Raw genomic sequence first — 113,513 nt, forward strand, 5'->3', positions numbered from 1 at the left:
ATCCATCCTGTAACATATTCATTCGAAACAAATTTAATGATGATGGAGCTGATTGCAGCCATGCATCCGAGGGGCTGCACTTAACCGGAGGAGTTCAAGATGGACCATCTGCTGACATTCGTGATCCTGGCTGTCTTTTTTCTGTTCTACTGGGTCTACTACACCAGCCAACGCAAGCATGTCCCCACCACCTCGTGGGAGCAGCTCCCCACTAAAGCCGAATATCTGGCGGCCCACCCTGATTCAGTCGATGGCGACATCATCTTCTGTTATCACTGCGGCCATCACGAGTTGCTGGAGGTGGGCATGGTGCACCTGACCGATTTTCGCCGGGAATGGGTCTGTGCCAAGTGCAAGCAGGTGCTGTTTCGCGAGATCGAATAACGGCGCAGAGGCTGGCCACCCTCCCTAAACGCCATACATCGCCAGCAGGGATCAGAACAGCGCATCCCTGTCGGCCGCCAGCCACTGCTGCAACCCGCTCACCGCCGCTTCAAATTGCGCCCCGATTGTCGCAGGCTCCCCGCCTCCCGCCTCAAGAGCCGCACAGTGGCTGGCAAATTCGGTCAACCCAAGCGCCAGCGCACTCCCCTTGAGCTTGTGCGCCAGCTGACGTTGCTCACGTCCCTCATCCTGAGCCAACTCATCTACCAACACCCGCCCTTGCGACTCAAACAGCGTGACCAGCTGGCGGATCCGCGCCATACCGAGCAGGGGCAGATCGGCATCCAGCACCGGATTGGCCCACTCAGGCTGGTTAGTTGGGGGCACGGCTCCTGATAACTGCGCCTGCGGCTCGATAGAGGCGCCCTCTTGCCGAAACAGCTGATCGATGGCGTTCGCCAGCACCGCCAGCCGCACCGGTTTGCCGACAAAATCGACAAACCCGGCGGCAAGGCAGTGGCGGATATCCTCCGGATACATCTGGGCCGAGATGGCGATGGCGGGCAGCGACCGCTCATGCATCTCCTCGCTGATGGCGGCCAGATCCTCGCGCAGGCTCATGCCGTCCATATCGGGCAGATTGATATCGAGCAGCGCCAGATCGAAGGGACGCTCGGTCACCAGCGCCAGCGCACTGCGACCATCCTCCGCCAGGGTGACGCGATGGCCGAGGCGGGTCAGCATGCCGTGCGCCACCAGCCGGTTGATCTCGTTATCCTCCACCAGCAGGATGTCGCGGGACTGACCAAGGTGCAGCGGTTGCGCCTCGGCAGGCAGCTGGGCGCTCGAACGCTGCAACGGCAAACTGAAGCTGAATTCACACCCCTGGCCCGGTTCGCTGGCAAGGATCAGCTCGCCCCCCATGGCGGCCACCAGCTTGCGGCTGATCGCCAGTCCCAACCCGGTGCCGCCCTGATGGCCTATATCACGCTTGCGCTGGCGAAACGCCTCGAACACCGCCTCCTGCTCATCGGCCGGAATGCCGGGGCCGGTATCGCGCACCACGAAGCGGATGCAGGGCTCGGCGCAAGGGCCTTGGCAGGCAAGAGGCGCCACCGTCAGGGTAATCTGGCCACGGGCGGTAAACTTGACCGCATTGCCGAGCAAGTTGCCGAGCACCTGGCGCAGCTTGCCCAGATCCCCCTCGACCACAGGCGCCAGCCCGGGCGCATATTCCAGCGCCAGAGTGACCCCCTTGGCCGCCGCCTTTGGCCGGAACAGCGAGCTGAGCTCATCCACCAGCTGGAACAGGGGGAAGGGTTCGCGGCGCGCCTCCACATGGCCCGCCTCTATCTTGGAGTAGTCGAGAATGTCGTTGAGGATCTCCAGCAGGGATTCGCCACTGTGCTCGATGGCGGCCAGATAGCGCTGCTGGGTATCGCTCAGGTGGGTATCTTCCAGCAGTGTCAGACCGCCCAGAATGCCGTTCATGGGGGTGCGGATCTCGTGGCTCATGGTGGCGAGAAACACCGACTTGGCGCGGTTGGCCTGTTCTGCCTCGGCGCGGGCCTGCCGCTGCTTCTCCACCTCCTCATTGAGCCGCTCGTTGGCGTGGCTGAGCTGGCCGGTGCGCTCCTCGACCCGCGACTCCAGCTCGCGCTGATAGCGGCCCAACTCGACCGCATTGTCACGAAACACCTGTAAAGCTCGGCCCAGCTCCGCCAGCTCATCGCGCCCGGTGCTGGCGATCGGCTCAAGAGGGGCCAGATCCCCGCGCGCCAACCGGCTCATCCCCGCCACCGCCCGTTGCAGCGGCCAGACGATCCGGCCGTAGACCATGCGCCACATCAGCAGCATCAGCAGTAGCAGGGTGAGCAGGCCAATGGCCATCAACGCCTGCTCCAGCAGCCTGAGGCGCTGGCTTAGCGCCTGCTGGCTCTGCCCCAGCGAATCGCGGGCACGGCTGACCAGCTCACCGACCTGCTGGTTGAGGCTGCTCATCAGGGCTTCGTTGGCATTGGCCAGCACCCGCAGCGCCTCCCCCTTGCCGAGCCAGTCGCTGCGCAGTTGCACCAGCTTGTCGCTCTGCGCCAGTACGGTCAGCGCCTGCTCCACCGCCTGCCGGCGGGCCGGATCGGTCACCGCCCCGGCCCGCAGTTGCAAGATGGCCAGCTCCCGTTGCCCCTCTTGCAATAGCGTTTGCAGTTGCCCTTGCTGTTCGCTGCGCCACATCTCTTCGATGCGCTGCTGCTGCATCAGGGTGCGATGACGCAGCTCGGTCATCTGCTCCAGCCAGTCAAGATCTTGCTCCAGCAGGCGGTCCAGCGTCCGGGCCTCTTGCCCCCCTTGCTGCTGGTAGAGGGAGCCCAGCCCCGCCACCATCACGGTTTCGGCGTTCTCCATCTGGCTGCGCGCCAGCTCGGCGATCTGCCCGGCTGCCGCCACCAGACGGGCCCGCTGCGCCTCCCCCTGCGCCATCAGGGTCAGGCGCTCTCCCACCAGCCAGCCCTGCTGGCCCAGATTGCCGATGATGCTCTGACTGAGCTGATCGAGGCTTGCGGAACCCTGCCCACGGCCAAGTTGCGCCAGCACCTGTTGCAGCTGCTGTCCCTGCAGGGTGAGCAAGCGCCCCTGATGCTCCCGCTCCTGCTCGCTGGTTGCAGTGGCCAGCAGCCGTGACGCACTCTGGATCTCGCCGCTGAGGCGAGAGAGCGTGCGGGCCAGCTCCTGATCGGCCAGGGTCTGCTGCACCCCTTGTTCCAGCTGGCGCAGATGACTAAGCCCCACCCAGCCCAGCAGGGAGGCACTCAGGGTCAGCAACGCCATCAGGGAGAAAGCCAGCAGCAACTTGCCACCCAGGCCGGAAAAGATTCTCACAGGAAGTCCCTTGGTTGTGGTCGGCTTTGACCGGATAATATGGCCCAACACTTTAACAAAACCCCTGACCATGCGAAGCGTCTATCTCTCCCCGTTGTTGCTGATCTGGTTGCTAATGCTTCCCCGCGCCGCCCTCGCCTTTGCGGTCGATATCTGGCCCGGCGGCGAATTCAGCGGCCAGCCGGTGCGCCAGCAGTGGCCGGAACCCGCCGCCGCAACCAAACCGCTGACCCTCTGTGCCCTCTACCCCCATCTGCGCGACGCCTACTGGCTTTCGGTCAATCAGGGCATGGTGGACGAAGCGAAGCGGCTGGGAGTCAAGTTGCAGATCCACGAAGCAGGGGGCTATGGCGCCCTCGCCGAGCAGCGCCTGCAGTTGCAGCGCTGCGTGCAGGAAGGGAGCGACGCCATCTTGCTCGGCGCCGTGAGCTATCAGGGCTTGAGCGAGGCGATCAAGGCCACGTCGCTGCCGATCTTTGGGTTGGTCAACGATCTGCCCACTGGTCTGGTGCAGGCCAAGGTGGGAGTCTCCTGGTACCAGATGGGCTGGCAAATTGGCTACTGGCTGGCGCAGCGCCACCCCGCAGGCAGCAAGCAGGTCTCGGTCGCCCTCTTCCCCGGCCCGCAGGCGAGCGGCGGCAACAACTTCGTCGAGCCGGGCTTTGCCGATGCCATCAAGGGAAGCGCCATCAAGCTGGTCACCACCGAGCGCGGCGACAACAGCCGGGAAATCCAGCGCACACTGGTGCAACAGACGCTGGCCCGCTATCCCGACCTCGACTATCTGGTGGGAGGCGCCATCGCCGCCGAAGTGGCGGTCAACGAGCTGGCGCAGCGCCATCTCGACAGGCCCCGGGTGCTGAGCACCTACTTCAGCCACGGGATACAGAGGGGCCTGCGCCGGAGCAAGATCCTGGCCGCCAACAGCGATCAGATGCGGCTGCAGGGGCGCCTTGCGGTGGCTCAGGCGGTCTGCCTGCTGCAACACCCCGACGCCACTGCCGAGCAGTGCCCGCGGGTGATGGGGCCACCCATTCTGACGCTCTCTGCACCGCTGGCCGACCCCGCCGATTCCCTCTCGGATGGCGTTTTTCGTCCCGTCTATCGGGTCGAATAGCCGTTCCAAATCCGATTAGCCCACTCAAGGAGAAGAGATGAAAGAGTTACATGCCAGCTGCCTGTGCGGCGCCGTCGCCCTGACCCTGCCGGATCAGTTCGACTATATGGGGAACTGCCACTGCAGCGAATGCCGCAAGTTTTCAGGGGGAGATTACGCCTCGGTCGGCGGACTGGATGGCAACAAGGTCACCATCGTCAAGGGGGAAGAGGCCATCGGCCGCTACCGGAAATCGGCAGAGACCACCCTGGCCTTCTGTCGTCACTGCGGCTCCAGCCTGTTCAGCCAGAAGAGCAGCAGCGGCAAGATCAACCTGCGCCTCGGGGTACTGGACGATGTGCCGAGCCAGCGGCCCGCGTTTCACATCTTTGTCGGCTCCAAGGCGCCCTGGCACCAGATTGGCGACGACTGCCCGCAATTTGATACTCGCCCGCCGGTCTGATACCCGGTCAAACAGGTCAAGGCCACCGCAACGGGGTCAGGAGGCTATCTCGCCGGCAAACAGATAGCCTTCACCATGGACGGTGACAAACAGCTGGGGATCCCGCGGATCCGGCTCCATCTTGCCACGCAGCCGCCGGATCAGCACGTCTATGGTGCGATCGCTCGGGCCATCGCCGCGATGGCTGATGAGGGTCAAGATCCGCTCCCGACTGAGCACCCGCCCGGCATGGGCGACAAAGGCCACCAGCACTTCATATTCGGCCTTGGTCAGGCGCACCGGCACTCCGTCCTTGCTGAGCTGGCGGCGGGGAATATCAAAACGCCAGGGGCCAAAGCGCACCGCATCGTCAGCCACCGCAGGCTCGCTCGACGCAGCGGCCGCCAGCGAGATCCGCCACAGCAGATTCTTGACCCGCACCAGCAGTTCCCTGAGCTCGAACGGCTTGGTGACATAGTCGTCGGCCCCCATCTCGAGGCCGACTATCCGGTCTACCGCATCACTGCGGCCGGTGACCAGAATGATCCCCACCGTGCTGCGCGCCCGCAGTTCACGGGTCAACAGCAGACCATCTTCTCCCGGCAGGTTGATATCCAGCATCACCAGATCGACCGTCTGTTCCGCCAGCACGGCGCGCATCTCCTGGCCGTTTTCGACCGCCGTCACCCGATAGCCCTCCCGCTCGAAATAGCCGGTCAGCTTCTCGCGGGTAACCGCATCATCTTCAACAACCAGAATGTGGTAGCTCATGGGCAGGGTTCACGATGGTCGACAAGGGAGGATTATTCTATTCACATTTTGTCATAAATACCCCTATTTCATTAATTTGTGGCGGCAGCCCTGTTCACAACGCCTCCCTATCATGGCTCCCATCAAAAAAGCGATGTGAGAGAGCATGATGAAAAAACTGTGGCACTTCCTGCGTACCCCCAGCCGCCGCTGGTCGGTACTGGCGCTGCTTCTGGTGGGCGTCGGCGTCACCCTCGCGGGCACCGTCGGCCTGCACTACGGCTTTGAGAAAACCAGCAGCCTCGAATTCTGTATCTCCTGCCACTCCATGAAAGACACCGTCTATCCGGAGTACAAGGAGTCCATCCACTTCAAGAATGCCTCCGGGGTACAGGCGGTCTGTACCGACTGTCACCAGCCGAAGGATTTTGTCGGCAAGGTGGCCCGCAAGATGGAGGCGGCCAACGACCTCTATCAGGAGTACATAGGCCACAGCATCGACACCCAGGAGAAGTTCGAGGACCGGCGCCTGCATCTGGCCGAGAAGGTGTGGGCGCGTATGAGCAGCCAGAACTCCAAGACCTGCAAGTCCTGCCACAGCTACGACAACATGGATCACGCCAAGCAGTCCCCGGCGGCTGCGCTGGCGATGAAAGATGCGGCGGCGAAGAACATGAACTGCATCGAGTGCCACAAGGGCATCGCCCACGAACTGCCCAACATGGCGGGCGGCTTCCGGGCCACTTACGCCACCCTGGTCAACGACGCACAAGAGGCGCCAGCCACCGAGACCCTCTACAACCTGGGTGAAAAAGATCTCTATGCCAGCGAACAGAGCAGCGACCCGGTCGGCAAACTGCTGCCCGCCTCCCGTATCGACGTGGTGGACCGCAGCGGCGATCGCCTCAAGGTGACCATCGAAGGGTGGCGCGAGAGCGACGGCAAGGGCCGGGTGCTGAGCGAATACATGGGCAAGCGGGTCTTCGTCGCCACCATCCGTGATGAACTGAAAGCGAGCGAGAAAGTGCTCAAGCAGGAGACCGACAGCGCCACCCATATCAAGTGGGAGCAGGTTCAGGTGCAGGCCTGGGTCGATGGCAAGGGCTTTGAGTCCTCGCTCAAACCGATCTGGGATTACGCCGGCGAGATGTACAAATCCACCTGCAACTCCTGCCACGGCGCACCGGATCCCGCTCACTTCACTGCCAACGGCTGGATTTCGGGACTCAAGGCGATGTCTGCCTACTATCGCCTGAGCAAGGAAGAGGAGCGCACCCTGCTCAAATACCTGCAAAACCATGCCGCCGATACCGGTGGTCAGGGCAGCCACTAAGTCCGGATTCGAAAGAGGAATAACAAGATGATCAATATTTCCCGTCGTGGTTTTCTGGGTGGCTTGCTGGCCAGCGGTGCCTCTGCCCTGATCGGCCCCTCCCTGCTCGGTCGCGCCGTGATGGCCGCAGAGTCCGGCGACAAGCTGGTGCAGTCCGGCTCCCACTGGGGCGCCTTCCGTGCCCGGGTGGTCGATGGCCGCTGGGTCGAGACCCTGCCGTTCGAGCATGACAAGCACCCCACCGACATGCTCAAGGCCTTGAGTGAGGTGGTCTACAACCCCTCCCGCATCCGCTACCCCATGGTGCGACTGGACTGGCTGCGCAAGGGCCACCAGTCCGACACCAGCGAACGTGGCCAGAACCGCTTTGTGCGGGTCACCTGGTCTCAGGCGCTCGATTTTTTCTATCACGAGCTGGAACGGGTGCAGAAAACCTATGGCCCGAGCGCCCTCTATGCCGGCCACTCCGGCTGGCAGTCGGTGGGCAAGCTGCACTCCGCAGGTGCAATGCTGGGGCGCGCCATGAACCTGCACGGCACCTATCTGGCCAAGGCCGGTGACTACTCCACCGGTGCCGCCCAGGTGATCCTGCCCCACGTGGCGGGCGCCATGGAGGTGTATGAACAGCAGACCTCCTGGCCACTGGTGCTGGAGCACAGCAAAACCATCGTTATCTGGGGCTCCGATCCCATCAAGAACCTGCAGGTGGGCTGGCTGGTGCCGGATCACAGCGTCTACGACTACTGGGCAAAGCTGAAAGAGAAGGTGGCCAAGGGCGAGATCCGGGTGATCAGTGTCGATCCGGTCAAATCCAAGACCCAGAAGTACCTCAATTGCGATCAGGTGACCCTGAATCCGCAAACCGACGTACCGCTGATGCTGGGCATCGCCCACACCCTCTACAGCGAGAAGCGCCACGATGAGGCGTTCCTGAAGAACTACACCACCGGCTTTGACAAGTTCCTGCCCTATCTGCTGGGCACCAGCGATGGTCAGGTGAAGGACGCCGAGTGGGCCGCCGCCATCTGCGGCGTCCCTGCCGAGACCATCCGCGAGCTGGCCCGCGCCATGAGCAGCGGCCGTACCCAGCTTATCGGCGGCTGGTGCGTGCAACGCATGCACCACGGCGAACAGTACGCCTGGATGCTGGTGGTTCTGGCCTCCATGCTTGGCCAGATCGGCCTGCCGGGGGGCGGTTACGGCTTTGGCTGGCACTACAACGGGGCGGGCACCATCACCTCCAGCGGCCCCATCATGTCCGGTTTCAGCTCGGTCATCCCCGGGGTCAAGCCGCTCCATGACGGCGACTGGAAGGGCTACTCCAAATACATTCCGGTGGCCCGCTTCGTCGACTGCATCCTCAATCCGGGCAAGCAGATCGCCTTCAACGGCCAGACCATCACCTACCCCCACATGAAGATGGCGGTGTTCTGCGGCAACAACCCCTTCCACCATCAGCAGGATCGCAACAAGATGGTTGCGGCCTGGCGCAAGCTGGAAACCGTGGTCAGCATCGATCACCAGTGGACCGCCAGCTGCCGCTTCGCCGATATCGTGCTGCCCGCCACCACCACCTATGAGCGCGATGACATCGAACAGTGGGGTTCTCACTCCAATGCGGGCATTCTGGCCATGTACAAGGTGGTGGAGCCGCTGTTCGAGGCGCGCGATGACTACGACATCTTCGCCGATCTTTGCCGTCGCTTCGGTCGTGAGGCCGAGTTCACCGGCGGCAAGAGCAAGCTGGAGTGGATCCAGAGCATCTATGACGATGCCCGCCTGCAGGGTCGCGGCATCGGCATCCGTCTGCCCCGGTTCAGCCAGTTCTGGCACGGCGAGGGCTTCGTCACCTTCCCGGCAGGCCAACCCTGGGTGCGCCACGAGTCGTTCCGTCAGGAGCCGGATCTGGAACCGCTCGGTACCCCGTCCGGTCTTATCGAGATCTACTCCAAGACCATCGCCGACTACGGCTATGGGGATTGCCCGGGCCACCCGGTCTGGATCGAGCCCTACGAGCGCTCTCACGGCGGGCCGGGCAGCAAACAGTACCCGCTGCACTTGCAATCCTGCCACCCGGACAAGCGGCTGCACAGCCAGCTCTGCTCCTCCGACAACTATCGCGCCACCTATACAGTGCAGGGTCGCGAGCCTGTCTACATGAATCCGCAAGATGCCAAATCCCGCGGCCTCAAGGACGGCGATCTGGTGCGGGTGTTCAACGGCCGCGGTCAGGTATTGGCCGGTCTGGTGGTAAGCGATGACTACGCTCCCGGCGTGGTGCGCATTCAGGAAGGAGCCTGGTATGGCCCGCAAGAGGGTGGCAAGGTGGGCACTCTCTGTACCTACGGCGATCCCAACGTGCTGACCGCCGACATCGGCTCCTCCAGCCTGGCGCAGGCCACCACGGCCCATACCGCGCTGGTGGAGATCGAGAAGTTCCGCGGACAAGCACCCGCCGTCACTGCCTTCGGCGCGCCGGAATCGGCCAAGGGCATCGACCCCATGTTCCCGGCACTCTGACCCCTGGGGGACGAAAGCGCCCCCTTGAGTTTCCTTTATTTTTAAAGTCGTTAGAATCGGGAGCCATCAAGGCTCCCGATTGCCATCCACGGAGGAAAAATGCAGGAATTTATGGCTACCAGCGAACGCCGGGCCGAACTCTACTGGTGGTTCTCCACCCTGTTCGCCGCCGAACTCAGTGATGAGCAGATCGCCGAATATGACACTTATGATGTGCGAAGCTTCCTGAAAAGCCTCTCCACCCTGGATCCGATGCGCGAAGCCGTGGCCGAACTCAACGAGGCCATCGCCCGCCTGCTGGTGCGTCCGGATCGCCAGCTGGAACTGGCCGCCGACTTCGCCGGTCTGTTTCTGGTGGATCCCAAACAGGGCGCCCTGCCCTACGAATCGCTCTACCGCGGCGAGGCCAAGCTGCTGATGCAGGCCCCGATGGCCGAGATGCAGGCCCGCCTCGATCGCCTCGGTATCAATGTCAGCGATAAATACAAAGAGCCTGCCGACCATCTGGCAATCGAGCTGGATCTGATGGGCAATCTCATCATCCGCGCGGCGGAAGCCAAGAGCGCGGCCGAGCGGGAACGCTGGCTCGACGAGCAGGAAGCGCTGCTGCACGGCCATCTGCTGGGCTGGTTTGACAAGTTCGAAAGCGCCTGTCGCGCCGCCGACCGGTTTGGCTTCTACGGCGCCAGTGCCCGTCTGCTGGGGGTCTTCCTCAAGATGGATGCCAACTACCTCTCTCTGGTCAAACCGGCACCGTCCGCCGACTGAGCCCGCGATGAAGACAGCCCTGCTTCTGATTGCATGCTGGCTGCTGGCCCTGATCCCGCTGGATCAGGGCATTACTCCCCTGATTGCGCTGCTGTTCAACCCGGATCGCGAGCTCTACGGCACCGCCCAGCTCACCGGATTTGCCGGCATCCTGCTCACCCTCTACCTTGCCAATCTCGGCGTCGAGGTGGTGTTGCGCCGCCGCTTCCAGATCGCCGGCATGCTGGCGCTGCTGGCCGCCTGGATCGACTTCATCAACAGCAGTGGCAGCGAGTCGCACTTCCTGCTGCTCTATCTGCTTGCCCTCCCGTTCCATCTGCTCGGCTGGCTGGTGCTGGTGCGCGGTATTCAGGCGTTTGGTCGCCAGAAGGGATAACCACTCGCCCCCTTTTTCCATCCTTTTTATCAGGTTTTTCTGCCTATTCTTGCCGTCAAAACAACCAGATAACTCCGCTTGACTCTCGGCCAAACAGTTCGTGCCATACTGACAACTGATGCAAGTGATAAAACAATCAATGCCGAGGTCATCATGGATGGGAAGCTTTTCAACGCCGACACCGAGGCAATGTTGACCCAGCTGTCAGATCACACCGTCCTGGAACAGCTGATGGATAATGCCCCTCTGGGCATCGGCGTCTTTGACTGCGAATTTCGCTACCGTAAAGTCAATCAGGTGCTGGCCGACATCAATGGCAAAAGCATCGAGGAGCATCAGGGCAAGCACCTCAGAGAGGTGGTTCCCAAGCTGGCACCGACCCTGGAGCCCATGTTTCAGCAGATCATGCGAAGCGGCATGCCCTACGTGGATATCGCCATCACGGGCCAAACCGCGGCGTACGACAGCAGCTCCCGCCGCTTTCAGGCCACCTACAGCCCGATGCGTGATGAGAAAGGGGAGCTGAACGGTATCCTCGCCATCGTGCGGGACATCACCGAGCAGTACGAAACCGAACAACGGCTGCAACTGGCAATGCGAGCAGCCCAAATCGGTGTATGGGAGTGGCACGTGGCGGAGGACAGATTACTGTTCGACGGCCAGATTGAGCCGCTGCTGGGCATCGAGGCCAACCAGTTCCACGGTGGGCTGCAAGCGTTCGTCGACTGTTTTGAACCGGAATCCGGCAGCCAGCTCAAGGCCGCCCTGCAAAGTCATGACCCCATCCATCTCACCCTGAGCTACCTCACCGCTCTCAACGAGCGCCACTGGGTCGATATTCATGCCGACCATGTCCCCGCCACCGAGTCGATCGGCCACCGGGTCATGGGAGTCATTCACAATGCCACCGCCCGCCGCCGTCAGGAGGAGCGACTCCATCAGGCCAACGTGGTATTCGATACCACAGCCGAGGGGATCATCATCCTCGACAGCGAGCACCATATTCTGTCGGTCAACCCGGCCTTCACCATGCTGACCCAATACAATGCCGAGGAGGTGATAGGCCGCACCCCGGATATCATCATGCATCCCAGGCGCTACACCGACCTCGACTATCCCTGGTATCACCTGCGCCCCGGCAACAACGCCTGGCATGGCGAGATGGTTTGTCTGCGCAAGGATGGCAGCTACTTCTCCTCCTGGCAGCAAATCAGTGCTGTCTATGACAACTTCAACAACACTACTCACTATGTGATCGCCCTTTCCGACATCAGCGCCATTCGCAAGGTGGAGGCAGAGCTGAATCACCTTGCCTATCACGATCCCTTGACTGAGCTGGGCAATCGTCATCTGTTGCAGGAGCGGCTGGCCCTGGAGCTGAAAACCGCACAGCTCAATCGCAAACGGTTGGGGCTGCTCTTTATCGATCTGGATGGCTTCAAGCTGATCAACGACAGCCTGGGCCACGGAGTTGGCGATGAGCTGCTCAAGCGGCTGGCAGAGCGGATCCGCTGCTGCCTGCAGCACAACGATCTGGCGACCCGCCTCGGGGGAGACGAGTTTCTGGTGTTGATCCCCTATCTGGAGGAACCTGACGAGCTGGCAACCCTGGCCAATACCCTACTGACCGTGTTGCGTGAGCCGGTTGAGCTGGCCCATGAGCTGGTGGCAATCTCGGCAAGTATCGGTATCGCCATCTATCCCGATCATGCAGACAGCCCGGAAACCCTGGTCAGCGCCGCCGACAGCGCCATGTACGAGGCGAAAAGTCAGGGGCGCAACGGATTCCAGTTCTATACCCCCTGCATGGCGGCTCGAGCCCGCGAGCGGATGCAGATTGAGCAGGGTCTGCTCAAGGCCCTGGAGCTCGAACAGCTCTGCATCTTCTATCAACCTATGACCAATCTGGCCAACGGCCACCTGAGCGGACTGGAAGCCCTGCTGCGCTGGCAGCATCCCAATGAGGGGATGATAGCGCCGACCCGTTTTATTCCGGTGGCGGAGGAGTGCGGCCTGATAGAGAAAATTGGGGAGTGGGTGATGCGCAACGCCTGCGAGCAGGGACAAAACTGGCTGGCCGCCGGACTGCCGGTGCCTCGCTTGTCGGTCAATGTGTCGGTGCGGGAGATGCGCTCCCCAGGCTATGTTGAACGGGTCGCCGCCATCCTGGCCGAGACAGGGTTTCCGCCAGAACGGCTGGAGATCGAGGTGACTGAGAGCATCATCCAGCGGGTCGAACAGAGTCTGGATCTCTTTACCCGCCTGAAAAATCTCGGCGTTCAGATTGCCATCGATGACTTTGGTACCGGCTTCTCGTCACTGAGTCTGCTCAAGACCCTGCCGATCGATCGCATCAAGATCGACCGGGCGTTTGTGCAGGCATTACCGGAAGACAAGAACAGTCGGGAGCTCTGCCGCACCATCATCAATCTGGCCGACAGTCTGGATATGGAGGTCACCGCCGAAGGGATTGAAACCAAGGCACAACACGCCTTCTTGCAATCACTCAACTGCGGCGAAGGACAGGGTTATCTGTTCAGCAAACCACTGCATGTCGAACATATGGGAGATCGCCTGCATCAACGCTACGTCTCATAGCGGCAGGCAATCATCATCACCAGCCGGGAGGCATCCGCCTCCTGGCTGCCGACCGGATTACCACTCGATCTGCAAGCGGGATTCCCAACCATCATCACGATCATTGAGCATGCGCGTCAACGGTGATTCGCCAGCATAACGGGGAGCTGGCTCGCTGAAGGTGAGTCTGGTACCGGACTCCTTGGCCTGCCATGCATGACCAAGCTGATCGGCCACCCGATCCCGCAGCGCAGGTGAAGCCTCCTGATGGGTGATAGCAAACTCTTTCGGAGGTTCGCCAGCGGGCACTGGCGCATCAAACTGCCAGAGGGATGCACAGAGCAACAGAGAAAACATCATGACCTCCAATTAATCGACTCCCCCCTTTTACTCAACCACCGATTAATTGTCACTCTTTGTCCTGTAACCAACTGTTGCCGCCTATCCAAAAGTCTAATTGCCCCCCGCCACCAAAGGTATAAGTTGTTAAGAAACCATTAAAAGATCTATTCAAAGGAGTGACAGATGAGCGAGAGCAAGGTCTACCCGGTCAAACCCCACATCAGCAGCAATGCACTGCTAGACAAGGGCGACTACGCCGCCATGTATCAGGCCTCAGTCGAGGATCCCGATACCTTCTGGGGAGAGCAGGGAAAAATTCTCGACTGGATGAAACCCTATACCAAGGTCAAGAACACCTCCTACGATCCGGGCCATGTCTCCATCAAGTGGTTTGAAGATGGCCAGCTCAACGTCTCTGCCAACTGTCTCGATCGCCATCTCGCCGAACGGGGTGACAAGGTCGCCATCATCTGGGAAGGGGACAACCCTGCCGAAGATCGCAAACTCACCTACCGCGAACTGCACAGCGAAGTGTGCAAGTTTGCCAACGTCTTGAAAGCACAAGGGGTTCACCGCGGCGACGTGGTCTGCCTCTACATGCCCATGGTGCCCGAAGCCGCCATCGCCATGCTGGCCTGTACCCGCATCGGCGCGGTACACAGCATCGTCTTCGGCGGCTTCTCGCCAGAAGCGCTGGCTGGTCGCATCATCGACTCGGGCTCGCGCATCGTGATCACCGCCGACGAGGGGCTGCGTGGTGGCCGTCCGGTGCCGCTCAAGAAGAATGTGGATGAAGCGCTCACCAACCCGGAAACCCAGGTCAACAAGGTGATCGTGCTCAAGCGCACCGGCGGCAATGTCGCCTGGCACAACCACCGCGACATCTGGTGGCATGAAGCGACCGCCGCCGTCAGCAGCGACTGCTCGCCAGAGGCGATGAACGCCGAAGATCCGCTCTTTATCCTCTATACCTCCGGCTCCACCGGCAAACCCAAGGGGGTGCTGCACACCACTGGCGGCTATCTGGTTTATGCCACCCTCACCTTCAAATATGTGTTCGACTACCACGAAGAGGATATCTACTGGTGTACCGCCGATGTGGGCTGGGTCACCGGCCACTCCTATCTGGTCTACGGGCCGCTTGCCAACGGTGCCACCACCATCATGTTCGAAGGGGTGCCCAACTACCCGGCCACCAACCGCATGAGTCAGGTGGTGGACAAGCATAAGGTCACCATCCTTTATACTGCACCAACCGCCATCCGCGCCCTGATGGCCAAGGGTAACGAAGCGGTCACCGGCACGTCGCGCCAGAGCCTGCGCATCATGGGTTCGGTGGGTGAACCCATCAACCCGGAAGCCTGGGAGTGGTACTACCGCACCATTGGTGACGAGCGCTGCCCCATTGTCGATACCTGGTGGCAAACTGAAACCGGCGGCATCCTGATTACGCCGCTGCCCGGCGTCACCGACCTGAAACCGGGCTCGGCGACTCGTCCCTTCTTCGGGGTGCAACCGGCGCTGGTGGACAACATGGGCGAGCCGCTGGAGGGGGCTACCGAGGGCAACCTGGTGATCACCGACTCCTGGCCGGGCCAGATGCGCACCGTATTCGGCGATCATGAGCGCTTTGAGCAGACCTACTTCTCCACCTTCCCGGGCCGCTACTTCACCGGCGACGGTGCCCGTCGCGACGAGGACGGCTACTACTGGATCACCGGTCGGGTGGATGATGTACTGAACGTCTCTGGCCACCGCATGGGTACCGCCGAAATTGAATCGGCGCTGGTGGCCCATCCCAAGATCGCTGAAGCCGCGGTGGTGGGGGTTCCTCACGAGATCAAGGGTCAGGGCATCTATGCCTATGTCACCCTGATCGCCGGGGAAGAGCCAAGCCGCGAGCTGCATAAAGAGGTGAAGGAGTGGGTGCGCAAAGAGATCGGCGCCATCGCAACGCCAGATGTCATTCACTGGGCAGAGGGGCTGCCGAAGACCCGTTCCGGCAAGATCATGCGCCGTATCTTGCGCAAGATCGCCACCGGCGAGACCGACAGCCTGGGGGATATCTCCACCCTGGCGGATCCGGGGGTAGTAGACAAACTCATCCGCGAGAAGTCGGAAGCTGCCTGATCCCGCTTCGTTTGTTGCTCAACAAAGCCGGCCCTGTGCCGGCTTTGTCGTTTCTTATCTGCCAGCAAACAGCAAGGTGGCAGCGACGAAGTATCTCAGGTTGAAACGTGCAATAAATAGCCAGATGTAGAGATTAGACCAGTAAAATGCTGCTAATTTTCACGAAATCAATATAATTGCGAAATCTGTGTGCCAGGGCACACCGATTTGCGCAGAAAATGGCTAGATTTCTGGTAGTCCACAAGATAGCTGATAGATAGCAGCATTATCATCGAGGATGTACTCAATATGTCGCAAAATCACCGCATTCTCCTGCTCAACGGACCAAACCTGAATCTGCTGGGCAAACGGGAACCGGGTATCTACGGCAGCAAGACGCTTGATGAGATCGTCGCCGATCTGAAGCTTAACGCCAGCGAACTCGGTGTCACTCTGGAACATCTGCAATCCAACGCCGAACATGAGTTGGTCGGCCGCATCCATCAGGCCATGGGCCAGGTGGATTTTATCATCATCAATCCAGCCGCCTTCACCCACACCAGCGTTGCCATTCGCGATGCGCTGCTGGGTGTCGCCATCCCTTTTATCGAGGTTCACCTGTCAAACGTCCATGCCAGGGAGCCGTTCCGTCATCACTCCTATCTGTCTGATGTCGCCAAAGGGGTCATTTGTGGTCTGGGGGCCGATGGCTACCAATTCGCTTTAACCGCGGCCGTGCACCATCTGCGCGCGGCTTGATAATCACTGATCAGATAAAGAAGAAAGAGAATGCTAATGGATATCCGCAAAATCAAGAAGCTGATTGAACTGGTTGAAGAGTCCGGCATCGCCGAACTGGAGATCTCCGAAGGTGAAGAGTCCGTTCGCATCAGCCGCAACTTCTCCGGTCAGGTGACCACCGCCATGCCGCAGATGATGATGCAGCAAGCCGCTCCGGTTGCCGCACCTGCCGCTGCAGCCCCGGTTGCCGCTGCACCGGCCGCAGATGCCGCCCCGAGTGGTCACCTGATGCGCTCCCCGATGGTTGGCTCCTTCTACCGCTCCTCCAGCCCGGATGCCAAGCCGTTCGCGGAAGTGGGTCAGCAAGTCAATGTCGGCGACACCCTGTGCATCGTCGAAGCCATGAAAATGATGAACCAAATCGAGTCTGACAAGGCCGGTGTGATCAAAGCGATCCTGGTTGAAAATGGTCAGGCCGTCGAATTTGACGAGCCGCTGTTCATCATCGAATAAGGGAAATCGCCACCCATGTTGGACAAAGTAGTCATCGCCAACCGCGGTGAAATTGCCCTGCGGATCCTGCGCGCCTGTAAAGAGCTCGGGATCAAGACAGTGGCCGTTCACTCCACCGCCGACCGGGAGCTCAAACATGTGCTGCTGGCCGACGAATCCATCTGTATCGGCAGACCGGCCAGTACTGAATCCTACCTCAACGTCCCGGCCATCATCGCCGCCGCCGAGGTAACCGGTGCCGTGGCCATCCACCCGGGTTACGGCTTCCTCTCCGAGAACGCCGATTTCGCCGAAGTGGTCGAAAAATCCGGCTTCATCTTCATCGGCCCGCGCGCCGAGACCATTCGCCTGATGGGTGACAAGGTCTCTGCCATCGAAGCGATGAAGAAAGCGGGCGTACCGTGTGTACCGGGCTCTGACGGCCCCGTCGACAACGACGCCAAGCACAACGCCGCCATTGCCAAGCGCATCGGCTATCCGGTGATCATCAAGGCCGCCGGTGGCGGTGGTGGTCGCGGTATGCGCGTGGTGCGCAATGAAGCGGAACTGGCGGGCGCCATCGCGCTGACCAAATCCGAAGCAGGCCAGTTCTTCAAGAACGACATGGTCTACATGGAGAAGTACCTGGAAAACCCGCGCCACATCGAAATTCAGGTGTTGGCAGACGGCCAGGGCAACGCCCTCTATCTGGGCGAGCGTGACTGCTCCATGCAGCGTCGCCACCAGAAAGTGGTGGAAGAGGCGCCGGCGCCCGGCATCACCGCCGAAATGCGCAAGTTCATCGGCGAGCGCTGTGTGCGCGCCTGTATCGAGATCGGCTACCGCGGTGCGGGTACTTTCGAGTTCCTGTACGAGAACGGCGAGTTCTATTTCATTGAAATGAACACCCGTATCCAGGTTGAGCATCCGGTCACCGAGATGGTCACCGGTATCGATCTGATCAAGGAGCAGCTGCGCATCGCCGCCGGTCAGCCCCTGTCGATCACCCAGCAGGATATCCGCATCCGTGGCCATGCCATCGAGTGCCGGATCAACGCCGAAGATCCGGCCACCTTCATGCCCTCTCCGGGTCTGGTGCAGCGCTTCCACGCGCCGGGTGGTCTGGGCGTGCGTTGGGACTCCCACATCTATGCCGGTTACAAGGTACCGCCCCACTACGATTCGATGATCGGCAAGCTGATCTGCTACGGCGAGAATCGTGACATTGCCATCGCCCGCATGCGTCATGCGCTGGACGAGCTGGTGGTGGAAGGGATCAAGACCAACGTACCGCTGCAAAAAGAGATCATGAAAGACGAAAACTTCCAGCACGGTGGCACCAATATCCACTACCTGCACAAGAAGTTAGGTCTGTAAGGATCGCTGATAGAGACCGGACTTCCGGTGGAAGTCTGCTCCGCAAGGAGCCTCTGCTGAAAAAGGGCCATGGCGACATGGCCCTTTTTTGCTATCCTTGCGCCCCTCAAATTTGTCGGAGGCCAAGGTGAACCGTTTCGCTCTCGCTCGCCGGGAAGCCGCTTTTTGTCTGCTGCTGACCCTGCTCTACTTCTTTGCCTGGTATGGCACCGCCTATTTCATCCCAGTCCATCTGGAGCTGTGGGACATCCCGCTCTGGTTCCTGCTCAGTTGCATGGTGATGCCGCTCATCTTCATCATCCTCTGCGCCCTGATGGTCAATCGCCTCTTCGTGGATATCCCGCTCGATACCCACGCCAGCCCGCAGAAGGAGCCCCCCCGTGAATCTTGAGTTGATGCTGCCGCTCGTCATCTATCTGGTGCTAGTGCTGGGGGTGGGTTTCTGGGCCAGCCGCCATCGCGCGCAAGGCAACTTCGTGCAGGAGTACTTCATCGGCAACCGCAGCATGGGCGGGCTGGTGCTGGCGATGACGCTAGTGGCTACCTACACCTCGGCCTCCTCCTTTATCGGTGGGCCGGGCGCGGCCTACAAGATCGGTCTGGGCTGGGTGTTGCTGGCGATGATCCAGCTGCCCACCGTCTGGCTCACTCTGGGGGTACTGGGCAAGAAGTTCGCCATCATCGCCCGCCGGGTCAATGCGGTGACCATCAACGATATGCTGTGGGCCCGCTACCAGAGCAAGGCGGTGGTGATCCTCGGCTCCGTTACTATCATCCTCGCCTTTATCGCGACCATGGTGGTGCAATTCATCGGCGGCGCCCGCCTGCTGGAGACCGCCACCGGCCTCTCCTACCAGCAGGGCTTGATGCTGTTTGCCAGCTGCGTACTGCTCTACACCATCATCGGCGGCTTTCGCGCGGTGGTGATGACCGATGCCCTGCAGGGGATCATCATGCTGATCGGCACCGGCGCCTTGCTGGCGGGGATTTTAATTGCCGGTGACGGCCTGCCGAACCTCATCCACCAGCTCAGGGAGATCGACCCCAAGCTGGTGAGCCCGCAGGGGGCCGGCGACATGTTGACCCAGCCCTTTATGCTGAGCTTCTGGATCCTGGTCTGTGTCGGGGTGGTGGGGCTGCCCCACTCGGCATTGCGCTGCTTTGGCTATCGCGACAGCAAGGCGCTCCATCGCGGCATTCTGATCGGCACCGTGGTCAGCGCACTGCTGATGTTTGGCATGCATCTGGCGGGCGCCCTCGGCCGCGCCATCCTGCCCGGCATGGACAGCCCGGACAAGATCATGCCCTCCCTGATGATGGAAGTGCTGCCCCCCTGGCTGGCCGGGGTCTTTCTGGCGGCGCCGATGGCGGCCATCATGTCCACCATCGACTCCCAGCTGATCCAGGCTTCCGCCACTCTGGTGAAGGATCTCTATCTCAACTATCTGAGTCCAAAGCAGGAGAAGCTGGAAGTGCGCATTCCGCGCCTCTCCCTGCTCTGCACCCTGATCTTGGGCACCCTGGTACTGCTGGCGGCGCTGCAGCCCCCCGAGATGATCATCTGGCTCAACCTGCTCGCCTTTGGCGGTCTGCAGGCGGTGTTCCTCTGGCCGCTGGTGCTCGGTCTCTACTGGTCACGGGCCAACGGCCCGGGCGCGCTGGCCAGCATGGTCAGCGGCATCGTCTGCTATGGGGTACTCAGTCAGTGGGGGATCAAGCTGGCTGGCCTGCACGCCATCGTGCCAAGCCTCACGCTGGCACTGGTGGTCTTTATCACGGTCAGCCTGCTGACGGCACCGCCCTCGCGGGAAGTGCGCGAGCTTTTCGGGCAGAAATAATAAAAATATAAATTAGGGGTTCCAAAACTATCCCCAAATAGGTGTTTTCCGGTTAAACTGTGCGCCAAGTCACAGAACGTAGCCGCTGTATGCCCGTTAAAGCCACTCGACAAGTCGTTACTCAAGCCCTGCAGCGGCTCGGTTATGCCCTGCTGCTGCCCGTCTCCATCCTGCCGATGGCGGCGCTGATATACCGGCTTGGTCAACCCGACGTGCTCGATTTGGCGGTGCTCTCCCTCACCGGTCAGGCGATTTTCAGCCAGATGCCGCTTATCTATGCGGTGGCGATCGCCTTTGGCCTGAGTCGGCAGGAGCTGGGCGGGCAGACGCTGGCGGGAGCGGTCAACTTCCTGCTGCTCAGCACCGCCTTCAATACGCTGGCCCCCAACCTGCACGCCGACATGATCTGCGGCCTGCTGGCGGGGCTCACCACTGCCATCATCTATCCCTGGGTTCACCAGCAAACGCTGCCCCGCTGGCTGCAGATCGCCAGGGGGGAGTTTCCCAGCCTGCTGGTGTCGGCCTTGGCCTGCCTGCTGATCGCCATCCCCCTCTCGCTGCTGTGGCCGCCACTGGAGCGCGGGCTGACCCTGCTCACCTCCGAGCTGCTTACCACGCCGTTTGGCGCCTTCTGCTACGGCACCCTCAACCGCTTGCTGATCCCGCTCGGGCTCCATCAGGTATTGGGTAGCGTCATCGGCCTTGGCGAGAGCAACCTGCAGGCGCTGGCCACCGCCCAGCCCCTTCATGAAGGGTATGTGGCCGGTCTTTACCCCATCATCATGTTCGGCCTGCCGGGCGCCTGTTTTGCCATCTGGCTGCACCGCCAGCGGATGCAGCGGCTGCCGCAGGGCGGGCTGCTGCTCACCCTGGCGCTCACCTCGGCACTGGTGGGTATCACAGAGCCTATCGAATTTCTGTTCGCCTTTACCGCCCCCTGGCTGTTTCTCGCCCACGCCCTGCTGACCGGACTGTCACTGGCGGTCTGTAGCGGGCTGGGGATCAAGGTGGGCAGTTACTTCTCCGCCGGTCTGCTGGATCTGGTGCTGAGCTATCAGGCTGGGGAGCACAGCTTCTGGCTCATTCCGGTCGGTATCCTGTTTTTCGTCGCCTACACCCTGCTCTTTTACCAACTGCTGGAGCGTGCCCCCCTCAGCATGCCGAGCAAGCCCATCGCGGTGGAGCATCCGCGCCTTGCCAGCGTTGCCCCCTCCGACCCGCAGATGCTGGCGATCCAGTACCTCAAGGTGCTGGGCGGGATGGATAATCTGGTGGCGATGAGTGTCTGTATCACCCGCCTCAGCCTGCGGGTGCGCGATATTTCACTGGTGGATCAGTCACGCCTGCTGGGTCTGGGCTGCCTCTCCTGGATCCAGCTCAACGACCACCAGCTGGTGCTGGTGCTGGGCCCCAGCGCCAGCCTGATTGAAGGGCAGATCCGCATGCTGGCGGAGCGCCAGTCGGTCCCGCTCGGCCTCAAACCCAATCAGGAGTCGGCCAGCCAGAGCAGCTGGTAACTCAGGCAAACGGCAACCGCTCGGCCACGAAATCCATCAGGGTGCGCAGAGCGGGGGCCAGATGCTCCCGGCTCGGATAGATAAGGTAAAACGGGTTGGCCGGAATGGGCTGATCCGGCAACACCTTCTGCAATCGCCCCGCCGCCAAATCCCCTTCGCAGACATGGTGTGGCAACAGGGCAATCCCACCGTCATGGAGCGCCATCTCCCGCAGCGCCAACAAGCTGTTGCTGACACAGGCCCCCTGCGGCCGCCAGCCCCCCTCCTGCAATGGCCACACCGGCATGGCCGAGTGCACCAGACAGGCATAACGGCCCAGCTCGCTCAACTGCTGCGGCATGCCGTGGACCGCCAGATAGGCGGGCGCTGCCACCAGATGACGCGCCACCAGCCCGATGCGCCGACAGATGAGGCTGGAGTCTTTCAGCGGCGCCGCCCGCAGCGCCAAATCATAACCTTCCCCCACCAGATCGAGCTGTTCATCGCTCAGGGTCAGTTCCAGCACCACCTCGGGATAGAGGGCGCGAAACTCGGCGAGGATCCGGCCAAGCAATAGAGTACCGGTCGCCTCGGGGGCAGTGATCCGCACCCGCCCCGCCGGGGCCGAGCGCAGCCGTGCCATCGCCAGATTGGCGCTGCGGGCCAGTGCCAGCAGCCCCTGACAGTGCTCCACATAGAGCTCCCCCTGCGGGGTCAAGCTCAACCTGCGAGTGGTACGCTGCAACAACCGCACCCCGAGCTGGGATTCGAGCCGCGAGATCTTCTGGCTCACCGATGACTTGGGCATACCAAGCAGCTCGGCGGCCCGGGTAAAGCTTCCCTGCTCCACCACGGTGGCAAACAGTCCCATCAACTCCAGATCGACATTGTTCATATATTCAAACAGTCTTTACCGATTACCCATCTTAATCTTGATAATCAACCAGACTAGAGTGAGTGGCAATCCCGAACACAGCGATTTGAAAGGAAAAACCATGAAAGCCATTGCCCTGACTCACTATCTGCCAAGCGACCACCCCGACTGCTTCATCGCCGCCAACCTGCCCGATCCGGTTCCGGGCCCGCAGGATCTGCTGGTGCGGGTCACCGCCACCTCCGTCAATCCGGTAGATACCAAGGTGCGCTCCCCCAAGGCCAAAATTGAAAGCTCGCCCCGGGTACTGGGTTGGGATGCGGTGGGGGAAGTGATCGCCACCGGCAGCGAAGTGACCCTGTTCAAGGCGGGCGACCGGGTCTGGTATGCCGGCGATATCAGCCGCCCGGGCAGCAACAGCGCCCTGCAACTGGTGGATGAGCGCATCGCCGCGATCGCCCCCACCAGCGTGAGCGATGTGGAGGCCGCCGCCCTGCCGCTCACCGCTATCACCGCCTGGGAGACCCTGTTCGAGCGCTTCGCTCTTACCCGCGAAAGCCGTGGCAAACTGCTGATCATCGGCGGCGCCGGTGGCGTGGGCTCCATCGCCATCCAGCTGGCCCGCCAACTCACCGGTATGGAGGTGATTGCTACCGCCTCCCGCCCCGAGAGCCGCGAGTGGTGCCTCGAGATGGGCGCCCATCAGGTCGTAAACCACCACAAGTTGCAGGAGGAGCTGACCGCCCTTGGCATCACTCAGGTCGATGCCATCTTCTGCACCAACGCCACCGCCGAGCACTGGGCCACCATGGCCGGGCTGATCCGTCCGTTCGGCCATATCTGCACCATCGCCGAATCGAGCGAGCCGTGGGATCTCTCCCTGCTCAAGAGCAAGAGCGTCACCTTCAGCCAGGAGTTCATGTTCACCCGCTCCCTGTTCCAGACGCCGGACATGATCGAGCAGCACCGCCTGCTCGGCCGGGTGGCGGCACTGGTCGATGAAGGGGTACTGCAGACCACCCTTACCAGAACCATCCCGTCGCTGACCCCGGTCACGCTGGCTCAGGCCCATGCCGAGGTCGAGGCGGGCCGCATGGTAGGCAAGCTGGTGATCGACATGAGCGGCTTTGCCAACTAAGCCCTCAAACGCACCATGATGGGATAAGTTCACCAAGGAGATGCCCCAAACGGGCACAACCAGCGGCACTCATGACTGCCTGTGGCAGGCCAACGTCCGACAATCAGCCAAAAAAGAGGCCATTTCGCGAGAAATGGCCTGAATACCTGAACATTGGGGTAACAATCACACACATATCCTTATGCAGGACATATTAGTCTTTGCATCTGGCATGCCAACAGCAGCATGAATGCGCCAAAACGGCGCTAACCCGTCCTTGAGCAAGGTGCCGACCTTGCTCTTTTTTTGTCTGGCAGACTGTTTACCAAGCAAACAAGTGCAGATAAAAAAATGCCACCCGAGGGTGGCAGTGAAAGATGACGGAACTTGAGCAAAGCGTTCAGCGAAAACCGATCGTCTTCGCCTGTATAGTGCAATACAGGAACCGTGCCAATCCGGCAAAAGCCCCCGTATCCCTCCACGTCATGGGCAAACCACGACAGCACTGCCCCATGATGGTAGAATCTCGCGGTTTCACATTTATGAAGAGTCGATGCCATGCCCTGGATACAAATTCGAATCAACGCCACTGCCAAGACCGCAGACAAGGTGAGCAACATGCTGCTGGGGCGTGGAGCCCAGGCGGTGACCTTTATGGATGCCAAGGATGTGCCCGTCTATGAACCCATGCCCGGTGAAACCCCGCTCTGGGGCGAGACCGAAGTGATGGGTCTGTTCGATGCCGAAACCGATCCGGCTCCCACTATCGCCTTCTTCCAGCAGATCTTCGGCGAAAATGTCGGCTACAAGGTCGAGCAGCTGGAAGACAAGGACTGGGTGCGCGAGTGGATGGATCACTTCCACCCCATGCAGTTTGGCGAGCGCCTCTGGATCTGCCCGAGCTGGCGCGATGTGCCGAACCCCGATGCAGTTAACGTAATGCTGGATCCGGGCCTGGCCTTCGGTACCGGTACCCACCCCACCACGGCACTTTGCCTGCAGTGGCTGGACGGGCTGGATCTGACCGGTAAAACCGTGGTCGATTTTGGCTGTGGCTCCGGCATTCTCGGCATCGCCGCCCTGAAACTGGGTGCCGCCCGCGTCATCGGCATCGACATCGACCCGCAAGCCATTCAGGCCAGCCGTGACAACGCCGCGCGCAACGGCGTTGCCGACCAGATTGAGCTCTATCTGCCAGCCGACCAGCCGCAAGATGTCGAAGCGGACGTGGTGGTCGCCAACATCCTGGCCGGCCCGCTGCGCGAACTGGCTCCACTTATCGCCGGCCACGGCAAGCCAGGCAGCCTGATGGCCCTCTCCGGCGTGCTGGAGAGCCAGGCCCCGGAGCTGGAAACCATCTACGGCCAGTGGTTCGAGATGGACCCGACCGCCGTCAAGGAGGAGTGGTGCCGCCTCTCTGGCCGCAAACACGGCTAAGTGCTGCCAACAATGACATCAACTTAATGCCATCAGGGCTCCCGTTCGGGGGCCCTGACTGTTTTGGCCTGCCGGGCTCTTCCCGGTCCGTGGACATGGGCTTGATTGCACTCCCTTCTGATTGTGTTCGTTTGAAAACAACAGACACCTTTTATTCCGGTAAGATAGCGGTCCGAGCCAACGCAACCGAGAAGGATTTCTTATGCGGATTGCCATTCTGGATGACTATCAGGATCAGGTGCGCCACCTCCCCTGCTTTGCCCTGCTGGCGGGTCATGATGTCACCATCCTCAACCAGAGCGAACCCGATACAACGCGCCTTGCCGCCCTGCTGGAAGGAATGGAAGCACTGGTGCTGACCCGCGAGCGTACCCGCATCGACGAACAGCTGCTGATACAGCTTCCCCCCCTTAAACTCATCAGCCAGACCGGAAAAGTCAGCCAGCATATCGACCCGGCACTATGCCAGCAGTACGGCGTTGCCGTGGCAGAAGGGATCGGCAGCCCTATTGCTCCCGCCGAGCTCTGCTGGGCGCTCATCATGGCAGCCTCCCGCCATATACCTGTTTACAGCCAGGCGTTAAGCCAAGGCCAATGGCAGCAATCTGGTGACCTCGGTTTGGGACGCACGCTGCATGGGTTAACGCTCGGCATCTGGGGTTACGGCAAGATAGGCCAGCGGATCGCCCGCTATGGCAAGGCATTTGGCATGTCGGTACTGATATGGGGCAGAGAGGTTTCGCGCAGGCAGGCCGAGCTGGATGGCTATGCCTGCGCCTCCAGCAAGGAGGCTCTCTTCAGCCAAGCCGATATCCTCACGCTGCATCTGCGCCTGAGCGAGGCAACCCGCAGCGCTGTTACCCGCGCAGATCTGGCTCGCATGAAAGTTGACTCTCTGCTGGTCAATACCAGCCGTGCCGAACTTATCGAGCCGGGCGCTCTCTATGCAGAGCTCAGTAACCATCCTGGAAAACGGGCCGCGCTCGATGTATTTGACATCGAGCCGGCGACACAGGAAAGCGAACCCCTGCTGCGCCTACCCAACGTCTTGGCGACGCCTCATCTCGGCTATGTGGAGCAAAACAGCTACGAACTCTACTTTCGCGTGGCGTTCGAGAATGTGCTGGCCTTTGCCGAAGGCAAACCTGCCAACCTGGTTCTGCCCATATCGGGTGGATGATCACGTTACTTCTGCCGTATTGGCGCCAATATCCAAATCCCTGGCAGATAAAGGAAAGCAACCTTCATGAGCGAATACCAGAAGATGATTAGCAGCCAACCGTACAACTGCATGGCACCCGAGTTGGCCCAGTTGCGCCGGGAAGCGGCACGGCGCTATCGCCGTTTCAATCAGGCGGAAGAGGAAGCAGAGCAGCGGGCACTACTGGCGGAGCTGATTGGCGAATTGGCTGAGAATGCCTTTATCTGCCCGCCACTCTACTGCACCTATGGCCGTCATATTCAGCTTGGCAAGAACTCCTACATCAATATGGGGGCGACCCTGCTGGACAATGCCCCCATTCGCATCGGCGCCCATGTGATGATTGGGCCAAACGTGCAGATCTATACCGCAGCCCATGCACTGGAGGCCGACAAACGGATTCAGGGCACAGAGACGGCGCTGCCGGTCACCATTGAAGACAAGGTCTGGATTGGGGGCGGCGCCATCTTGCTGCCCGGCGTCACCATAGGGCGGGAGGCGATCGTCGGCGCAGGCGCCGTAGTCACCAAAGATGTACCGGCCGGTACTCGGGTAGTCGGCAATCCAGCCCGGATCCTGCCAGCCAAAAACAGGGCATAAGGCTGCAAACCGGGCTGCATCTTGATGCCGCCATCAACTCACAACAACCCTGACACCCCATAAAAAAATAAAGCCCAATGTCACGAAGACGTTGGGCTGTTAAAAGGTGCTACGGAATTGCGACTCTCATCGCAGAAAAATTAGAAGGAGTGCCCTTCTAAACTGGCAGGGAGATATTAGCGAATGCGCAAACGTTTTACATAGTGAAATACAACAGGATTGCGAGGTACATCGCACTATTTAAATAATTACCTGCTATGGCGCGCGAAGCCTCTTTGAGCCATTTATTTTCCCCAATTTCTCTGGTTACTATTCACGGTTAAACAAAAAAGCCCCGATTTCTCGAGGCTTTGCTTCTCTCAACCGCAACGTGGCCGAAAAGTCAGAAACGGCGGACAAACTCATCGAGCGGCAGCTCGCGCAGTTTGCGTGCTTCCAGCATGGGAGTACCGAGATAGAGGAAACCCACCAGCTGATCCTCTGCCGCCAGTCCCAATCCCTTGTTGATCTGCTCATCGAAGATAAACCAGCCGGAGCGCCAGATACCGTTGAAGCCCTGCGCCTGCGCGGCCATCTGCATCGCCATCAGGGCACAACCGGCAGAGAGCTCCTGCTCCAGTTTCGGCACCTTGGGGTGATCCTGATAACGGGTTGCCACGGCGACGATCAAGGGCGCCCGCAGCGGCGCTTCGCTGCACTTCTTGATGCTCTCTTCATCTTCGCCACGGGCACGGGCCGCCTCGGCCAGCAGTTTGCCCAGCCGCTCGCGCCCCTCTCCTTCAAACAGAATGAACTGCCAGGGAGTCAGGGTGCCGTGATCCGGCGCGCGCAGGCCCGCCTTGAGGATATTGTCGAGCACCTCACCGCTCGGGGCGGGCTCGGCGAGACGGCCACAGGAGTGGCGGTTGAGCAACAGGGTGAGGGCATCCATGGGCAATTCCTTCTCTGGGGCAATGATGGCGCTACCTTAGCACAGCACCGAATGAAGAAAACCCCTGAGGCTCAGGGGTTTATCGCACTATAAAGGACAAGAGGGCACAGTTGGCTAGATGACAGCAGCCAGTTCGGCGCCCTGTCTGATCGCTCGCTTGGCATCCAGCTCGGCAGCAACGTCGGCTCCGCCGATGATATGCACCGGCTTGCCTGCCGCCTGCAACCCGGCCTGCAGCTCTTTAAGGGGCTCCTGCCCGGCGCAGACTATCACCTGATCCACCGGCAGACACTGCTTGGACTCGCCCACCTGAATGTGCAAGCCCTCGTCATCGATCCCCAGATATTGCACCCCGGAGAGCATCTGCACCTTGCGGTTCTTGAGCACGGTACGATGGATCCAGCCGGTGGTCTTGCCAAGTCCGTCACCCACCTTGCTCTCCTTGCGCTGGAGCAGCCAGATCTGGCGCTCGGGGGCGTCAATTTCAGGAACCGTGAGGCCACCGCGCTCGCCAAGCTGTTTGTCGATGCCCCACTCCTTGAGCCAGTGATCACGGTGCCCATCGGCATCCGTCTCCACCTTCTTCTCGACCAGATACTCAGCTACATCGAAGCCGATGCCGCCGGCACCGATCACCGCCACCTTCTGGCCGACCGGTTTGTGATCCCGCAATACATCGAGATAACTCATCACCTTGGGATGTTCGATGCCCGGAATATTGGGGGTGCGCGGACGAATACCGGTAGCGAGGATCACCTCGTCAAAACCACCGCCGAGCAGGCTCTCGGCACTCTGGCGCTGGCCGAGATAGAGCTCGACGCCGCACTTCTCCAGCCGCTTGGCGAAATAGCGCAGAGTCTCGTGAAACTCCTCCTTGCCCGGGATCTGCTTAGCGAAGTTGAACTGGCCGCCAATCTCGCTCGCCTGATCGAACAGGCTCACCTGATGGCCGCGCTCGGCAGCGTAGCAGGCAAATGCCAGCCCGGCGGGGCCCGCCCCCACCACCGCCAGCTTTTTGGGCTGGGGCACGCGGCCAAAGGTCAGCTCGGTCTCGAAACAGGCGCGGGGATTGACCAGACAGGAGGCGCGCTTCTGCTTGAACACATGGTCGAGGCAGGCTTGATTGCAGGCGATACAGGTGTTGATCTCGTCCGCCCGGTTCTCGGCCGCCTTGATGACAAATTCGGGATCAGCCAGGAAGGGGCGCGCCATGGAGACCATATCCGCCTCGCCACCCGCCAGAATCCGCTCTGCCACCTCTGGGGTGTTAATCCGGTTGGTAGTGATAAGCGGCACCTTGAGATGCTTTTTCAGCTCGGCGGTCACCCAGCTGAAGGCGCCGCGCGGCACGCTGGTGGCGATGGTGGGAATACGCGCTTCGTGCCAACCGATACCGGTGTTGATGAGGGTCACCCCCACCGCTTCCAGCGCTTTGCCAAGGGCAATCACCTCTTCCAAGGTCGAGCCCTGCTCCACCAGATCCAGCATGGAGAGGCGGAAGATAATGATGAAGTCGGTGCCGACCCGCTCGCGGATGGCGCGGACAATCTCCACCGGGAAGCGCATCCGGTTTTCGCTGCTGCCACCCCAGCCGTCCGTGCGTTTGTTGGTGCGCTCGCAAATGAACTGGTTGATGAGATAGCCTTCCGAGCCCATCACCTCGACGCCGTCATAACCGGCCGCCTTGGCAAGCGCAGCTGTAGCCGCGAAGTCGCGAATGGTGCCGCGGATCTGCCGCTCGCTCATGGCGCGTGGCTTGAACGGGGAGATGGGTGCCTTGAGGGCGCTCGGGGCCAGACTGAAGGGATGATAGGCGTAACGACCGGCATGGAGGATCTGCAACGCTATCTTGCCCCCCTCCTGATGCACGGCACTGGTCACCTTTTTGTGCTTGCTTACCTGCCAGGGAAAGCTCAGCTGAGAGCCGTGAGGCACCAGCCGTCCACGCAGGTTGGGGGCGATGCCGCCGGTGACGATAAGGCCGACGCCGCCGCGAGCACGCTCGGCATAGAAGGCGGCCAGCTTGTCAAAACCGCCCTTCTCCTCTTCGAGGCCGGTATGCATGGAGCCCATCAACACGCGATTGCGCAGCTGGGTAAAACCGAGGTCAAGGGGCTTCAGCAGATGGGGATAGCGACTCATGATGCCTTCCTCTTTAAGGCCGGGGTGCATGGAACAACGCCCAACACCCGGTTGCGCAGCTGGGTAAAACCAAGGTCGAGCGGGGTCAGCAGGGTCGGATAGCGGCTCACGATGCCTCCAGTTAATTTTTTGTTATCAAACTGAGGCTAGAGTAAAGAATCGAAAATTCTTTTTCAAACAAATGTTTGGACAATTTTTCAGCGAACAGCCGTGCCCTGAACGAAGATAGACGGGATCCGCCAGTCGGAAATGGCAATTTCGCCCGCAACTGGTTAATAATGGCTCTTCTCTACCCATTAACAGGGCGATAACGCGACTATGTCTATTTTCAAAGGTCTGGGTTGGTTGTTCCGCAGCCTGTGGCGCCTGCTCAATTTCACCCGGCTGATGCTGATCAATCTGCTGTTTCTCATCGTAGTGCTGGTCATCGTCTTCAGCGTCAGCCAGAAAGAGGCGCCCAAGGCGCCCATCGAAGGGGCGCTGACCCTCAATCTCAACGGCGTGCTGGTGGAGCAACGCTCCCAGACAGATCCCACCGTACAACTGCTGCGCCAGATGGACAGCAGCGACGAGCAGCCGAGCGAGATCGTTCTCTCCGACCTGCTGTGGGCCATCAAGAGTGCCAAGGATGACGAGCGCATCAAGGCGCTGGTGATCAAGCCACAAGGGCTGCAGGGAGCCAACTTCACCAAACTGCAGGAGGTGGCGAGCGCCATCGACTCCTTCCGGGAGAGCGGCAAACCGGTGATCGCCATGGCCGACTTCTACACTCAGGGGCAATACCTGCTGGCGGCCCACGCCGATCACGTGCTGCTCAACCAGAGCGGCGCCGTGGTGATCGAGGGGCTTGGGGTCTACCAGACCTACTTCAAGTCGGCGCTGGAGAAGCTCAACATCACCCCGCATGTATTCAAGGTCGGCACCTACAAATCCTTCGTCGAGCCCTATACCCGCGACGAGATGTCCCCCGAGAGCAAAGAAGCGAACCAGCGCTGGCTGGATCAGCTGTGGCAATCCTATGTGGCTGACGTAGCCGAGCAACGGGAGATCGAACCGGATGCCGTGGCACCGGGCAAGGAGCGCTTCCTCGAGCTGCTGCGCAAGGCCGGTGGCAATGCCGCCAACTACGCCCTCGACAACGGTCTGGTGGATCAGCTGGCGACCCGCGACGAGATGACCCAGGCGGTCATTAAAGAGGTGGGTGAAGCGGACGACCACGGCTGGAAAGGGGTCGGCCTGAAAGAGTATCTGGCTGCCATTCCGGAACAATATCCCCAGAGCGGCAAGGATGAGGTGGGTCTGGTGGTCGCCAGCGGCGCCATCATGGATGGCGTACAGCCTGCCGGCACCATCGGCGGCGACAGCCTCTCCGACCTGCTGGCCGATGCTCGCCGCGATGACAAGGTCAAAGCCGTGGTCCTGCGGGTCGACAGCCCGGGCGGCAGCGCCTTCGCCGCCGAGCAGATCCGCGCCGAGCTGCTGGCTCTGAAACAGGCTGGCAAACCGGTAGTGGTCTCCATGGGCAGCTATGCCGCCTCCGGTGGCTACTGGATCTCCGCCGATGCGGACAAGATCTTCGCCTCCCCAACTACTCTCACCGGTTCCATCGGGGTGTTCGGCATGTTCGCCACCATCGACAAGGCGTTGGCTCAGTTCGGTGTGCATACCGACGGGGTCGGCACCACAGATTACGTTGGCGTCGGCCCGACCCGCGCTCTGCCGGATCACGTCGGTCAGGCTATCCAGCTGAGCGTGGAAGATACCTACCAGCGCTTTATCGGTCTGGTCAGCAAAGGTCGTGGTCTGAGCCCGGAAGAGGCCGAGAAGGCGGCCGAAGGCCGAGTCTGGACCGGCGAAGATGCCAAGGCCCTGGGTCTGGTGGACGAGTTCGGCAATCTGGATGACGCCATCAAGGCCGCCGCCGACCTCGCCAACCTCAAGGAGTGGCAGGTGACCCCTATCGAGCAGGAGGAGTCCACCAAGGACAAGTTCCTGCGCCAGCTGTTTGACAGCAGTGCCCAAGTGCTGGCCCCCCAGTTGCAAAGCTGGCTGCCGGCTGGATTTGGCAAGGCATTGGTGGAAGTGAACCGCAGTCTCGACCCGCTCACCCGCTTCAACGATCCGCAAGGCACCTACGCCTTCTGCCCGGTCTGCGTGCAGTAAGCAAGCGGCGAATGCCCCATAAAAAACGGCGACCATCTGGTCGCCGTTTTCTTTATTCAGCCAGTGCGCGCGGCACCGCCAACTTGCTCAATCATGGATTGAGGCGGGTCGGCATACCGGTACGCTGTTCCAGCACCTGCTTGACCACGTTGGAGTCAGACTCGGCGTGGGCGATGAAGCGGGTGATAGCCGGTGTCATCGGGAGCGGCACGGAGGCGGTGGAGTTGAACTCCTCCTCGGTGCGCGACAGCGGCTCGTGTACTTCCATGTAGCGACCGCCATCCGGCTCGACCGTGGTCTTGACCGGCTGGTTGACGAACTGGACGCGGGTGCCGACCGGCACGTTGTCGAACAGATACTTGATGTCGTCAGCGCGCAGACGCACGCAACCGCTGCTCACCCGCAGACCGATACCGAAGGTGGCGTTGGTGCCGTGGATGGCATAGAGGTTGCCGATATAGAGGGCATGCAGACCCATGGGGTTATCCGGACCCGCTGGCCATACTGCCGGCAGAGTCTTGCCCTGGGCGGCATAGCGACGACGGATGTTCTCGGTCGGGGTCCAGGTCGGGTTAGCGCGTTTGCGCTCTACCTTGGTGATCCAGTTCTCCGGGGTGTTTACCCCCAGCTGACCGATGCCGATGGGCAGTACTTCCACCACGTTCTTCCCTTTCGGGTAGTAGTAGAGACGCATCTCGGCAACGTTGATGACGATCCCTTCGCGGGGCGCGTTGGGCAGGATCAGCTGGTGGGGGATGATCAGGGTGCTACCCGCTTTCGGCAGATAGGGATCAACGCCCGGGTTGGCTTCCATGATGTTGGTCAGACCCAGCTGGAAGTCAGCAGCGATCTGCTCCAGCGGACGGTTGTCCGCAGGCACCACGTATTCCTGATTTTCACCGATCAGGCGGCTGTTGGCCGCAGGCAGACGGTACTCGACGGCGGCAGCCTGCTGGCTGACCAGCGCAAATGTGCATAAAAGGGCCGAAGCGGCAGTGCGAAGGGGATTCATAAAATTCCTGTGTGGTTTCCTGTACCAAATGGGCCGGGGGCCGTCTCATCCTCGGTCTGCCGGTGGCGGGTCAACCTGCCCCACGACGCCAATAACCGAGCGCGCATTCTTTCCTGAGTCGGCCAAAATTTCAACTTCCATATGTTGCTTTTCTTGTTAAAAGTAGCCGTTTTCGGTGTGACGCTTATCAACAGGGCAAAAGCCACACTGGCAAGTCGCAGCAAAGAGAAAGATGAATGGCACTGCCCGCCTGTCAGCGAGCCACCCGAGCCCCCGTCAACCACAGCGCAGCGCCACCTGGTGTCACGGTTGCAGCCCTACCCAAACGTTTGTCACATCCGGGAAGATAGACCAATGTCGAGGGAGGCTCTTTATTGGTATGAAGAGGGATAAAACCGCGCATCGGCCACCAGCCGGTGCCGGTTTCAGCTATAAAAAAACCGCTCCGAAGAGCGGTTAATGGAGCCACCAGGCAACCATAAAAGGGACTACAGGTAGTTGTCATTGGAATTACTGGACGGCTGCCTCCCCTGCACCGCTCTGCTCCTTGAGGAAGCTGATCCAGGGGGATGCCCGACCGCTGACGTTGCCATTCTGAGCCGCCTGGGTGAAGGCGTTGAGGGCCTCCTTCGGCTTTTGTTGCTCAAAATAGGCGACCCCGGTCAGGAACTTGAGATCCGCCCGCTGTTCACCATTTGCATTGGCTGCCGGTTTGGCGGCCAGCGCCACCAGATCCTGATAGCGTTTGCTCTGGATCATCATGCGCGCCATTTTCAGCTGCAATTCGGCGCTCGGGGCCAGCTGGTAGGACTTGGCCAGGGTGTCGATGGCCGGATCCAGCTCCTTGGCCTGATGCCAGTAGTTGGCCAGGGTCTTGTAGTTGCCAGCGCTCTGCTCAATCACCCCGTCCTTCATCCCCTTCTCCATCACCCGTGCGGCGCGATGGGGAATGCCGGTGAAGGCGAGGTAGTTGGCGAGACGCTGCAGCTCGGCAGCCTCGGTCAACATGCCGAGGTTGTAGGCCGACTCCAGCGCCGCCAGCGCCTTGGCATCGTTGCCTGCCTGCATATGCATGGCCGACAGCTGGGTCCAGTACTTCTTCTTCTCCGGGAACATGTTGACCAGAGAGGTCAGCACCTCGGTCGCCGGTTTGTACTGTTTCAGCTCGTAGTGAGCGCCCATCTTCAGCAGATACCAGGACTCCGGCGCTTTACCTGCCGACAGCTTGATCGCCTGATCCACCGCCGGGATCGCGTCACGGTACTGCTTGAGCTGCACGTGGGCGTTGGCTAGCGTGATATAGGCATGAGAGTTGGGCTTGTCATCTTTGCCCTGGTTGGCAAACCACTCCTTCATGGTCTTGATCGAGCCCTGATAATTACCCTCAGCCATATAGAGCTGGGCCAGGTTGTAGCGCACCTGCTGGGCCACCGGTGGCGGCAGGCCGCCTGTCGCGATGGCATCGGCAAAGTACTTGGTCGCCTGACCGTATTTCTCCTGCTGGGCGGCTACGAAACCGAGAGTCTGCAATATGACCCCCTTGTCGTAGACCCGATCACCCACGCTGGAGAGTGCCTCCTGCAATCTGGCATTCGCCAGACCGTATTGCTTGTCAGTGATCAGCTCCTGCGCCTTGTTGACCGCCCGATAGGCCCGATCCGACAGGGCCGGCTGCTCGGCGGCCCAACTGGCGGTGCTGAGCAGCACCGCCATGGCGACCGGGGCGAGGATCATCTTGTGTAACTTGTTCATCGCCACCTTCCTTAGTTGACCGCAAACTCGATCTCTTGCTGCATACGGCTCGCCTGCGGCTTGCCATCTACCATGGCCGGTTTGAACGTCCACTTGGCGATGGTTTTGCGCGCCTCTTTGCCGAGGTCATAGCTGCGCGGCTCTTCCTTGACGATCCGCACGTTGCTGACGGTGCCGCGCTCGGTGACGGTGAACTCCACCAGCACCTTGCCGGAGGCCAGGCCCGCCAGTGCCGCCTTGCGGGGCATCATGGGCTCGAAGGTTGCCAGCGGAATGGCGCCGTTGTTGCCACCAACGCCACCACCACCGCCGCCGGTGCTGTAGGCACCCAGCGCGTTGCCACCACCGATGTTGACCGGGATGTCGAGCTTGGGCATGTCCATCGGCGCGCTCTCCATCTTCGGCCGATCCGTGCTGGCCACTTCCATCTCGGGAGGCGGTGGCGGACGCTTGGGCGGCGGCGGTTTGGGCAGCTCCCGCTGTTTCTCTTGCAAGGTCTCCTGGGGCTTGAGGCGGATGAAATCGGTCATGGTGACGTCATCCTTCTCCACCAGCTCCCGGTGATCCGGTGTGATCAGCTTGTTCATTCCCAGAAACAGAAAGAACACCACCACACAGGAGACCGCCAACGATATCAGGTATCTCATAGGTCTCTCTCCGGCATCAGCTGCTCTTGTCTGCCGCGATGGAGATGTTCTGGACACCGGCCATGCGGATCTGATCCATGACCTGTACCACCAGACCGGAACGGGATTCGTTATCGGCCTGGATCACCACGGCGCTCTCCGGGTTTTCGGCCCGCAGCCGCTCGATGTTGGCGCGTACCGCCCCCACCTCGACCACCCGCTTGTCGACCCAGACCTGACCGTTTTCGCGCACCGCGACCATGATATTGCCCTTCTTCACCGTCTCGGCCGTGCTGGCACTGGGACGGTTGATCTCGACACCGGACTCCTTGACGAAGGAGGTGGTAACGATGAAGAAGATCAGCATGATGAACACTATGTCCAGCATGGGGGTCAAATCGATAGCCGCCTCGTCAGCACCACTGTCGCTGTAACGTTTTCTCATAGCAGAAACTCCTTGCTTGTTCTGTGCCCCCGGCAGGCCATGCCTCGCCGGGGGTATGCATCCTGCATCAACCGTGTTTCAGGTTGTCTTCCAGCTTTTGCACCGCCAGTTTGGCCTTGTGATCGAGCTGGTTGACAAAAAACAGGCCGGAAAGGGCGGCAATCATGCCCGCCATGGTCGGTACCGTTGCCTTGGAGATCCCCGATGCCATCGCCCGCGGCGAACCGGTGCCGGTGATGGCCAGGGTGTCAAACACCTGCACCATCCCGACCACAGTGCCGAGCAGCCCCATCAACGGGCAGAGAGCGATCAGCACCTTGATGACCGGCATCCCCTTGTCCACCGCCATGGCAACCCGTGAGACCAGCTCGCGCCGGATCTGCTTGGCAGACCAGGAGAGATGATCGGTACGGGCCAGCCAGGTGTCCTTGGTCTGCTTCACCTGCTTGGGGTAGACCGCCATGAAGTAGAACCAGCGCTCCAGCAACAGGGCCCACATCATCAGGGTCAGGAAGAACAGGGCGACCAGTACATCGCCCCCCAATCCCAAAAACCGGCGGACCGACTCGACTTCTTCAATCAACCAGAACCACATGGGTGACTCCTTACGCTGCGGCTTTGGAGGCGTGCAGACGTTCCTGATAACGGGCGACGAAACCGGCGCTCTGCTCTTCCAGCACCTGGATCAGACGACGGCTCTGGGTCTGCACAATGGTGTAGAGGAACAGCATGGGCACCGCGACGACCAGACCCTGCATGGTGGTCACCAGCGCCTCGGAGATACCGCCCGCCATCAGCTTGGGATCGCCGGTGCCGAACAATGTGATGGCCTGGAAGGTGGCGATCATCCCCACTACGGTGCCGAGCAGGCCCAACAGCGGTGCGACGGAGGCGATCAGCTTGATGAGGCTGATGCCCTTCTCGAACTTGGGCACGTTGCGCAGGATGATCTCATCGAGCTTGGACTCCAGATCCTCGATGTTGTCACCGCGATGGTTCTGGTAGGCCCCCAGCATGTCACCAATGGGGTTGCCCTTGATGATCTGATCAGATTTCAGCTGCTTGCGCATGGACGAGCCGATCAGCGACAGGCGGATACCGCAGAAGATGGCCAGCAGGGTACCGATGACCCCCAATGCCAGGATCACATAACCCACGGAACCACCCTGATCGATACGCTCCTTGAGGGTCGGTGACTGCACCAACAGGGAGAGGATCACGCCGCGAGACGGGTCGATAAAGATGGGCTTGACCCCGTCACCACCCTGTTCAAACTCGGCGACGGGAGCCAGCACGCTCTTCTCCGGTTGACGGGAGAGCTGCTCGAACTTGCCGGTCTCCGGCACGAAGGTGAGGTACTTGCCTTCGGAAACAGTGTTGAACTCGCCGATCTGGGTGACGGTCTTCTCGGCCTGGTTGCCTTCGCCGTAGACCACGGTCGCCGGGATCTGGCTCACCTTGCCACCGTCTACCATGCGGCTGAGGGTGGTGGTCCAGAACGCTTCCAGATCGTCGCTGGAGGGGAGCTCTTTACTCTCGGCCAGACGGGTCAACAGGGCGGATTGCTCCGGATGATCGACCCGACGAGCGGAGGCGTTGAAGATCCCCTTGAACTCACCGGCGAACTGACGCAGCACACCAAACATCTCGCCCATGTTGCCGGAACGCTGGCGCAGGGTTTCAGCCAGCTCGGTCAGCTGCTTGTCGTTGGCATCAAAGGTCGCCTTGAGCTGCTCGCCCTTGGCGGTTTCGGCTGCCAGCTCGGCCTTGGCCTTGGCCAGCAGCGCCCCCTGCTCGTTCTTGTCAGCCAGGAAGCGGGCTTCCCGCTCCTTGTTGAGTTGGGATTCGCTCAGGCTGGAGGCCTTGACCTGATTCAGCAGCGCATTGAGATCCACTGGTTTTTCGGCGGCGGTCACCGGCAGGGTGACCAGGGTTGCTCCCGCAATCAGGGAGGCAATAGCAAGTTTGATTCCTTTCATGATGCTTTCTCCGCAGTTTGAACCGGCAGCTTGATCAGCGCGGGAGGCGCCTGCTTCTTGGCGATGCGAAGGCCCTGTTCAACCGCACTGCGATACTCCTGGGGCAACTCTTCCCACTGGCGAGTCTTCTTGTTCCACATCCCGGTCTCATTGCCATCCGGGGATTGATAGAGCAGCGCGATACGGCCAACCCGCAGGAACTCGTAGGTCTTCTCGCTGCCATCCTTGTCCAGGCTCGCCTTGTAGGATTCGATGGTGCGGCTGAAGCCCTCCTCGATCTGGTAAGCCTCCAGGATCTTGCGGTACTTCTCGGAGATGGTGACATCAGCACGGTTCATCAGGTCGGTCAGAGCCGCCACACGGTCCTCGCGCTCGACCTTCTGGAACGGCAGATCCAGCGCCACAAACTGCTCGAGGGAGTCGATCATCTTGAGCATCAGGGGCACCACTTCGGTGCTGGTCTGGTCGATCTGGGCGATCTGCTTTTGCATCGACGCCAGCTCGGCACTCTGGGACTCGACCATCTTGCTCACCTGCTCGTTGTAGGTGCGCAGACTGTCGACCTGACGCAGGGCGGCCTTGTACTGGGCCAGTGCGGATTCTGCAGATTCGGCATAGCTGTCGATCTTCTGCTGGGAAACTTTTGATGCGTTGTCGGTGGCGGCTTGAGCGTCCACGGCCTGACCGGCAGTGGCGGCACTCAGATTGAAGCTGGTCAACAAGGCGGCCGAAACCAGGCTGCCAAGGAGCGCTTTCTTCATTGTAATGGTCCTTGTCTTCATAGGATTACCCTATCTCCGTAACTTCCTTGGACGTTGGGCACAGCCGGCCCGACCGGGCCGGCTGAGGTTGTATATCAACGGGGTTGATTAGAACTTCTGGGTGTAGTCGATGTAGTAGACGCGACCGTCGATGCCGTAGAGGTATTCATCGTAAGTGAAACCATCGTTGGACAGGGAAGGCCCGCGGTTGAACATGTTCTTCACGCCGGTCTGGATCTTGGCATTCCAGCTGGTATCGACCGCGACGTTCAGGTTCCAGATGGTGTTGGAAGCAATATGGCCCTCTTCCTTGTCATCCACATAGTCCTGGCTCTGGGAGTCGATATAGTTGGTGCTCAGGTAGGTATCCAGATTCCACAGCTGCGGGAAGTTGGCACCGATCCCGGAGTTGAAGCGGAAGTCGGGTTTGCCATTCCAGCCCTTCTTGTCGACCATTGGGCCACCAGCAAACAGACCTTCCTCATATTTCAGGATGTAGCTGCTGCCAAAGTCGTAACGCAGGGTGAAGGAGTTGAAGTCGTACTTGTAATCCGCCTTGAAGTCGATACCACTGGTCTTGAGCTGCCCCAGGTTGACCATGCCGGCATAGACCTTCTCGACATCGCCGTTGGCATCACGGATGACGTTCGGGTTGCTGCCGGTATTGAGCTCCTGATAGAACTGGGTCTGGGTGGTAGCAAGCTGGATCACGTCATCAATCTTGATGTAGTAGTAATCGAGCGACAGGTTCAGGTTGTCCAGCGGGTTGTAAGCAGCACCGATGGTAAAGGTGTCAGCCGTCTCTTCCTTCAGGTTCTTGTTGGATTGACGTGTTGTCTCGTACTGCGCTTCGGAACAGTTGGCAATGCCATTGGCCTGGCAGTAGACATAGTCCTTGGCAAAGTCCGCTGACTGGGCATCCGCCGCATAGAGATCGTTCAGACCCGGCGCGCGGAAAGACTGGGACCAGGAGGTACGGAACATCAGCTGGTCGAGCGGTTGATAACGCAAACTCGCTTTGGGCGAGAAGGCGCTGCCAAAGTCGCTGTACTTGTCGTAACGACCCGCCAGGTTCAGCTCGATCTGCTCGGTGATGGGGATCAGGCTCTCGATGTAGGTGGCAAACACATCGCGCACACCGCCACCAGAGTTACCGGATGAGCCCAGTACGTTGCCTGCTTCGGACTGGCTGTCATAGGTATCGGAGTAAACCCAATCGTTATACTCAGCCCCCAGATACCAGCTGACCGGGCCAGCGGGCAGTTCACCCATCTCCCAACCCACGCCACCGTACCACTGGAAGAAATCCATCTTGGAGTTGCGACTGGTGGTATAAGAAAGATCCTTGGTCGCCGCATCAGAGAAGCTGCCATTAACGAACTTGCCGGTATTGACCTGAGTTTCCACAGCGGGAGCCAGCACATACCCATTACCAGTACTCTGGTTATCTGTTTTGGAATACATGTAACCGGCATTCCATTCCACATCGCCTACCGCTTCGGTCGGCACCACCCCTTCAAAACCCAAGTTCAGGGTACCGGTCAAGTCAGTCACATCGTTGTCACGGGGGCCGACGTTGTTAAAGCGGTAGTACACGGTCGCGGCCTTGGCGGTGCTGAAGTTGTTGGCAGACAGAACTGCTGCGCTTTCAGGGGTGGAACCATCCACGGTAAAGGCACCGGCAGCTGGCGCGAAGCGGCCAAAACTGGTGACGCGGGAACCAATCATCTGTGGCACGAAATCCACATTGTCGTTGATATGGTAGCGCCCGTTGAGATAAACGGTATCGCGGGTACGAGAGGCAGTCTTGGCAGCGACCTGGGCAAAGTCGAAGCGGCAAGCCGTGCCCTTGGTGACGAAACCGGTGCCGGTACCTTCACAGTCAACTCCCTTCAGGGTACGGGTAACCGTCTTGCCGGTAGTGGCATCCACTCCCTTGATATTGCGGCCATAGAGACTCGGAGCAGTTGCCCCCTCTTTCGCCAGATAGTCGCGATCCTTGTAATAGATCTCGTCTTTCACATCGTGCTCGTAGACCATCATCAGGGAGCCTTTCTCACCCGAGATGCCGCTAACGATGGAACCACTCTGCTCGTCACCACCCTCTTCGGTCGGTGAACCAATACGTCCCTGGAAAGTCAGCCCTTCGAAACCCTCTTTGAGGATCACGTTGATAACGCCGCCGATGGCATCAGAGCCATACAGGGCGGAGCCACCATCCAGGTTCACTTCCACCCGCTCAACCGCCGCCATGGGGATGGTGTTGAGGTTGATGGCAGTGCCGCCCATGGAGGGAGAACCAGCGATACGCTTGCCATTAAGCAGCACCAGCGTGCGATCTTCACCAAGACCACGCAGCCCTACTGTGGCTTGTGATTGGGCGGAACTACCGGAGGATGGGGAGAAACCACCAAAGGAGTTGTAGGAGGCCTGTTTCAGATAATCCGCCACAGTCTGCTGACCAGACTGTTCAATTTGAGCCTTGCTGACAGAGACAACCGGAGTCGCCCCCTCAACATCAACACGGGAGATACGGGAGCCAGTGACTTTGATTTTCTGCAGTTTTTCGACGTTCTGCCCTTCTTCGGCAGATACGGATGGGGCCGCCGCAAGGCTCGCCAAGGCGAACGCAATCGCAGCAGAGATTCTGCTCTTCCTAAGCATCGCTTATATCCTTCCTGGTTGTTTATTGTTTGCTTCCTGATACCGCCCTCTTTGGAGCGATGTGTAAGGCTTATCAATCTTTGACTAGCGACGTCAATGGAGCAGGGGTGTGGCGAGGTCAGGCGTAGAATAAGCGGAGTGTATTAATTTTAACCGGCATAATTAGTGAATAATTCTGCCAAAAACAACCCGCGCAATGTAAAAATATTGTTAAATAGCGTAAATGGCGCTGAATTAAAATTTGATGAACTTATTAGTTAACGAGCTGTCCGTTTATATCTTATTTTGATTTATTGGCATTAATAAGAATAAAACACTAACTTCATGAGGATTGAACCTGACCGCTCCCATGGGGATAACAGTTAAAGTCGTCGAGATGATATCGTTTTCCTTCAATTTCACCACCCAGACAAAATCGTTATAAATCAACACCTTAAAAACACTAAAAACTCAAACAAACAGCTGTTTATATTTTTTAAAATAATGTTGAGCAGTAGCGTTTTGTTTTGATTTTCACTTTTCAGATAAAAAACGTCATTTTTCGGTGCTTTTGGTCTCAGTGAGTCATTTGTCCCAGTTTTCCATTTCCTTGTACTTGATTTTTGTTGCAGAGCTTTTACAGTGGCCAAGCGGATTGTCTGCTGTTTGGCAACCAATCCAGCGCGTAATGCCAGGAAGGACAGGCCCGTCACCGGATTTGACTGGCCGCAAAAAAGAACAACAAGGACGAGGTTCCACCATGCTGTCGTATTTCCTACGCCGGATGCTTTTGATCATCCCGACGTTTCTCGGTATCACCCTGCTCGTCTTCACCATCACCCGTTTCGTGCCGGGCGGACCGGTCGAACGCATGCTGCTGCAAGCCCAGGTTTCCCAGAATGAATCTGGCCGCTCCAGCGGCAGCAAGGGGGCACAGGCCCTCTCCGATGAACAGATCGAGGAGCTCAAGGCCTTCTATGGCCTCGACAAGCCCATGCTGGTCGCCTACTGGGAGTGGCTGCAGAAGCTGGCAGTGCTGGATCTGGGCGAATCGACCCGCTACTACGAGCCGGTGTGGGATCTCATCAAGGAGCGGCTCCCGGTCACCGCCTTCTTCGGGCTGGCGACCTTTCTGCTGAGCTATGCGGTCTCCATTCCGCTGGGGGTGGCGAAGGCGCTCAGGCACAACAGCCGCTTCGATTCGTTGAGCTCCATGCTCATCTACATGGCCTATGCCCTGCCCGCCTACGTGGTGGGGATCTTCCTCATCACCGTGTTCGCCTTCCATCTGGAGTGGCTGCCGATGGGCGGTTTTCCGGGGGATGATTTTGAGTACATGGAGAGCAGCTGGGATCAGATCCGCACCGTCTTTGCCCACGCCCTGCTGCCGCTTATCGCCTACGCCATCGGCGATTTCGCCATCCTCACCATGACCATGAAAAACAGCCTGATGGAGAACCTGTCGGCCGATTATGTGCGTACTGCGGTGGCCAAGGGGTTACCGTTTCGCAAGGCGGTCACCGACCACGCCATGCGCAACAGCCTGATCCCCATCGCCAGCCACCTGGGGTCTGTGCTCACCGTTTTCTTTGGCGGATCCTTCCTCATCGAGACCATCTTCAACATCGACGGCATCGGCCTGCTCGGTTACGAGGCGATCGTCGAGCGGGACTACCCCACCGTCATGGGCATTCTGGCCATCACCTCCATGCTGATGCTGATTGGCAATATCGTCTCCGATATCTGCGTTGCCCTTGTTGATCCGCGCGTGCGGTTTGGAGATTGACCATGAACCAGACCTCTATTGCCATGCCTATGCTGATATCACGCCATATCGTCTCCGATATCTGCGTTGCACCCTCTGTTGATCCCCGCGTGCGGTTTGGAGACTGACCATGAAGCTCAATCCGGTTACCTTGAAAAAACTCAAGCGCTTCAAGTCGATCAAGCGCGGCTACTACTCCTTCATCATCTTCACTACCCTGGTGCTGCTCTCCCTGCTGGCGGAGCTGCTGGTCAACAGCCGGGCGCTGATAGTGAGCTATCAGGGCCAGCTGCACTTCCCCACCTATGGCGATGTGATCCCCGGTCAGCAGTTCGGGCTCGATTACGAATACGAGACCAACTACCGCCAGCTCAAGGCCAAATTTGCCGCAGAGGGCCAGGGCGACTGGGTGCTGCTGCCGCCGGTGCCCTGGAACCCCTACGAGCAGGATTTCAAGGAGGATGCCTACCCACCCTACGCCCCCAGCGCGGCCGAGCGCCACTTCCTCGGCACCGACACCAGCGGCCGCGACGTGCTGGCTCGACTGGTTTACGGCTTTCGCATCGCCATCGGCTTTGCCTTTATCGCGCTGGCGGCAAGTTACGCCATCGGAGTCACCATCGGCTGTCTGATGGGCTTTCTCGGCGGCCGCTTTGATCTCATCCTGCAACGCTTTATCGAGATCTGGTCCCAGGTGCCGTTTCTCTACGTCATCATGATCCTGGTGTCGCTGGCCAAGCCCAACTTCGGCCTGTTTGTCGCCATCAACGTGCTGTTCGGCTGGATGGGGATCACCTGGTATATGCGCACCCTCACCTACAAGGAGCGGGCGCGAGACTATGTGATGGCGGCGCGGGCACAAGGGGCGACCACCGGGCGGATCATCTTCAACCACATCCTGCCCAACACCCTGATGATGATCGTTACCCTGGCGCCATTCGCCGTGGTGGGCAATATCTCCACCCTGACGGCACTCGACTATCTGGGCTTTGGCCTTGCGCCGCCGACCCCGAGCTGGGGGGAGCTGCTCTCCCAGGGCATCAACAATCTGGATGCCATCTGGATCGTCAGCTCGGTGGTGGCCGCGGTGAGTCTGGTACTGATCATGGTCTCCTTTATCGGTGAGGCGATCCGCGAGGCGTTCGATCCACGCAAATTTACCCGTTACCAATAAGCCAGCCGATGCCAGTGCATCGGCAGGCGTCGGGTAACGAACCGTGATTAATGAAGGACGGGCCGCCGCCATCGGCGGTCCCGGGAGCAAGGGATAATCCCGTTATCAATCAAGACCCCCAGTGCAGGGGCCAGACCTGGAAGTCAAACATGAAAAATAAAATCAAATGGATAGGTGCTCTCTTTGTGCTGGTAAACGGATCCTGGGTCTGGGCGGCCAGCCTGCCCGCGGATCTCAAATGGGAGACCAACGACACGGATCCTGTGTTCGCCTCCCCCAAGGCGCTGTCGGGCGGCAGCCTCAATATGTTTGTGGAGAGCTTTCCGCTGACGTTTCGCACCGTGGGACCTGACTCCAACGGTTCGTTCCGCTCCTTTATTCTCGATAACCAGTTGCGACTCATCAGCTTCCACCCCAATACCGGCAACCCCATCCCCTCGCTCGCGACCCACTGGGCCATCGCGCCAGACAGCCAGACCGTCTACTTCAAGCTGGATCCCCGCGCCAAATGGTCGGATGGCAAGCCGGTCAATGCTGACGACTACACCTTCGGCTACGAGATGATGCGCTCCAAACACATCAAGGGGCCCTGGTTCAACAACTACTACACCACTGAAGTGGTCGCGGTAGAGAAGATCGATGATCACACCATTATGGTCAAAGCGGGCAACCGCAAAGCCAAGATGGACCTGCTCAACACCACCGAGCTGTGGCCCCAGCCCAAGCACTACTACAAGCTGACCCCCAACTGGGTGAAGCAGTACAACTGGGCCGTGGTGCCCACCACAGGTCCCTACGTGATCAGCGACGTCAAGAAGGGCAAGTCGGTCACCTTCAGCAAGCAGAAGGATTGGTGGGCAAAGGATGATCGCTACAACCAGCACAGATTCAACATCGACACCATCAAGGTGCAGGTGATCCGCGACCACAACATCGCCTTCCGCCACTTCCTGAAAGGGGAGATCGATACCTTCGAGATGATCCTGCCCAACTGGTGGCATGAAAAAGCGGTCACCCCGGAGTACAAAAAAGGCTACGTGCAGAAGGTAATGGCCATGACCGACACCAAACAGGGCGGTCAGGGGGTGCACCTCAATGTGGCCAACCCCAAGCTGGCGGACGTGAACGTGCGCCTCGGCATCCAGCACGCCTTCAACATCGACAAGATGATCGAGACGGTGCTGCGCGGCGACTATGACAGAGCCACCACCTTCGACTCGGGCTTTGGCGAGTTCACTGACATCACGCTGCCGGAGCGGGCTTATGACATCGGCAAGGCGCGGGAGTACTTTGCCAAGGGCGGCTACAACAAGCCGGGGCCTGACGGCATCCTGCAAAATGAGAAGGGGGAGCGGCTGACGCTGGCACTCACCTACACCAGTCAGGAGCACTCCAAGCGCCTGACCGTGCTGAAAGAGGAGGCCAAGAAGGCGGGTCTGGATCTGGAGCTCAATCTGGTGGATGGCGCCACCGGCTTTAAGGTGATGCTGGAGAAGAAACACGAGGCGGCCTGGCTCGGTTGGGGCGGCGGCGGTCTCTATCCGCAATATTGGGAATTTTTCCACTCCGCCAACGCCAACAAACCGCAAACCAACAACCTGTTCAACGTGGCTGACAAGGAGCTGGACGCGCTGATCGATGCCTACAACGTCGAATTCGACATGGCCAAGCGGGCCAAACTCTCCCAGCAGATCCAGCAGCGTATCTATGACCTCGCCATCTTCGTGCCCGGGGTGCAGCTCAACTATGTGCGGGCCAGCAGCTGGCGTTATGTGATGCTGCCGGAAGTGCCTGCCACCAAGAACACGCCGGATCTGCTCTACTGGCCGATGGACGGTTATCCTCACAGTAGTGGCGGTCTGCTCTGGCTCGATCCCAAGGTGAAGGAAGAGACCCGCAACGCCAAGGAGGCAGGGGAGGCGCTGGCGCCCATCAACCTGCTCGACAAGACCTATGCACGTCATTGATATTCAGGCCATTGCGAAGGGAGCAGCCGTTATGCCCAACACCCAGGCCCCCATTCTTGACGTACCGGATAACGGGGGGGAGTTCGCCGTTGATAACGGCCAGCACCCAGCCCCAATCCTCGAAGTACGCGATCTCGAGGTGGAGTTCGCCGTCGACGACGGCAAGATCAAGGTGCTCGACGGGGTCAGCTTCAAGGTGGCACCGGGTCAGACGCTGGGGATCGTCGGCGAGTCTGGCTGTGGCAAAAGTGTCACTTCGCTCGCCATCATGGGGCTCTTGCCCAAGCCCCATGGTCAGGTGGTAGCAGGCTCCATCCGCTTTCAGGGGGAGGAGCTGCTGTCGCTTGCGCCAGATCAGATGTACAAGGTGCGCGGCAACCGCATCTCGATGATCTTTCAGGAACCGATGACGGCCCTCAACCCGGTGCAGACGGTGGGGGAGCAGCTGATGGAGGTGTTTCGCCTCCATCGCCCCGAGTATGACAAGGCCCAGCGTAAAGCCGCGGCCATCGCCATGCTGCAGAAGGTGGGGATCCCGGAACCGGCCCAGCGCTTTGCGGTCTATCCCCACAACCTCTCCGGCGGCATGCGCCAGCGAGTGATGATCGCCATGGCGCTCTCCTGCGAGCCAGACCTGCTTATCTGCGACGAGCCGACCACGGCGCTGGATGTCACCATTCAGGCCCAGATCCTCGAACTGATGAAAGAGCTGCAGGCCCAGACCGGGATGGCCATCATCTTTATCACCCACGATCTCGGGGTAGTGGCTGAGCTGTGCGACGAAGTGGTGGTGATGTACGCCGGGCGGGCGGTAGAGCAGGCCGACGTGTTCGAGCTGTTTGACCATCCCCGTCACCCCTATACCCACGGCTTGATGAGCTCGATCCCGCGCCTTGAGGATGAGCCCAAGAGCCTGCTCAAGACCATCAAGGGACAGGTGCCAGCCCTGCACGAGATGCCCGCTGGCTGCCGCTTCTCCAACCGCTGCCCCCATGCGACCGATCTCTGCATCAGCGCCATTCCGGCGGTGGAGCAACTCAATCCGCGCCACCATGTCGCCTGTCACTACTGGAAGGAGTTGACCGTATGAGCACTCTGTTATCGGTCAGGGATCTGAAACAGCATTTCCGGCTGGGAGGCGGGTTCCTGCGCAAGCAATATACGGTTCACGCGGTGGATGGCATCAGCTTCGACCTGAAACAGGGGGAGACGCTGGGGCTGGTGGGTGAGTCGGGCTGCGGCAAGTCCACCCTCGGACGCAGCCTGCTCAAACTGTTCGAGCCGACCGCAGGCACCATCACCTTCGAGGGACGCGACATCACCGCCCTCAGCCCGAAGGAGATGCGCTCCCTGCGTCAGGAGATGCAGATGGTGTTTCAGGATCCTGCAGAATCCCTCAACAGCCGCCACACCGTGGGCCAGATTTTGGAGGAGCCCTTTATCATCCACGGTAAAGGCAACACTGAGCAGCGCCGCGGCTGGGTGAAGGAGTTGCTGGCAAAAGTGGGCCTGCCGGGCAGCGCGGTGGATCGCTACCCCCACGAGTTTTCCGGCGGTCAGCGCCAGCGGATCGGCATCGCCCGCGCCATCGCCCTTAAGCCCAAGCTGCTGGTGTGCGACGAGGCGGTCTCGGCCCTCGATGTCTCGGTGCAGTCGCAAATCGTCAACCTGCTGCTCAGCCTGCAGCGGGAGATGAATCTCTCCATCATCTTCATCGCCCACGATCTGTCGGTGGTCAAACACATCTCGGACCGGATTGCGGTGATGTATCTGGGACGGATCGTCGAACTGGCGGATGCCCAGTCGCTTTATCTGGCGCCGCGCCACCCTTACACCCAGGCGCTGATCTCCGCCATTCCGGTACCGGACCCGCGCAGACGCAGCCAGCGCATTCTGCTGACCGGCGATGTGCCCTCCCCCATCTCGCCGCCAAGCGGCTGCCACTTCCACCAGCGCTGCCCCCATGCGACCGAGCTGTGCAGAAGCAAGGCGCCAAGGCTTGAGGCGTGTGATGAGTCCCATCATCAGGTGGCCTGTCACACCCCGCTCGCCGTCGGTGGTCACGCTATCAGCGGCAGCGCCATCAGTGGCAACGCCATGAGCGGCGACAGCAGGCTGGAGCAGGCGAGCTAGGCGCAGCGAACAAACATCAGGGTAGAAACAGACGAGGCGGCCATCAGGCCGCCTCGTGCTATCGGGTCACGCTTGTCTTATCGAGCCACTGCCGCAGCTTGTCAGGCAATCTGGTAACGGCCGGGCTTGTGGTTGAGTGTCAACACCAGATTACAGATAACCGCCGCCACGATGGAGAGCGCCAGGATCCAGGGCTGCACTACGAAAAACGAGGCGACAACAATGGCGCAATCGAGCCCCATCTGCAGCTTGCCCGCCCGGATGCCAAAGCGATCCTGAATAAAGAGCGCCAGAATGTTGAAGCCCCCCAGACTCGACTTGTGGCGAAACATGATGAGCAGCCCCATGCCGATCAGGGTGCCGCCGATCAGCGCCGCATAGAGGGGCTCTATCTTGCCGATCTGCAACACCCCGTTGAGGTGATCGGTCATGTAGGAGACCGCCGCCACCGAGACAAAGGTGTTGAAGGTAAAACGTGGCCCCATCCGCAGCCATGCCAGCGCATAGAAGGGCAGGTTGATGCCGAAAAACTGCAGGCCGAAGCTGATACCGGTCACCTTTTGCAGCAGCAGCGCCAGCCCGGCAGTACCGCCAGTGAGCAGGCCAACCTGATGAAACAGAAAGATGCCGAGGGAAACAAAGCCGGCCGCCGTCAGCAGGGCCAGCACATCCTCATAAATAGGATGGGCAGTGCGAATCGAGGTGTTGTCCATAACCTGTATCCAAGCGAAGTAAAGAGAGAGTGTCTGTCGCCTGCCGTTGCGGGCAGGCTGCGAGCCCTGTCCACAGGGCTTCGTTATGGGGTCCAGTCTATTTTTTGTGAAAAGGATCACAACAGTCAGGCTGAACGCCCCATTCTGGTGCCTGTCATCTGGCATTGACACCCGCTGCACCAAGATGCAGCATGCCGCGGTTTAAGCGCGCTATCACTCCATTCACAGCACGAGGCACTTTTCATGAAGGTCACCATTTTTGGCACAGGCTATGTCGGGCTGGTGCAGGCCGCCGTTCTGGCCGAGGTGGGCCATCAGGTCTGCTGCGTGGATGTGGATGACGAGCGGATCGCCGCCCTCAGGCAGGGGCAGATCCCCTTCTATGAGCCGGGGCTGGCCCCGCTGGTCGAGAGCCATCTGGCCAGCGGCCGCTTGAGCTTCACGGTCGATCCCGCCATTGGCGTGGCACACGCCGACCTGCTGCTGATCGCCGTGGGTACCCCGGCTGACGAGGATGGCTCGGCCGATCTGCAACATGTGCTGGCGGTGGCCGACACCATAGGCCGACTGATGAGCAGCCCCAAGCTGGTGGTGACCAAGAGCACTGTGCCGGTCGGCACGGCGCAGCAAGTAAGAGAACATATTGAGCTACAGTTGGCCGAACGTGGGCTAACCCTCACCTGCGAGGTGGCGGCCAACCCCGAGTTTCTCAAGGAGGGAGCGGCGATCAACGACTGCATGCGGCCAGATCGCATCATCATCGGCTGTGACAGCGAGCGGGCGCTTGAGCAGTTGCGCACCCTCTACGCCCCCTTCAACCGCAATCACGACCGGATCGTGGTGATGGATCTGCGCAGCGCCGAGCTCACCAAATACGCCGCCAACGCCATGCTGGCCACCAAGATCTCCTTTATGAACGAGATTGCAGCCCTCGCCGAGCAGCTGGGGGCCGATATCGAGGCGGTGCGCCAGGGGATGGGGGCCGATCCCCGCATCGGTTACCACTTTATCTACCCGGGCTGCGGCTACGGCGGCTCCTGCTTCCCCAAAGATATCAAGTCGTTGCGTCATACCGCGGCGAGTGTCGGCTGCGACGCCCCGCTGCTGACGGCGGTCGAGCAGGTCAACCTGCGCCAGCAACAGAAGATGGCGCAAACCCTGCTGACCCGCTTCGGCCCGGATCTGCGTGGCCACACCTTTGCCCTGTGGGGACTGGCGTTCAAACCCGGCACCGACGATATGCGCGATGCGCCGAGCCGCCCGCTTCTGGCCGCTATCTGGGCTGCCGGTGGCCGGGTGCAGGCCTTTGATCCCAAGGCGATGGAGCGTGCCCGCCAGATCTACGGCCAGCGGCCGGATCTGCTGCTCTGCCCGACTCAGGAAGCGGCACTGGAAGGGGCCGATGCCCTGCTGATCTGCACCGAGTGGCAGGCGTTTCGTGCCCCCGATTTCCAGCAGCTGAAAGCGCTGCTCAACCAGCCCGTCATCATCGATGGCCGCAACCTCTATGATCCGCGCCAGCTCAGCGAGCTCGGGTTTGACTATCACGCCATCGGGCGGCCACATCTTCCCGCCAAAAAGCAGCCTGCCAACACCAGTTGCAACCCGGAGACCCAACCATGACGTATCTGGTCACCGGCGTCGCCGGTTTTATCGGTTTTCATGTAGCCAGCCAGCTGTGCGCCGCAGGTCATCGGGTGGTGGGGATCGACAACCTCAACAACTACTACGAGGTGAGTCTGAAAGAGGCGCGGCTGGCCCAGCTGGCCAGTTTCCCCCATTTTCACTTCGAGCGGCTGGATCTGGCGGATCGCGAAGCGATGGCGGCTCTCTTTGCCCGTCATGGTTTCGAGCGGGTGATCCATCTGGGGGGGCAGGCGGGGGTGCGTTACTCCATCGAAAATCCGTTCGCCTATGCCGACAGCAACCTCACCGGCATGCTGACGGTGCTGGAGGGGTGCCGTCACCACGGGATCCAGCACCTCATCTACGCCTCCTCCAGCTCGGTCTATGGCATGGGGGATCAGATGCCCTACTCCACCGAGCAGCAGGTGGATCACCCGGTCTCCCTCTACGCCGCCACCAAGAAGAGTGGCGAGCTGATGGCCCACGCCTATTCGGCGCTCTATGGCTTGCCCACCACAGGGCTGCGCTTCTTTACCGTCTACGGCCCCTGGGGTCGGCCCGACATGGCCATAATCAAGTTCACCCGCGCCATTCTCGCGGGAGAGCCTATCGACGTCTATAACAACGGCGATCTCAGCCGCGACTTCACCTACATAGACGATATAGTCGCGGGGATCCTCGCCGTGGCCGACCAGCCGCCCTGCCCCAATTCCGATTGGCACGCCAGCGAGCAGAGCGCAGCCGAGAGTGCCGCTCCCTACCGCATCCTCAATATCGGCAACGGCCAGCCGGTGCGGCTGCTCGATTTTATCGAGGCTCTGGAAGAGGCCATCGGCAAACCCGCCATCAAGCGAATGCTGCCGATGCAGGCAGGTGACATGCACGCCACCTGGGCTGACAGCGAGCCGCTGCACACCCTCACCGGCCTGCGCCCCGCTACGCCCCTCAAGCAAGGTGTTGCCAAGTTCGTCCGCTGGTATATCGACTACTATCGGCCCGCCCGCTGACGAGCGCGGGTAGCCCCTCGGTCATTGATGAGTTAATCAGATACCACTGATGCCCCGCGGGTTTTAGGATGGCTGAACGCACTGTCTGCGCACCATAGCGAGGATTTGAGATGCAATCACAGGAACAGGGTCTGATCGATGGACTGTTCGACCGCCTCAAGCAAGCGCAAGCCAGGGATAGCAAGCGAGACCCACAAGCGGATCAGCTGATCCGCCAGCATCTGGCAGAGCAGCCCGATGCCCCCTACTACATGGCCCAGGCGCTGCTAATTCAGCAGGCTGCCCTTACTCGCTTCAACGAGCGGGTCAAGGAGCTGGAAGCCAGCCAGAGCGCCCCAAATGGTGGCAGTTTTCTCTCCGGCCTGTTTGGTAGCGAAAGCAGCCCTCCTCCGCGCTTTACGCCGCCACCGGCAACTGCGCCTGCCCAGCCAGCATCCCGTGCCAGCTCCTTTTTGGGCGGCGCCCTGCAAACCGCCGCCGGTGTGGCCGGTGGCGTGATGCTGGCCGATATGATCGGCGGACTGTTTCACAGCAACCGGCCCGAGGAGATCATCGACATCATAGAGCCTGCCCCCATTGCCAATCCGGTCGATGCGGAACCGGTGCGCTGGGACGGCTGGGATTCATCTCCCGATGTTGGCAGCAATTTTCTCGACGACGATAGCCAGAGTGGCGGCTGGGCCGACAGTGACGATAACAACGGCGGTTTCTTCTGACCATCAAACCATTACTGGCCCCGCATCTGGCGGGGCCCAACTCGATACGAAACCCATGACTATGGAAAGTGTGATGACACCACGGATCGGCAGCGGCATGACGCGATATACTCAGCGCGCTTCGTGCCACCCGGGAACAACTCCCGACCCCAGGCGCTCTGTCCGTGGCCACGCAACACCCCCATGACGACAAGGAGCCACCTCATGATCCGAACCCTGCTTTTGACCGGTGCCGCCATTGCGGCCTATGCCCTGACCCAGAGCCACTCTCTGCTTCCCCTGCTCAGCCTGCTGGCCCTGCTTTCGCTCTGGGTTGTCAGCGAAATTAGCAGCTTCTATCGCACGCTTCCTCCCACGGTGCTGGATGAGCAGGAGTATCACCACGACTTCTAACCGGATGAAAAATGGTGTGAAACTGTCGAGATGCCGTTAGTTCCATACCGTTTTGCTCTCTGAAATCAACCGGCTATAACCACAGGATCCACTGGGTTCGTGGCGATAGCAGCCATGTTCCTCTATATCTTCTGTACTCAAACAGGAGATAACCCATGAGGCACATCAGCGAAAACGGACTGTTTTTGCTGCTTTTTTTGTCGTTGTTACTGGCAGGTACGCCACGGACGATGGCACAAGGCAGGGATTTCAGACAGGCCCCCAAGGCGCTGACGGCGATCAAGCAGGGTCAAGTTGCCCAGCAAAACGGTCATCTGCAAAAAGCCATCGCCCTTTACTGTGTCGCCGCCAGCACCGGCAATCCCGAAGGATATTTCCGGATCGGCCGTCTGCTCGCCACCGGCCCAGCCTCGGTGCGCAGCGCCAAGCTGGCCAACAGCTACCTCGCCATGGCAATGCGCCTTGGTAACCGACAGGCTGCCCGCTACTACAACGCTCGCATCGGCAATGCCCCCATGGGTGATCATTGCGGCATCGGGATCCGTGGCAGTCAGGGTGGCTATCTGGCCGGGCTCCCTTCCACCCCCTTCAATGTCGACACCTGGGTTGCCCGCCAGCCTCCTGCCAAGCAAAAACTGGTCACCATGCTGCGCCACGCAGCCAAACACCATAAGGTGGATGCCCGGCTGGTACTGGCGATTGCCATCGCCGAATCCAATCTCAACAGCCGTGCCGTTTCCCCCAAGAATGCTCAGGGGCTAATGCAGCTGATCCCCGAAACCCAGCAACGGTTCGGGGTAACCCGGCCATTCGATCCGGCCCAGAACATCAAGGGTGGCGTCAGTTATCTCAAGTGGCTGGATCGCCGCTTCGATGGCGACTGGGTACTGATCTCGGCAGCCTACAATGCCGGGGAAAAAGCGGTGGAACGCTATGGCGGGATCCCACCCTATGACGAGACGCAGGAGTATGTGAAACGGGTGCTCTACTTCGCTGGCCACAAGCAGCCCTGAGCGGGAGGTCAGGAGCTCGCCCGACCGGAAGGCGGCACACGCCCCTTTCTGCGGCCACTGTGGCGGCCACGCCCCCAATAATCGAAGCCATAGTGGCGGTAGTAACCCACCAGATTGCTGACCAGAAACAGCCCCTCCATCAGCGCGGCGACCGGTGAGCCCACCAGCAGGTTGTTACCCAGCCAGCAGAGGGTACCGAGCAGCATCCAGCGCCGCAAAAGGCGATCATCCGGGCAAAACGCGGCCCGGGTTTGCAGCAGGCTCGCCAGCAGCCCGATCAATGAGAGTGCGCCCTGATAGGTCGCCAGCGCCGCCGCACAGGCCAACCCCATGAAAAACCACATCAAGATGCGGCGAACCAGCCAGATGCTCACCAGAAAGCGCAAGCTGGCCAGCAGCAACAGGCTGGCAGCCGACCACTGCCCGAGCAGGGTAAAGTGACCGGCATTGAGGGCACAGGAGAGGGCCAGACAGGCCAGGATCCTGCGGCGATCCCGCAACTGAAACGACAACAGATCGAGCAACAAGGCCAGGCTTACCACCAGCTGCGACCACAGAAACAGCGACATCATCCACACCTCATCCGTTATTTGGATGGTGCAGCATGAGGGGATGGTCGGAGAGCGGCATTAACCCGTGTTAATGCGCCTGCGGATCCGTGACAGAGTGACCGGAGTGATACCGATATAGTTGGCGAGCTGCACCTGAGTGAGCCGCGCTGGCCAGTGGGGGAAGGTGTGGCAGAGCTCCCGATAACGTTCCTCGGGGGAGTGGAGCAGCAAAAACGCCTCCTTGCGCTCCTTGTAACCGAGCTGCTGTCGCAGCAGGGCCATGCAGACCGGCTGCCAGGCGGGCTCATCCAGCAGGGTGAGCGGCATCCGCACCACCTGCAACTCCGTCAGCGCCTCCAGCTGGTAGCGGGCGGGCGACCCCGTGAGCCAGCTGTCATAGAGCAGGCAGAGTTCCCCCTCGAAGTAGAACTCCTTGCAGCGCTCCTGTCCGTCCCGGGTGTAGTGGCAGGCGCGAGCGATGCCCGCTTCGATATAGAAGGCAGCTTCCTGCTCTGCCCCTTGCGCCAACAGTGCCTGACCGGCGCGCAGCGTCTGCCGTGGCAAGCGCAGGCTGATAGCTTCGCTCAGCGCGGCGTCCAATCCCATTGTGCAGAGAAAGGCGGTCAGCGAAGGGGCTTGAGGAGATGGGTTCATGAGGGCTCCGGGACAAAACGGCAGCCCACATCATGCCCAAATTGCACGACTGATGCAGCAAGGCGTGACCCTGTTGGCAAAGGGGGGACATAGCCGGGTGCCGCCTTTGCCCCCCCTCGTCCGTTGGTTTACAATCGACGGGTTTTTTGGAACCCGGTTGACCTGTGTCGACCTGGCCCCACCACGACATCAGTCTGTTAATGCCAAGACATTAACCTGCTGAAAAGGAAGAGAATTAGCCAATGGCTCAATTTATTTACACCATGAACCGGGTCGGCAAGGTAGTGCCGCCCAAGCGTCATATTCTCAAGAACATCTCCTTGAGCTTCTTCCCGGGCGCCAAGATCGGCGTGCTGGGTCTGAACGGCGCCGGTAAATCGACCCTGCTGCGCATCATGGCAGGCATCGACACCGAGATCGAAGGGGAAGCCCGTCCGCAGCCCGGCATCAAGATCGGCTACCTGCCGCAGGAGCCGAAGCTGGAGCCGGAGCAGACCGTACGCGAAGCGGTCGAAGAGGCCGTTGGCGAAGTGAAGCGCGCCATGGCCCGCCTGGACGAGGTCTATGCGGCCTACGCCGACCCGGATGCCGACTTTGACAAGCTGGCCCGCGAACAGGGCGAGCTGGAAGCCATCATCCAGGCTCAGGGTGGCCACAACATGGAAAACCAGCTGGAGCGCGCGGCCGATGCCCTGCGCCTGCCGGCCTGGGATGCCAAGATCAAGCACCTCTCCGGTGGTGAGCGCCGCCGTGTGGCACTCTGCCGTCTGCTGCTGGAAAAGCCGGACATGCTGCTGCTGGACGAACCAACCAACCATTTGGATGCGGAATCCGTGGCCTGGCTGGAGCGCTTCCTGCACGACTACGAAGGCACTGTAGTGGCCATCACCCACGACCGTTACTTCCTCGACAACGTGGCGGGCTGGATCCTGGAGCTGGACCGCGGCGAAGGTATCCCGTGGGAAGGCAACTACTCCTCCTGGCTGGAGCAAAAGGACGCCCGTCTGGCGCAGGAAGCAAGTTCCGAAGCTGCCCGTCGCAAGTCCATCGAGAAAGAGCTGGAGTGGGTTCGTCAAAACCCGAAAGGGCGTCAGGCCAAGTCCAAGGCCCGTATGGCTCGCTTCGAAGAGCTCAACACCAACGACTACCAGAAGCGCAACGAGACCAACGAGCTGTTCATTCCGCCCGGACCCCGCCTCGGCGACAAGGTGGTGGAAGTGGCTAACCTGCGCAAATCCTACGGTGATCGTGTACTGATCGACGATCTGTCGTTTGCCATTCCGAAGGGTGCCATCGTCGGCATCATCGGCCCGAACGGTGCCGGTAAGTCGACCCTGTTCCGCATGATGTCGGGTCAGGAGCAGCCGGATTCCGGGGCCATCACGCTAGGTGAAACCGTGGTGCTGGCCTCCGTCGATCAGTTCCGCGACAGCATGGATGACAAGAAGACGGTCTTCGAAGAGGTCGCAGACGGTCAGGATATCCTGCGCATCGGCAACTACGAGTTCCCGAGCCGCGCCTATATCGGCCGCTTCAACTTCAAGGGTTCCGACCAGCAGAAGCGGGTTGGCGAACTCTCCGGTGGTGAGCGCGGTCGTCTGCACCTGGCCAAGCTGCTGCAGACCGGCGGCAACGTGCTGCTGCTGGATGAACCGACCAACGATCTGGATATCGAAACCCTGCGCGCCCTCGAGAACGCCCTGCTGGAGTTCCCGGGTTGTGCCATGGTCATCTCCCACGACCGCTGGTTCCTCGACCGTATCGCCACTCACATCCTGGACTATCAGGATGAGGGCAAGATCGAGTTCTTCGAAGGTAACTTTACCGAATACGAAGAGTGGAAGAAGAAGACCTACGGCGCCGAGGCGATCCAGCCCCATCGCGCCAAGTACAAGCGCATCGCCAAATAAGGCTGACTACGTGTTGAGGGGAGCTTCGGCTCCCCTTTCTCTTGCCTTTTGACTTACAATCCTAGACGGATGCCTTTGCATGGATGTAGCACGATGACGACCCCCATAGAGAAAAAACTCACCATCCAGATCCGGGTTGAACCGGGTTGCCTCGGGCCGGATGGCAAGGAGCACATAGAGACCTTCTGTGCTGCTGCCGCCAAGATTTTTGCCGCCGTGGAGCCCGAGCTGGTGAGCTGGGTGCTGATCCCCCGCTACGACAAGCAACTGCCTGAGCAGGAGTTCTTTATCGAGGGGCGCAAGCTAACCGAAGAGCAGGCAAGCCTCTTTCTGCGCCGCTTCGGCCGTGAACTGGGTGAAGTGCAAGACCGGCTCGACTCGGTGCTGGCCCAGCTGGTCGAGCGCTACTTCAAGACCCTTTAAGCCCCCAATTTTCGATAAAAGGTTCTCTGCTGAGAACCTTTTTTCATGCTCAAAAAGCAAACGTTTGAATTTTTGCTCTATTCATTGATCTGCTTCGCAGATCCGGGGTTTGTAAACGGCGCCGCCTGTGTAAAAATGTGCGCGCTGTCACGGTATCAGGACGAGTCTGGTTACTTAACCGCCAGAAACAGGGCAATTTACCCCGCATGGATGGGATAGCCCGTTCCCCTGCTGCTTATTTCACGTCACCTATTGGAATCCAACATGAATCAACAACACCAAGCTGCCAATCAGGCCGCCGGGCAAGGATTGCTTGAGCGCCTGTTTGCCCTGCAAGGCCATGGCACTACCGCCCGCACCGAAGTGATTGCCGGTATCACCACCTTCCTGACCATGGTCTACATCGTGTTCGTCAACCCGCAGATCCTCTCTGCGGCGGGCATGGACACCCAGGCCGTGTTCGTCACCACCTGCCTAATCGCCGGTATCGGCAGCATCCTGATGGGCCTGTTGGCCAACCTGCCGATCGCGCTGGCCCCCGCCATGGGCCTCAACGCCTTCTTCGCCTTCGTGGTCGTCGCCGGCATGGGTTACTCCTGGCAAGTGGGCATGGGCACCATCTTCTGGGGTGCCATGGGTCTGTTGATCCTCACCCTGCTGCGGGTGCGCTACTGGCTGATCGGCAACATCCCGCTCACCCTGCGCGTCGGCATCACCGCCGGTATCGGCTTGCTGATCGCCCTGCTCGGCCTGCACAACGCCGGGATCGTGGTGGCCAGCCCCGCGACTATGGTGACCGTGGGCAACCTCACCTCCCTGCCCTGCCTGCTGGGTCTGCTCGGTTTCTTCCTGATCTGCATTTTCTCCGCCCGCGGCGTCCACTCCGCCGTGCTGATCGCCATCGTGGTCACCACGGGTCTGGGCTGGCTGTTTGGCGATGTCACCTTCAAGGGCTTTGTCTCCATGCCCCCCAGCATCGAACCGGTGTTCGGCCAGCTGGATCTGATGGGATCGCTCGATATCAGCCTGGCCGGGATCATCTTCTCCTTTATGCTGGTCAACCTGTTTGACTCTTCCGGCACCCTGATCGGTGTCACCAACCGCGCCAAGCTGGCCGATGACAAGGGCCACTTCCCGCGCATGAAGCAGGCGCTGATGGTGGATAGCGTGAGCTCCGTCGGCGGTGCTTTCATGGGCACCTCCTCGGTTACCGCCTTTATCGAGAGCAGCTCCGGCGTCGCCGTCGGCGGCCGTACCGGTCTGACCGCCATCGTGGTCGGCCTGCTGTTCCTGCTGGCGATCTTCTTCTCTCCGGTCGCCGCCATGGTGCCGGCCTACGCCGCCGCTGGCGCCCTTATCTATGTGGGCGTGCTGATGTGCTCCGAGCTGACCCGGGTGAAGTGGGAAGATCTGACCGAAGCGGTACCGGCCTTTATGACCGCCGTCATGATGCCGTTCAGCTTCTCCATCACCGAGGGGATCGCCGTGGGCTTTATCTCCTACTGCGTGATGAAGGCAGGCACCGGCCGCTGGCGCGAAATCAACCCCTGCGTGCTGGTGGTGGCCCTGCTGTTCGTCCTCAAGTTCGTCTGGGTCGACAGCCACTAAGCGGCACTCTGTCCCAATAAAAATGCCAGTCAGCTGACTGGCATTTTTTTATCCAAAGTATTTTCGACCTGTGCGCTGGCCATAAAAAAATCCGAAACCAGTGGTTTCGGATTTTTGCTATTCAGTATGTGGCAGAGCGGGGTAAGCCCCTCGTCTGCCACATCGGCAGAGCTTACTCGGCAGCCATGCGGGCTTCGATATACGCCAGCGCGCGGTCAATACGCGCCAGGACGCGCTCCTTGCCCACCAGTGCCATTACGGCGTCGATGGCAGGGGATTGGCCCAGACCGGTGACGGCCACGCGCAGCGGCATACCAACCTTGCCCATGCCCTGACCCAGCTCGGCGGCGGTCGCTTCAATCAGCTCGTGCAGCGCTTCGGTGGTCCAGCTATCCAGTGCAGCCAGCTTGGTTTTGGCCAAGGTGAGCGGCTCGGCAGCGACGCCACGCAGGTGCTTCTTGGCGGCCGCCTCGTCAATGACTTCGTACTCTTCGAACAGATAGCGGCTCTGGGCAGCCATCTCGACCAGGGTGTTGCAGCGCTCGGCCAGCAGGGTGACTACCTCGGCCAGAGCCGGGCCATTGCTGGTGTCGATCTTCTGGTTTTCCATGTGCCATGCCAGATGCTTGGCAACATAAGCCGGATCCAGGCTGCGCATGTAGTGGTTGTTCAGCCACAGCAGCTTGTCGGTATTGAAGGCAGAGGCGGACTTGGAGATGGCATCCAGGCTGAACAGCTTGATCATCTCGTCCAGGGTGAAGATCTCCTGATCGCCGTGGGACCAGCCCAGACGCACCAGGTAGTTCAGCAGCGCTTCCGGCAGGTAGCCATCGTCGCGGTACTGCATCACGGAAACGGCACCGTGGCGCTTGGAGAGCTTGGCGCCGTCGTCACCCAGGATCATGGAGACGTGGGCAAATTCCGGCACCGGCGCGTTCAGCGCCTTGTAGATGTTGATCTGGCGCGGGGTGTTGTTGATGTGGTCTTCACCACGCACCACGTGGGTGATCTCCATATCCCAGTCATCGACCACTACGCAGAAGTTGTAGGTCGGCGCGCCGTCGGTACGGCGGATGATCAGATCGTCTAGCTCGGTGTTGGCGAACTCGATGCGGCCACGGACGTGGTCATCGAACACCACAGAGCCTTCGGTCGGGTTGCGGAAGCGGATCACGTGCGGCGCATCGGCCGGGTGATCGTGGGCGTGGTCGCGGCACTTGCCGTCGTAACGGGGCTTCTCGCCGTTGGCCATCTGGCCTTCGCGCAGTGCTTCCAGACGCTCTTTGGAGCAGTAGCACTTGTAGGCGCGGCCATCGGCCAGCATCTCGTCGATCAAACCGTTGTAGCGATCGAAGCGCTTGGTCTGGTAGTAGGGGCCCTCATCCCAGTTCAGCTCCAGCCATTCCATGCCCTCAATGATGGCGTCGATCGCCTCCTGAGTGGAACGTTCCAGGTCGGTATCCTCAATACGCAGCACGAACTCACCGCCCTGGTTCTTTGCAAACAACCAGGAATAGAGTGCGGTACGGGCACCGCCGACATGCAAAAAGCCGGTCGGGCTGGGAGCAAAACGGGTTTTGACTTTCATCTTTAAGCCTTGTGTAGAGGGCCTTGGGCCAATTCGTTAAAAAAACCGTCGCATTTTAGCACCGACAATCACGGATGGGAAAACCATGACGCCATTGCGGGCTAAAGTAGGGGATTAAATCTGTCGCCATTTGCATCTGTAGCCCGATATTTGAAGAGGATCGCAAAACCGAAGCCCCGTTTCCGATTTGCTATGCACAATGCTGGAGAGCTGCCTCCTCCGGTCGATACCCAAATAACGCTCACCACACTTCTCACGAACAAGGAAGAGACGATGCAGTTCCGTTCTATCCAGAATCGCATTCTAGTGATGGCCGGGATCGCCATGACCGCAGCCCTGGTCATCCTGATCCTGCTCAACCAATACTCCGGCAAACAAACCCAACAACTCACCATCAGCTCCAGCCGTGAAGCGCTGCAGCAGGAGGCATGGCAGAAGGTCAGCGCCAATGCCCGCGCCGAGGCGGCCACCATCACCCAGCTGCTGCAAAAAGGGCTCTCCTACACCCAGCAGATGGCCAGCGCCCTCGCCCTGCAACAGCAAGGCAAACTGCCGCTGGATCGCCAACAGGCCACCGACCTGCTCAAGGCGCAGCTCGCCCTTGAACCCCAACTCTATGGCGCCTTCGCCGGCTTAGAACCCAACGGTTTCGACGGTCAGGATGCCAGCTTTGCCGGTCAGACCGAGCTCGGTAGCGACAGCAAGGGGCGCTTTGTCCCCTACTTCTATCGCGACAAGGATCAAATCGGTACCGATCTGCTGCTCTCCATCGAAAAAACCGACCCGGACGAATTCGGCAATCCCGCCAACGACTACTACGCCTGCCCGAAGCGGGAAGGACGCTCTTGTCTGATCGATCCTTTCAAAGTGGATATCAACGGTCAGCAGGTGCTGGTGAGCACCATCACCACCCCCATCATGGTGGATGGTCAGTTCAAGGGGATCGCCGCGCTGGATCTGGCGGTGGACTCCATCAGTCGTCAGGCCAAGAGCCTCAACAGCAATATCTATGACGGCAAGGGCGAAACCCTGATCGTCAGCGCCGCCGGTGTCATCACCGGCACCAGCGGTGATGCCAGCCTGCTCGGTAGCAGCGCAAGTAAGGTGCTGGGCGACCAGTGGCAGCAGTACCTGAAACCGGAAATTCAGCGTCAGGAGCTGGACGAGTCATTCCGTATTTCCGTCCCCATCATGGTGTCGGGAATGAGCCGCAACTGGGCCATCATCGTCACCCTGCCCTACAAGGTGGTACTGGCGGGCGCCGATCAACTGGAAAGCCAGCTGAGCAACATGAACCAGGCAGCCATGACCCAGCAATTGGTGGGCGCCGTTATCGTACTGGTGCTGGCGCTGGCCACCATGCTGGTGATAGCCCGCAGCATCACTGGCCCCATCCGTCAGATGGTCAGCTTGGTGGATGACATCGCCGATGGTGAAGGGGATCTCACCAAACGCCTCACGACCCGCTCGGTGGATGAGCTGGGGGATCTCGCCAAGGGGATAAACCGCTTTATCGACAAGCTGCAAGGGCTGCTCGGGGATGTGCTCAAGACTGCCAGCGAGGTGAACCGCTACGCCGGTGATACCGATCGCATCGCCGGCCAGACCGACAACAACCTGCAGCACCATCAGGCGGAGATGGAGCAGATGCTGACCGCGGTGCAGGAGATGTCCTACGTCAGTCAGGAGGTCGCCACCCACGCCAACAACACCGCCGACTCGGCCAAACAGGCGCAAGGCGCAGCCGATCAGGGCAAGGAGCGCTTCCAGCAGGTGATCCAGTCGATGCACAAGGTCGCGGCAGAAGCCGGTAAAGGGGCCGAAGTGGTGGAAGGGCTGGCTCACGACAGCGCCCAGATCACCAGCATCCTCACCGTCATTCAGGGGATTGCCGATCAGACCAACCTGCTGGCTCTCAACGCCGCCATCGAGGCTGCACGGGCTGGCGAACAGGGCCGCGGCTTTGCGGTGGTGGCCGACGAGGTGCGCAAACTGGCGGGCAATACCCAGCAGGCGGTACAGAACACCCAAGAGTTGATAGAGAAGATCCGCCTCAGCTCCACCAATGCAGTCAACGCTATCACCCAGAGCCAGCAGCTGACCCATCAGGCGGTGGGCGAGGCGGATCTGGCGGAAGAGGCGCTAGGCAGCATCTACCAGGCCATCTCCACCATCAACGACATGACCTATCAGATCGCCTCCGCCGCCGAAGAGCAGAGCTCGGTCTCAGAAACCGTCTCCGGCAACCTGTCAAAAACCAACGCACTGGCCAACGACATTGCTCAGGATGCGACCGAAACGGCCAAAGCCAGTCAGGCATTGCGTCAAGCGGCCGACAAATTGCAGCAATTATTGGGTCAATTTCGTCTCAGCTGATAATTTTCCGCCTCAGGACTCTCCCCCTCGGGGGCGAGTCCGTTTACCATAGGCGACGAATTTGCCTGATGGCAGGCAATGTAGTGAGAGGTAAATGCCGTGCCCACCCCGGACCGTCGCCCACGAGGCCATAACAGACGAGCCCAGCAGCGTCGCCAAGACGAATCTCAAGGATCCCTGCTCCATCGCATCAATGCCGCGACCCTGTCCCTGCGCCAACGTTTTGGCCAAGGGATGAGCAACCTCGGCCAACGCCGCCAGGATGCCAAAGCAGGCAAATTCAAGCTGTCCAGCCCGCTGCCCCGCAAAAACACCATAGGTCTGCTGATCCTGATCCCGCTCTGGTTGCTGGTGCTGGCCTGGGAGCCAGCGCCATCCGCCCCCAAAGCCGCCCCTTCCGGCTCGCTGGAAGTGCCGCTGGCCGTGCCTGCTCAAGCTCTAACTGTCGGCAGTGGCGCGGCAGGCAGTGCCCCCGCGGCAGCCAAGCCGGTCGAAGAGAAGGTCAACGGCACCTGGCTGCAACACGATGTGCAGGCGGGTGAGACCCTCTACTCCATCTGGCGTAAATTCGAGTTGCCGGGTGCCGAGCTGAGCCGCCTGATCGCCATCGAGGGGCCGGATCGTCCCCTGACCCGCCTGCAATCGGGCCGCTCTATCTTCATCCTGGTGGACGACACCCGCCGCATCCAGCGGGTGGAGATCCGCTCCTACGGTCAGGCGGTTTACCGCTACGACCGGCAGGGCGAAGGGTTCGCCCTCAAGGAATAACAACATGGGAGGCGCTGGCCTCCCGTTTTTTTTCAGTCAAATATCTTCAAATAAGCTACTGACTTCACAATATTTTTAGCTTGTTCAAAAAACGAAAGGGGTCAAATTGACAAGGATCGGCGCTAACGTACAATCGTTTGTGCTTTAGACAGGGATTGTTCTACGTGCTACTGGGACAAAGAGACGTGGTCAGTCATGAGCCAACCCCTGCTTGCAAGGCAAATGCAGCCCAGCACGGGCTTAGTTTCATTTTGTTATTGATAGGATTTAGCACATGTCTGACATTCGCACCGGCCAGGTAAAATGGTTCAACGAAACCAAGGGTTTTGGCTTTATTGAACAATCCCAAGGTCCGGACGTATTCGTTCACTTCTCCTCCATCCAGAGCACCGGTTTCAAAACCCTGGCTGAAGGTCAAAAAGTCCAGTTCACTGTGACCCAGGGCAAAAAAGGCCCTCAGGCTGAGAACGTTACTCTGGTCTAAGCCCGCGCCAGTGAATCATGCAGGAGGAGCCAAGGCCCCTCCTCTTTTTTGCCCGCAATTCTCGCCTCCCACCACCTGTTACAACCGCTTGCCTCGTACAATCCGCACCATGAGCCCACATCCCCTTCCTGTTGGCAGGAGGTGGTAGAGACGCACCTAGTAAACGCCAGGTACGACAAAGCATCGCAGCGCGATGTGAGGGGCAATTCAGAGGGATTATGAAGACTTCGAAGAGAGATTGGAGCGGGAAACGAGACTCGAACTCGCGACCCCGACCTTGGCAAGGTCGTGCTCTACCAACTGAGCTATTCCCGCAACAGAATGTCATTTACAAGTGATTGGAGCGGGAAACGAGACTCGAACTCGCGACCCCGACCTTGGCAAGGTCGTGCTCTACCAACTGAGCTATTCCCGCAACGAAATGTCACTTACAAATGTTTGGAGCGGGAAACGAGACTCGAACTCGCGACCCCGACCTTGGCAAGGTCGTGCTCTACCAACTGAGCTATTCCCGCAACAGAATGTCATCTGCAAGTGATTGGAGCGGGAAACGAGACTCGAACTCGCGACCCCGACCTTGGCAAGGTCGTGCTCTACCAACTGAGCTATTCCCGCATCGGAATATCACTTACAAATTTTTTGGAGCGGGAAACGAGACTCGAACTCGCGACCCCGACCTTGGCAAGGTCGTGCTCTACCAACTGAGCTATTCCCGCAACAATTTGGTTGTCTTGAGGCTGGCTGATGATTGGAGCGGGAAACGAGACTCGAACTCGCGACCCCGACCTTGGCAAGGTCGTGCTCTACCAACTGAGCTATTCCCGCATCGGGCTGGTTTGCACCAGTGTCATCATCAGATTTTTGGAGCGGGAAACGAGACTCGAACTCGCGACCCCGACCTTGGCAAGGTCGTGCTCTACCAACTGAGCTATTCCCGCAACTACCTTAAAACAGGCCGTACAGCATTTGGTTGCTTGCGCTACTGTACGGGAGCCGAATTATAAGAGCAGTCATTCCAATTGCAAGGGCTTTTTTGTCTGGTTGCGCGCGTTCGCTCAAAAGCTGGCCGAACTGTCGATTTTAGCAGCCAGAGTATGACAAACCCTTGCCGGGGAATCAGATCTTGAAGACGTGGCTGCGATAGAACTGCAGCTCGGCGATGGATTCGCGGATATCGTCCAGCGCCTGGTGGGTGCCGCTCTTCTTGAACTGATCCAGCAGTTCCGGCTGCCAGCGGCGTACCAGCTCCTTGATGGTGCTGACGTCGACGTTGCGGTAGTGGAAGAAGGCTTCCAGCTCGGCCATGTGCTTGACCATGAAGCGGCGATCCTGACCGATGCTGTTGCCGCACAGCGGGCTGGTGCGCTCCGGCACCCACTGGCGAATGAACTCGAGGGTCTCGGCAATGGCTTTCGCCTCATCGTGCTGGCTCGCCTTGACCCGGGCCACCAGACCGCTCTTGGTATGGGTGTTGACGTTCCAGTCGTCCATCTTGGCCAGCTCTTCATCACTCTGATGGATGGCGATGACCGGCCCTTCGGCCAGTACGTTCAGATCCTTGTCGGTGACTATGGTGGCAATCTCCAGTACCACGTTCTCTTCGGGGTCCAAACCCGTCATCTCCATGTCGATCCATACCAGGTTCTGCGCGCTGACTGTCATGATTGCTCTCTCTATTGGGAGGAATGGCGGAATTTTGCCAATTTGCATGTATCATACTGGCTTTGGATCTGTTCATAAACTGGCGAATCGAGTGGCAAAGAAAGCAAAACTCAATCTGGGTCAACAAAGGCGCGTCCAGGCCAACCGCGAACGGCGGCTGCAAAAAGATCACTCCACAGTGGTGGATGACACCCTGTTTGGCCCCGCCATCGAAGGGGTGGTGATCAGTCGTTTTGGTCAGCACGCAGACGTGGAAGCGGTCGATGGCACCATCCACCGCAGCAACCTGCGGCGCAGCAGCATCAGCAGTCTGGTGTGCGGCGACAAGGTGGTGTGGCGTCCCGGCCTCAATGCCGCGACAGCGGGCGTCATCGAGGCGGTGCATCCGCGCCACTCGGTACTGACCCGGCCGGACTTCTACGACGGGGTCAAACCCATCGCCGCCAATATCGACCAGATCATCATCGTCTCGGCGGTGATGCCCGAGTTCTCCACCAACATCGTCGACCGCTACCTGGTGGCCGCCGAGGATGTGGAGATCCGCCCCCTCATCGTGCTGAACAAGGTCGATATGCTTGATGATGCCGCCAGAGCGCGCATCGAGCTCCAGCTCGAAACCTACCGCAAGCTCAATTACGAGGTGCTGCTGGTAAGCTGCGAGAGCGGTGAAGGGCTGGATGAGCTGAAAGCCAAGCTCACCGACAAGATCAGCATCTTCGTCGGCCAGTCCGGGGTGGGCAAATCCTCGCTCACCAACGCCCTGATGCCGGGGCTGGATGTGCTCACCGGCGAGATCTCCGAAAACTCGGGGCTCGGCCAGCACACCACTACCACGGCGCGGCTCTACCACTTCCCGAGCGGTGGCGATCTGATCGACTCCCCCGGGATCCGCGAGTTCGCCCTCTGGCATCTGGAAGCCGACCGCATCACCTGGTGCTTCGTCGAGTTTCGCGACTATCTGGGTGGCTGCAAGTTCCGCGACTGTACCCACAAGGACGATCCCGGCTGTGCCCTGCGCGCCGCGGTCGAAGCGGGCGCCATCAGCGCCGATCGCTTCCACAACTATCACCGCATCCTGGAAACCATGCAGGAAGCCCGTCACGGTCGCCAGCAAGCGCGCCTGTGACCCTGTTTAACCTACGTTGATGATGAACATGAGCATTACTGACAACCTGAAAATTGCCGGTCAATACTGTCTGCCCAAGCACGCCCTCTCCCGTCTGATCGGCAAGTTTGCCGCCGCCGAAGCGGGCAACATCACCACCAAAGTGATCGAGGCCTTTATCAAGCAGTATCAGGTCGACATGAGCGAGGCGCTGCACGAGAGTCCGGCCCACTATAAGAGCTTCAACGAGTTCTTCACCCGCGAGCTCAAGCCCGGTATCCGCCCCGTGGTAGAAGATGCCATGACCCTGGCGCTGCCGGTCGATGGCACCGTCAGCCAGCTCGGCCCCATCCAGCAAGGTCGCATCATCCAGGCCAAGGGCCACGACTACAGCGCCCGCGAGCTGCTGGGTGGCTATGAGGATTTGGTGGCGCCGTTCAAGGATGGCGACTTCGCCACCATCTATCTGGCACCCAAGGATTATCACCGCATCCACATGCCGCTGGATGGTGTGCTGGAGAGCATGGTGTTCGTGCCGGGGGATCTTTTCTCCGTCAACCCGCTCACCGCCGAGAACGTGCCGAACCTGTTTGCTCGCAACGAGCGGGTGGTCGCCACCTTCCGCACCCCGCACGGCCCGATGGCGCTGGTGCTGGTCGGTGCCACTATCGTGGCCAGCATCGAGACCATCTGGGCCGGCAACATTGCGCCGACCAAAGAGAAGAAGGTGGTGCGCTGGGACTACACCGGCGACGAGGCCATTACCCTGCAGAAAGGTGCCGAAATGGGCCTGTTCAAGCTGGGCAGCACCGTGGTCTGCCTGTTTGGCCCGGGTATGCTGGCCGGTTTCGAACCTCACTTGGCCAACGGGGTCACCACCCGCATGGGTCAGCCCTTTGCCAAGCTGGCGGAGCAGGCATGAGCGAGCAACCGAACGCCTCGCAGAAGAACAACCCGCTGCACGGGCTGACGCTGGAAGCCATCGTCACCGCGCTGGTCGAATACTACGGCTGGGAAGAGCTGGGGCAGCAGATCAATATCCGCTGCTTCACCGATAATCCCAGCATCAAGTCCAGCCTGAAGTTCTTGCGCAAGACCCCATGGGCTCGGGAGAAGGTCGAAAGCCTCTACCTCTACGTCCAGCGCAAGCAAGCCAAATCGAAGAAGGAAGGGCAAGATGGCCTTTAAGATTACCTACACCTATAAAAAACAGGCCAAAGAGATCGGCTACGCGAACGACAAGTTCCGCAGCATCTACGACGCCATCGCCGCTGCCGAAGGGCTGGATCTCACCAGTTTTCACGCCATGGAGGCCCAGCTGGCTCAGGTTTGTCGCCGTGACAAAAAGAGCGTGAAGGATTATCAGGAGAACTACTTCAAAGAGTTGGGATTCTCCAACATCGTCATCGAACGGGATCTGCAGGAGTAACCATGCGCACATTGACTCTGATGGCCGCCTCTCTGCTGCTGGCGGCATGCAGTACACCGGAACAACATCTGGTGGGCGGCGATCGCGACAGCCACGGCTGTATCGGCAGTGCGGGCTATCAGTGGTCAGCGCTGACTGGCAAATGTGTGCGCCTGTTTGAAGAGGGTATCCGGCTCAATCCAACCGATGCCAGCCAGACCAGCAGCGCCTTCGTGCTGTTCAACGCCGATCAGAGCAAGGCAGAGCTCACCCTGCCGACCGGCGAGCTGCTTGCGCTGACCCGTCAAGGTGCGGAGGGCAACTGGTCGTGGCAGGGTAGCGGCTACACCCTCTTTATCTGGAAGGGTTATGTGCTCAAGCACGGTGACAAGGCGATCTATCACGGGGAATAACCCGAGCGCCTGATATCTTCACGATATCCACCAAATAAAATGCCGACCAAGAGGTCGGCATTTTTATATCTGACACAACAGGTTATCAGGCGCGGCTGAGGTAATCGGCCTGCCCTACCCACTTGTAGCTGGTGAGCTCGGTGAGCCCCATGGGGCCACGGGCATGCAGCATCTGGGTCGACACCGCCACTTCAGCACCCAGACCAAACTGGCCACCATCGGTGAAACGGGTGGAGGCGTTGACATAGACAGCCGCCGAACCGGCTCCGTTGACGAAACGCTCGGCGTTGGCCAGATCGTTGGTCAGGATGGCATCGGAGTGGCCGGCGTTATGCTCGCGCATATGGGCCAGCGCTTCGTTCACATCCGCCACCAGCTTGACCCCCAGGGTCAGCCCGAGCCACTCGGTATCGAAATCCTCCGGCCCTACCTCGCACAGGTTGTCCGCGCCCGCCAGCAACGCCATGGCATTGGGCGCGGCCACCAGCGTCACCTTGCGCTCGTTCATCAGCGTCACCAGCTGCGGCAGGAAAGCCGAAGCGACTTTCTCGTGTACCAGCAGAGTATCGAGGGCATTGCAGGCGGAGGGGCGCTGCACCTTGGCGTTATCGATAACCGCCAGAGAGCGCACCAGATCAGCACTCTCGTCGACGAAAATATGGCTGATACCGAACCCGCCGATGATGACCGGGATGGAGCTGTTCTCCTTGCACATCTTGTGCAGGCCCGCGCCACCACGGGGGATGATCATGTCCACATAGCGGTCGAGACGCAGCAACTCGCCGACCAGCGCCCGATCCGGGTTGTCGATGTACTGCACCGCCGCCTCGGGCAGACCGGAGGCCGCCAAGGCATGCTGGATCACCCGCACCAGCTCCAGATTGGAGTGGAAGGTCTCGCGCCCGCCGCGGAGTATGCTGGCGTTGCCGGTCTTGAGGCAGAGGCTGGCGATGTCGATGGTGACGTTGGGTCGCGCCTCGTAGATGACGCCGATAACCCCGATGGGCACCCGACGACGGGAGAGCCGCAAGCCATTTTCCAGCACCCGGCTATCCATTTCGGCGCCGACCGGATCATCCAGCGTGATTACCTTGCGCACATCCGCCACAATCCCGGCCAGCCGGGCCGGATTGAGCAGCAGGCGATCCAGCATCGCTTCTGACAAGCCAGCCTCACGCCCTGCCGCGATATCCTTGTCGTTGGCCGCGAGGATCTGCTCACTGCGCGCCTCAAGCTCGTCGGCGATGGCGGCCAGCGCCCGATTCTTCTGCGCCGTGCTGATGGTAGCCAGCTGATAGGCGGCTTCTCGGGCCGCCTGCCCCATTTTCTCCAGACTCATCTCGGTTCCCTTTTGTTCATGCCGTGCCGCCCTGATTAGAGCAGCACCATATCGTCTCGATGGATGGCTACTGAACCATATCCATAGCCCAGTACCTGCTCAATCTGATCCGAGTGGACGCCACGCAACTTCTCCAGCTCCAGATGGTCGTAACGGCAGATGCCACGCGCCAGCTCAGCGCCTTTGGGATCTAGGATCCGCACCACATCGCCCCGAATAAAGTCGCCCTTGACCGCGACGATCCCCTTGGGCAGCAGGCTGGAGCCTTTCTCCTTCATGGCGGCGACAGCCCCCTGATCCACATGCACTTCGCCGTGAGGGGGCGGGCCTGCCAGGATCCAGCTCTTGCGCCCTTCCAGCGGGGAGGCCAGCGCCGGGAACAGGGTGCCAATCCGCTCACCCTTGGCAAGACGGCCGATCACCTCCGGCATCTGGCCGGTCGCGATCACCACGTTGACACCAGCTCGACGGGCCACATCGGCGGCCTGCAGCTTGGTAGCCATGCCGCCGGTGCCGAGGCCGCTGACACTGTCACCCGCCAGCGAGCGCAGGGTATCGTCGATGGTCTGCACCTCTTCAATGAGCTGGGCGTCGGGATTGGTGCGCGGATCGGCGGTAAAAAGCCCCTTCTGGTCAGTCAGCAGGATCAGCAGGTCAGCATCCGCCAGAATGGCGGCCCGTGCGGAGAGGTTGTCGTTGTCGCCGACCTTGATCTCGGCGGTCGCCACCGCATCGTTTTCGTTGATCACCGGAATAATGCGGTGATCGAGCAGGGTGCGCATGGTGTCGCGGGCGTTGAGGTAGCGCTCCCGATCTTCCAGATCGGCGCGGGTCAGCAGCATCTGGCCGATATGCAGGCCATAGAGGTTGAACAGATCCTGCCATACCCGAATAAGCTGGGTCTGACCAACCGCCGCCAGCATCTGCTTGTTGGGCAGGGTTGGCGCCAGTAGCGGGTGGCCCAGATGTTCACGCCCGGCGGCGATAGCTCCTGATGTGACGACCACGACCCGATGGCCGTGACGGTGCAAGGCCGCACACTGTCTGACCAGCTCGACCATATGGGCACGATTGAGCTGGGAAGACCCCCCTGTGAGCACGCTGGTGCCCAACTTGACGACTATGGTTCTGTTTTCCATGGGAGCATAAAGGCTAAAAAAGTAAGGAATATCTTTATACCCACGGCCATGGAGCCCTGCAAGGCAATTCATGGTGCGGTGGAAGAGGAGAAAAAACGGGAGGAGAGAGAACTGAAGCCCTGCGAGTGACAGATGCAACTCGCAGGGCTTCAGGGGATCAGGCTGCCGTTACGGTCAACTCATTGGTGACCTGATCCGCTGGCGCTAACTGACACTCCAGAGCCGTCAGTTTGTCGCTGATGAGCTTGTAGAAACGGTTGAGGGTCCGCTCCACTTCTACCTGGTGCTTCTTGGGGATCGGCTTGTCCAGCCACTCGCCATCAGCATTGTAGAAACCGAGCTGATAGTGGTAACGGAAATGGTGATCGTCCTGCTCCAGCACCAGCCACCAACCCCAGAACTCCCGCTTGTCCGGCGCCGGCTTGGCGCTGACACAGACCGACAGGCAGTCGAAACGATAACGCCCCTCTTCGCAGAGATCTTCGCGCAAATAGGGGCCGATGGCAGCAAACTGCCTCAGCAGTCGCTTGTAGGTCACTCTTTCAGACATGTTAACCTCCCTGTTAAACAAGCCGCGCCACCTCGGGATGGCGTCAGTTCTTTAGCGCAATGTCAGGTACACAAATGCTGTTTCAACCACTCGACGATTTCGTCCAGTGCCTTGTCATACACCTCCAGCAAAGGCTGTTTATCAAATACGATGGCCTTGCCGTTACGACTGGCCGCCGCCAATGCCCGTACATCCTGCTCGGGACAAATAAAATCTCGCTTGTGTCCAATACTCAATATCGGCACAGAGGTGCGAGTCCCCAGTAATCCTTGTGTTTTAAGTGAAAAAACCTGGCACTTGGTACGCATGCCGTCCCACTGCGCCGCATCCGCCCCCAACCGGTTGGCCAGACTGTCCCGCATCATGCGCGGGCACTTGGCAAACAGCTCCTGATTGGTAAACACCTGATTGACCCCGGCGCCGACACAAACCACGGTGCGCAGCTTGAACGGCTCGATAAAGGCCAGTCTGGCTGCGATATTGCCCGCCAGACGCATCCCCACCATGGCGATACGCTGATGATCGACCCAGGCCACTTCGGAGAGGTAATGGAGCACCGCCTGATGGAGACGGCTGGTATCCTGCACCAGCGGCCAATGCTCGGCATAGCCAACCCCGGGCATATCGAGGGAGAGCATGCCGATACCGTTGGGCTCGAGCCGTTTGAGATAGAAGTTGAGGAAATCGAGCTGCAAGGAGTCGATCCCGCCGCTGATGATCACCAACGGCACCGGTTTTTCGGTCGTCGGCAGGTGGAGATAACCCTGAATATGCTTGCCGCGAAAAGGCACCTGGATCTCTTTGAGCGGAACCTTGAACAGGCGGCCCGCCTCGCGATAGGCCATGTTGCCAAGCAGCTGGGCTTGATCCGCCAGCTCGTCATCCTTGAGATGGGGATAGCTGGCGATGGAGTAGTAGCGCACCGCCTTGAGCAGCTGCTTCAGGGCACCAGAAGTATCCCCCTTCTCGCGCAGTTCGCGGCCCTGCTTGAAATAGTTGCCAGCCACCTGGCTCCATTCGTAGATCCAGTTGCCGGGCACATAGCCCTTGATGGTATCGAGATAGCAATCGTGGGTGCGCTCACCGGTCGCCATGGCGATACGGGCCAGGGTCTGCTCCACTTCGATGGGATCTGCCCCCTGCCAGGTCCAGGAGGGGCGGCGCAGCAGGCGATACCAGCTCTTTGACATGGAGCCGTCGATAAACATCTCGTCTGACTCGGCTTGCGCCAGATCAGCCGCACTGGAGTTGGAGATCTCGGATGTTTCCAATACCTTCTTGACGCGGGTAAAGAGCTGTTCGGTCAGGTTTAGGTCTTCGTTCAAGTCCAAGATAGTGTCCCATTCATATCAGGCAATAGCTCATCTTAACCACTTTTACTGCCCATCAGCCACCCTGCAACAGATTGATACACAAAAAAACAGGGCTCCAAATTGGAGCCCTGTGAAACCATTATTGCCGGTTGCGACCAATGGACACAGCGAGCGTCACATCCCGATCCTGTTACTTTTCGTCGCAAATCGGTGTGGCGAACTCCAGTGCCATATCCCATGGCTGTTCGATCCAGGTATCCTGCGGGATCGCCACTTCGAAATCGTCCAGCAGCGCTTCGCCCATCGGCTTGGCGAAAATCGCGATGAACTTGGCTTTCGGGTAGAGCTCGCGGATCGCCTTGGCGGTAGTGCCGGTGTCTACCAGATCTTCCACCACCAGCCAGCCTTCGCCGTCACCGGCGGTGGTGGCAGCCTTCACGACCACCAGCTCGCGCTGGCTGTCATGGTCATAGCTGGAGATGCAGAGGGTTTCCACATTACGAATGCCAAGTTCACGGGCCATCAGGGCTGCGGGCACCAGGCCACCACGGCTGACCGCGATGATACCTTTCCACTGGCTGACAGGCAGCTGACGACGGGCCAGACGGCGAGCTTCACGTTGCAGGTTGTCCCACGACACATAGAACTTTTTCGGCATGTTATCGATCTCGAATAGTTATTTAAAAACAATCACTTAAAATAACAACATCCGCAATTATCCCTGCGGATGCCAGTAAATGGCGGCCCTTGCCCGACTGAATTCAGATTGCACTTCGGCTGCCTCAGGACTAAGCCTCGGCAGCAAATCTGATAACAATGGAAGCAAGATGGGCTTATCCGGCGATCGGTTAGATGATGTGTCCAAACCGCGGACAGGCTGTTGGGCCGATATGATAGCACCGTTTGCAGAGAAAATGCCTGGCAAACGTATGCCAAAAACAGGAAAAATCGGCATCACCCTCTCCATTCGGCCCATCTCGAGCGCCAAACGACTAACCTGCCGTCCCTGCTGCCGAGTCCTAATGAGCTGTGCGGCAAATCGCAGATAAAAAAATAGCAGGGGGAGGATTTACCTCACGCACCTGCTGCTTTCTCGCCTCTGCCTGGTTGGGCAGCTCGTCTTAGCGACGAGTGACGAAGGGGTTAGGGTAGCTGAAACCCTGGGTATACAAAGAGGGGGCAAACCAATAGGTTGAGTTGCTGCCTGGCATATTGAAACTCCTGATTGCTTAACAAGTTACGTACCTTTAATGCGGGCTCAAATCCTTGAACGAACACTCGGTTCCATGGAGGCGCACTTGCTTTGCTTCGGTTCCCTGGAGGCTTTCATCGTCATCCTGACGGGTGGCGAACCACGGGAGCTAATTTACCAGTCGGTGCGTTAAATTCAATATTTTTGTGAGATCGGTCACACATTTTCTTTTCTATCGGTCAGCGTCGTCCGAACCTGACGATCGTACTGCCTGGTTGCCATCAGCCAGCACAAGCTGCCTGCGATTTGCGCTGATTGCTCACATTTTTGTGTGATTGACTGTATTATCGTTATCCTCTTCCCCGGCCCGCTGATGGGGCCCTGTTAATTCCGTGCTGGTAAGGAGTCCCGACGTGGCACAGCTTAGCTCTCTCTCTCCCAAACTGATTTGGCATTTCTTCGAACAGATCTGCTCCATTCCCCACCCTTCCAAACATGAAGCCAAACTGAGCGCCTGGATCATCCAATGGGCTCAAGGGGAAGGTCTGGCGGTCAAGCAGGACAAGGTCGGCAACATCATCATCAAGAAACCGGCCACCCCGGGGATGGAAAACCGCAAAGCCGTGGTACTGCAAGCCCACATCGACATGGTGCCGCAGGCCAACGCCGACACCAAACACGACTTCGCGACCGATCCCATCGATGCCTATATAGATGGCGAGTGGGTCACTGCCCGTGGCACCACCCTGGGTGCCGATAACGGCATCGGCATGGCCGGTTGCCTGGCTGTGCTGGCTGACAAGACCATCAAGCACGGTCCGCTGGAAGTGCTGCTGACCACAGACGAAGAGACCGGCATGACCGGCGCTTTCGGTCTGGAAGCGGGCTGGCTGGAGGGCGAAATTCTGCTCAACACCGACTCCGAAGAGGATGGCGAGGTCTACATGGGCTGCGCTGGCGGTGTGGATGCCAATATCCGCTTCCCGCTCGAGCTGGTTGATGCTGCTGAAGGTGAAGCGTTCGAGCTGGCGGTCAAAGGGCTGCGTGGCGGCCACTCCGGTTGCGATATCCATCGCGGTCGTGGCAACGCCAACAAGCTGCTGGTGCGTCTGCTCAAAGCAGCCGAGCCGCTCGGTATCCGTCTGGCCGAGATCCACGGCGGCACGCTGCGCAACGCCATCCCGCGCGAAGCTCGCGCCACCCTGCTGGTGCCTTCTGCCAGCGTAAACGAGTTCAAGGCGCTGGTTGACCGCTACACCGGGATCTACCAGACCGAACTGGCCGCTACCGAGCCGAACCTGACCGTGCTGGTCAACAACGCCGCCAAACCGGCCAAGTTGATGAGCGTCTCCCTGCAGCAGCGCCTGCTGGATGCCCTGATGGCCTGCCCGAACGGCGTGATGCGCATGAGCGATGCCATGCCCGGCGTGACCGAAACCTCTACCAACCTGGGGGTCATCAAGACTCAGGATGGCGAAGTGTACGTCCAGTGCCTGATCCGCTCCCTGATTGACTCCGGCCGCGAGAGCATCGAGCAGATGACCCGCTCCCTGTTCACCCTGGCAGGCGCCAGCTGCGAATTCACCGGTGCCTACCCGGGTTGGGCGCCGAACGTGGACTCCCCCGTCATGGCGCTGGTACGTAACAGCTACCAGACCCTGTTCGGCACCATGCCCAACGTCATGGTGATCCATGCCGGTCTCGAGTGCGGTCTGTTCAAGAGCGCCTATCCGGATTGGGACATGGTCTCCTTTGGCCCGACCATCCGCGGTGCCCACTCCCCTGACGAGAAGGTACATATCCCGGCGGTCGAACGTTTCTGGCAACTGCTGGTGCACGTGCTGGAAGCCATTCCGGCCAAATAACCCGGCCTGCGCCACACGGCAAAGCAAAGCCCCGCACTGCTGCGGGGCTTTTTATTGTCTGTTCCAACCTGACGTTGGCGCTTACCGGATGCCGCGGGCCTCGCGGATCCACTCCCAGGCTTGCTGGATCTCCTGGGTCTTCTCCTTGGCCATCTCCATCATCTCCGGCGGCAGCCCTTTGGCGGCCAGCTTGTCCGGGTGGTGCTTGCTCATCTCCTTGCGGTAGGCGCGCTTGATATCCTGATCGCTGTCGCTCTCGCTCACTCCCAGCAACTGGTAGGCATTCTTGAGGCGATCCGCAGAGGGTGCCGCCTGCCGATACTGCTGACCACCGGAATGGCCCCCCTGATACTGGCCATGAGCCTGATTGAAGAAGTTCATCTGCGCTTCGGCCATCGCCAGAATGCGAGCCAGCTCGATGCGGCTGAAGCCCAGTTCGTCGGCAATGGTGTGCAGAATGGCGCGCTCGCCCTCCTCCACCCGCCCGTCGGCAAAGGCCGCCTGCAACTGCACTTCGAGGAAGAAGCGCAGAATATCGCGCTGCCCCAGACTGGCACGGCGGAACTCGGCCAGGGTCTCGCGCAGCGGGAAGTCGGCCTCTTTACCGAGACGAAACGACTCCTGCGCCCGGGCACGCTGTTCACCCGCCAGCCGCATCCGATCCATCAGGTTGGAGGCAACCCGGATCTCCTGCTCGGTCACCTGACCGCTGGACTTGGCGATATGGCCCATCACCGAGAAGGTGGCGTGGAAGAAGACGGCTTGCTGCTCCTGACTCGGGCCGCGACGAAACGCCCCCTGCAACCCCATGCCACGGTCGAAACGGTGGCCGATCCAGAGGCCAATCAGGGCGCCGATGATATTGCCGAGCAGAAAACCGAAGAAGGCGCCCAGCACCTTACCCCAAATACGCATGGTTCAAGACCTCTTGAAGTTAATGAGTGCGGGCCTGGAGCTGGTCATCCAGCTCGCGCAGTCGATCGACCGTGCCGATATCGCGCCACTCGCCAGCAAGCAGGCTGCCGCCCACCCGCCCTTGCGCCATCCAGTCACGCAGCAGGGGCGCCAGCTTGCGGGCGCCGCCCGCGAGACCGGCAAAGGCCGCCGGATCATATAGTCCGACCCCGCTGAAGGTAAACGCTGGCGTATCCATGACTCGCCCTTCTTGCAGGGCAAAGTCCCCGCTCGGGTGCTGGGGCGGATTGGGCACCAGCCAGAGGTGGGCCAGATCATCGCCAAGGGGCTGGCTGACCAGAGTGTGATAATCGAGATCGAGCCAGGTATCGCCGTTGATCACCAAAAAGGGTTCAGAGCCCAGCAGCGGCAGCGCCTGCACAATGCCGCCCGCGGTCTCCAGCGCACTCTCCTCGGCTGACCAGTGGATGGTCACGCCCAGCGCACTGCCATCACCAAGGCTCTCGACCAGCTTGTGGCCGAGCCAGGCGTGGTTGATCACCAGCTCGGTCACGCCAGCTGACTTCAACTTTTCGATATGGTGGACGATAAGCGGCTTGCCCCCCACCGCCAGCAGCGGCTTGGGCAGCAGGTCGGTCAGCGGGCGCATCCGCTCGCCACGGCCAGCGGCCAGGATCATCGCCTTCATGGTTTAACCCCGGCGTTGGCGATCCCCGGCAACACCACCTGCTCCAGCCACTGACCAAAACGGGCCAGTACCGGATAGGCACGACCATGAGTGCGACAGACATCCACCACATAGCCGAGGGTACGGGGAATATCCTTGAGATAGCCGGACTTGCCGTCGCGATGATAGAGCCGGGTGAAGATCCCCGCCGCTTTGAGGTGGCGCTGCATGCCGGTCAGGTCGGCATCACGACGGAAACTGGCATAATCGAGCTCGCCAAGCAGACCCGTCTGTTGCAGGGTAGCAAAGCCGTGGCGCATCCCTTCATCGATCACCTCGTCAGGCCAGCGTATGTAGCAATCTTTAAGCAGGGAGACCAGGTCATAGGTGAGCGGCCCGATGACCATATCCTGAAAATCGATGATGGCCAGCCGGCTGCTCTCGGGAGTATCCCCGCCACACACCATCAGGTTGCGACTGTGGAAATCTCTATGCATCACCCCCTGCGGCTGGGCCAGATTGCAGGCGGTGAGGCAGGCAAAGGTCTCGTCCAGCAGTTGCTGCTCTTCATGGCTCAGGGTCAGTTGCAGATGATGACCCAGCAGCCACTCGGGGAAAATGCTGTTCTCCCGCGCCATAAAAGCTGCATCGAAGGGTTCAAGCGCCAGTTCAACCGCCCCCAGGCGGGGCAGCAAATCAATCGCCTTGCCATACCAGGCCAGCACATTGTGTTCGTTCAGGCAGCTGATCAGCTGGGTATCGCCCAGGTCACTGACCGCCAGCAGACCCTGTTCGTAGTCCACCGCCTTCACCTCTGGCGCCAACAGCTGACGCGCCAGCAAGGCGGCCGAGTTACGAACAAACTCATGATTTTTTTCGGTTTTCGGATTGGCATCCACCCACACAAGACCACCACCACGAGAGTAGCGGCGGAAGCTGGCATCACCGGAAATGAGGGTAAGCGTGAGAGTGGCATCACCGGAAATACGGCGTGCCCACTGCAATAGCAGGGAATCGCGATCGTGCATAAGTAGAGGACCAAGGTGGAAAGCAGCACTTGGCTGTTAGCCCTGGCCGCAATAATGCTTTATCATTGCCGGCTAACATAAAGCAATGACATGCAATGTCAACTCGATGAAACCTGTCGTAAAATGCATGCCTTGGATCAACCGTATCTATCACGGATTGCACGAGTCTTTCACATGACAAAATGGACACTGGGGTACCGCTATCCCATCGCCCTGACTATCAGCCTGGCCCCCGCACTCACCTCTATGATGGTGCAGGCGGCCCCGTTCGAAGCGCCGCCAGCCACCGGCATTCTAGATAGTCTCTGCTATGACTATGTTCCCAAGATAGAGAAGCCAGCATCGGATCAGGATGCCAACGCACAGCCGGTCGAGGTTGATGCCGACCGTCTCGAGGCCAAACAGGGCGGCACCGCCGTCTATGAAGGTGACGTCAAGGTTCGTCAGGGGGTTCGCAAGTTTGACTCCGACTATGCCCAGCTCGATCAGAAGAGTCGGGATGTCATCGCCATCGGCAACATCTATTACAACGACGGTCAGGTGACCGTCACCAGCGACAAGACCCTCAAATCCAACCTGGATACCAAGAACTCCGAACTGGAAGAGGGCAAGTATCAGGTGCATGGCTCACCAGTGCGCGGCTTTGCCAAGCGCGTGGTGATGACCAACAACAACCAGAACATCACCATGGAGGGTGCCCAGTACACCACCTGCCCCCCCGGTCAGGAAGTGTGGACCCTCAAGGCGGGCAGCATCGACATCGACCAGAAAGAGGTGTTCGGCGAAGCCTGGAACGCCAGCCTCTGGCTCTATGACTACCCGGTGTTCTACTTCCCTTATATCAACTTCCCCATCAAGGATGAGCGGAAGACAGGCCTGCTCTACCCGGGTTATAAACAGAGCTCCAGCAATGGCATGGATATCACCCAGCCCTTCTACTGGAACATTGCCCCCAACTACGATGCCACCATCACCTCCCGTTTTATGGACAAACGCGGCCTGATGGAGCAGGTGGAGTTCCGCTACATGCCGGATCCCGCACATGCAGGTATTCTGTACTTTGAAAATCTGGCGGATGACAAGCAGTACAGCCCGAGCAATCCGAGTCTGGCTGGCCTGTCCGATGGCCATCGCTACATGATGAACGTCCGACACGGCTCAGCCCTGATGGATGGCAGCCTGCGTTTTGGCATCGACTACACCCAGGTGCGTGACAAGGACTACAACTACTTCAACGACTTCAGCCCACAGGTCGGCACTCAGGTCGACAGCCAGTTGCAACAATCCTTTACCGCCGGCTACTACCAGCACAACTGGAACCTCACCTCCGAGGTGCGCCGCTACCAAATCCTGAGCCCATATGCGCTGCTGCCCCACGAGATGCTGCCGCGTATTGACTACAACTACTATCAGCAAGGTAAGTGGTTCGATCTGGCCTGGAACAGTGAACTGACCAAGTTTGGTTATGACAGTGGCAGTGCCGACACTTTGCAAGCAGGTGAGCGCTATACCGCCACCCGCCTGCATCTGGCACCCACCCTGACTGTGCCCCTGGTGGATGCACCGGGTTACTACCTGACCAGTCAGTACAAGCTGATGTTTACCTCCTACAACCAGGAGGTACCCGATAATCTGGTTAGCCAGGACCGCAGCCGCTTCACCGATGCAGACAGCAAACAGCTGACCCTGAAAGAGGGCACCATTACCCGTACTCTGCCCTCCTTCCGCCTCAAGGGGGGCGTCAACTTCGATCGGCCACTCGACTGGTATGATGGCAAGGGCACCCAGACTCTGGAACCCGAGTTTCAGTACCTCTATATCCCTTACAAAAATCAGGACGAGATCGGGATCTACGACTCCACCACCACCCGTCAGGATTACTACAGCCTGTTCAGTGATCGCCGCTTTGCCGGTCTCGACCGCATCAGCGATGCCAATCGGGTCACCGTTGGCCTGACCAGCCGGGTCTATGACAATGTGGGTGATGAACGGTTGCGTCTGGCGGTGGCCCAGGCCTTCGAAATGACACCACCCAAGGTGCGCCTCTACCCTTCAAATCCGGAAAGCACCAACGCCCGCTCCCTGCTCTCGTTCGAGGGGGATGCCCGGATCACCGATGAGTGGTTTGCCCATGCAGGAACCCAGTACGATACCTCCGAGGGTGAATTTACGGCTGGCAACGGTGCAGTCGAGTACCGGACCGGCAAGCTGACCACTCAGGTCAACTACCGCTACATCAAGGATGGCAACCTGGACTATCGCTATCCGACCAACACGGCGCTGGCAGAAGATCTGAGCCAGGCGGGTCTGGTGATGATGGCGCCGATCGCCGATCAGTGGCAGATGTATGGCGGTTACTACCGTGACATCAAGCAGGATGTGAACATTGACCGCAAGATCGGTGTCAAATACGACTCCTGCTGCTGGAGCATCAACATGAGCCTGGAGTGGCACAATCAGCCGGACAACGTCACCCTGAAACCCACTTCGGAAAAAGTCATTGGTCTGCAGTTTGAAATGAAGGGACTTGGCAGCGTGGGTACCGGTGGCCGCAGCGTCACACTGGATACCGAGCTGTTGCCCTATGTTCGCCCGTTTAATCTGAAAGGCCAGCAATGATGCTGGTCCAGCCTTGAGAGATGGATATGAAAAAGACCCTGATTGCCCTGCTGACCGCGGGAATGTTCGGTGCCATGAGCCAGGCCGCACTGGCTGCGCCCGAGCTGATGGACAAGGTTCTGGCCGTGGTCAACAAGGACGTGGTGCTGTCCAGCCAACAGGACGCACTGGTCAACAAGGTAAAACTCTCCGCCCAGGAGAGCGGCCAGTCCCTGCCTGACGATGCCACCCTGCGCAAACAGGCGCTGGATCGCCTGATCCAGGAGAGCCTGCAGTTGCAACTGGCGGAGCGCCAGGGGCTGAAGATCAGCGACACCCAGCTGGAACAGGCTATTCAGGGCATCGCTGCCGACAACAAGATGACCCTGGATCAGCTGCGGGCCCAGCTCGCCCGTGAAGGGATGACCTATGCCCAATATCGGGAAGAGGTTCGCCGCGAGATCCTGATGAACGAGGTGCGCCGCAACCAGGTGCGCCGCCGTATCAACATCTCCGAGCAGGAGGTGAAGCAGGTGGTGGAGATCCTGAAGAAACAGGGTCAACAGCAGAACGAATACCACGTCGGCCATATCCAGATTGCCCTGCCGGACAACCCCACTGCCGCCCAGCTGGATGCCGCCAAGAGCAAGATCGAGCGCATTCTGGCTGCCCTCAAGCAAGGTGCCGACTTCCGCAAACTGGCCATTGCCGAGAGTAACGGTCCCAAGGCGCTGGAAGGGGGCGACTGGGGCTGGATGAGCCCGCAAGAGATGCCGACCCTGATGGCGGAAGCGGTACAGGGCGCCAAGAAGGGCGACATCGTCGGCCCGCTGCGCTCCGGCGCCGGCCTGCACATCGTCAAGGTGTTCGACACCAAGGGTCAGCAGCAAGTGATGCAGACCGAGGTGAAGGCCCGTCATATCCTGATCAAGCCCTCCATTATCCTGAGCGAAGAGAAAGCCAAGGGAATGCTGGATGGCATTCTGCACGACATCAAGAGCGGCAAGGCAAGCTTCGCCAGCATGGCGGAGAAGTACTCCGAAGATCCGGGCTCTGCGGTGCAGGGTGGCGAACTGGGCTGGTCTGATCCCAACGTCTATGTCCCCGAGTTCCGCGACATGGTCAACCGTCTGCAACCGGGCCAGATCAGTGCCCCGTTCCGTACCAGCCACGGCTGGCACATCGTGCAGGTGGAAGATCGCCGCAGCCAGGATGCGACCGACAAGGCTCAGGAGCAGCGCGCCTACCAGCTGATCTACAATCGCCGCTTCGTGGAAGAGTCCCAGGCGTGGCTGGATGAGCTGCGTGACGAGGCCTACATCCAGATCGAAGGAGCCGGTAGCTGATGAGCTGCCGCCGCCTTGCCGTTACCCCGGGCGAACCGGCCGGGATCGGCCCGGATCTGGTGCTGCAGATTGCCCAGCAGGATTGGCCCCACCAGTTGGTGGTGATCGCCGATCCGGCGCTGCTGTGCGAGCGGGCAGCCCTGCTGAGGCTCAGCATCGAGCTTGAGCCCTATGACGCAACCGCCCCTGCTCATCCGCAGCGGGCGGGCACCCTGACCGTCTGTCCGGTCACCCTCGGCGCCCCCGTGGTGCCGGGCGAGCTGAACGAAAGCAATGGCGCCTATGTGCTGGCAACCCTGCAGCGCGCCTGTGATGGCAACATGAGCGGCGAATTTGCCGCCGTGGTGACCGGGCCGGTGCACAAGGGAATCATCAACCAGGCCGGGGTCTCGTTCAGCGGCCACACCGAGTTCTTTGCCCAGCAATCCAACACCGCCGATGTGGTGATGATGCTGGCAACCGAGGGGCTGCGGGTCGCACTGGCGACCACCCATATTCCGCTGGCCTATGTGGCGATGGCCATCACCGAGGATCGCCTCGGCAAGGTGATCCGGATCCTCAACGAGGATCTCGCCACCAAGTTTGGCATCGCCAAACCCCGTATTTACGTCTGCGGCCTCAACCCCCATGCAGGGGAAGGTGGCCATCTTGGACGTGAAGAGATTGATGTGATCGAACCCGCTCTGGCCACGCTGCGCCAGGAAGGGATCGATCTGGTCGGCCCGTTGCCGGCCGACACCCTGTTCCAGGAGAAATACCTCAAGGATGCGGATGCGGTACTCGCCATGTACCACGACCAGGGGCTGCCTGTGCTCAAATACAAGGGCTTCGGCAGTTCGGTCAATATCACCCTGGGGCTTCCCTTCATCCGCACTTCGGTGGATCACGGCACCGCGCTGGATCTGGCAGGCAAGGGCCTGGCGGATTCGGGCAGCCTTGTCACCGCGATTAACCACGCCATCAAGATGGTAGAGAAAAAAAGATATGAGCAGTAAGGTGCACATGGGCCACACGGCCCGTAAGCGTTTCGGTCAGAACTTCTTGCACGACCGGTATGTGATCGATCAAATCGTCGCCGCCATCAACCCGCAGCCGGGTCAGAATCTGGTGGAGATCGGTCCGGGTCTGGCCGCGCTGACCGAGCCGGTTGCCGCCCAGATGGACAAAATGACCGTGGTCGAGCTTGACCGGGACCTGGCAGCTCGCCTGCGCGAGCACCCGACTCTCAAAGACAAGCTGACCGTCATCGAAGCGGACGCCATGCGTTTCGACTTCGGCACCCTGATGGGTGAAGGCAAGGGGCCGCTGCGTATCTTCGGCAACCTGCCCTACAACATCTCCACCCCGCTCATCTTCCACCTGTGCGAGTTCGCTGATCGGGTAGAAGACATGCACTTCATGCTGCAAAAGGAAGTGGTGTTGCGTCTGGCCGCAGGCCCGGGCAGCAAGGCTTATGGCCGTCTGAGCGTGATGACCCAGTACTACTGTCAGGTAGTGCCTGTGCTGGAAGTGGGCCCGGGTGCCTTCAAACCGGCGCCGAAAGTGGACTCTGCCGTGGTTCGCCTGATCCCGCACAAGAATCCGACCATAGTCGCAAAAGACATTCGTTGTCTGAATCGCGTCTGTACCGAGGGCTTTGGCCAGCGTCGCAAGACCATCCGCAACAGCTTCTCCAACTTCATCACCGACGCCCAGCTGACCGAACTTGGTATCGATGGCAACCTGCGCCCGGAGAATCTCTCCCTCGAGCAGTTTGTCATGATCGCCAACTGGCTGGCGGATCAGCAACAGGCCTGATCCTGTGGCACTCCCGCACATCGAGATCCGCCCATACCCCGTGTATGTGGCGGGCTCCAAAGACCCTTACCAGTTTCACTATCTGATCGAGATTGAGAATCTGGGGCCCGGCCCGGTGCAACTGCTGCATCGGCGCTGGCTCATCACCGATGCCAATGGCAAGATGCTGGAAGTGGCAGGCCCGGGCGTGGTCGGGGAACAACCCGTCATTGCCGAAGGTGAGACCTACCGCTACCAGAGCGGCGTGCCGCTGGCGACCCCGCTTGGGGTGATGGAAGGGAGCTATACCCTGCAAGATGGCTCTGGTCAGCAGTTTGAGGCGCCCATCGCCCCCTTCACGCTGGCTATCCCCAATATTATCAACTGAGGTTTCATGGCGAACTGTTTTGTCGGTGACATCCAGGGCTGTTACGACGACTTGCGCCGTCTGCTGGATCTTGCCGCGTTCGATCCCGAAAATGACGTGCTCTGGCTCTGCGGCGATCTGGTCGCCCGCGGCCCGGACTCCCTCAATACCCTGCGTTTTGTCAAAGGGCTGGGCAACCGTGCCGTTACCGTGCTCGGCAACCACGACCTGCACCTGCTGGCGGTCGCCGATGGCGTTGCACCGCTCAAGAAGAAAGACAAGCTGCAAAGCCTGATGGATGCCCCTGATCGGGATGAACTGCTGGAGTGGCTGCGCCACCGCCCACTGCTGGCCGAACATCCGGATCTCCCCATCATGATGGTGCATGCCGGGATCTCCCCCGCATGGGATGTCCGCACCGCGCGCAACTGCGCCCGCGAGGTAGAGAGCCTGCTGCGCGGTGACCAGTACAGCTGGTTGCTGCACAACATGTACGGTGACCAGCCCGATGGCTGGAAAGATGATCTGGTCGGGATCGACCGCTACCGCTACATCATCAACACCTTCACCCGGATGCGCTTCTGCTATTTCGACGGTCGTCTCGACTTCAAATGCAAGAAGGGGCCCAAGGAGTCGACCCCGGGGCTGCGTCCCTGGTTCGAGCAGCGCGAACACCACGTGGATGACCCCATTCTGGTGTTCGGCCACTGGGCAGCGCTGATGGGCAACACCGGCAAGAGCGATATCAAGGCGCTCGATACCGGCTGTGTCTGGGGCAACAGCCTCACCCTGTGGCGCTACGAGGATGATGCCCTGATCGCCACCCCCTGCCCGGTTCACGCCAGCTAGGGGGAGCACTGCAATCAGGCGGTCGCGATCGCTGCCGCACGGATTGCCACAACCCGTTCCAATAACAAAGCCCGGCTGGTTGCCGGGCTTGCTGTTTTAGGTTCCCTGTTTTCCGGCGAATGAAGTTACAACTTGCGCCCCAGCCGCTTCTCGATCTTGCGCCTCTCCCACTCGGGGCCAAACAGCTTGAAGGGCTGAAACACCCGAACAGCATGGGAGGCAAGCCCCAATCCCCAGCCCAGGGTTGGCCACCAGGCCCAGATGTACTCCGGATTGCTCAGGTAGTTGATAACAAACAGCCCGCAGATAACCACCACGTAGCTGGCAACATGGTGATAGAAGCCCTTGAGCTCCTCCACATAGCGCATTGCCGCCCGCTCCTCTGCCGATACCTGCACCGCATCCTGACCCATAGTGTCACTTCCTCTCATCTCGCGCTCCTGTTGCTTTGACCCATCCAGTTGAGCCACATCGAGTTCAAAGACCGCGGCCAGGGCCTTGAGAGATTCCAGTCCGGGTTGCTGCCCCTGCTCGATCCGCTGGATAGTGCGGACACTCAAACCAGTCAACGTTGCCAACTGATCCTGAGACCAACCCCGTTGCAATCTCAACTTCCTGACGATCATCTCGAACTCCTTGTGGTAATTGACAGGGCCAGCATAGGGCTAACGCCGCGAAAGGTGACACGACAGATGGCCGACATACATCTGACAATCCTTTAAAATCAGATGGTTAAGATTTTTATCTTGTCAGTCAGCCGCTCGTTCCCCCAGATATTGCACAAACCGTAACAGATAACCATCGGGATCCTGCAGCAAAAATTCGCGCTGCCCGGCCAGCATCTCGCCCACTGGATACCAGACCTCAGTAGGCTGCCGGAAAAGTGCAATCTCGGCGGCCTGTAATCGGTCGAGTAGCGGCTGGATCTCGGTCAGCTCCATCTGCAGATTGATCCCCCGACCGAACGGTGGCTCCAGCGCCCCGACCTGCCAGCCCGCCGGATGTACCTGCTCCAGCATCAGTTGTACCTGTTGCTGTTCAAGATAAGCAAAAGGAGGGTCATCGCGCCGATAGCGGACCGAGAAGCCCAACAAACCGGTATAGAAAACCAGAGATCGAGCCAGATCGGTAACCGACAGCTCCGGTACCATGGGATTCCAATACACCTCATCCACCGCGACAGTAGGGTTCGTCATGGCTTACAGGCTCTGCATCAGCTCGGCGGCAATTTCAAAGGAGCGCAGTCGGGCCTGATGATCGACGATGGGCCCATTGAACATCAGCTCATCGGCACGGGTTTCCGCCAGCAGCGCCTTGAGGCCATGACGAACCTGCTCCTGGTTGCCCACCAGAGAGCGGGCCAGGGTCTGCTCCATCGCCATCAGCTCACGGGGAGACCACTCATCGCCAAGCTGGACGACCGGCGCAGGCAGCTTGCCCGCATCACCGCGATGGAGGCGCAAGAACTGCTGCTGCACGGTAGTGAACTGGAAGCGGGCCTCCTGCTCGCTGTCGGCGGCGATCATGTTGATGCAGACCACCGCATGGGGCTTGGGCCAGCGAGCAGAGGGGCGATACTGGCTGCGGTAGATCTCCAGCGCCTGCAGCAACATGGCGGGCGCGAAATGGGAGGCAAACCCGAACGGCAAACCCATCGCCGCCGCCAGTTGCGCGCTGTAAAGGCTGGAACCCAGCAGCCAGATGGGCAGATGCAGCCCCTGGCCGGGCACCGCCTGCACCGCGCCGATCTCGTCGCCAAAATAACTCATCAGCTCGCGCACATCGGCCGAGAAATCATCCACCTCGCCACTGCGCATACGCCGCAGCGCCCGCATGGTGCGCTGATCGGTACCGGGGGCGCGACCAAGGCCCAAATCGATGCGGTCGGGATAGAGCGAAGCCAAGGTGCCAAACTGTTCGGCAATCACAAGCGGCGAGTGGTTCGGCAGCATGATGCCACCCGCGCCGATCCGCAGAGTGGTGGTGGCTTCAGCCAGATGGCCGATCAGCACCGAGGTAGCTGCACTGGCAATGCCCGGCATGTTGTGATGTTCGGCCAGCCAGTAGCGCAGGTAACCCCAACCCTCGGCATGGCGGGCAAGATCCCGTGAACGGCGAAACGACTCGGCAGGCACGGAACCTTCGGCAACAGGCACCAGATCGAGCACGGAATAGGGGATGGCAGACATGGGTCACTCCATTGATTTACAGACCAGTAACAAGTGGGGCAATGTAGCACGGGATACCTGAATGAATCACTATCTCCTGCCACACTCTGCCTGCCAAGCGGCAGCAATCGAACGGAACAAATCTCAGGCAAGTATTGTTTGAACGCTCATCCTGCTGGCCGCGCAAGCCTGGGGGTGGATCATATTTTCTTACATTTGCGGGCTGGCCTGAGCGCCCCGGGCTGGTTATAACGGTGCCCCTATAGCGAAGGGGGAGCAACAGACTCCCCCTCACTCTTTGTCACACCACACTGTTCAGGTTATCTATGTCAAAACATCTCGTTCTGCTGGGCGCGCTGACGCTCTCCGGCTGCGCCCTGTTGTCTCCCCCCGCCCCCACCGTCACCCCGGTGCACCTTGCCGATACCAGCCAGCGCGGCTTCTACATCGAGTGCAGCAGCATGAAAGCCTGCTTCCAGCAGGCCAACCAGACCTGTCCGCAAGGTTACAAGGAGACCGATCGTCGTCAGCAGACGCTCTACAGCACCCAGTATCTGGGGGGAAGCTATGACGACGAGAAGAAGGTCTACAAAGCAGCCAAGCCCTATCGTATCGCCAACACAATCCACTCGCTGACCATCCAGTGTCCCGTCACTACAGGCTGAGCCAACCGAAGGGGTACTCTCTCCCGTTACTGCGAAAAAGAAAACGGTCAACCGAGGTTGACCGTTTTTCACTGCGCTGCGCCCTTAGAACAGCAGGTGTGCCACCCCGGCGATAACCGGCAAGGTAACCAGAGTGCGCAGCAGGAAGATAACGAACAGCTCCCACAGCTTGACCGGGATCTTGCTGCCCAGCAGCAGTGCCCCCACTTCAGACATATAGATAAGCTGGGTCACCGACATGGCCGCGATGACGAAGCGGGTCATCTCGCTCTCGATGCTGGATGCCAGCACAGCCGGGATAAACATGTCGGCAAACCCGACCATGATGGTCTTGGCAGCCGCTTCGGCCTCCGGCAGCTGCAGCAGTTCGAGCAAGGGAACGAACGGTGCGCCCAGCCAGTTGAAGACGGGGGTATGTTCAGCCAGCATCAGGGCACAAGTACCGATCGCCATCACCACTGGCAGCACGCCAAACACCATGTCCAGCGCGTTCTTCACCCCTTCCCGTAACACAGCGCCGAGATCGGTCATCTTCTCCGCCTTGGTCAATGCACGCTCGAGACCATAGCTCAGCACACTGTGCTGATGCGGTACCGACTCCTGCTTGCGGCACAAGGGGGAGCCATCGATATAGACATCCTTCTTCCAGCAGAGCGGCGGCAAACGTGGCACCACGATAGCCGCGACCACACCAGCCAGGCAGACGGTCAGGTAGAAAGGAACAAACATGTGCTCCAGCTTCACCTGGGAGATCACCACCAGACAGAAGGTGATGGAGACCGCAGAGAAAGTGGTGCCAATCACCGCGGCTTCACGCTGGGTATAGAACTTCCCTTCGTACTGCTTGCTGGTCAGCAGGATGCCGACGCTGCCATCGCCAAGCCAGGAGGCAAAGCAGTCCACAGCCGAACGACCCGGCAACCGGAACACCGGACGCATGATGCGGGTCATCATGGTGCCGACAAATTCCAGCAGCCCGAAATCGAGCAGCAACGGCAGCAGCAGGCCGGCAAAAATGAAGACCGAGAACAGCACCGGCAGCAGATCGTTGAGCACCAGTCCACCGGTTGCGCCGGAGTAAAGCACCTCAGGCCCCACCTGGAAGAAGGTCAGCAGCACGAAGATACCGCCCAATACCCGCACGCAGGCCCAGAAAGGGGAGACATTGAACAAACTGTTGAGGAAAGGACGACGCACCAGAATCGCTGGCTTGAACAACCAGGCAATCAGCGTCATCAGCATGGTGGTGGTGATCACCGCACTGACCATGGCGACCAGATAATCGGCAAAAACGCGCTGCACCAGCTTGGCCAGCACGGCCACCGGGATGGTGACGTTACCGTCATAGACGACCGGCGTCATGAACAACAGGATCCCGATAAGTGACGGAACCAGAAACATCAACAAGTTACGGCGAGTATTGACCGCAGGTGCTTCGAGACTCTTTTCCAACATGATATGACTGCCCTAATGTTACTTTTCCCTAGCCCGGCCAACCTGCGTATTCATGCATTAACCGGCAAAACGGGCGCAAGAATACTCTAAAAAAATGCACAAACAAGCCCTTAAGGCAGAAATCTACGCATAAATATTTCCACAGGTAAACCTTCCATTAAAACAATAAGATACAGAGGCGCATATCGATTCAATCGACATCGCCAGATGATTGTTTCGTTATTGTTAATTTTGGTGGGCAGTATAATCGGTTATCAGTGGCAGGCAATAAGTGACATCACAAATATACCTAATGAGTTGCTGCTCGATAGACATAAAAAAACCGGAGCCTGTTCAGGCTCCGGTTTTCAATGAGAGTGACGGGGATCAGTCACGGACGTAGATGACTTCAACGCCATCATCTTCGTCGTCATCCCAATCGTCATCATCAAGCCCTTCATCGAAGGCAAGAGAGGCAGCCAGTGCTTCCGCTTCAGCCTTGGCCAACTGGTTCTTGTGGTAGTCGTCCCACTTGAACTCCACCTTCTCGATGGCGTCTTTGGCATCTTCCGCCAGCTGACGGGGCATGGTATCCAGCAGATCCAGAATGTCGTAGCAGACCTTCTTGGTGCCTTCCTTGCTGATGGCAGTGATGGCATAGACCGGACCTTCGTGGTTCAGGGCCGCCTTGACGCGATCCATCACCTCCTGGGCTTCTTCTTCCAGGATCAGGTCCATCTTGTTAAACACCAACCAGCGCGGCTTACCAGCCAGTTCCGGGCTGTACTTCTCCAGCTCCTTGACGATGGTCACGGCATTTTCAGCAGGATCGGAGCCATCAACCGGGCAGATATCCACCAGGTGGATCAGTACGCGGCAACGCTCGAGGTGTTTCAGGAAGCGGATACCCAAACCTGCACCTTCGGCAGCGCCTTCGATCAGACCCGGGATATCGGCGATCACGAAGGAGCGGGAGTTCTCGCCACGCACCACACCCAAGTTCGGTACCAGGGTAGTGAAGGGGTAATCAGCTACTTTCGGGCGAGCCGCAGAAACGGCGCGAATAAAGGTAGACTTGCCTGCGTTGGGCAGACCCAGCATGCCGACATCGGCCAGCAGCAGCAGCTCCAGCTTCAGAGTACGCACTTCACCCGGAGTACCATTACTCTTCTGGCGAGGAGCACGGTTGACGGAGCTCTTGAAGCGGGTGTTGCCCAGACCATGGAAACCACCTTTGGCAACCAGCAGCTTCTGCTCGTGGTGGGTCAGGTCCCCCAGCAGTTCACCGGTATCTTCATCGGTCGCACGGGTACCGACCGGCACACGCAGGATCTTGTCCTTGCCGCGGCGACCGGTACAGTTGGCGCTCTGGCCATTCTCACCGCGCTCGGCAGCATGGAAACGCTCGAAACGGTAGTCGATCAGGGTATTGAGGTTTTCGTCGGCGATCAGATATACGTCGCCACCGTCACCGCCGTCACCGCCGTCCGGTCCACCGTTGGGAATATATTTTTCACGGCGAAAGCTTACACAACCGTTACCACCGTCACCGGCATCGACTCGAATCTGGACTTCATCAACAAACTTCATAGGTAACCGTCACCTTAATTCGAAAAACCGATACGCAATTATAGTGGTACAGACCCCTGCGGGCGATACGCATCTTGCCAATCATGCCCGTCAGAGCCAAAGTCAGCTGCGTTCCGTTTTTTCGTCAACGACATCAGAAAGACGTCAGAAAAACAAAAGCCCCGCCTGTTGGCGGGGCTTCGGATCCTTGCGGTCCGTAATTACTCAGCAACGATGCTAACGTACTTACGATTCAGCGGACCTTTAACTTCGAACAGGATTTTACCAGTCGCAGTAGCGAACAGGGTGTGATCCTTGCCCAGACCAACGTTGGTGCCAGCGTGGAACTTGGTACCACGTTGACGAACGATGATGCTGCCAGCCAGAACTGTTTCGCCGCCGAAACGCTTCACGCCCAGGCGTTTAGCTTCAGAATCGCGACCGTTGCGGGATGAACCGCCAGCTTTTTTGTGTGCCATTTATCGGACTCCTCTAATTAAGCGCTGATGCCAGTGATTTTGACTTCAGTGAACCACTGACGGTGGCCCGCTTGCTTACGATGGTGCTTACGACGACGGAACTTGACGATAGTCACTTTCTCGCCACGGCCGTGAGCCACAACTTCAGCTACAACCTTGCCACCTTCAACGAAAGGAGCACCTACTTTAAAAGTGTCGCCTGCAGCAACCATCAGAACTTCGTTGAAGTCGATGGTAGCGCCAGTCTCAACGTTCAGCTTTTCCAGACGAACGATTTGACCTTCGGCCACACGGTGTTGTTTTCCGCCGCTTTGGAATACCGCGTACATTTGATTAACTCCGTAAAGGCATGTCTTTTGCTCAAGGCTAGACATGCGCAAAAACCTATAACAATGGGCGGGCATTCTACGCAAATCGATCTGCTCAGGCAAGGCCAATTTAGCAAAAAGTTTATTTTGTGCGCATATCTGCCGCCGTGGATAAACGCCTAACTGTAACCCATTGTGAAATCGTGTAGAATCCCTGCCATTACTAAAATCGCAGTTATTGCTGCTGTCACGTTACGAGACTTATGGACCAACAGACTATCCGTGCGCTCTGTGCCGCCGACATGACGGCGGTCAATGAACTGATCCTGGCCCGACTCCAGTCCGACGTTAGTCTGATTAATCAGCTGGGTTTCTACATTGTCAGCGCCGGCGGGAAACGGATGCGCCCCATGCTGACCGTGATGGCTGCGCGTGCGCTGGGCTATGAGGGTGAGGATCACCTGAAACTGGCCGCCATCATCGAATTCATTCACACCTCTACCCTGCTGCATGACGACGTAGTCGACGAATCCGACCTGCGCCGTGGCAGGGAGACCGCCAACGCCATGTTTGGCAATGCCGCCAGCGTGCTGGTCGGTGACTACCTCTATAGCCGCTCCTTCCAGATGATGGCCGAACTCTCCAACCTGCGGGTGATGGAGATCCTCTCGGATGCCACCAACACCATCGCCGAAGGGGAAGTGTTGCAGCTGATGAACTGCAACGACCCGGATACCACCGAAGAGAGCTACATGACGGTCATCTACTGCAAGACCGCCAAGCTGTTCGAGGCCGCCACTCGCCTTGCAGCCGTGCTGACTCATCAGCCCGAGCCCGTCGAGCAGGCCATGACCGATTACGGCAAGTATCTGGGCACCGCGTTCCAGATCATCGATGACGTGATGGACTACTGCTCCCAGAGCGAAGAGATGGGCAAGAACGTCGGCGACGATCTGGCCGAAGGCAAACCGACCCTGCCGCTGCTGCGCGCCATGGAAGTGGGCACGCCGGAAGAGCGCCAGCTGGTGCGCGATGCCATCGAGCACCGCAACGGTATGGAACATCTTGAGCAGATCCTCGGGATTCTCGACCGTACCGGCGCGCTGGAGTACTCCCGCATGCGTGCCAGGGAAGAGGCCGACAAGGCCATTGCCGCCCTCGCCATCCTGCCGGACTCCCAACACAAGCACGCGCTGGAAACACTGGCCCACATGGCCGTGCAGCGCAGTGCCTGAGTAAACGGGATGCAATAAAAAAGAGGCCTTCGGCCTCTTTTTTATTGTCTGCTATCTGCTGGACAGTGCATTGCGCCAGACTCAGCGACTCAGCATCCAGAGGATCACGCTACCCGCAACCACTAGCGAGCCGCCGATACGGCGCAACTGCTCCGGTGGCTGATCGCTCAGCAGCCGTAACATCTGCTGCCATGCCCTGGGCATCAACAGCGGGCAGAGCCCCTCGAACAACAGCAGCAATCCCAACCCCATCAGCATGGATGTCAGCATCCGACCTCCTTGAATGCAACCAGCCCCCTGGGTTTACGGCTGGCGTTGGCACCAAAAACAAAAGGGTCTGACAATGCAGACCCTTTGAATGTGACCTCGTGGCGATTACTGCTTGGTGCCGTGAGGAGACTTGAGGTAACGGAAGAACTCGCTGTCCGGCTTCAATACCATCAGGTCGTTGCCACCGGCAAAGCTCTTGCGATAGGCCTCCATGCTACGCACGAAGCTGAAAAACTCGGGGTCTTTCTTGTAGCTGTCGGCATAGATCTTGGCGGCTTCCGCATCCCCTTCACCGCGCAGCTGGCGAGCGTTACTCTCGGCGTCGGCGATCATGACGGTCACCTTGCGGTCGATATCGGCACGCAGGATTTCAGCCTTCTCGCGACCCTGAGAGCGGTGCTCACGGGCAACTGCGGTACGCTCGGCGCGCATCCGCTGGTAGATGGAGTTGGAGACTTCCACCGGCAGGTTGATCTGCTTGATCCGTACATCCACCACCTTGATACCGAGCTCGGAGGAGCGCGCCATCTTCTTCAGGGCATCTTCCATCACGGTACTGCGCTCACCGGAGACGATGTCCTTGATGGTGCGGTTACCGATCTCGGAACGCAGACCGTTATTGATCTTGCGTTTGAGCAGATCTTCAGCCTGCAGCTTGTTGCCACCACCGGTTGCCAGGTAGTACTTGGAGAAGTCCTCGATCTTCCACTTCACGTAAGAGTCGATGATCAGGTCTTTCTTCTCGGAGGTAACAAAACGGTCGGCCTGGCTGTCAATGGTCTGGATGCGGGCATCCATCTTGCGAACCTGGTCGATGAGCGGCACCTTGAAGTGCAGGCCCGGCTCATAGAGGCGGGGTTCACCGGAGTCAACCCGCTTCACCTTGCCAAACTGCACCACAATCCCCTTCTGACCTTCATCAACGATAAAGACAGAGGAGAAGCAGACCATGGCCGCGACAGCGATTGCACCAATAGCTAGCTTTTTCATCTATCAGTTTCTCCCTGAGCTGAAGCGGTCACCGCTACGCAGCGGCATTGTCGGGGTAGAGTTGGCACCCTCGTTGGAAACGGGGACCTGCTCTGTGACCGGGGCGACAGTGGCACGATCAGACTGGGCAGCCTTCGGCTTGCCAGACAGCTTGTCGAGCGGCAGGTAGATCATGCTGTTGTTGCCAGCCGGCATGTCGACCACCACCTTGTTGGCCTGCTGATAGAGCTCTTCCATGGTTTCCAGATAGATACGCTCACGGGTCAGCTCGGGGGCAGCCAGATACTGGGGCAGCAGCTCGTTGAAGCGAGCAACTTCACCTTGGGCTTTCAACACGATCTGGGATTTGTAAGCTTCCGCTTCCTGCTCCAGACGCTTCACCTGGCCACGGGCCTTGGGCTCCACTTCACGGGCATAGGCTTCTGCTTCACGAATGAAACGCTGTTCATCTTCCTGAGCGGAGATGGCGTCATCAAACGCGTCTTTCACCTCTTCCGGCGGACGCGCCGGCAGGAAGTTGACGTCAACGATCTGCAGACCCATCTGGTAAGGCTCGATGATGCCATCGATCACCTGCCAGGTCTCCTGACGCACCTTCTCACGACCGGTAGTCAGGACGTCATCCATCCGGGTATGACCCACTACATAGCGCAGGGCGCTATCGGTGGCCTGACCCAGACTCTCGTCAGCATTGGTCACGCTGAACAGATACTGCTCGGGATTGACCACACGGTACTGCACGTCCATCTCGACCCGTACCACGTTCTCATCCTGAGTCAGCATGAAACCGGAGGCAGGCAGGGAGCGCACGGACTCGACGTCCACCGGGATCACCTGATCGATAAAGGTCGGCTTCCAGCGCAGGCCCGGCTCGACAATATGGGAAAACTTGCCAAACCGCAGCACGGCACCACGCTCCGCTTCGCGAATGGTGTAGAAGCCGCTGACGACCCACACCACCACAGCGACAACCAGCGCGATAGAGATACCAAAGCGACCTACATCGCCGCCAGATTTGCCGCCACCAAACAAGCCACCGAAACGGCGACTCACTTTGCGCAGCATTTCATCCAGATCAGGGGGTCCCTGATTCTTGCCGTTATTCCCCCAAGGGTCACGGTCTTTGCCGTTGTTACCAGGCTCATTCCAAGCCATCAGCGTCTCCATTAATACATGCGGATGGATATCATCTCTATCGGGCCATCATACGTTGAGAAGCCCCTAAGGGGTCATCTTCATCAACGAATCAATGCCTGATAAAGCGTTGTAAACTCTCACCTTCCTGTTTCACGAGGCGGTTCCAGTCGGCCACTTGCAAGCGGACTTCCAGCACGAAATCACCCTCCTCGCTAAAACCTTCCTGCTCAATCCCTTTCAGCTGATAGAGCGCACTGCGCAATCTCGCGGCAGAAGGAGGCAACTGCAGGGTGTGATGCACCATGGAGCCAGCCAGCAATTCGGTCAGCGCCGTAAACAGATGCTCACAACCTTCACCAGTCTGGGCCGACAACCAGACGCGCAACGGGCGCCCCTCGTCATCTCGCTCCAGACCTGCCGGACGATCCGCCAGCTTGTCGATCTTGTTGCAGATCATCAGCTGGGGCCTGTCATCGGCTTCGATCTCGGCCAACACCTGCTGCACGGAGTCGATATTCTCCTGCATCTGCTCATCGGCACAGTCCACCACATGCAGCAGCAGATCCGCTTCACGGGTCTCCTGCAGGGTCGCCTTGAAGGCCGCGACCAGATCATGGGGCAAGTGTCGAATAAATCCAACTGTATCCGCCAAAATCACATCACCCACATCCCGGATCACCAGTTTACGCAGGGTGGGATCCAGAGTTGCGAACAATTGGTCGGCAGCATACACGCTGGCAGCTGTAAGTTGGTTGAACAAAGTGGACTTTCCGGCGTTGGTATAACCAACCAGTGACACCGTCGGCACTTCGTTGCGGTTGCGGGCGCGGCGTCCCTGCTCCCGCTGCTTGGCCACCTTGTCGAGCCGACGCAAAATCGCCTTGATGCGTTCCCGCAGCAGACGTCGGTCAGTTTCAAGCTGGGTTTCACCCGGGCCACGCAGACCGATCCCGCCCTTTTGACGCTCAAGGTGGGTCCAGCCTCGCACCAGACGAGTGGAAAGATGGCGCAACTGGGCCAGTTCGACCTGCAGTTTACCTTCGTGGGTTCGGGCGCGCTGGGCAAAGATATCAAGGATCAGGCCGGTTCGGTCCACCACCCGGCACTGGAACAAACGCTCCAGGTTGCGCTCCTGGGCAGGGGTCAGGGCATGGTTGAAGATGACGACGTCGGCATCCAGCATCTGGACTTGGGACGCGATCTCTTCAGCCTTGCCACTGCCGACAAAAAATTTGGCACTGGGCGCACTGCGACTGGTGGTAATTACCCCCAGCGCATTGACTCCGGCCGAGCTCACCAACATCTTGAGCTCTTCCAGATCCTCCCGCTCACCCTCATCACTGAAGTTGACATGCACCAGAACGGCCTGTTCGCCAGCTTCATAACGGTCAAACAAGCGCTTGCTCCTTAACAGGAATCATGATGAATCTGAGTTGGCGAGTCGACTCGCCCAAGGATATCACGCCTCGGCATCACCCTGTTCATCAGCCGCGCCACCCGGAGTGGGCTGGTGATGATTGACGGCACGGGCCGGTACGACAGTCGAGATGGCGTGCTTGTAAACCATCTGGCTCACGGTGTTTTTCAGCAGGATAACAAACTGGTCAAAAGACTCGATCTGACCTTGCAGTTTGATGCCGTTCACCAAATAGATAGAAACAGGAATCCGCTCACGGCGCAGCGCATTCAAAAACGGGTCTTGGAGAGATTGCCCCTTAGCCATTTTTCTTTTCCTTATAGTTTGTTGTTTTTAAACACCGAATATCAATATAACAACCTGATTATACAGGGAGTGTCAAGCCGCACCAGCGCGAGCAAGCACGCGGTCGAGATTGCCAGACTCACCAGATTCCAACCAGGTCACATCGGGCCAGCCGCGCAACCAAGTCATCTGTCGTTTTGCCAATTGGCGTGTGGCAACAATGCCACGATAACGCATCTCATCATACCCCACTTCACCGCACAGGTAGTCCCACATTTGGCGATAACCCACACAGCGAATGGAGGGGAGATCCGAGGTCAGATCGCCGCGCGCCATCAGCGCACGAACCTCCTGTTCAAAGCCACCTTGCAGCATCTTGTCAAAGCGCTGTTCGATACGCTGATGCAGCACGGCGCGATCACTCGGGGCGATGGCAAACTGCTGCACCCGATAGGGCAAGCCCTCCCCCTGCACCTGCGTCAGCTCGGTAAGGGTCTTGCCGCTGATGCGGTAGACCTCCAGTGCCCGGGAGAGTCGCTGCGGGTCATTGGGGTGGATCCGCGCCCCGGCCACCGGGTCAATGCGCACCAGCTCATCGTGCAGCGCCTGCCAACCGAGGCGGGTAGCCTCTTCCTCAATCCCGGCACGAATGGCGGGATCGGCAGAGGGCAGCGGGGACAATCCCTCCAGCAGCGCCTTGAAATAGAGCATGGTGCCGCCCACCAGCAACGGAATGCGGCCGCGGTCGGCGATCTCTTTCATCTCCCGCAGGGCATCCTTGCAAAAATCGGCTGCCGAATAGCTCAAAGCCGGGTCAAGAATGTCGATCAGCCGGTGCGGGGCCCGCGCCAGTTCATCGGAGGTCGGCTTGGCCGTACCTATATCCATGCCGCGATAGATCAGCGCCGAATCGACGCTGATGATGTCGCAAGGCAGAGCCTGACACAGTTCAATGGCGAGATCCGTCTTGCCGGAGGCCGTCGGCCCCATCAGAAAAATTGCGGTCGGCAAGTCACTCGCCATGTTCAAACTCCTCCAGCACGGTCGCCAGCGAAAGGGGACGCACCATGCGAATGTCTGCCAGTTGGTCACTGAAATCAGTCACAAGTTCCGTCAGCAGACGACTGGCAGTTGAAAAATCGTATATTTTCTCGCGGCTTATCCCCTGCTCCACCAGCCATTGGCATAATACTTCAGCCTGCTGACCAGCATCACTGTCAGATCCGCCCTCGATAATTTGCAGCAATTCGGGTAACAGACGCACCAGATCGGTCTGGCGCAGCAGAGCCGGTACCCGAGTCAGGATCATGGTGTCGCGCCCCCCGCTTTTCAACTCCAGCCCCATCCGTTTCAGCAAACGTTCCTGCTCGGTCACCAGCGCGATCAAATTCTTCGGCAATTTGAAGGAGACCGGCAGCAACAGTGGCTGAGCCGCCAGTCCCTGGCCCCAGGTCTCCAGCAGCCAATGGCGCAGCAGCACACGCTCGGCGCGTACCAGCGAGAGCAGCGCCAGCTGATTATCCCGCTCGATCAACAGGTAGGCCTGCTCCACCAGTGTCAGGGCGCGACATCCCCCCTGTCTGGGTGACGGCACTGGATCAGTGGGCTGCACAGGTGCAGCCTCAGTCGCAGTTGCGATAGGCAGCGTAGTGAGCAGAGCGCCCATGCCGCGCATCACCTCCCTGCTTGGGGGCTCGGGCGGTTGATAATTGCTGGCTCGGCCAGCCCCACCGCCCCCCTCCCGCACCTGTGCAGGTGCCCGGTAGCTGTGCTCGGCTCCGTACCATTCGGGACGTGGCGCCTGACCGGGATATTCAATCTGCGGACTGACCGGCAACTCGACCAGAGTTTCGGCCAGCGGAGTGTCCTGATGAGCGGCGCTGACTCCTTCGCGGCGCAGCGCAGTAAACAGCGCCTGAAAGATAAAGTCGTGGATCAGTCGCGCCTGATGGAAGCGCACCTCATGCTTGGCCGGGTGAACGTTGACATCCACCTGACGGGGATCCAGCTCGATATAGAGCACATAGGCGGCGAAGCGGTCGGGAGGCAGCAGCTCGTCATAAGCCTGACGAATGGCGTGGTTGATGAGCTTGTCGCGCATCATCCGGCCGTTGACATAGGTGTATTGCAGGTCGTTCTGCGGTCTTGCCCCCTCCGGAGTCGCCAGCCAGCCCCACAGTCGCACGTCGCTGTGCTCGCTCTCCACCGCCAGCGCATGGTGCATGAAGGGGGTGCCGCAAACGGCGGCGAGGCGACGCTCCTGCTCCGGCACGGTATTGGCGGCCTTGTACTGGCGCACCACCTTGCCATTGTGGCGCAGGATCAGGGTGGCATCGAAGCGGGAGAGCGCGATGCGGCGCACCAGCTCGTCGATATGGGCAAACTCGGTCTTTTCGCTGCGCATGAACTTGCGCCGCGCGGGGGTATTGAAGAAGAGATCCACCACCTCCACCGTGGTGCCCACCGGATGGGCCGCCGGCTTGATGGTGACGCTCATCTCGCGCCCTTCCGCCTGGGCTTGCCAGGCTTCTGACTGCTCGGCGGTACGGGAGGTGAAGGTGAGACGGGAGACCGAGCTGATGGAGGCGAGCGCCTCGCCACGAAAACCGAGGCTGTTGATCCCTTCCAGATCATCCAGCGTGGCCACCTTGGAGGTCGCATGACGCGACAGCGCCAGCACCAGCTCATCTTTGGCGACGCCACAGCCGTTGTCACGGATGCGGATCAGCTTGGCGCCCCCCTTGTCGATGTCGATCTCGACCCTGTCGGCCCCCGCATCCAGGCTGTTTTCCACCAGCTCTTTCACCACAGAAGAGGGCCGCTCCACCACCTCTCCGGCTGCAATCTGGTTGGCCAGAATGGGTGGCAAAATACGGATCGGCATCATTTACTCCTGAATTTCTATCTTGCGGATGGTCAGTCTCTTAAGGCTCCAGGAGGGCCGCTCTACCACCTCTCCACCAACCGGAATCTGGTTGGCCAGAATCGGGGGTAATATACGGATCGGCATCGCTTGCTCCTGAATTTCAATCTTGCTGATGGTATTTGCTAACAGCGGGAGCGGCATTGCCCGCTCCCGCGCGTCAGTTTTGCGGAATGTAGAGCACCTGCCCTACCTGGATATTCCGCGACTTGAGCTTGTTGATCTCTACCAGCCGTGCCTGACTCACCCCATGTTTCTCGGCAAGGCGGGAGAGACTCTCGCCCCGCTTGACCACATGGCGGATCATCTGCGACTTGTCGTCACTGCGAACGGGAGCAGCAGCGCGGCTCTGCCCTTGCTGGGGAATATAGATGGTCTGACCGATCTGAATATCCCGGCTGCGCAGCTGGTTGATCTCCACCAGAGTGGACTGACTCACCCCATGCTTCTCGGCAAGGCGAGAGAGGCTCTCGCCCCGTTTGACCACATGGCGGAGCATCCGCGATTTGTCATAGTCCCCCACACTGCTGACCGGTGCACCGCTCTCCTGCGCTGCCGCCGAGTAAGGCTTGATCACCCCGGCGCCCGAGCCGGTCGCCGTGCCGCTATCGCGGGCAGTAGCGGGCATCTTGTTGGTCACTACCGGCTGCGACTGTGCCTGCCTGGGCTGGCTCACCGGCTGCCGGGCTACCGGTGCAGGGCGAGTGGTCGCGACAGGTTGGCTCACCTGCCCCTTGCCGGTCAGCATGGCCCCCTTGGTCGGGTGGGCGCGGTAGTAGTTGCGGATCCCCTCGAAGATGGCGCGGGCCAGCTGGTCCTGATAGCTGGCGGTAGCCAGCAGCTTCTCTTCCGCATGGTTGGAGATAAAACCGGTCTCCACCAGCACCGAGGGAATATCCGGCGCCTTCAGCACAGCCAGACTGGCGTGCTCCGGCGCCTTCTTGTGCAGTCGGGCAACCTTGCCCATGGAGCGCAGGATCTGGCGGCTGACGTCATACCCTTCGGCACGGGACTTGTCCATGGAGAGGTCGAGGAAGGTCTGCGCTAGATAGGGGTTGGGATCGGATTCCGCCAACACCTTGCCGACACCGCCCAGCAGCTCGCCCTGCTTCTCCTGCTTCTCCAGCCAGCTGCCCATCTCGCGGTTGGCACGGTTGGTCGAGAGGACCCAGACAGAGGCGCCGCGCGGGGTCGAGTTATGAAAACTGTCTGCATGGATAGAGACCAGCAGATCCGCCTTTGCCTTGCGGGCAATCTCGGAGCGCTTGTTGAGGTCGACGAAGTAGTCGCCACGACGGGTCATCACGGCACGCATCCCCGGCTCGCGGTCGATCAGTGCCGCCAGCTTCTGGGAGACCGCCAGCGTGACCCGCTTCTCGTAGGTACGACGCGGGCCGATGGATCCCGGGTCTTCCCCGCCGTGGCCCGGGTCGATGGCAATCACCACCCCCTTGCCCTTGCCACCGACAGGCGTGGACTGCACCGCAGCAGCCGAGCGCTTCTCTTCATAAGGAAGGTCGATGACCAGACGGTGGCCATAGGGCCCGGCTGGCGCCAGCGGAAAGACCACCGGCTTGATGGCGGAGCTGAGATCCATCACCAGCCGCAGACCGCCCTTCTCCAGCGGAGTGCTCTGGCGGATCTTGCGCACCAGTTCGCTGTTGTTCTCGATCCGGGCCAGATTGGCGACGTTGCTCGCCCCTTTCAGATCGATTACCAGCCGATCCGGGCCGGTGAGGGTGAAGTAGTTGTAATTGGGGGCGCTGCTCATGTCGAGCACCACCCGGGTGTTATCCGGTGATGGCCAGATTCGTACGCTCTTGAGCTGATTCGCCCAAGAGGGTAACGCCATCAAAGAGAGAGCAATAACAAGGATCAAGCGCACGTAGATGACAACCGTTCCAGAATGGCTTCGCCAATAGCAGTGCGAGCCTCTATCAGAACCTCGCGCTGCTCGCCTACATAGGTGAGGGTAATTTCCAGGTCGGGAGCCGGTAACCAGCCCTCGCCCTTCTCGGACCACTCAACCAGACAGAGAGTGTTGGCGGCAAAATAGTCCCGAATGCCCATGAATTCCAGCTCTTCCGGATCAGCCAGGCGATAGAGATCAAAATGGTAGACCTGCCAGCCATCGAGCTCATAGGGTTCGACCAAGGTGTAAGTCGGGCTTTTTACCTTGCCCTGATGGCCAAGGCCCTGCACCCAGCCGCGGGTCAGGGTGGTTTTACCGGCGCCAAGCGTGCCATGCAAAAACACTGTGGTCGCCTGCTGGCAAGCCTGTGCCAGACGGCCACCCAGTGCCACGGTTGCTGCCTCGTCCGGCAGTGTCATCATCAACTGTTTTGCCATGTTCTTCTTTTTAACTTGTAATGGTGTCGGGATTAACCAGTTTGCGGATCAGCGGCAGCAAGTCTGACGCCAGCATGCCCCGCTCGCCGTCAGCGGCGGCCTGATCTGCGGCCTCGCCGTGGATCACGGCACCCAGCCAGCTTGCCATGGTGGCAGACCAGCCCTGGGCCAAAAGGGCGGCGATTATACCAGATAACAGATCGCCCATCCCGCCACTTGCCATGCCGGGATTGCCTTCACAACAGAGAGCGACCCGCTCGCCGTCATAAATAAGTGTTCCCGCCCCTTTTAACAACACCACACCGCCATAACGCCGCTGCAGCGCCTGCACGGCGGCAAACCGGTCGGTTTCAATCTCGGCAATGGAGCATCCCAGCAGGCGCGCAGCTTCGCCGGGATGGGGCGTGAGCACCCAATTATCCTGATGGCGGGGAGATTGCGCCAGCCAATTCAATCCATCGGCGTCCAAAACCAGTGGCAGCCGGTCGGTGAAATAACGGGCGATTTGCGCGCTTCCCCACTCATCCTGACCGAGCCCGGGGCCGATGACCCGCACCGACGCCCACCCCTCGTCATCAGCGGTAGTGAGACTCATCAGTTCGGGTTGATAGAGGCTGACCGGTGGATGATCCGGATGCTGACACACCCGCACCAGCCCGGCCCCCGCCCGCAGGCAGGCGCGGGCCGCCAGCACGATGGCCCCCTGCATGCCGCGATTGCCCCCCACCAGCAGTACCTTGCCATAAGAGCCCTTGTGGGAAGCGCGCGGGCGCGGGGTCAGCTGCGTGCTGAGCAGCGGATAATCGATACGCCAAGCGGCGGGCAGCATAGTGTCATCAGGCGTCACGCCAAGGGGATCACAGTCGAGCTGGCCGACGCAATCCACCCCGTCGCCGGTGAGCATCCCCTGCTTGATACCGATAAAGGTGAGGGTGTGAGTGGCCTGCACCACGGCCCCCATGGCACGGCCGGTATCGCCGTTGAGGCCGGAGGGGAGATCCACCGCCAGCACGGGCACAGCCAAGCCATTGATTGTTGCGACGATCTTTGTCAGTAGTGGCGAGAGGGGCATGTTGACGCCGGTGCCAAGCAGGGCATCGACCACCAGATCCGGGGTGGAGTGCTGGTCCCCATCAAACTGCTCGGCCAGCCAGACCCTGCCACCGGCCGCCAACCACTCATCGGCGGCCTGTTTGGCATCCCCCTTCAGCTGGTCGGGTGCCCTAGCGGCAATCACCACCACCTCGATGCCAATCTGGCGGGCAAGGCGGGCCAGCACATAGCCATCACCGCCGTTATTACCGGGGCCGACGAAAATCCACCAGCAGCGACTGTCGGGCCAATGCAGGGTGGCATAGGTGCGCAGCGCAGCACCGGCTCGCTCCATCAGAGCATAGAGAGGTTGCCCCTCACGCGCGGCCCAGTTGCGCTCCAGTGCGCGGATCTGTTCAGTCTGCCACAGCCCCTGTGGTAAACTGCCCCCCTCTTTTGTGCCCAACGCGCCCCTGATGATCTCTACCATGACGGCTCCCGCCTCTTATCAATCGACCCACGCCAGCAAACTCCGGCCAGGCCAAGCCGCATGAGCGCACCTGACTTCCACCAGCTGGCCCACGATATCAAGCTCTGGGCACGGGAGCTAGGTTTTGACCAGGCGGGCATCACCGACACCGACCTGCGTATCGAAGAGCCGAGATTGCAGGCCTGGCTGGATGCGGGCTATCACGGCAGCATGGATTACATGGCGCGCCACGGCATGATGCGCGCGCGCCCCCACGAGCTGCTGCCGGGCACGGTGCGAGTGTTGTCGGTGCGGATGAACTACCTGCCGTTCGAGGCGGGTTTTGCCGCCACCCTGCGCGATCCGACCCTCGGCTATATCAGCCGCTATGCCCTCGGCCGTGACTACCACAAGGTGCTGCGCAACCGGCTCAAACAGCTGGGTGATCGCATCGAATCGCGCTGCGCCGAGCTGTTTCCAGGCACTGAAGAGACCTTGGGTGAGTGGCGCCCCTTCGTCGACTCCGCCCCCATCCTCGAGCGGCCACTGGCAGCCAAGGCGGGCCTCGGCTGGGTTGGCAAACACTCACTGCTGCTCAACGAATCGGCCGGCTCCTTCTTCTTTCTCGGTGAGCTGTTGCTCAACCTGCCGCTGCCGCTCGACCAGCCAGTGGAGAAGGAGCTGTGCGGCAAGTGTGTCGCCTGCATCAACATCTGCCCGACCGGCGCCATTGTCGCCCCCTATGTGGTAGATGGCCGCCGCTGCATCTCCTATCTCACCATCGAGAATGACGGCCCTATTCCGGAAGAGTTCAGGCCCTTGATAGGCAACCGCATCTACGGCTGCGACGACTGCCAGCTTATTTGCCCCTGGAATCGCTACGCCGATGCCAGCCCGGAACCCGATTTTAGCCCCCGCCCCAGCCTGCACCGCCCGCCCCTGCTGGCGCTGTGGTGCTGGAGCGAGAGCGATTTCCTCAAACAGACCGAAGGGAGCCCGATCCGCCGCATCGGTTACCAGCGCTGGCGCCGCAATCTGGCGGTCGCCCTTGGCAATGGCCCGGCGACTCCCGAGGTGATCGCGGCCCTGCAACTGGGGCTGACCACCGCCGAGCCCATAGTGGCCGAACATATCGAATGGGCGCTGGCCACCCTTGCCCGGCGTCAGGATGAAGAGAACAAGAAGACCCGTTTGCTGATCCGCTGCATCGAAAAAGGTCTGTCGGATCACGCATAAGTGATCTGCCCCTTGCCGGATTGCAGCACTTTTTTCATGCTCTGCCGACCTGCAATGCCCATAACAGCGTGGTCACTGCAAACTGCTCGGCACACAACAAGGACAACACAGATGCATATGTTGGGAGTGGATATTGGAGGCTCAGGGATCAAGGGCTGTCTGGTCGATACCAAAACCGGCGAATTGATTGGCGAGCGCCATCGCATTGCCACACCGCAACCGGCCACCCCGGCCGCCATCGCCCATACCCTCAAGGCGCTGGTCGAACATTTTGACTGGAAAGGGCCGGTGGGCTGCGGTTTTCCTGCCACCATCCACAACGGGGTTGCCAAGAGTGCCGCCAACATCGACAAGAGCTGGATCGAAACCGATGCCGAGCATCTGTTTGCCGATGTCACCGGCAAGCCCTGCTATGTGCTGAACGATGCCGATGCCGCCGGTCTGGCCGAAATGCGTTTTGGCGCCGGCAAGGATCGCAAGGGGGTCATCATCCTCATCACGGTCGGCACCGGCATCGGCACCGCCATCTTCGTCAACGGCCATCTGCTGCCCAACACCGAGCTGGGCCATCTGATGCTGGAAGGAATGGTCGCCGAGCACTACTGCTCCGATGCGGCACGCAAACGGGAAGATCTCTCCTGGAACCGCTGGGGCAAACGCTTCAACAAGTATCTGGCGCGCCTCGAGTTTCTCTTCTCCCCCGACCTCTTCATTCTGGGGGGCGGCAGCGCAGCCAAGCTGGATAAGTTTGTCGATCGCATCGAGACCCGGGCGCCGCTTATTCCGGCGGCCAGCCTCAATCAGGCGGGCATTATCGGGGCCGCTCTCTACGCGGCCGAGCAGCAGGGCTGACCGACGCTCACGGCAAATCAGCAGATATCCAATGGAAAGGGCCCGGCACTGCTGCCGGGCCCTTTTGTTTGGCCGTCATCTTGCAAGTTTGACGCTTATCACCCGCTACATGTCGTCGAGTCGGTGCACTCCGTGCACCAGTCGGGTCAGGCGGGTCTGCTCCAGCCCGGCCAGATTCTCGAGCAAGGCGGTGGTGGCCGGTGTCGGGCACTCCCGGGCCAGATGGCTCAGCTCGCCCACCAGCTGCTCTTCCCAGCGGCATACCTGAGTGACGATATCCTGGGTCTGGACTGATGCCGGCAGCTCGAAGCGGGTAATGGCAGGCAGCATATCCTCGCTGAAACTCTGGTTCAGCCAGGTCTCCCTGACTGCATCTCCCAACTGAGCGGCATATTCGTGCAGATGGGCACTGGCCGCATCCTCACGCCCTTGCAGATAGACCAGCAACATCCGGCTCCGTTCGTTGTCCACCTGACTGGTCAAACGCCCGTAACAGAGTCCGAGCTGGTGGTGAACCTGCTCAAGATAGTGCAGCAACTCTTTGATCTGTTGGAATCTCATCGCACTGCCCTCCATGCTTGTCGACAACATCAGTATAAAAAAACGGCGCCACCGACCCAATCCCTATCCGAGCCCCCCTTGCGCTGCATCAAGGTTGACGCCGACAAAGTGGCCGCCAGGTGCTACGGTCACGAATAGGGAACGATTTGTGCAGCAATTTGTGCAACGATGGAGGAGCATTAAGCTCGACAGCCGATATGGACAGAAACGGGCTGACACACTAATAAAACCAGCATTTACCGTGTATAAACCATCTTTAATTCGGTCATATCCCGTAGGGACGAAACAGGATCTGGCAGAGCAACAATACCATCCTGATTGTTATCCGCCCGACAGAAATCCTTATCACTTTTTTAGACGTCTAGACGTAAAAACATGCGTTGACATGGCCATCCAGACATCTTAGCATCATCCTCCATGATGACAGAGTAACCCAGTGGAACCTCTGCCCAATTTCCCCGCCTGTAGCGCCCTGTGCTTTAAGGCTGTTAGCACGGAAGAATCCATGATTAAGTTGATCGGTCTCAACAAAGTCTACGGTACAGGCAGTGACGCCGTGCACGCCCTGCGTGATGTGAGTCTGCATGTACCCCAAGGCAAAATTTTCGGGGTGATCGGTGCCTCCGGTGCCGGCAAGAGTACCCTCATTCGTTGTGTCAACCTGCTGGAGCGCCCGACAGAGGGCCAGGTGATTGTCGATGGCCAGGATCTGGTCGCCCTGAGCGAACGGGATCTGACCCAGGCTCGCCGCCAGATCGGGATGATTTTCCAGCACTTCAACCTGCTGGCCTCCCGCACCGTGTTTGCCAACATCGCCTTTCCGCTGGAGCTGGCAGGCTGGAGCAAAGAGAAGATCCAGCAACGGGTTGCCGAGCTGCTGGCGCTGGTCGGGCTGGAAGCCCGTGCCCAGGCCTATCCGTCCGAGCTTTCCGGCGGTCAGAAACAGCGCGTCGCCATTGCCCGCGCACTGGCTCCGGCCCCCAAGGTACTGCTCTGCGACGAGGCCACCTCGGCCCTCGACCCGCAGACCACCCGCTCGATCCTGACCCTGCTCAAGGAGATCAACGTCAAGCTGGGGCTCACCATCCTGCTCATCACCCACGAGATGGATGTGGTGAAGGGGATCTGTGACGAAGTGGCCATCATCAGCGACGGCAGCCTGATCGAACAGGGCGAAGTGGCCTGGTTCTTCAGCAACGCCAAAACCCAGCTGGCCCGTGACTTCATCCACTCCACCATCCATCTGGAGGTACCGCAGGAGTATCAGGATCGGATGAGCAGTGAGCGGGTGCCGGGCAGCTATCCGCTGGTGAAGCTTGGCTTTACCGGCAGCACGGTCGATACGCCGCTCATCTCCGAGGCGAGCCGCCGTTTCAATATCGACATCAGCATTCTGAGCGCAGACATCGAATACGCCGGTGGCGTCAAATTCGGTTTCCTGCTGGCCGAGCTGTTCGGGGATGAAGCCCAGTGCGAGGCCACCCAGCAGTTCCTTATCGACAACCACATTCAGCTGGAGGTAATGGGTTATGTCCGAAGCCATGATTAATCTGCTCATCACGGCCCTGGGCGACACACTCATCATGGTGTTTGCCTCCGCTCTGTTCGGCTGCCTGCTGGGTCTGCCGCTCGGCGTGGCACTGCATGTGACCAAGGCGGGCCAGATCCTGGCCAACCCCTTGCTCAACCGTACTCTGGGTATGGTGGTCAACGTGGGTCGCTCGGTGCCCTTTATCATCCTGCTGGTCGCCATCATTCCGCTAACCCGGCTGATTGTCGGCACCAGTATCGGCACCATCGCTGCCATCGTGCCGCTGACTGTCGGTTGCATCCCTTTCATTGCCCGTCTGGTGGAAGGGGCCCTGATGGAGGTGCCGGACGGCCTGCTGGAAGCGGCCAAGGCGATGGGCGCCAAGCCGCTGCAAATTATCACCAAGGTGCTGCTGCCCGAGGCTCTGCCCGGCATCCTCAACAGCGTCACCATTACCCTCGTCACTCTGGTGAACTACTCGGCCATGGCCGGGGCCATCGGTGGCGGTGGTCTGGGGGATGTGGGTATTCGTTATGGTTATCAGCGCTTTGACCCGACCGTCATGCTGGTGACCGTGGTTATCCTGGTAGTACTGGTTCAACTTATCCAGAGCGCGGGTGAGCGCCTGGTCAACAAATGTGATCATCGTTAATCGTCGATTTCTGACAGGAGGTTTTATGAAATTTGGCATCAAATCCGTTGCGGCTGCCCTGCTGGCTGGTCTGGTTCTGGCCGGTTGCGGTCAAAAAGAAGAGAGCAAGGTTCTGAAAGTGGGCGCTATTGCCGGCCCCGAGACCGAACTGGTTGAAGTGGCTGCCAAGGTAGCCAAAGAGAAATACGGTCTGACAGTCGAGGTGGTCAACTTCTCCGACTATGTCACCCCGAACGTAGCACTGAACGATGGGAGCATCGACGTCAACGCCTTCCAGCACAAACCCTATCTGGATGCACAGGTGCGTGATCGCGGCTTCAAGCTGGTGCCGGTTGGCAACACCTTCGTCTACCCGATCGCCGGTTACTCCAAAAAGATCAAGGCGCTGAGCGAGCTGCAAGATGGCGCCCAGATCGCGGTACCGAACGATCCGACCAACCTGGGTCGCTCGCTGATCCTGCTGGCCAAACAGGGTCTGATCACCCTGAAGGATGGCGCCGGTCTGGAAGCAACCGTGCTGGATATCGCCAGCAACCCGCGCAACTTCAAGATTGTGGAACTGGAAGCAGCCCAACTGCCGCGCTCGCTGGAAGATGTGGATCTGGCTATCATCAACAACACCTTCGCCGGTCAGATTGGTCTGACCCCGACCGAGAACGGCCTGTTTGTTGAAGACAAAGAGTCCCCCTACGTCAACCTGATCGTCGCCCGCGACAACAACAAGGATGACGAGAAGGTCAAACAGTTCGTACAAGCTTTCCAGACCGATGATGTCTACAAGAAAGGTCTCGAGCTGTTCAAAGGCGGCCTGGTAAAAGGTTGGTAATTGCTCACTCGGCAAAAAAGGCCACGCAATGCGTGGCCTTTTTTATTGGCGCCGCTATCATATCCGCGAGCACGGCAACACGAACATACTCATAACATGAAAAAATGGTATCTGGCCTACTGCAAGCCAAAAGAAGAGGCCCGCGCCCGCGCCCACCTCGATGCCCAGGGTATCGAATCCTATTACCCCATGGTGGAGATCGAGAAGCTGCGCCGGGGCAAGCGAGTTCCGGTACGGGAACCCATGTTCCCCAACTATCTGTTTATCTTCGTTGATTTGGAAGAGGTGACACCGGTCACCCTGAAATCGACCCGCGGCATCAGCCGGATCATCCACTTTGGCAGTGAATGGACCCCCATCAGCAGCAAGCTGGTCTATCAGCTGATGAGCCGCGATGATAGCGACGAGGCGAGAGCCAGCTACGCCAGCCTGCCCTGCTCGGGCGACAAGGTGCTGATTGAAGAGGGGCCGCTTGCCGGCTTCGAAGCCATCTATATGGAGCCGGATGGAGAGAAACGGGCGATTTTGCTGGTCAGCCTGCTCAACCGGGAGACCACCAGCAGCTTCGACAACCACACCTTCAGACGTCTGGACTAAACCCACGGGCCAGACGGCCCGGTGAATGGCAATAGCAATGGCGGGATGATCCCGCCATCTCACGCATCAAGATCAAAGCGGGCGATGACCGCCTTCAGCTTGCCGGTATCGCCAGCCAGTCTGGCTACGATCTCCTCCCCCTGCTGACTGCGCTGACAGGATTGCCGACTGAGCGCAGCAATGTCATCGACCGTCCCGGATACCTCGGCGGCCACCCGCGACTGCTGCTCGGTTGCCACCGAAATGGCCTCCAGCTGGCCCGACAGCGACTGCACCAGCTGGTTCATGGCACTCAGGGTATCGGTCACCAATCCAACTGCATCCCGCCCTTGCTCCACCAACCGGGTGCCGCTGCTGACGGTACTCACCGTCTGGCGAGTCTGCTGGGAGATGGCCGCAATAGTCTGGCTGATCTCGGCGGTGGATTGATGGGTGCGGGTTGCCAGCTGGCGAACCTCATCGGCCACCACCGCAAAACCACGCCCCTGCTCGCCTGCCCGCGCCGCTTCTATCGCCGCATTGAGTGCCAGCAGATTGGTCTGCTCGGCTATAGTGGCGATCACCTCGGTGATCTGCCCCACCTGTTCACTCTGATGCTCCAACAGCCCCATGGCTTCGTTGGCCTGTCCAATCATGGCGGCAATCTGCTGCATGGTATCGCTCATTCGTGCCAGCGCGGCCTCTCCCTGACGGGTCTGCTGCCGCACCTGATGGGCACCATCCGCCACACCGGCAATGTTGCCAGCCACATCACGAGCACTCACTGACATCTGATCGATAGCCGCCGCCACCGCATCGACCCGCTGATCCTGCTCCGTCAGATCCGCCACTATGGCTCTGGTGGTGCTGCCCACATCGAGACAGGCCACCTCGACCTGCCCCACTGCGCCCTGCAACTCCCCGACCAGATGATGTAACTGGGCAGACATCCGGTTGATGGAGCCGGTCAATTCTCCCAACTCATCCTGCCCTGTGATTGGCAAGGGCTCGGCCGCCAGCCGACCATCCGCAACCTGCCCCGCCCGGGTCACCAGACAGGCAATGTCACGGGTCAGACGGCGACTAAAGAGCCATGCGACCACCATGCCAAGCACGATGGCGCTGCCGGTAGCCAACAGCAGTGTCTGGTTGATGGCCCTCCCGGCTCCGGTCATCTGCGCCGAAATCTGATCCACCTCGGCACGGGTTTTCCCCACCTGCTGGACCAGCTGCTCGCTGAGGCTGGACTGCATCGGCTCGATGTCGGTGGCCATCAGGTAGTTTGCCTGATCCCAATCCGGTGCCTGGCGCTTCTCGATCACCTGCCCCACCAGCTCGGAGAAGGGGGTCGCCATCTCTTCAAACAGCTGCCAGAGGCTCTGCTGGGTGTCGGTAAAGAGCGCAACTTGCTGTTTAACCTCAGCCACCCGCTGCTGGTGAAACTGGTAGTAATCCTGATATTTGCTGCGGTATTCGGGATCGCCTGAGATGAGAAAATCCCGCAGTGCGGAGAGGGCGTTGGCGAGGCTGTTGTAGGCATCTCCCACCTGCTTGAGCAGCATGCGGCGATCGCCGGAGAGTTGATCCTGCGGAGTGCCAACTTCTTCATTGGCAAAGGATTGCAACTGATCGAGCGCCGCCTCAGCCAACGGCCCCGCCTCCTGCAGCATCAGGGTGTGAGCGGGCAGATTCTCTTCGCTCTGGGCGATAGTCCACACCTTCTCCTGATGGCTTTTGAAGGTCTCGAGAGACTTGGCGAGCACCGGGCTGAACGCCTGATGGGCGATGGCCTGCCAAGCCGACTCCCACTCCTGCTTGAGGCGGGAAGCCTGAGCCGGATCCTTGCCGAGGATCAGATAGCCACGCAAGGCAGAAACGGTGGCAACCAGTGCCTTCTGGCTCGCCTCATCCCGCTGCAAAGCGGGCAGCGCCTGCTCCAGCAGGGTGTGTTGGGCCTGATTGATCTGGGTCAGCCGGTAATAGACCAGCGTGGAGGAGAGCAGGATCAGCAGGTTGATAAAACCGAAGCTGAGCAGCAACTTGCTTGAGATTTTCATGAACATCCTTGTTCAAACGGAGGGATCCAGCCAACAGAATCAGATAGATATCAGTGTAGGCAATCTATCTTGCCAAGTCCGGTGCCAATTAGCCAATTCACTGCGCGGCATCGGGCGGGCAGAGAAAAATCCCTGACAGAGGTCACAACCGAGCTGAGCCAGCACTCGCCAGGTCGCCTCATCCTCTACCCCTTCCGCCACCGACTTCAGCCCCAGCTTGCGGGCCAACTCGATACTGGACTCGATGATAGCCAAACGTGACGGATCGGCATGGCAGCGATCGACGAAAGAGCGATCCAGCTTGAGTTCGGTGAACGGCAACAGTGCCAGCTGCTGCATCGAGGAGTAACCGGTACCAAAATCATCGATGGAGAGGCCAAAACCATGCATCCTCAGCCGGGTCAGCACCTCCAGAGACTTGCCCAGATCCTGAACGAATGCGCTCTCGGTCACCTCCAGAGTGATGAGCTCCGGATTGATACTCCAGCGCTTGCACTGATCAATCAATAAGTTGCAAAGATCCCCTTCAATGAGTGAGGTGGTGGAGAGGTTCATCGACAGATTGAGTGACAAGCCGGTTTCCTCCCATAAATGACCATCACTCAGAGATTTACTGATGATCACCTCGGTCAACGGATCGATAAGCCCGTTGTGCTCCGCCAGTGAAATAAAACGCCCGGGCGGGATCAGGCCAAACTCGGGGTGTTGCCAGCGGGCCAACGCCTCCATCCCGACCCACTCGCCGGATGCAAAACTCACCTTGGGCTGATACCAGGGCAGCAGTTGATCTTGCTCGATCGCCCGACGCAACTCATCGAGTCCTATTCTGTGCCCCTCTTCCTCCCTGACGGGTTCCTGCCGGGGTGACCAAGCCTGGATAAGCCGCTGGA

104 protein-coding genes and 7 tRNA genes (1 of these 111 cut by a window edge) are annotated in these 113,513 nt (G+C 59.7%); 56 read left to right on the forward strand and 55 right to left on the reverse strand.

Annotated elements, in window-relative coordinates; genetic code table 11:
- The first annotated feature begins 99 nt into the window (after positions 1-99).
- Positions 100-384, forward strand: coding sequence for a hypothetical protein (locus AB5Z05_RS06440; protein WP_368150598.1), 285 nt, complete (start codon positions 100-102; stop codon positions 382-384).
- A gap of 51 nt (positions 385-435) precedes the next feature.
- On the opposite strand, the gene torS is transcribed toward AB5Z05_RS06440, so the two are convergent.
- Positions 436-3,261 carry a TMAO reductase system sensor histidine kinase/response regulator TorS gene (gene torS / locus AB5Z05_RS06445; protein ID WP_368150601.1) on the reverse strand — a complete coding sequence of 942 codons (2,826 nt, stop codon included), beginning with the start codon at positions 3,259-3,261 and terminating at the stop codon, positions 436-438.
- A 70-nt stretch (positions 3,262-3,331) separates the two neighbouring features.
- Here torS and torT point away from each other — a divergent pair, with 70 nt between their 5' ends.
- Both torT and AB5Z05_RS06455 read left to right on the forward strand, forming a co-directional pair.
- A complete protein-coding gene (gene torT / locus AB5Z05_RS06450; RefSeq protein ID WP_368150603.1) occupies positions 3,332-4,378 on the forward strand; it encodes a TMAO reductase system periplasmic protein TorT in 1,047 nt (348 codons plus the stop codon).
- A gap of 37 nt (positions 4,379-4,415) precedes the next feature.
- Positions 4,416-4,820: a GFA family protein gene (locus AB5Z05_RS06455; protein ID WP_005338893.1), complete on the forward strand. Its 405-nt coding sequence runs from the start codon at positions 4,416-4,418 to the stop codon at positions 4,818-4,820.
- Positions 4,821-4,856: 36 nt separating this feature from the next.
- Here the strand turns inward: AB5Z05_RS06455 and torR are convergent, their stop codons facing one another.
- On the reverse strand, positions 4,857-5,570 hold the full coding sequence (torR, locus tag AB5Z05_RS06460; RefSeq protein WP_127006325.1) for a two-component system response regulator TorR: 714 nt from the start codon (positions 5,568-5,570) through the stop codon (positions 4,857-4,859).
- Positions 5,571-5,715: 145 nt separating this feature from the next.
- On the opposite strand from torR, the gene torC reads away from it, so the two are divergent.
- The 5 genes from torC (at position 5,716) to AB5Z05_RS06485 (ending at position 13,144) form a co-directional block, all read left to right on the forward strand.
- Complete coding sequence (torC, locus tag AB5Z05_RS06465; protein ID WP_083243727.1) at positions 5,716-6,882, forward strand: pentaheme c-type cytochrome TorC; 1,167 nt, start codon at positions 5,716-5,718, stop codon at positions 6,880-6,882.
- A 27-nt stretch (positions 6,883-6,909) separates the two neighbouring features.
- The gene (gene torA, locus AB5Z05_RS06470) at positions 6,910-9,402 is read left to right on the forward strand and encodes a trimethylamine-N-oxide reductase TorA (RefSeq protein ID WP_368150605.1); all 2,493 of its coding nucleotides are present in this window, start codon (positions 6,910-6,912) and stop codon (positions 9,400-9,402) included.
- 99 nt (positions 9,403-9,501) lie between these two features.
- Complete coding sequence (gene torD, locus AB5Z05_RS06475; RefSeq protein ID WP_021230390.1) at positions 9,502-10,170, forward strand: molecular chaperone TorD; 669 nt, start codon at positions 9,502-9,504, stop codon at positions 10,168-10,170.
- Positions 10,171-10,177: 7 nt separating this feature from the next.
- Positions 10,178-10,546, forward strand: a complete 369-nt coding sequence (locus AB5Z05_RS06480; RefSeq protein WP_005349490.1) for a hypothetical protein — start codon at positions 10,178-10,180, stop codon at positions 10,544-10,546.
- Between the two features lie 189 nt (positions 10,547-10,735).
- The gene (locus tag AB5Z05_RS06485) at positions 10,736-13,144 is read left to right on the forward strand and encodes an EAL domain-containing protein (protein WP_368150768.1); all 2,409 of its coding nucleotides are present in this window, start codon (positions 10,736-10,738) and stop codon (positions 13,142-13,144) included.
- Positions 13,145-13,201: 57 nt separating this feature from the next.
- Here the strand turns inward: AB5Z05_RS06485 and AB5Z05_RS06490 are convergent, their stop codons facing one another.
- Positions 13,202-13,483, reverse strand: coding sequence for a hypothetical protein (locus AB5Z05_RS06490; RefSeq protein ID WP_265774476.1), 282 nt, complete (start codon positions 13,481-13,483; stop codon positions 13,202-13,204).
- A gap of 165 nt (positions 13,484-13,648) precedes the next feature.
- Here AB5Z05_RS06490 and acs point away from each other — a divergent pair, with 165 nt between their 5' ends.
- The 7 genes from acs to AB5Z05_RS06525 all read left to right on the forward strand — a co-directional run bounded on the left by acs (position 13,649) and on the right by AB5Z05_RS06525 (position 21,539).
- Positions 13,649-15,595 carry an acetate--CoA ligase gene (gene acs / locus AB5Z05_RS06495; protein WP_368150608.1) on the forward strand — a complete coding sequence of 649 codons (1,947 nt, stop codon included), beginning with the start codon at positions 13,649-13,651 and terminating at the stop codon, positions 15,593-15,595.
- A gap of 288 nt (positions 15,596-15,883) precedes the next feature.
- The gene (aroQ, locus tag AB5Z05_RS06500; RefSeq protein WP_005338907.1) at positions 15,884-16,333 is read left to right on the forward strand and encodes a type II 3-dehydroquinate dehydratase; all 450 of its coding nucleotides are present in this window, start codon (positions 15,884-15,886) and stop codon (positions 16,331-16,333) included.
- 36 nt (positions 16,334-16,369) lie between these two features.
- Positions 16,370-16,828, forward strand: a complete 459-nt coding sequence (gene accB / locus AB5Z05_RS06505; protein WP_005338908.1) for an acetyl-CoA carboxylase biotin carboxyl carrier protein — start codon at positions 16,370-16,372, stop codon at positions 16,826-16,828.
- Positions 16,829-16,843: 15 nt separating this feature from the next.
- Positions 16,844-18,184: an acetyl-CoA carboxylase biotin carboxylase subunit gene (gene accC / locus AB5Z05_RS06510; RefSeq protein ID WP_005338910.1), complete on the forward strand. Its 1,341-nt coding sequence runs from the start codon at positions 16,844-16,846 to the stop codon at positions 18,182-18,184.
- 127 nt (positions 18,185-18,311) lie between these two features.
- Positions 18,312-18,575 carry a YhdT family protein gene (locus tag AB5Z05_RS06515; RefSeq protein ID WP_033114122.1) on the forward strand — a complete coding sequence of 88 codons (264 nt, stop codon included), beginning with the start codon at positions 18,312-18,314 and terminating at the stop codon, positions 18,573-18,575.
- Positions 18,565-20,022 (forward strand): sodium/pantothenate symporter, encoded by a 1,458-nt coding sequence (gene panF / locus AB5Z05_RS06520; protein ID WP_021230396.1) that lies wholly within the window; start codon positions 18,565-18,567, stop codon positions 20,020-20,022. The genes AB5Z05_RS06515 and panF overlap by 11 nt, the downstream gene beginning before the upstream one ends.
- A gap of 89 nt (positions 20,023-20,111) precedes the next feature.
- A complete protein-coding gene (locus tag AB5Z05_RS06525) occupies positions 20,112-21,539 on the forward strand; it encodes a PTS transporter subunit EIIC (protein ID WP_064338677.1) in 1,428 nt (475 codons plus the stop codon).
- A 1-nt stretch (position 21,540) separates the two neighbouring features.
- Here AB5Z05_RS06525 and AB5Z05_RS06530 read toward each other — a convergent pair whose 3' ends face one another.
- The gene (locus tag AB5Z05_RS06530) at positions 21,541-22,413 is read right to left on the reverse strand and encodes a LysR family transcriptional regulator (RefSeq protein ID WP_368150613.1); all 873 of its coding nucleotides are present in this window, start codon (positions 22,411-22,413) and stop codon (positions 21,541-21,543) included.
- A gap of 100 nt (positions 22,414-22,513) precedes the next feature.
- Here AB5Z05_RS06530 and AB5Z05_RS06535 point away from each other — a divergent pair, with 100 nt between their 5' ends.
- The 4 genes from AB5Z05_RS06535 (at position 22,514) to AB5Z05_RS06550 (ending at position 26,747) form a co-directional block, all read left to right on the forward strand.
- Positions 22,514-23,530 (forward strand): zinc-binding alcohol dehydrogenase family protein, encoded by a 1,017-nt coding sequence (locus AB5Z05_RS06535; RefSeq protein ID WP_368150616.1) that lies wholly within the window; start codon positions 22,514-22,516, stop codon positions 23,528-23,530.
- 537 nt (positions 23,531-24,067) lie between these two features.
- Positions 24,068-24,946, forward strand: a complete 879-nt coding sequence (gene prmA / locus AB5Z05_RS06540; RefSeq protein WP_005358410.1) for a 50S ribosomal protein L11 methyltransferase — start codon at positions 24,068-24,070, stop codon at positions 24,944-24,946.
- Positions 24,947-25,148: 202 nt separating this feature from the next.
- Positions 25,149-26,126 carry a D-2-hydroxyacid dehydrogenase family protein gene (locus AB5Z05_RS06545; protein WP_368150618.1) on the forward strand — a complete coding sequence of 326 codons (978 nt, stop codon included), beginning with the start codon at positions 25,149-25,151 and terminating at the stop codon, positions 26,124-26,126.
- A gap of 66 nt (positions 26,127-26,192) precedes the next feature.
- Positions 26,193-26,747 (forward strand): sugar O-acetyltransferase, encoded by a 555-nt coding sequence (locus AB5Z05_RS06550; RefSeq protein WP_252656508.1) that lies wholly within the window; start codon positions 26,193-26,195, stop codon positions 26,745-26,747.
- Between the two features lie 382 nt (positions 26,748-27,129).
- Here AB5Z05_RS06550 and AB5Z05_RS06555 read toward each other — a convergent pair whose 3' ends face one another.
- The gene (locus AB5Z05_RS06555) at positions 27,130-27,678 is read right to left on the reverse strand and encodes an NAD(P)H nitroreductase (RefSeq protein WP_201952553.1); all 549 of its coding nucleotides are present in this window, start codon (positions 27,676-27,678) and stop codon (positions 27,130-27,132) included.
- Positions 27,679-27,792: 114 nt separating this feature from the next.
- Positions 27,793-29,820: an FAD-dependent oxidoreductase gene (locus tag AB5Z05_RS06560; protein ID WP_368150621.1), complete on the reverse strand. Its 2,028-nt coding sequence runs from the start codon at positions 29,818-29,820 to the stop codon at positions 27,793-27,795.
- Positions 29,821-30,138: 318 nt separating this feature from the next.
- On the opposite strand from AB5Z05_RS06560, the gene sppA reads away from it, so the two are divergent.
- Positions 30,139-31,983, forward strand: a complete 1,845-nt coding sequence (gene sppA, locus AB5Z05_RS06565) for a signal peptide peptidase SppA (protein WP_368150624.1) — start codon at positions 30,139-30,141, stop codon at positions 31,981-31,983.
- Positions 31,984-32,074: 91 nt separating this feature from the next.
- Here sppA and AB5Z05_RS06570 read toward each other — a convergent pair whose 3' ends face one another.
- The 8 genes from AB5Z05_RS06570 to AB5Z05_RS06605 form a co-directional block, all read right to left on the reverse strand.
- Positions 32,075-32,995 carry a L,D-transpeptidase family protein gene (locus tag AB5Z05_RS06570; RefSeq protein ID WP_005338927.1) on the reverse strand — a complete coding sequence of 307 codons (921 nt, stop codon included), beginning with the start codon at positions 32,993-32,995 and terminating at the stop codon, positions 32,075-32,077.
- A gap of 510 nt (positions 32,996-33,505) precedes the next feature.
- Positions 33,506-34,747 carry a tetratricopeptide repeat protein gene (locus AB5Z05_RS06575; RefSeq protein ID WP_368150627.1) on the reverse strand — a complete coding sequence of 414 codons (1,242 nt, stop codon included), beginning with the start codon at positions 34,745-34,747 and terminating at the stop codon, positions 33,506-33,508.
- 11 nt (positions 34,748-34,758) lie between these two features.
- Positions 34,759-35,394 carry an energy transducer TonB gene (locus AB5Z05_RS06580; RefSeq protein WP_005343441.1) on the reverse strand — a complete coding sequence of 212 codons (636 nt, stop codon included), beginning with the start codon at positions 35,392-35,394 and terminating at the stop codon, positions 34,759-34,761.
- 16 nt (positions 35,395-35,410) lie between these two features.
- A complete protein-coding gene (locus AB5Z05_RS06585; protein WP_005338933.1) occupies positions 35,411-35,818 on the reverse strand; it encodes a biopolymer transporter ExbD in 408 nt (135 codons plus the stop codon).
- Between the two features lie 67 nt (positions 35,819-35,885).
- Complete coding sequence (locus AB5Z05_RS06590) at positions 35,886-36,413, reverse strand: MotA/TolQ/ExbB proton channel family protein (protein ID WP_368150630.1); 528 nt, start codon at positions 36,411-36,413, stop codon at positions 35,886-35,888.
- Between the two features lie 10 nt (positions 36,414-36,423).
- Positions 36,424-37,797 carry a MotA/TolQ/ExbB proton channel family protein gene (locus AB5Z05_RS06595; protein ID WP_368150633.1) on the reverse strand — a complete coding sequence of 458 codons (1,374 nt, stop codon included), beginning with the start codon at positions 37,795-37,797 and terminating at the stop codon, positions 36,424-36,426.
- Positions 37,794-38,558, reverse strand: a complete 765-nt coding sequence (locus AB5Z05_RS06600; protein WP_005343435.1) for a DUF3450 domain-containing protein — start codon at positions 38,556-38,558, stop codon at positions 37,794-37,796. The genes AB5Z05_RS06595 and AB5Z05_RS06600 overlap by 4 nt, the downstream gene beginning before the upstream one ends.
- A 108-nt stretch (positions 38,559-38,666) precedes the next feature.
- Positions 38,667-41,222 (reverse strand): TonB-dependent receptor, encoded by a 2,556-nt coding sequence (locus AB5Z05_RS06605; RefSeq protein ID WP_043822900.1) that lies wholly within the window; start codon positions 41,220-41,222, stop codon positions 38,667-38,669.
- 739 nt (positions 41,223-41,961) lie between these two features.
- Between AB5Z05_RS06605 and AB5Z05_RS06610 the strand changes: the two genes are divergently transcribed.
- The 5 genes from AB5Z05_RS06610 to AB5Z05_RS06630 all read left to right on the forward strand — a co-directional run bounded on the left by AB5Z05_RS06610 (position 41,962) and on the right by AB5Z05_RS06630 (position 48,240).
- Positions 41,962-42,987, forward strand: coding sequence for an ABC transporter permease subunit (locus AB5Z05_RS06610; protein ID WP_031227629.1), 1,026 nt, complete (start codon positions 41,962-41,964; stop codon positions 42,985-42,987).
- A gap of 109 nt (positions 42,988-43,096) precedes the next feature.
- Positions 43,097-44,140: an ABC transporter permease gene (locus tag AB5Z05_RS06615; protein ID WP_005343430.1), complete on the forward strand. Its 1,044-nt coding sequence runs from the start codon at positions 43,097-43,099 to the stop codon at positions 44,138-44,140.
- A 149-nt stretch (positions 44,141-44,289) separates the two neighbouring features.
- Positions 44,290-46,107: an extracellular solute-binding protein gene (locus tag AB5Z05_RS06620; RefSeq protein ID WP_064338688.1), complete on the forward strand. Its 1,818-nt coding sequence runs from the start codon at positions 44,290-44,292 to the stop codon at positions 46,105-46,107.
- Positions 46,108-46,138: 31 nt separating this feature from the next.
- On the forward strand, positions 46,139-47,197 hold the full coding sequence (locus AB5Z05_RS06625; RefSeq protein WP_139410821.1) for an ABC transporter ATP-binding protein: 1,059 nt from the start codon (positions 46,139-46,141) through the stop codon (positions 47,195-47,197).
- Complete coding sequence (locus tag AB5Z05_RS06630; RefSeq protein WP_368150638.1) at positions 47,194-48,240, forward strand: ABC transporter ATP-binding protein; 1,047 nt, start codon at positions 47,194-47,196, stop codon at positions 48,238-48,240. The genes AB5Z05_RS06625 and AB5Z05_RS06630 overlap by 4 nt, the downstream gene beginning before the upstream one ends.
- Before the next feature lie 101 nt (positions 48,241-48,341).
- Here AB5Z05_RS06630 and AB5Z05_RS06635 read toward each other — a convergent pair whose 3' ends face one another.
- The gene (locus AB5Z05_RS06635) at positions 48,342-48,953 is read right to left on the reverse strand and encodes a YitT family protein (protein WP_368150640.1); all 612 of its coding nucleotides are present in this window, start codon (positions 48,951-48,953) and stop codon (positions 48,342-48,344) included.
- A 243-nt stretch (positions 48,954-49,196) separates the two neighbouring features.
- On the opposite strand from AB5Z05_RS06635, the gene AB5Z05_RS06640 reads away from it, so the two are divergent.
- The 5 genes from AB5Z05_RS06640 to AB5Z05_RS06660 all read left to right on the forward strand — a co-directional run bounded on the left by AB5Z05_RS06640 (position 49,197) and on the right by AB5Z05_RS06660 (position 53,708).
- On the forward strand, positions 49,197-50,576 hold the full coding sequence (locus AB5Z05_RS06640; RefSeq protein ID WP_368150643.1) for a UDP-glucose/GDP-mannose dehydrogenase family protein: 1,380 nt from the start codon (positions 49,197-49,199) through the stop codon (positions 50,574-50,576).
- The gene (locus AB5Z05_RS06645; RefSeq protein WP_201906897.1) at positions 50,573-51,586 is read left to right on the forward strand and encodes an NAD-dependent epimerase; all 1,014 of its coding nucleotides are present in this window, start codon (positions 50,573-50,575) and stop codon (positions 51,584-51,586) included. The genes AB5Z05_RS06640 and AB5Z05_RS06645 overlap by 4 nt, the downstream gene beginning before the upstream one ends.
- Before the next feature lie 110 nt (positions 51,587-51,696).
- Positions 51,697-52,302, forward strand: a complete 606-nt coding sequence (locus tag AB5Z05_RS06650) for a DUF2076 domain-containing protein (protein ID WP_368150645.1) — start codon at positions 51,697-51,699, stop codon at positions 52,300-52,302.
- Between the two features lie 204 nt (positions 52,303-52,506).
- Positions 52,507-52,695, forward strand: a complete 189-nt coding sequence (locus tag AB5Z05_RS06655) for a hypothetical protein (RefSeq protein WP_368150648.1) — start codon at positions 52,507-52,509, stop codon at positions 52,693-52,695.
- Between the two features lie 155 nt (positions 52,696-52,850).
- Entirely contained in the window at positions 52,851-53,708 is an 858-nt protein-coding gene (locus AB5Z05_RS06660; protein WP_323890676.1) for a lytic transglycosylase domain-containing protein, read from the forward strand.
- 8 nt (positions 53,709-53,716) lie between these two features.
- Here the strand turns inward: AB5Z05_RS06660 and AB5Z05_RS06665 are convergent, their stop codons facing one another.
- Together AB5Z05_RS06665 and AB5Z05_RS06670 are read right to left on the reverse strand one after the other, a co-directional pair.
- Positions 53,717-54,280: a YgjV family protein gene (locus AB5Z05_RS06665; protein WP_368150650.1), complete on the reverse strand. Its 564-nt coding sequence runs from the start codon at positions 54,278-54,280 to the stop codon at positions 53,717-53,719.
- A gap of 57 nt (positions 54,281-54,337) precedes the next feature.
- Positions 54,338-54,913 carry a Crp/Fnr family transcriptional regulator gene (locus AB5Z05_RS06670; RefSeq protein ID WP_201992300.1) on the reverse strand — a complete coding sequence of 192 codons (576 nt, stop codon included), beginning with the start codon at positions 54,911-54,913 and terminating at the stop codon, positions 54,338-54,340.
- A 242-nt stretch (positions 54,914-55,155) separates the two neighbouring features.
- Here AB5Z05_RS06670 and ettA point away from each other — a divergent pair, with 242 nt between their 5' ends.
- The 3 genes from ettA (at position 55,156) to AB5Z05_RS06685 (ending at position 58,854) form a co-directional block, all read left to right on the forward strand.
- Positions 55,156-56,823, forward strand: coding sequence for an energy-dependent translational throttle protein EttA (gene ettA / locus AB5Z05_RS06675; protein ID WP_005338959.1), 1,668 nt, complete (start codon positions 55,156-55,158; stop codon positions 56,821-56,823).
- 93 nt (positions 56,824-56,916) lie between these two features.
- Positions 56,917-57,246: a hypothetical protein gene (locus tag AB5Z05_RS06680; RefSeq protein WP_005343410.1), complete on the forward strand. Its 330-nt coding sequence runs from the start codon at positions 56,917-56,919 to the stop codon at positions 57,244-57,246.
- Positions 57,247-57,510: 264 nt separating this feature from the next.
- Entirely contained in the window at positions 57,511-58,854 is a 1,344-nt protein-coding gene (locus tag AB5Z05_RS06685) for an NCS2 family permease (protein WP_005343409.1), read from the forward strand.
- 172 nt (positions 58,855-59,026) lie between these two features.
- On the opposite strand, the gene gltX is transcribed toward AB5Z05_RS06685, so the two are convergent.
- Positions 59,027-60,442 (reverse strand): glutamate--tRNA ligase, encoded by a 1,416-nt coding sequence (gltX, locus tag AB5Z05_RS06690; protein WP_368150655.1) that lies wholly within the window; start codon positions 60,440-60,442, stop codon positions 59,027-59,029.
- 273 nt (positions 60,443-60,715) lie between these two features.
- On the opposite strand from gltX, the gene AB5Z05_RS06695 reads away from it, so the two are divergent.
- The 3 genes from AB5Z05_RS06695 to AB5Z05_RS06705 all read left to right on the forward strand — a co-directional run bounded on the left by AB5Z05_RS06695 (position 60,716) and on the right by AB5Z05_RS06705 (position 64,070).
- On the forward strand, positions 60,716-62,818 hold the full coding sequence (locus AB5Z05_RS06695) for a methyl-accepting chemotaxis protein (RefSeq protein ID WP_368150657.1): 2,103 nt from the start codon (positions 60,716-60,718) through the stop codon (positions 62,816-62,818).
- A gap of 99 nt (positions 62,819-62,917) precedes the next feature.
- Entirely contained in the window at positions 62,918-63,586 is a 669-nt protein-coding gene (locus AB5Z05_RS06700; RefSeq protein ID WP_047436096.1) for a LysM-like peptidoglycan-binding domain-containing protein, read from the forward strand.
- A 274-nt stretch (positions 63,587-63,860) separates the two neighbouring features.
- Positions 63,861-64,070, forward strand: coding sequence for a cold-shock protein (locus AB5Z05_RS06705; protein WP_005338972.1), 210 nt, complete (start codon positions 63,861-63,863; stop codon positions 64,068-64,070).
- A 239-nt stretch (positions 64,071-64,309) separates the two neighbouring features.
- Here the strand turns inward: AB5Z05_RS06705 and AB5Z05_RS06710 are convergent.
- The 8 genes from AB5Z05_RS06710 to orn form a co-directional block, all read right to left on the reverse strand.
- Positions 64,310-64,385, reverse strand: a tRNA-Gly gene (locus AB5Z05_RS06710).
- A gap of 24 nt (positions 64,386-64,409) precedes the next feature.
- A tRNA-Gly gene (locus tag AB5Z05_RS06715) sits at positions 64,410-64,485 on the reverse strand.
- Positions 64,486-64,509: 24 nt separating this feature from the next.
- Positions 64,510-64,585 (reverse strand) — tRNA-Gly (locus tag AB5Z05_RS06720).
- A 24-nt stretch (positions 64,586-64,609) separates the two neighbouring features.
- Positions 64,610-64,685 (reverse strand) — tRNA-Gly (locus AB5Z05_RS06725).
- 25 nt (positions 64,686-64,710) lie between these two features.
- Positions 64,711-64,786 (reverse strand) — tRNA-Gly (locus AB5Z05_RS06730).
- A gap of 33 nt (positions 64,787-64,819) precedes the next feature.
- Positions 64,820-64,895, reverse strand: a tRNA-Gly gene (locus AB5Z05_RS06735).
- A 37-nt stretch (positions 64,896-64,932) separates the two neighbouring features.
- Positions 64,933-65,008: transfer RNA gene (locus AB5Z05_RS06740), tRNA-Gly, on the reverse strand.
- 178 nt (positions 65,009-65,186) lie between these two features.
- Entirely contained in the window at positions 65,187-65,732 is a 546-nt protein-coding gene (orn, locus tag AB5Z05_RS06745; RefSeq protein ID WP_042080584.1) for an oligoribonuclease, read from the reverse strand.
- A gap of 91 nt (positions 65,733-65,823) precedes the next feature.
- Between orn and rsgA the strand changes: the two genes are divergently transcribed.
- Genes rsgA through AB5Z05_RS06770 form a run of 5 tightly spaced genes read left to right on the forward strand, consistent with a single transcriptional unit; the run spans position 65,824 to position 68,658 of the window.
- On the forward strand, positions 65,824-66,858 hold the full coding sequence (rsgA, locus tag AB5Z05_RS06750) for a small ribosomal subunit biogenesis GTPase RsgA (RefSeq protein ID WP_368150661.1): 1,035 nt from the start codon (positions 65,824-65,826) through the stop codon (positions 66,856-66,858).
- A gap of 28 nt (positions 66,859-66,886) precedes the next feature.
- Positions 66,887-67,759, forward strand: a complete 873-nt coding sequence (gene asd, locus AB5Z05_RS06755) for an archaetidylserine decarboxylase (RefSeq protein ID WP_026034874.1) — start codon at positions 66,887-66,889, stop codon at positions 67,757-67,759.
- Positions 67,756-68,025, forward strand: a complete 270-nt coding sequence (locus tag AB5Z05_RS06760; RefSeq protein ID WP_005338981.1) for a VF530 family DNA-binding protein — start codon at positions 67,756-67,758, stop codon at positions 68,023-68,025. The genes asd and AB5Z05_RS06760 overlap by 4 nt, the downstream gene beginning before the upstream one ends.
- Positions 68,015-68,266 carry a DUF2960 domain-containing protein gene (locus AB5Z05_RS06765; protein ID WP_005338984.1) on the forward strand — a complete coding sequence of 84 codons (252 nt, stop codon included), beginning with the start codon at positions 68,015-68,017 and terminating at the stop codon, positions 68,264-68,266. Before AB5Z05_RS06760 ends, AB5Z05_RS06765 begins: the two co-directional genes overlap by 11 nt.
- A 2-nt stretch (positions 68,267-68,268) precedes the next feature.
- A complete protein-coding gene (locus AB5Z05_RS06770; RefSeq protein ID WP_368150664.1) occupies positions 68,269-68,658 on the forward strand; it encodes a hypothetical protein in 390 nt (129 codons plus the stop codon).
- Positions 68,659-68,743: 85 nt separating this feature from the next.
- Here the strand turns inward: AB5Z05_RS06770 and AB5Z05_RS06775 are convergent, their stop codons facing one another.
- The 5 genes from AB5Z05_RS06775 to gpt all read right to left on the reverse strand — a co-directional run bounded on the left by AB5Z05_RS06775 (position 68,744) and on the right by gpt (position 73,657).
- Positions 68,744-70,033: a glutamate-5-semialdehyde dehydrogenase gene (locus tag AB5Z05_RS06775; RefSeq protein ID WP_368150771.1), complete on the reverse strand. Its 1,290-nt coding sequence runs from the start codon at positions 70,031-70,033 to the stop codon at positions 68,744-68,746.
- Entirely contained in the window at positions 70,033-71,136 is a 1,104-nt protein-coding gene (proB, locus tag AB5Z05_RS06780; RefSeq protein ID WP_368150667.1) for a glutamate 5-kinase, read from the reverse strand. Before proB ends, AB5Z05_RS06775 begins: the two co-directional genes overlap by 1 nt.
- Before the next feature lie 157 nt (positions 71,137-71,293).
- Positions 71,294-71,686 carry a sigma factor-binding protein Crl gene (gene crl / locus AB5Z05_RS06785; RefSeq protein WP_005339003.1) on the reverse strand — a complete coding sequence of 131 codons (393 nt, stop codon included), beginning with the start codon at positions 71,684-71,686 and terminating at the stop codon, positions 71,294-71,296.
- A gap of 62 nt (positions 71,687-71,748) precedes the next feature.
- Positions 71,749-73,017 carry an esterase FrsA gene (frsA, locus tag AB5Z05_RS06790; RefSeq protein ID WP_064338704.1) on the reverse strand — a complete coding sequence of 423 codons (1,269 nt, stop codon included), beginning with the start codon at positions 73,015-73,017 and terminating at the stop codon, positions 71,749-71,751.
- 172 nt (positions 73,018-73,189) lie between these two features.
- A complete protein-coding gene (gpt, locus tag AB5Z05_RS06795) occupies positions 73,190-73,657 on the reverse strand; it encodes a xanthine phosphoribosyltransferase (RefSeq protein ID WP_005339007.1) in 468 nt (155 codons plus the stop codon).
- 947 nt (positions 73,658-74,604) lie between these two features.
- Between gpt and AB5Z05_RS06800 the strand changes: the two genes are divergently transcribed.
- The gene (locus tag AB5Z05_RS06800; protein WP_368150669.1) at positions 74,605-76,056 is read left to right on the forward strand and encodes an aminoacyl-histidine dipeptidase; all 1,452 of its coding nucleotides are present in this window, start codon (positions 74,605-74,607) and stop codon (positions 76,054-76,056) included.
- 81 nt (positions 76,057-76,137) lie between these two features.
- Here AB5Z05_RS06800 and djlA read toward each other — a convergent pair whose 3' ends face one another.
- From djlA to AB5Z05_RS06815, 3 genes are read right to left on the reverse strand one after another with little or no spacing between them, the layout of a single operon-like run.
- Positions 76,138-76,971: a co-chaperone DjlA gene (djlA, locus tag AB5Z05_RS06805; protein WP_005358354.1), complete on the reverse strand. Its 834-nt coding sequence runs from the start codon at positions 76,969-76,971 to the stop codon at positions 76,138-76,140.
- Between the two features lie 19 nt (positions 76,972-76,990).
- On the reverse strand, positions 76,991-77,659 hold the full coding sequence (gene murU / locus AB5Z05_RS06810) for an N-acetylmuramate alpha-1-phosphate uridylyltransferase MurU (RefSeq protein ID WP_103250434.1): 669 nt from the start codon (positions 77,657-77,659) through the stop codon (positions 76,991-76,993).
- Positions 77,656-78,666, reverse strand: coding sequence for an aminoglycoside phosphotransferase family protein (locus tag AB5Z05_RS06815; protein ID WP_368150673.1), 1,011 nt, complete (start codon positions 78,664-78,666; stop codon positions 77,656-77,658). The genes murU and AB5Z05_RS06815 overlap by 4 nt, the downstream gene beginning before the upstream one ends.
- A gap of 174 nt (positions 78,667-78,840) precedes the next feature.
- Between AB5Z05_RS06815 and lptD the strand changes: the two genes are divergently transcribed.
- Genes lptD through AB5Z05_RS06845 form a run of 6 tightly spaced genes read left to right on the forward strand, consistent with a single transcriptional unit; the run spans position 78,841 to position 85,602 of the window.
- Entirely contained in the window at positions 78,841-81,285 is a 2,445-nt protein-coding gene (gene lptD, locus AB5Z05_RS06820) for an LPS assembly protein LptD (RefSeq protein ID WP_368150676.1), read from the forward strand.
- 26 nt (positions 81,286-81,311) lie between these two features.
- The gene (gene surA, locus AB5Z05_RS06825) at positions 81,312-82,610 is read left to right on the forward strand and encodes a peptidylprolyl isomerase SurA (protein WP_005349338.1); all 1,299 of its coding nucleotides are present in this window, start codon (positions 81,312-81,314) and stop codon (positions 82,608-82,610) included.
- On the forward strand, positions 82,610-83,605 hold the full coding sequence (gene pdxA, locus AB5Z05_RS06830; RefSeq protein WP_368150677.1) for a 4-hydroxythreonine-4-phosphate dehydrogenase PdxA: 996 nt from the start codon (positions 82,610-82,612) through the stop codon (positions 83,603-83,605). Before surA ends, pdxA begins: the two co-directional genes overlap by 1 nt.
- Entirely contained in the window at positions 83,595-84,407 is an 813-nt protein-coding gene (gene rsmA / locus AB5Z05_RS06835; RefSeq protein WP_005339016.1) for a 16S rRNA (adenine(1518)-N(6)/adenine(1519)-N(6))-dimethyltransferase RsmA, read from the forward strand. Before pdxA ends, rsmA begins: the two co-directional genes overlap by 11 nt.
- A gap of 4 nt (positions 84,408-84,411) precedes the next feature.
- Positions 84,412-84,774, forward strand: a complete 363-nt coding sequence (apaG, locus tag AB5Z05_RS06840) for a Co2+/Mg2+ efflux protein ApaG (protein WP_031227971.1) — start codon at positions 84,412-84,414, stop codon at positions 84,772-84,774.
- A 6-nt stretch (positions 84,775-84,780) separates the two neighbouring features.
- Positions 84,781-85,602, forward strand: a complete 822-nt coding sequence (locus AB5Z05_RS06845; RefSeq protein WP_005358331.1) for a symmetrical bis(5'-nucleosyl)-tetraphosphatase — start codon at positions 84,781-84,783, stop codon at positions 85,600-85,602.
- A 125-nt stretch (positions 85,603-85,727) separates the two neighbouring features.
- On the opposite strand, the gene AB5Z05_RS06850 is transcribed toward AB5Z05_RS06845, so the two are convergent.
- From AB5Z05_RS06850 to AB5Z05_RS06860, 3 genes are all read right to left on the reverse strand, one after another.
- Positions 85,728-86,228 (reverse strand): 2TM domain-containing protein, encoded by a 501-nt coding sequence (locus AB5Z05_RS06850; protein ID WP_368150679.1) that lies wholly within the window; start codon positions 86,226-86,228, stop codon positions 85,728-85,730.
- Between the two features lie 123 nt (positions 86,229-86,351).
- The gene (locus AB5Z05_RS06855; protein ID WP_179903209.1) at positions 86,352-86,798 is read right to left on the reverse strand and encodes a VOC family protein; all 447 of its coding nucleotides are present in this window, start codon (positions 86,796-86,798) and stop codon (positions 86,352-86,354) included.
- Between the two features lie 3 nt (positions 86,799-86,801).
- Complete coding sequence (locus tag AB5Z05_RS06860) at positions 86,802-87,791, reverse strand: luciferase-like monooxygenase (protein WP_368150682.1); 990 nt, start codon at positions 87,789-87,791, stop codon at positions 86,802-86,804.
- Between the two features lie 305 nt (positions 87,792-88,096).
- Here AB5Z05_RS06860 and AB5Z05_RS06865 point away from each other — a divergent pair, with 305 nt between their 5' ends.
- Positions 88,097-88,435 (forward strand): hypothetical protein, encoded by a 339-nt coding sequence (locus AB5Z05_RS06865; protein ID WP_100646709.1) that lies wholly within the window; start codon positions 88,097-88,099, stop codon positions 88,433-88,435.
- An 84-nt stretch (positions 88,436-88,519) separates the two neighbouring features.
- Here the strand turns inward: AB5Z05_RS06865 and AB5Z05_RS06870 are convergent, their stop codons facing one another.
- From AB5Z05_RS06870 to rplU, 4 genes are all read right to left on the reverse strand, one after another.
- The gene (locus AB5Z05_RS06870; RefSeq protein ID WP_368150684.1) at positions 88,520-89,890 is read right to left on the reverse strand and encodes a YjiH family protein; all 1,371 of its coding nucleotides are present in this window, start codon (positions 89,888-89,890) and stop codon (positions 88,520-88,522) included.
- 366 nt (positions 89,891-90,256) lie between these two features.
- On the reverse strand, positions 90,257-91,459 hold the full coding sequence (gene cgtA, locus AB5Z05_RS06875; protein WP_005339026.1) for an Obg family GTPase CgtA: 1,203 nt from the start codon (positions 91,457-91,459) through the stop codon (positions 90,257-90,259).
- Between the two features lie 200 nt (positions 91,460-91,659).
- Positions 91,660-91,917, reverse strand: coding sequence for a 50S ribosomal protein L27 (gene rpmA, locus AB5Z05_RS06880; RefSeq protein ID WP_005339028.1), 258 nt, complete (start codon positions 91,915-91,917; stop codon positions 91,660-91,662).
- Positions 91,918-91,934: 17 nt separating this feature from the next.
- Positions 91,935-92,246 carry a 50S ribosomal protein L21 gene (gene rplU / locus AB5Z05_RS06885; RefSeq protein WP_005304210.1) on the reverse strand — a complete coding sequence of 104 codons (312 nt, stop codon included), beginning with the start codon at positions 92,244-92,246 and terminating at the stop codon, positions 91,935-91,937.
- A gap of 242 nt (positions 92,247-92,488) precedes the next feature.
- On the opposite strand from rplU, the gene ispB reads away from it, so the two are divergent.
- The gene (ispB, locus tag AB5Z05_RS06890; protein WP_058059475.1) at positions 92,489-93,460 is read left to right on the forward strand and encodes an octaprenyl diphosphate synthase; all 972 of its coding nucleotides are present in this window, start codon (positions 92,489-92,491) and stop codon (positions 93,458-93,460) included.
- 81 nt (positions 93,461-93,541) lie between these two features.
- Here ispB and AB5Z05_RS06895 read toward each other — a convergent pair whose 3' ends face one another.
- The 11 genes from AB5Z05_RS06895 to AB5Z05_RS06945 form a co-directional block, all read right to left on the reverse strand.
- Positions 93,542-93,730, reverse strand: coding sequence for a DUF2065 family protein (locus AB5Z05_RS06895; protein WP_127007877.1), 189 nt, complete (start codon positions 93,728-93,730; stop codon positions 93,542-93,544).
- A 105-nt stretch (positions 93,731-93,835) separates the two neighbouring features.
- Positions 93,836-94,720 (reverse strand): protease modulator HflC, encoded by an 885-nt coding sequence (gene hflC / locus AB5Z05_RS06900; protein WP_005339038.1) that lies wholly within the window; start codon positions 94,718-94,720, stop codon positions 93,836-93,838.
- Positions 94,721-94,723: 3 nt separating this feature from the next.
- Entirely contained in the window at positions 94,724-95,875 is a 1,152-nt protein-coding gene (gene hflK, locus AB5Z05_RS06905) for an FtsH protease activity modulator HflK (protein WP_005339041.1), read from the reverse strand.
- Positions 95,876-95,966: 91 nt separating this feature from the next.
- Positions 95,967-97,253 carry a ribosome rescue GTPase HflX gene (gene hflX, locus AB5Z05_RS06910; protein WP_005339043.1) on the reverse strand — a complete coding sequence of 429 codons (1,287 nt, stop codon included), beginning with the start codon at positions 97,251-97,253 and terminating at the stop codon, positions 95,967-95,969.
- A gap of 63 nt (positions 97,254-97,316) precedes the next feature.
- A complete protein-coding gene (gene hfq / locus AB5Z05_RS06915) occupies positions 97,317-97,580 on the reverse strand; it encodes an RNA chaperone Hfq (protein ID WP_005339045.1) in 264 nt (87 codons plus the stop codon).
- 72 nt (positions 97,581-97,652) lie between these two features.
- On the reverse strand, positions 97,653-98,582 hold the full coding sequence (gene miaA / locus AB5Z05_RS06920; protein WP_368150690.1) for a tRNA (adenosine(37)-N6)-dimethylallyltransferase MiaA: 930 nt from the start codon (positions 98,580-98,582) through the stop codon (positions 97,653-97,655).
- Positions 98,572-100,443: a DNA mismatch repair endonuclease MutL gene (gene mutL, locus AB5Z05_RS06925; protein WP_368150773.1), complete on the reverse strand. Its 1,872-nt coding sequence runs from the start codon at positions 100,441-100,443 to the stop codon at positions 98,572-98,574. The genes miaA and mutL overlap by 11 nt, the downstream gene beginning before the upstream one ends.
- Before the next feature lie 3 nt (positions 100,444-100,446).
- On the reverse strand, positions 100,447-100,626 hold the full coding sequence (locus AB5Z05_RS06930; protein WP_108612189.1) for a hypothetical protein: 180 nt from the start codon (positions 100,624-100,626) through the stop codon (positions 100,447-100,449).
- A 16-nt stretch (positions 100,627-100,642) separates the two neighbouring features.
- Entirely contained in the window at positions 100,643-102,334 is a 1,692-nt protein-coding gene (locus tag AB5Z05_RS06935) for an N-acetylmuramoyl-L-alanine amidase (RefSeq protein WP_368150693.1), read from the reverse strand.
- A gap of 23 nt (positions 102,335-102,357) precedes the next feature.
- A complete protein-coding gene (gene tsaE, locus AB5Z05_RS06940) occupies positions 102,358-102,831 on the reverse strand; it encodes a tRNA (adenosine(37)-N6)-threonylcarbamoyltransferase complex ATPase subunit type 1 TsaE (RefSeq protein WP_005339056.1) in 474 nt (157 codons plus the stop codon).
- 10 nt (positions 102,832-102,841) lie between these two features.
- A complete protein-coding gene (locus AB5Z05_RS06945; RefSeq protein ID WP_368150696.1) occupies positions 102,842-104,353 on the reverse strand; it encodes an NAD(P)H-hydrate dehydratase in 1,512 nt (503 codons plus the stop codon).
- A gap of 60 nt (positions 104,354-104,413) precedes the next feature.
- On the opposite strand from AB5Z05_RS06945, the gene queG reads away from it, so the two are divergent.
- Together queG and ppgK are read left to right on the forward strand one after the other, a co-directional pair.
- Positions 104,414-105,568: a tRNA epoxyqueuosine(34) reductase QueG gene (queG, locus tag AB5Z05_RS06950; RefSeq protein ID WP_368150699.1), complete on the forward strand. Its 1,155-nt coding sequence runs from the start codon at positions 104,414-104,416 to the stop codon at positions 105,566-105,568.
- Positions 105,569-105,679: 111 nt separating this feature from the next.
- Positions 105,680-106,420: a polyphosphate--glucose phosphotransferase gene (gene ppgK / locus AB5Z05_RS06955; RefSeq protein ID WP_005339062.1), complete on the forward strand. Its 741-nt coding sequence runs from the start codon at positions 105,680-105,682 to the stop codon at positions 106,418-106,420.
- A gap of 105 nt (positions 106,421-106,525) precedes the next feature.
- Here ppgK and AB5Z05_RS06960 read toward each other — a convergent pair whose 3' ends face one another.
- Positions 106,526-106,981 carry a hypothetical protein gene (locus AB5Z05_RS06960; protein WP_368150702.1) on the reverse strand — a complete coding sequence of 152 codons (456 nt, stop codon included), beginning with the start codon at positions 106,979-106,981 and terminating at the stop codon, positions 106,526-106,528.
- A 505-nt stretch (positions 106,982-107,486) separates the two neighbouring features.
- On the opposite strand from AB5Z05_RS06960, the gene metN reads away from it, so the two are divergent.
- The 4 genes from metN (at position 107,487) to rfaH (ending at position 110,587) form a co-directional block, all read left to right on the forward strand.
- A complete protein-coding gene (gene metN, locus AB5Z05_RS06965; RefSeq protein ID WP_368150704.1) occupies positions 107,487-108,530 on the forward strand; it encodes a methionine ABC transporter ATP-binding protein MetN in 1,044 nt (347 codons plus the stop codon).
- A complete protein-coding gene (locus AB5Z05_RS06970) occupies positions 108,511-109,164 on the forward strand; it encodes a methionine ABC transporter permease (RefSeq protein ID WP_005339070.1) in 654 nt (217 codons plus the stop codon). The genes metN and AB5Z05_RS06970 overlap by 20 nt, the downstream gene beginning before the upstream one ends.
- A 25-nt stretch (positions 109,165-109,189) precedes the next feature.
- A complete protein-coding gene (gene metQ / locus AB5Z05_RS06975) occupies positions 109,190-109,990 on the forward strand; it encodes a methionine ABC transporter substrate-binding lipoprotein MetQ (RefSeq protein ID WP_005339072.1) in 801 nt (266 codons plus the stop codon).
- 96 nt (positions 109,991-110,086) lie between these two features.
- A complete protein-coding gene (gene rfaH / locus AB5Z05_RS06980; RefSeq protein ID WP_005339074.1) occupies positions 110,087-110,587 on the forward strand; it encodes a transcription/translation regulatory transformer protein RfaH in 501 nt (166 codons plus the stop codon).
- Between the two features lie 59 nt (positions 110,588-110,646).
- On the opposite strand, the gene AB5Z05_RS06985 is transcribed toward rfaH, so the two are convergent.
- Together AB5Z05_RS06985 and AB5Z05_RS06990 are read right to left on the reverse strand one after the other, a co-directional pair.
- Positions 110,647-112,623: a methyl-accepting chemotaxis protein gene (locus tag AB5Z05_RS06985; RefSeq protein WP_368150706.1), complete on the reverse strand. Its 1,977-nt coding sequence runs from the start codon at positions 112,621-112,623 to the stop codon at positions 110,647-110,649.
- A 39-nt stretch (positions 112,624-112,662) separates the two neighbouring features.
- A protein-coding gene (locus tag AB5Z05_RS06990) for an EAL domain-containing protein (protein WP_005339088.1) crosses the window boundary here: on the reverse strand, positions 112,663-113,513 show its 3' portion. It continues 361 nt past the right edge of the window; only the last 851 of its 1,212 coding nucleotides appear in the window; its start codon lies off the right edge, out of view; its stop codon occupies positions 112,663-112,665.

Origin of the sequence: Aeromonas sp. R2-4, from assembly GCF_040908365.1 — a bacterium.
GTDB classification, from domain to species: domain Bacteria; phylum Pseudomonadota; class Gammaproteobacteria; order Enterobacterales; family Aeromonadaceae; genus Aeromonas; species Aeromonas veronii.

Bases quoted from the DNA above. Each gene is read 5' to 3' on its own strand.
- AB5Z05_RS06695 (WP_368150657.1), top strand. From the start codon at position 60,716: ATGCAGTTCCGTTCTATCCAGAATCGCATTCTAGTGATGGCCGGGATC.
- AB5Z05_RS06860 (WP_368150682.1), bottom strand. From the start codon at position 87,791: ATGTCTGCCATCCCCTATTCCGTGCTCGATCTGGTGCCTGTTGCCGAA.
- AB5Z05_RS06550 (WP_252656508.1), top strand. From the start codon at position 26,193: ATGAGCGAATACCAGAAGATGATTAGCAGCCAACCGTACAACTGCATG.
- hflK (WP_005339041.1), bottom strand. From the start codon at position 95,875: ATGGCTTGGAATGAGCCTGGTAACAACGGCAAAGACCGTGACCCTTGG.
- surA (WP_005349338.1), top strand. From the start codon at position 81,312: ATGAAAAAGACCCTGATTGCCCTGCTGACCGCGGGAATGTTCGGTGCC.
- AB5Z05_RS06985 (WP_368150706.1), bottom strand. From the start codon at position 112,623: ATGAAAATCTCAAGCAAGTTGCTGCTCAGCTTCGGTTTTATCAACCTG.
- acs (WP_368150608.1), top strand. From the start codon at position 13,649: ATGAGCGAGAGCAAGGTCTACCCGGTCAAACCCCACATCAGCAGCAAT.
- AB5Z05_RS06595 (WP_368150633.1), bottom strand. From the start codon at position 37,797: ATGAAAGGAATCAAACTTGCTATTGCCTCCCTGATTGCGGGAGCAACC.
- hflC (WP_005339038.1), bottom strand. From the start codon at position 94,720: ATGAAAAAGCTAGCTATTGGTGCAATCGCTGTCGCGGCCATGGTCTGC.
- AB5Z05_RS06760 (WP_005338981.1), top strand. From the start codon at position 67,756: ATGAGCGAGCAACCGAACGCCTCGCAGAAGAACAACCCGCTGCACGGG.
- AB5Z05_RS06585 (WP_005338933.1), bottom strand. From the start codon at position 35,818: ATGAGAAAACGTTACAGCGACAGTGGTGCTGACGAGGCGGCTATCGAT.
- ppgK (WP_005339062.1), top strand. From the start codon at position 105,680: ATGCATATGTTGGGAGTGGATATTGGAGGCTCAGGGATCAAGGGCTGT.
- AB5Z05_RS06650 (WP_368150645.1), top strand. From the start codon at position 51,697: ATGCAATCACAGGAACAGGGTCTGATCGATGGACTGTTCGACCGCCTC.
- AB5Z05_RS06630 (WP_368150638.1), top strand. From the start codon at position 47,194: ATGAGCACTCTGTTATCGGTCAGGGATCTGAAACAGCATTTCCGGCTG.
- AB5Z05_RS06530 (WP_368150613.1), bottom strand. From the start codon at position 22,413: ATGAACAATGTCGATCTGGAGTTGATGGGACTGTTTGCCACCGTGGTG.
- AB5Z05_RS06870 (WP_368150684.1), bottom strand. From the start codon at position 89,890: ATGTTGGAAAAGAGTCTCGAAGCACCTGCGGTCAATACTCGCCGTAAC.
- miaA (WP_368150690.1), bottom strand. From the start codon at position 98,582: ATGGCGAGTGACTTGCCGACCGCAATTTTTCTGATGGGGCCGACGGCC.
- AB5Z05_RS06970 (WP_005339070.1), top strand. From the start codon at position 108,511: ATGTCCGAAGCCATGATTAATCTGCTCATCACGGCCCTGGGCGACACA.
- AB5Z05_RS06855 (WP_179903209.1), bottom strand. From the start codon at position 86,798: ATGACGAACCCTACTGTCGCGGTGGATGAGGTGTATTGGAATCCCATG.
- AB5Z05_RS06845 (WP_005358331.1), top strand. From the start codon at position 84,781: ATGGCGAACTGTTTTGTCGGTGACATCCAGGGCTGTTACGACGACTTG.
- AB5Z05_RS06575 (WP_368150627.1), bottom strand. From the start codon at position 34,747: ATGAACAAGTTACACAAGATGATCCTCGCCCCGGTCGCCATGGCGGTG.
- AB5Z05_RS06545 (WP_368150618.1), top strand. From the start codon at position 25,149: ATGCGGATTGCCATTCTGGATGACTATCAGGATCAGGTGCGCCACCTC.
- AB5Z05_RS06610 (WP_031227629.1), top strand. From the start codon at position 41,962: ATGCTGTCGTATTTCCTACGCCGGATGCTTTTGATCATCCCGACGTTT.
- AB5Z05_RS06455 (WP_005338893.1), top strand. From the start codon at position 4,416: ATGAAAGAGTTACATGCCAGCTGCCTGTGCGGCGCCGTCGCCCTGACC.
- torA (WP_368150605.1), top strand. From the start codon at position 6,910: ATGATCAATATTTCCCGTCGTGGTTTTCTGGGTGGCTTGCTGGCCAGC.
- accC (WP_005338910.1), top strand. From the start codon at position 16,844: ATGTTGGACAAAGTAGTCATCGCCAACCGCGGTGAAATTGCCCTGCGG.
- AB5Z05_RS06765 (WP_005338984.1), top strand. From the start codon at position 68,015: ATGGCCTTTAAGATTACCTACACCTATAAAAAACAGGCCAAAGAGATC.
- asd (WP_026034874.1), top strand. From the start codon at position 66,887: ATGAGCATTACTGACAACCTGAAAATTGCCGGTCAATACTGTCTGCCC.
- ettA (WP_005338959.1), top strand. From the start codon at position 55,156: ATGGCTCAATTTATTTACACCATGAACCGGGTCGGCAAGGTAGTGCCG.
- torD (WP_021230390.1), top strand. From the start codon at position 9,502: ATGCAGGAATTTATGGCTACCAGCGAACGCCGGGCCGAACTCTACTGG.
- AB5Z05_RS06590 (WP_368150630.1), bottom strand. From the start codon at position 36,413: ATGTGGTTCTGGTTGATTGAAGAAGTCGAGTCGGTCCGCCGGTTTTTG.
- AB5Z05_RS06645 (WP_201906897.1), top strand. From the start codon at position 50,573: ATGACGTATCTGGTCACCGGCGTCGCCGGTTTTATCGGTTTTCATGTA.
- gltX (WP_368150655.1), bottom strand. From the start codon at position 60,442: ATGAAAGTCAAAACCCGTTTTGCTCCCAGCCCGACCGGCTTTTTGCAT.
- AB5Z05_RS06930 (WP_108612189.1), bottom strand. From the start codon at position 100,626: ATGCCGCTCCCGCTGTTAGCAAATACCATCAGCAAGATTGAAATTCAG.
- sppA (WP_368150624.1), top strand. From the start codon at position 30,139: ATGTCTATTTTCAAAGGTCTGGGTTGGTTGTTCCGCAGCCTGTGGCGC.
- AB5Z05_RS06960 (WP_368150702.1), bottom strand. From the start codon at position 106,981: ATGAGATTCCAACAGATCAAAGAGTTGCTGCACTATCTTGAGCAGGTT.
- AB5Z05_RS06580 (WP_005343441.1), bottom strand. From the start codon at position 35,394: ATGAGATACCTGATATCGTTGGCGGTCTCCTGTGTGGTGGTGTTCTTT.
- mutL (WP_368150773.1), bottom strand. From the start codon at position 100,443: ATGCCGATCCGTATTTTGCCACCCATTCTGGCCAACCAGATTGCAGCC.
- orn (WP_042080584.1), bottom strand. From the start codon at position 65,732: ATGACAGTCAGCGCGCAGAACCTGGTATGGATCGACATGGAGATGACG.
- AB5Z05_RS06570 (WP_005338927.1), bottom strand. From the start codon at position 32,995: ATGAATCCCCTTCGCACTGCCGCTTCGGCCCTTTTATGCACATTTGCG.
- AB5Z05_RS06815 (WP_368150673.1), bottom strand. From the start codon at position 78,666: ATGCACGATCGCGATTCCCTGCTATTGCAGTGGGCACGCCGTATTTCC.
- tsaE (WP_005339056.1), bottom strand. From the start codon at position 102,831: ATGGCAAAACAGTTGATGATGACACTGCCGGACGAGGCAGCAACCGTG.
- AB5Z05_RS06945 (WP_368150696.1), bottom strand. From the start codon at position 104,353: ATGGTAGAGATCATCAGGGGCGCGTTGGGCACAAAAGAGGGGGGCAGT.
- torT (WP_368150603.1), top strand. From the start codon at position 3,332: ATGCGAAGCGTCTATCTCTCCCCGTTGTTGCTGATCTGGTTGCTAATG.
- metQ (WP_005339072.1), top strand. From the start codon at position 109,190: ATGAAATTTGGCATCAAATCCGTTGCGGCTGCCCTGCTGGCTGGTCTG.
- prmA (WP_005358410.1), top strand. From the start codon at position 24,068: ATGCCCTGGATACAAATTCGAATCAACGCCACTGCCAAGACCGCAGAC.
- crl (WP_005339003.1), bottom strand. From the start codon at position 71,686: ATGTCTGAAAGAGTGACCTACAAGCGACTGCTGAGGCAGTTTGCTGCC.
- AB5Z05_RS06615 (WP_005343430.1), top strand. From the start codon at position 43,097: ATGAAGCTCAATCCGGTTACCTTGAAAAAACTCAAGCGCTTCAAGTCG.
- murU (WP_103250434.1), bottom strand. From the start codon at position 77,659: ATGAAGGCGATGATCCTGGCCGCTGGCCGTGGCGAGCGGATGCGCCCG.
- AB5Z05_RS06480 (WP_005349490.1), top strand. From the start codon at position 10,178: ATGAAGACAGCCCTGCTTCTGATTGCATGCTGGCTGCTGGCCCTGATC.
- pdxA (WP_368150677.1), top strand. From the start codon at position 82,610: ATGAGCTGCCGCCGCCTTGCCGTTACCCCGGGCGAACCGGCCGGGATC.
- AB5Z05_RS06660 (WP_323890676.1), top strand. From the start codon at position 52,851: ATGAGGCACATCAGCGAAAACGGACTGTTTTTGCTGCTTTTTTTGTCG.
- AB5Z05_RS06685 (WP_005343409.1), top strand. From the start codon at position 57,511: ATGAATCAACAACACCAAGCTGCCAATCAGGCCGCCGGGCAAGGATTG.
- rplU (WP_005304210.1), bottom strand. From the start codon at position 92,246: ATGTACGCGGTATTCCAAAGCGGCGGAAAACAACACCGTGTGGCCGAA.
- djlA (WP_005358354.1), bottom strand. From the start codon at position 76,971: ATGCGTATTTGGGGTAAGGTGCTGGGCGCCTTCTTCGGTTTTCTGCTC.
- AB5Z05_RS06535 (WP_368150616.1), top strand. From the start codon at position 22,514: ATGAAAGCCATTGCCCTGACTCACTATCTGCCAAGCGACCACCCCGAC.
- AB5Z05_RS06525 (WP_064338677.1), top strand. From the start codon at position 20,112: ATGCCCGTTAAAGCCACTCGACAAGTCGTTACTCAAGCCCTGCAGCGG.
- lptD (WP_368150676.1), top strand. From the start codon at position 78,841: ATGACAAAATGGACACTGGGGTACCGCTATCCCATCGCCCTGACTATC.
- AB5Z05_RS06770 (WP_368150664.1), top strand. From the start codon at position 68,269: ATGCGCACATTGACTCTGATGGCCGCCTCTCTGCTGCTGGCGGCATGC.
- torR (WP_127006325.1), bottom strand. From the start codon at position 5,570: ATGAGCTACCACATTCTGGTTGTTGAAGATGATGCGGTTACCCGCGAG.
- AB5Z05_RS06935 (WP_368150693.1), bottom strand. From the start codon at position 102,334: ATGGCGTTACCCTCTTGGGCGAATCAGCTCAAGAGCGTACGAATCTGG.
- aroQ (WP_005338907.1), top strand. From the start codon at position 15,884: ATGTCGCAAAATCACCGCATTCTCCTGCTCAACGGACCAAACCTGAAT.
- AB5Z05_RS06600 (WP_005343435.1), bottom strand. From the start codon at position 38,558: ATGAAGAAAGCGCTCCTTGGCAGCCTGGTTTCGGCCGCCTTGTTGACC.
- rpmA (WP_005339028.1), bottom strand. From the start codon at position 91,917: ATGGCACACAAAAAAGCTGGCGGTTCATCCCGCAACGGTCGCGATTCT.
- AB5Z05_RS06440 (WP_368150598.1), top strand. From the start codon at position 100: ATGGACCATCTGCTGACATTCGTGATCCTGGCTGTCTTTTTTCTGTTC.
- hfq (WP_005339045.1), bottom strand. From the start codon at position 97,580: ATGGCTAAGGGGCAATCTCTCCAAGACCCGTTTTTGAATGCGCTGCGC.
- AB5Z05_RS06665 (WP_368150650.1), bottom strand. From the start codon at position 54,280: ATGATGTCGCTGTTTCTGTGGTCGCAGCTGGTGGTAAGCCTGGCCTTG.
- proB (WP_368150667.1), bottom strand. From the start codon at position 71,136: ATGGAAAACAGAACCATAGTCGTCAAGTTGGGCACCAGCGTGCTCACA.
- torC (WP_083243727.1), top strand. From the start codon at position 5,716: ATGATGAAAAAACTGTGGCACTTCCTGCGTACCCCCAGCCGCCGCTGG.
- AB5Z05_RS06705 (WP_005338972.1), top strand. From the start codon at position 63,861: ATGTCTGACATTCGCACCGGCCAGGTAAAATGGTTCAACGAAACCAAG.
- metN (WP_368150704.1), top strand. From the start codon at position 107,487: ATGATTAAGTTGATCGGTCTCAACAAAGTCTACGGTACAGGCAGTGAC.
- rfaH (WP_005339074.1), top strand. From the start codon at position 110,087: ATGAAAAAATGGTATCTGGCCTACTGCAAGCCAAAAGAAGAGGCCCGC.
- AB5Z05_RS06680 (WP_005343410.1), top strand. From the start codon at position 56,917: ATGACGACCCCCATAGAGAAAAAACTCACCATCCAGATCCGGGTTGAA.
- AB5Z05_RS06625 (WP_139410821.1), top strand. From the start codon at position 46,139: ATGCCCAACACCCAGGCCCCCATTCTTGACGTACCGGATAACGGGGGG.
- AB5Z05_RS06555 (WP_201952553.1), bottom strand. From the start codon at position 27,678: ATGGATGCCCTCACCCTGTTGCTCAACCGCCACTCCTGTGGCCGTCTC.
- accB (WP_005338908.1), top strand. From the start codon at position 16,370: ATGGATATCCGCAAAATCAAGAAGCTGATTGAACTGGTTGAAGAGTCC.
- cgtA (WP_005339026.1), bottom strand. From the start codon at position 91,459: ATGAAGTTTGTTGATGAAGTCCAGATTCGAGTCGATGCCGGTGACGGT.
- AB5Z05_RS06620 (WP_064338688.1), top strand. From the start codon at position 44,290: ATGAAAAATAAAATCAAATGGATAGGTGCTCTCTTTGTGCTGGTAAAC.
- AB5Z05_RS06655 (WP_368150648.1), top strand. From the start codon at position 52,507: ATGATCCGAACCCTGCTTTTGACCGGTGCCGCCATTGCGGCCTATGCC.
- AB5Z05_RS06640 (WP_368150643.1), top strand. From the start codon at position 49,197: ATGAAGGTCACCATTTTTGGCACAGGCTATGTCGGGCTGGTGCAGGCC.
- AB5Z05_RS06560 (WP_368150621.1), bottom strand. From the start codon at position 29,820: ATGAGTCGCTATCCCCATCTGCTGAAGCCCCTTGACCTCGGTTTTACC.
- AB5Z05_RS06605 (WP_043822900.1), bottom strand. From the start codon at position 41,222: ATGCTTAGGAAGAGCAGAATCTCTGCTGCGATTGCGTTCGCCTTGGCG.
- AB5Z05_RS06670 (WP_201992300.1), bottom strand. From the start codon at position 54,913: ATGAACCCATCTCCTCAAGCCCCTTCGCTGACCGCCTTTCTCTGCACA.
- AB5Z05_RS06490 (WP_265774476.1), bottom strand. From the start codon at position 13,483: ATGATGTTTTCTCTGTTGCTCTGTGCATCCCTCTGGCAGTTTGATGCG.
- queG (WP_368150699.1), top strand. From the start codon at position 104,414: ATGAGCGCACCTGACTTCCACCAGCTGGCCCACGATATCAAGCTCTGG.
- AB5Z05_RS06895 (WP_127007877.1), bottom strand. From the start codon at position 93,730: ATGCTGACATCCATGCTGATGGGGTTGGGATTGCTGCTGTTGTTCGAG.
- AB5Z05_RS06485 (WP_368150768.1), top strand. From the start codon at position 10,736: ATGTTGACCCAGCTGTCAGATCACACCGTCCTGGAACAGCTGATGGAT.
- ispB (WP_058059475.1), top strand. From the start codon at position 92,489: ATGGACCAACAGACTATCCGTGCGCTCTGTGCCGCCGACATGACGGCG.
- AB5Z05_RS06635 (WP_368150640.1), bottom strand. From the start codon at position 48,953: ATGGACAACACCTCGATTCGCACTGCCCATCCTATTTATGAGGATGTG.
- rsmA (WP_005339016.1), top strand. From the start codon at position 83,595: ATGAGCAGTAAGGTGCACATGGGCCACACGGCCCGTAAGCGTTTCGGT.
- gpt (WP_005339007.1), bottom strand. From the start codon at position 73,657: ATGCCGAAAAAGTTCTATGTGTCGTGGGACAACCTGCAACGTGAAGCT.
- AB5Z05_RS06850 (WP_368150679.1), bottom strand. From the start codon at position 86,228: ATGATCGTCAGGAAGTTGAGATTGCAACGGGGTTGGTCTCAGGATCAG.
- AB5Z05_RS06865 (WP_100646709.1), top strand. From the start codon at position 88,097: ATGTCAAAACATCTCGTTCTGCTGGGCGCGCTGACGCTCTCCGGCTGC.